The 102,329-nt window shown below is 65.1% G+C and carries 81 protein-coding genes and 1 pseudogene; 52 read left to right on the top strand and 30 right to left on the bottom strand.

From position 1 onward, the window contains the following. Positions 1-81 precede the first annotated feature (81 nt). The 3 genes from IP83_RS03870 to IP83_RS03860 all read right to left on the bottom strand — a co-directional run bounded on the left by IP83_RS03870 (position 82) and on the right by IP83_RS03860 (position 1,737). A complete protein-coding gene (locus IP83_RS03870; protein WP_054120897.1) occupies positions 82-552 on the bottom strand; it encodes a PaaI family thioesterase in 471 nt (156 codons plus the stop codon). A gap of 24 nt (positions 553-576) precedes the next feature. Beyond that, positions 577-1,359, bottom strand: coding sequence for a succinate dehydrogenase iron-sulfur subunit (locus IP83_RS03865; protein WP_054120901.1), 783 nt, complete (start codon positions 1,357-1,359; stop codon positions 577-579). A gap of 195 nt (positions 1,360-1,554) precedes the next feature. Continuing rightward, positions 1,555-1,737 (bottom strand): Flp family type IVb pilin, encoded by a 183-nt coding sequence (locus IP83_RS03860; protein ID WP_054120896.1) that lies wholly within the window; start codon positions 1,735-1,737, stop codon positions 1,555-1,557. 376 nt (positions 1,738-2,113) lie between these two features. Between IP83_RS03860 and IP83_RS03855 the strand changes: the two genes are divergently transcribed. After that, complete coding sequence (locus IP83_RS03855) at positions 2,114-2,671, top strand: class I SAM-dependent methyltransferase (RefSeq protein ID WP_369816990.1); 558 nt, start codon at positions 2,114-2,116, stop codon at positions 2,669-2,671. A gap of 86 nt (positions 2,672-2,757) precedes the next feature. Here IP83_RS03855 and IP83_RS03850 read toward each other — a convergent pair whose 3' ends face one another. Further along, positions 2,758-5,529: a ribonuclease E/G gene (locus IP83_RS03850; protein ID WP_054120894.1), complete on the bottom strand. Its 2,772-nt coding sequence runs from the start codon at positions 5,527-5,529 to the stop codon at positions 2,758-2,760. 658 nt (positions 5,530-6,187) lie between these two features. On the opposite strand from IP83_RS03850, the gene IP83_RS03840 reads away from it, so the two are divergent. The 7 genes from IP83_RS03840 (at position 6,188) to IP83_RS03810 (ending at position 14,490) form a co-directional block, all read left to right on the top strand. Continuing rightward, positions 6,188-7,060: an N-acetylmuramoyl-L-alanine amidase gene (locus tag IP83_RS03840; RefSeq protein WP_231624889.1), complete on the top strand. Its 873-nt coding sequence runs from the start codon at positions 6,188-6,190 to the stop codon at positions 7,058-7,060. A 168-nt stretch (positions 7,061-7,228) separates the two neighbouring features. Further along, positions 7,229-9,757 carry a penicillin-binding protein 1A gene (locus IP83_RS03835; protein ID WP_054120891.1) on the top strand — a complete coding sequence of 843 codons (2,529 nt, stop codon included), beginning with the start codon at positions 7,229-7,231 and terminating at the stop codon, positions 9,755-9,757. 73 nt (positions 9,758-9,830) lie between these two features. Next, positions 9,831-10,373: a peroxiredoxin gene (locus tag IP83_RS03830; RefSeq protein WP_054120890.1), complete on the top strand. Its 543-nt coding sequence runs from the start codon at positions 9,831-9,833 to the stop codon at positions 10,371-10,373. A gap of 124 nt (positions 10,374-10,497) precedes the next feature. Further along, positions 10,498-11,625 carry a peptide chain release factor 2 gene (prfB, locus tag IP83_RS03825; RefSeq protein ID WP_054120889.1) on the top strand — a complete coding sequence of 376 codons (1,128 nt, stop codon included), beginning with the start codon at positions 10,498-10,500 and terminating at the stop codon, positions 11,623-11,625. Continuing rightward, complete coding sequence (locus IP83_RS03820; protein ID WP_054120888.1) at positions 11,622-12,371, top strand: class I SAM-dependent methyltransferase; 750 nt, start codon at positions 11,622-11,624, stop codon at positions 12,369-12,371. Before prfB ends, IP83_RS03820 begins: the two co-directional genes overlap by 4 nt. 9 nt (positions 12,372-12,380) lie before the next feature. Further along, complete coding sequence (locus tag IP83_RS03815; protein ID WP_054120887.1) at positions 12,381-13,790, top strand: nitronate monooxygenase family protein; 1,410 nt, start codon at positions 12,381-12,383, stop codon at positions 13,788-13,790. Positions 13,791-13,794: 4 nt separating this feature from the next. Continuing rightward, on the top strand, positions 13,795-14,490 hold the full coding sequence (locus IP83_RS03810; protein WP_054120886.1) for a triacylglycerol lipase: 696 nt from the start codon (positions 13,795-13,797) through the stop codon (positions 14,488-14,490). A gap of 8 nt (positions 14,491-14,498) precedes the next feature. Here the strand turns inward: IP83_RS03810 and IP83_RS03805 are convergent, their stop codons facing one another. Continuing rightward, entirely contained in the window at positions 14,499-15,806 is a 1,308-nt protein-coding gene (locus IP83_RS03805) for an ammonium transporter (protein ID WP_054120900.1), read from the bottom strand. Between the two features lie 35 nt (positions 15,807-15,841). After that, positions 15,842-16,870, bottom strand: a complete 1,029-nt coding sequence (locus IP83_RS03800; protein ID WP_054120885.1) for a D-glycerate dehydrogenase — start codon at positions 16,868-16,870, stop codon at positions 15,842-15,844. Between the two features lie 105 nt (positions 16,871-16,975). Between IP83_RS03800 and IP83_RS03795 the strand changes: the two genes are divergently transcribed. Next, positions 16,976-17,446, top strand: a complete 471-nt coding sequence (locus IP83_RS03795) for an SH3 domain-containing protein (RefSeq protein ID WP_369816989.1) — start codon at positions 16,976-16,978, stop codon at positions 17,444-17,446. A gap of 88 nt (positions 17,447-17,534) precedes the next feature. Here IP83_RS03795 and IP83_RS03790 read toward each other — a convergent pair whose 3' ends face one another. Continuing rightward, a complete protein-coding gene (locus IP83_RS03790; RefSeq protein WP_054120883.1) occupies positions 17,535-18,731 on the bottom strand; it encodes an acetyl-CoA C-acyltransferase in 1,197 nt (398 codons plus the stop codon). 121 nt (positions 18,732-18,852) lie between these two features. Here IP83_RS03790 and IP83_RS19820 point away from each other — a divergent pair, with 121 nt between their 5' ends. From IP83_RS19820 to IP83_RS03680, 21 genes and pseudogenes are all read left to right on the top strand, one after another. After that, positions 18,853-19,602, top strand: coding sequence for an A24 family peptidase (locus IP83_RS19820; RefSeq protein ID WP_054120882.1), 750 nt, complete (start codon positions 18,853-18,855; stop codon positions 19,600-19,602). A gap of 198 nt (positions 19,603-19,800) precedes the next feature. Beyond that, entirely contained in the window at positions 19,801-20,175 is a 375-nt protein-coding gene (locus IP83_RS03780; RefSeq protein WP_143146657.1) for an NADH-quinone oxidoreductase subunit A, read from the top strand. Continuing rightward, positions 20,172-20,729: an NADH-quinone oxidoreductase subunit B family protein gene (locus IP83_RS03775; protein WP_054120880.1), complete on the top strand. Its 558-nt coding sequence runs from the start codon at positions 20,172-20,174 to the stop codon at positions 20,727-20,729. The genes IP83_RS03780 and IP83_RS03775 overlap by 4 nt, the downstream gene beginning before the upstream one ends. 121 nt (positions 20,730-20,850) lie before the next feature. Next, positions 20,851-21,462, top strand: a pseudogene (locus IP83_RS03770) (NADH-quinone oxidoreductase subunit C); the annotation flags it as partial. A gap of 14 nt (positions 21,463-21,476) precedes the next feature. Then, entirely contained in the window at positions 21,477-22,688 is a 1,212-nt protein-coding gene (locus IP83_RS03765) for an NADH-quinone oxidoreductase subunit D (RefSeq protein ID WP_054120878.1), read from the top strand. Continuing rightward, positions 22,685-22,954 carry a hypothetical protein gene (locus tag IP83_RS03760; RefSeq protein ID WP_143146640.1) on the top strand — a complete coding sequence of 90 codons (270 nt, stop codon included), beginning with the start codon at positions 22,685-22,687 and terminating at the stop codon, positions 22,952-22,954. The genes IP83_RS03765 and IP83_RS03760 overlap by 4 nt, the downstream gene beginning before the upstream one ends. Further along, a complete protein-coding gene (locus IP83_RS03755) occupies positions 22,947-23,300 on the top strand; it encodes a nuclear transport factor 2 family protein (RefSeq protein WP_054120899.1) in 354 nt (117 codons plus the stop codon). Before IP83_RS03760 ends, IP83_RS03755 begins: the two co-directional genes overlap by 8 nt. Then, positions 23,300-23,968, top strand: a complete 669-nt coding sequence (gene nuoE / locus IP83_RS03750) for an NADH-quinone oxidoreductase subunit NuoE (RefSeq protein WP_054120876.1) — start codon at positions 23,300-23,302, stop codon at positions 23,966-23,968. The genes IP83_RS03755 and nuoE overlap by 1 nt, the downstream gene beginning before the upstream one ends. Position 23,969: 1 nt before the next feature. After that, positions 23,970-25,256, top strand: coding sequence for an NADH-quinone oxidoreductase subunit NuoF (gene nuoF / locus IP83_RS03745; protein ID WP_054120875.1), 1,287 nt, complete (start codon positions 23,970-23,972; stop codon positions 25,254-25,256). A gap of 193 nt (positions 25,257-25,449) precedes the next feature. Further along, positions 25,450-27,459 (top strand): NADH-quinone oxidoreductase subunit NuoG, encoded by a 2,010-nt coding sequence (nuoG, locus tag IP83_RS03735; protein WP_054120873.1) that lies wholly within the window; start codon positions 25,450-25,452, stop codon positions 27,457-27,459. Next, on the top strand, positions 27,456-28,499 hold the full coding sequence (gene nuoH / locus IP83_RS03730) for an NADH-quinone oxidoreductase subunit NuoH (protein ID WP_054120872.1): 1,044 nt from the start codon (positions 27,456-27,458) through the stop codon (positions 28,497-28,499). Before nuoG ends, nuoH begins: the two co-directional genes overlap by 4 nt. After that, positions 28,496-28,981 carry an NADH-quinone oxidoreductase subunit NuoI gene (nuoI, locus tag IP83_RS03725; protein WP_054120871.1) on the top strand — a complete coding sequence of 162 codons (486 nt, stop codon included), beginning with the start codon at positions 28,496-28,498 and terminating at the stop codon, positions 28,979-28,981. Before nuoH ends, nuoI begins: the two co-directional genes overlap by 4 nt. Positions 28,982-28,993: 12 nt before the next feature. Next, a complete protein-coding gene (locus IP83_RS03720; protein ID WP_054120870.1) occupies positions 28,994-29,611 on the top strand; it encodes an NADH-quinone oxidoreductase subunit J in 618 nt (205 codons plus the stop codon). A gap of 130 nt (positions 29,612-29,741) precedes the next feature. Next, complete coding sequence (gene nuoK / locus IP83_RS03715; RefSeq protein ID WP_054120869.1) at positions 29,742-30,047, top strand: NADH-quinone oxidoreductase subunit NuoK; 306 nt, start codon at positions 29,742-29,744, stop codon at positions 30,045-30,047. Positions 30,048-30,054: 7 nt separating this feature from the next. Continuing rightward, on the top strand, positions 30,055-32,112 hold the full coding sequence (gene nuoL, locus IP83_RS03710; protein ID WP_054120868.1) for an NADH-quinone oxidoreductase subunit L: 2,058 nt from the start codon (positions 30,055-30,057) through the stop codon (positions 32,110-32,112). Then, positions 32,109-33,677: an NADH-quinone oxidoreductase subunit M gene (locus IP83_RS03705; protein ID WP_054120867.1), complete on the top strand. Its 1,569-nt coding sequence runs from the start codon at positions 32,109-32,111 to the stop codon at positions 33,675-33,677. Before nuoL ends, IP83_RS03705 begins: the two co-directional genes overlap by 4 nt. After that, positions 33,677-35,140 (top strand): NADH-quinone oxidoreductase subunit NuoN, encoded by a 1,464-nt coding sequence (gene nuoN / locus IP83_RS03700; RefSeq protein WP_054120866.1) that lies wholly within the window; start codon positions 33,677-33,679, stop codon positions 35,138-35,140. Before IP83_RS03705 ends, nuoN begins: the two co-directional genes overlap by 1 nt. 39 nt (positions 35,141-35,179) lie before the next feature. Further along, positions 35,180-35,923 (top strand): biotin--[acetyl-CoA-carboxylase] ligase, encoded by a 744-nt coding sequence (locus IP83_RS03695; protein ID WP_369816987.1) that lies wholly within the window; start codon positions 35,180-35,182, stop codon positions 35,921-35,923. Further along, entirely contained in the window at positions 35,907-36,692 is a 786-nt protein-coding gene (locus tag IP83_RS03690; RefSeq protein WP_054120864.1) for a type III pantothenate kinase, read from the top strand. Before IP83_RS03695 ends, IP83_RS03690 begins: the two co-directional genes overlap by 17 nt. A gap of 57 nt (positions 36,693-36,749) precedes the next feature. After that, complete coding sequence (locus IP83_RS03685) at positions 36,750-38,402, top strand: ribonuclease J (protein WP_054120863.1); 1,653 nt, start codon at positions 36,750-36,752, stop codon at positions 38,400-38,402. Positions 38,403-38,407: 5 nt separating this feature from the next. Then, complete coding sequence (locus tag IP83_RS03680) at positions 38,408-38,680, top strand: DUF1467 family protein (RefSeq protein WP_054120862.1); 273 nt, start codon at positions 38,408-38,410, stop codon at positions 38,678-38,680. On the opposite strand, the gene phoB is transcribed toward IP83_RS03680, so the two are convergent. From phoB to IP83_RS03640, 8 genes are all read right to left on the bottom strand, one after another. Further along, on the bottom strand, positions 38,677-39,366 hold the full coding sequence (gene phoB, locus IP83_RS03675) for a phosphate regulon transcriptional regulator PhoB (protein WP_054120861.1): 690 nt from the start codon (positions 39,364-39,366) through the stop codon (positions 38,677-38,679). The two genes, IP83_RS03680 and phoB, sit on opposite strands and share 4 nt — an antisense overlap. A 96-nt stretch (positions 39,367-39,462) precedes the next feature. Further along, on the bottom strand, positions 39,463-40,149 hold the full coding sequence (phoU, locus tag IP83_RS03670; RefSeq protein ID WP_054120860.1) for a phosphate signaling complex protein PhoU: 687 nt from the start codon (positions 40,147-40,149) through the stop codon (positions 39,463-39,465). A gap of 13 nt (positions 40,150-40,162) precedes the next feature. Then, entirely contained in the window at positions 40,163-40,990 is an 828-nt protein-coding gene (gene pstB, locus IP83_RS03665; RefSeq protein WP_054120859.1) for a phosphate ABC transporter ATP-binding protein PstB, read from the bottom strand. A 1-nt stretch (position 40,991) separates the two neighbouring features. Continuing rightward, positions 40,992-42,266 carry a phosphate ABC transporter permease PstA gene (gene pstA, locus IP83_RS03660; protein ID WP_054120858.1) on the bottom strand — a complete coding sequence of 425 codons (1,275 nt, stop codon included), beginning with the start codon at positions 42,264-42,266 and terminating at the stop codon, positions 40,992-40,994. 6 nt (positions 42,267-42,272) lie between these two features. Next, positions 42,273-43,655 carry a phosphate ABC transporter permease subunit PstC gene (pstC, locus tag IP83_RS03655; protein WP_054120857.1) on the bottom strand — a complete coding sequence of 461 codons (1,383 nt, stop codon included), beginning with the start codon at positions 43,653-43,655 and terminating at the stop codon, positions 42,273-42,275. A 17-nt stretch (positions 43,656-43,672) separates the two neighbouring features. Then, a complete protein-coding gene (locus IP83_RS03650; protein ID WP_054120856.1) occupies positions 43,673-44,719 on the bottom strand; it encodes a substrate-binding domain-containing protein in 1,047 nt (348 codons plus the stop codon). 58 nt (positions 44,720-44,777) lie between these two features. Next, entirely contained in the window at positions 44,778-45,962 is a 1,185-nt protein-coding gene (locus IP83_RS03645; RefSeq protein WP_054120855.1) for a cell wall metabolism sensor histidine kinase WalK, read from the bottom strand. Between the two features lie 329 nt (positions 45,963-46,291). After that, positions 46,292-46,516: a hypothetical protein gene (locus IP83_RS03640; RefSeq protein WP_054120854.1), complete on the bottom strand. Its 225-nt coding sequence runs from the start codon at positions 46,514-46,516 to the stop codon at positions 46,292-46,294. A 176-nt stretch (positions 46,517-46,692) separates the two neighbouring features. On the opposite strand from IP83_RS03640, the gene IP83_RS03635 reads away from it, so the two are divergent. From IP83_RS03635 to IP83_RS03590, 10 genes are all read left to right on the top strand, one after another. Next, a complete protein-coding gene (locus IP83_RS03635) occupies positions 46,693-49,947 on the top strand; it encodes a glycosyltransferase (RefSeq protein ID WP_054120853.1) in 3,255 nt (1,084 codons plus the stop codon). Next, positions 49,944-50,864, top strand: a complete 921-nt coding sequence (locus IP83_RS03630; RefSeq protein ID WP_054120852.1) for an NAD-dependent epimerase/dehydratase family protein — start codon at positions 49,944-49,946, stop codon at positions 50,862-50,864. The genes IP83_RS03635 and IP83_RS03630 overlap by 4 nt, the downstream gene beginning before the upstream one ends. Before the next feature lie 151 nt (positions 50,865-51,015). Then, positions 51,016-51,369, top strand: coding sequence for a hypothetical protein (locus IP83_RS03625; protein WP_054120851.1), 354 nt, complete (start codon positions 51,016-51,018; stop codon positions 51,367-51,369). A 72-nt stretch (positions 51,370-51,441) separates the two neighbouring features. Then, positions 51,442-52,734: an NAD-dependent epimerase/dehydratase family protein gene (locus IP83_RS03620; protein ID WP_054120850.1), complete on the top strand. Its 1,293-nt coding sequence runs from the start codon at positions 51,442-51,444 to the stop codon at positions 52,732-52,734. Positions 52,735-52,817: 83 nt separating this feature from the next. Continuing rightward, positions 52,818-54,278: a hypothetical protein gene (locus IP83_RS03615; protein ID WP_054120849.1), complete on the top strand. Its 1,461-nt coding sequence runs from the start codon at positions 52,818-52,820 to the stop codon at positions 54,276-54,278. Beyond that, positions 54,275-55,105: an ABC transporter permease gene (locus tag IP83_RS03610; RefSeq protein WP_156309566.1), complete on the top strand. Its 831-nt coding sequence runs from the start codon at positions 54,275-54,277 to the stop codon at positions 55,103-55,105. Before IP83_RS03615 ends, IP83_RS03610 begins: the two co-directional genes overlap by 4 nt. A 3-nt stretch (positions 55,106-55,108) precedes the next feature. Beyond that, positions 55,109-55,861, top strand: a complete 753-nt coding sequence (locus tag IP83_RS03605; protein ID WP_156309565.1) for an ATP-binding cassette domain-containing protein — start codon at positions 55,109-55,111, stop codon at positions 55,859-55,861. Between the two features lie 137 nt (positions 55,862-55,998). Continuing rightward, positions 55,999-57,135, top strand: coding sequence for a polysaccharide biosynthesis/export family protein (locus IP83_RS03600; RefSeq protein WP_054120846.1), 1,137 nt, complete (start codon positions 55,999-56,001; stop codon positions 57,133-57,135). A 215-nt stretch (positions 57,136-57,350) separates the two neighbouring features. After that, complete coding sequence (locus tag IP83_RS03595; protein ID WP_143146642.1) at positions 57,351-58,379, top strand: class I SAM-dependent methyltransferase; 1,029 nt, start codon at positions 57,351-57,353, stop codon at positions 58,377-58,379. A gap of 71 nt (positions 58,380-58,450) precedes the next feature. After that, positions 58,451-60,043 carry a GSCFA domain-containing protein gene (locus IP83_RS03590; protein ID WP_054120844.1) on the top strand — a complete coding sequence of 531 codons (1,593 nt, stop codon included), beginning with the start codon at positions 58,451-58,453 and terminating at the stop codon, positions 60,041-60,043. A gap of 12 nt (positions 60,044-60,055) precedes the next feature. On the opposite strand, the gene IP83_RS03585 is transcribed toward IP83_RS03590, so the two are convergent. Both IP83_RS03585 and IP83_RS03580 read right to left on the bottom strand, forming a co-directional pair. After that, positions 60,056-61,105, bottom strand: coding sequence for a hypothetical protein (locus IP83_RS03585; protein ID WP_156309564.1), 1,050 nt, complete (start codon positions 61,103-61,105; stop codon positions 60,056-60,058). 46 nt (positions 61,106-61,151) lie between these two features. Then, positions 61,152-61,751, bottom strand: coding sequence for a hypothetical protein (locus tag IP83_RS03580; protein ID WP_054120842.1), 600 nt, complete (start codon positions 61,749-61,751; stop codon positions 61,152-61,154). Between the two features lie 159 nt (positions 61,752-61,910). Between IP83_RS03580 and IP83_RS03575 the strand changes: the two genes are divergently transcribed. Next, on the top strand, positions 61,911-62,744 hold the full coding sequence (locus tag IP83_RS03575) for a cell wall hydrolase (RefSeq protein WP_054120841.1): 834 nt from the start codon (positions 61,911-61,913) through the stop codon (positions 62,742-62,744). A 35-nt stretch (positions 62,745-62,779) separates the two neighbouring features. On the opposite strand, the gene IP83_RS03570 is transcribed toward IP83_RS03575, so the two are convergent. The 11 genes from IP83_RS03570 to IP83_RS03520 are packed head-to-tail and all read right to left on the bottom strand — an operon-like array spanning position 62,780 to position 72,784. Next, entirely contained in the window at positions 62,780-63,580 is an 801-nt protein-coding gene (locus IP83_RS03570; RefSeq protein WP_231624888.1) for a general secretion pathway protein GspK, read from the bottom strand. Between the two features lie 50 nt (positions 63,581-63,630). Further along, a complete protein-coding gene (gene gspD, locus IP83_RS03565) occupies positions 63,631-65,784 on the bottom strand; it encodes a type II secretion system secretin GspD (protein ID WP_082364457.1) in 2,154 nt (717 codons plus the stop codon). Further along, positions 65,781-66,299 carry a hypothetical protein gene (locus IP83_RS03560; RefSeq protein WP_156309563.1) on the bottom strand — a complete coding sequence of 173 codons (519 nt, stop codon included), beginning with the start codon at positions 66,297-66,299 and terminating at the stop codon, positions 65,781-65,783. Before IP83_RS03560 ends, gspD begins: the two co-directional genes overlap by 4 nt. Next, a complete protein-coding gene (gspM, locus tag IP83_RS03555; protein WP_054120837.1) occupies positions 66,259-66,819 on the bottom strand; it encodes a type II secretion system protein GspM in 561 nt (186 codons plus the stop codon). The genes IP83_RS03560 and gspM overlap by 41 nt, the downstream gene beginning before the upstream one ends. After that, entirely contained in the window at positions 66,816-67,862 is a 1,047-nt protein-coding gene (locus IP83_RS03550; RefSeq protein ID WP_054120836.1) for a hypothetical protein, read from the bottom strand. Before IP83_RS03550 ends, gspM begins: the two co-directional genes overlap by 4 nt. Next, positions 67,859-68,542 carry a prepilin-type N-terminal cleavage/methylation domain-containing protein gene (locus IP83_RS03545; RefSeq protein WP_054120835.1) on the bottom strand — a complete coding sequence of 228 codons (684 nt, stop codon included), beginning with the start codon at positions 68,540-68,542 and terminating at the stop codon, positions 67,859-67,861. Before IP83_RS03545 ends, IP83_RS03550 begins: the two co-directional genes overlap by 4 nt. Further along, positions 68,539-68,925: a type II secretion system protein gene (locus IP83_RS03540; RefSeq protein ID WP_054120834.1), complete on the bottom strand. Its 387-nt coding sequence runs from the start codon at positions 68,923-68,925 to the stop codon at positions 68,539-68,541. The genes IP83_RS03545 and IP83_RS03540 overlap by 4 nt, the downstream gene beginning before the upstream one ends. Then, a complete protein-coding gene (locus IP83_RS03535; protein ID WP_197274267.1) occupies positions 68,922-69,362 on the bottom strand; it encodes a prepilin-type N-terminal cleavage/methylation domain-containing protein in 441 nt (146 codons plus the stop codon). Before IP83_RS03535 ends, IP83_RS03540 begins: the two co-directional genes overlap by 4 nt. Then, positions 69,346-69,768: a type II secretion system major pseudopilin GspG gene (gene gspG, locus IP83_RS03530; protein ID WP_054120832.1), complete on the bottom strand. Its 423-nt coding sequence runs from the start codon at positions 69,766-69,768 to the stop codon at positions 69,346-69,348. The genes IP83_RS03535 and gspG overlap by 17 nt, the downstream gene beginning before the upstream one ends. After that, positions 69,768-70,937, bottom strand: coding sequence for a type II secretion system F family protein (locus IP83_RS03525; protein ID WP_231624887.1), 1,170 nt, complete (start codon positions 70,935-70,937; stop codon positions 69,768-69,770). The genes gspG and IP83_RS03525 overlap by 1 nt, the downstream gene beginning before the upstream one ends. Positions 70,938-70,987: 50 nt before the next feature. Beyond that, positions 70,988-72,784, bottom strand: a complete 1,797-nt coding sequence (locus tag IP83_RS03520; protein WP_231624886.1) for a GspE/PulE family protein — start codon at positions 72,782-72,784, stop codon at positions 70,988-70,990. A gap of 604 nt (positions 72,785-73,388) precedes the next feature. Here IP83_RS03520 and IP83_RS03515 point away from each other — a divergent pair. The 9 genes from IP83_RS03515 to IP83_RS19480 all read left to right on the top strand — a co-directional run bounded on the left by IP83_RS03515 (position 73,389) and on the right by IP83_RS19480 (position 97,628). After that, entirely contained in the window at positions 73,389-75,515 is a 2,127-nt protein-coding gene (locus IP83_RS03515) for a substrate-binding domain-containing protein (protein WP_082364454.1), read from the top strand. A gap of 233 nt (positions 75,516-75,748) precedes the next feature. After that, positions 75,749-77,383: a ShlB/FhaC/HecB family hemolysin secretion/activation protein gene (locus IP83_RS03510; protein ID WP_197274266.1), complete on the top strand. Its 1,635-nt coding sequence runs from the start codon at positions 75,749-75,751 to the stop codon at positions 77,381-77,383. Between the two features lie 15 nt (positions 77,384-77,398). Next, positions 77,399-79,183 carry a DUF2341 domain-containing protein gene (locus IP83_RS03505; protein WP_156309562.1) on the top strand — a complete coding sequence of 595 codons (1,785 nt, stop codon included), beginning with the start codon at positions 77,399-77,401 and terminating at the stop codon, positions 79,181-79,183. 12 nt (positions 79,184-79,195) lie between these two features. Beyond that, positions 79,196-79,603, top strand: coding sequence for a biopolymer transporter ExbD (locus tag IP83_RS03500; RefSeq protein WP_054120827.1), 408 nt, complete (start codon positions 79,196-79,198; stop codon positions 79,601-79,603). A gap of 31 nt (positions 79,604-79,634) precedes the next feature. After that, positions 79,635-80,333 carry a TonB C-terminal domain-containing protein gene (locus IP83_RS19815; protein WP_054120826.1) on the top strand — a complete coding sequence of 233 codons (699 nt, stop codon included), beginning with the start codon at positions 79,635-79,637 and terminating at the stop codon, positions 80,331-80,333. Positions 80,334-80,409: 76 nt separating this feature from the next. Further along, positions 80,410-82,212 carry a putative porin gene (locus tag IP83_RS03490; RefSeq protein ID WP_054120825.1) on the top strand — a complete coding sequence of 601 codons (1,803 nt, stop codon included), beginning with the start codon at positions 80,410-80,412 and terminating at the stop codon, positions 82,210-82,212. Next, complete coding sequence (locus tag IP83_RS03485; protein ID WP_054120824.1) at positions 82,212-82,688, top strand: hypothetical protein; 477 nt, start codon at positions 82,212-82,214, stop codon at positions 82,686-82,688. The genes IP83_RS03490 and IP83_RS03485 overlap by 1 nt, the downstream gene beginning before the upstream one ends. A gap of 2 nt (positions 82,689-82,690) precedes the next feature. Continuing rightward, on the top strand, positions 82,691-95,980 hold the full coding sequence (locus IP83_RS03480; RefSeq protein ID WP_054120823.1) for a filamentous haemagglutinin family protein: 13,290 nt from the start codon (positions 82,691-82,693) through the stop codon (positions 95,978-95,980). A gap of 319 nt (positions 95,981-96,299) precedes the next feature. Then, positions 96,300-97,628, top strand: coding sequence for a tyrosine-type recombinase/integrase (locus IP83_RS19480; RefSeq protein ID WP_082364461.1), 1,329 nt, complete (start codon positions 96,300-96,302; stop codon positions 97,626-97,628). Positions 97,629-97,816: 188 nt separating this feature from the next. Here the strand turns inward: IP83_RS19480 and IP83_RS21095 are convergent, their stop codons facing one another. Together IP83_RS21095 and IP83_RS20805 are read right to left on the bottom strand one after the other, a co-directional pair. Beyond that, positions 97,817-98,074, bottom strand: a complete 258-nt coding sequence (locus IP83_RS21095) for a DUF5818 domain-containing protein (protein ID WP_369816986.1) — start codon at positions 98,072-98,074, stop codon at positions 97,817-97,819. Next, on the bottom strand, positions 98,040-98,696 hold the full coding sequence (locus IP83_RS20805) for a lytic transglycosylase domain-containing protein (protein WP_082364450.1): 657 nt from the start codon (positions 98,694-98,696) through the stop codon (positions 98,040-98,042). Before IP83_RS20805 ends, IP83_RS21095 begins: the two co-directional genes overlap by 35 nt. 324 nt (positions 98,697-99,020) lie before the next feature. Between IP83_RS20805 and IP83_RS03465 the strand changes: the two genes are divergently transcribed. Together IP83_RS03465 and IP83_RS03460 are read left to right on the top strand one after the other, a co-directional pair. Beyond that, positions 99,021-99,719, top strand: a complete 699-nt coding sequence (locus tag IP83_RS03465; RefSeq protein WP_369816985.1) for a toprim domain-containing protein — start codon at positions 99,021-99,023, stop codon at positions 99,717-99,719. 73 nt (positions 99,720-99,792) lie between these two features. Then, positions 99,793-102,258 (top strand): strawberry notch-like NTP hydrolase domain-containing protein, encoded by a 2,466-nt coding sequence (locus tag IP83_RS03460; protein WP_054120819.1) that lies wholly within the window; start codon positions 99,793-99,795, stop codon positions 102,256-102,258. The last annotated feature ends 71 nt before the right edge of the window (positions 102,259-102,329 follow it).

Raw genomic sequence — 102,329 nt, 5'->3', positions numbered from 1 at the left:
GGGCGGCGGCAGCGGCTTGTTCAGGATCAGGCTTCAGTTCGCCTGCCGTCACAAGTGCGGCGTAGCGCTGCGCGAGACCGCTCATCGCGACGAGGGCTTGCGCACGGTTCCGTTGAAAGCCGCGACGAGGTGGTCTTCCTGCACCACCGTGCCGCGCAGGAACAGCAGCCGCCGGGTTTCTCGCAAGGCTTCGACCACCGCATCAAGCGGCTGACCAACGCGGCCGGCGCCGATGAACTGGGTCGAGAGGTCAAGCGTCACCGAACCCGCCGCATCACCATCCAGCACATGGCGCATGCACGCGAACAGCGAGATATCGATCAGCGCCAGCGTGATCGCGCCATGCACCGCATCGAGCAGGTTGCTGTGGCGCCGCTCCGGAAACATGCGCAGGCGGACGGCTGGCCCTCCTCCCGGCAGTTCCTCGCGGCGCACGAGCAGGCGGCCCATCGTGACCGAGTTGAACCGCTCGGGATCGGCCATGTCCCAGGTATGCCAGCCGGGATGCTCGGCCGATGGGCCGTAGATGAAGGCGGAATTGTCGGCCGTCATGAAAAGATGTCGGGAGCGCGCGCCTTACAGCGAGCGTTCGACCTGCAGCTTCTTGATTTCCGCGATCGCACGCGCCGGCGAGAGGCCCTTGGGGCAGACGTTCGCGCAGTTCATGATCGTGTGGCAGCGATAGAGACGGAAGGGATCTTCGAGCTCGTCAAGCCGCTCGCCAGTCATCTCGTCGCGGCTGTCGGCCAGCCAACGGTAGGCCTGGAGCAGGATGGCGGGGCCGAGGAACTTGTCGGAATTCCACCAGTAGCTGGGGCACGAAGTGCTGCAGCAGGCGCACAGGATGCATTCGTAGAGGCCGTCCAGCTTTTCACGCTGTTCGGGGCTCTGCAGCCGCTCCTTGCCCGAAGGTGTGGGCGAGACAGTCTGCAGCCAGGGCCGAATCGAGGCGTACTGCGCATAGAAGTGGGTGAAGTCGGGAACGAGGTCCTTGATCACTTCCATATGCGGCAGCGGCGTGATGCGAATCTCGCCCTTGAGGTCCGCAATCGCCGTCGTGCAGGCGAGGCCATTGCGGCCGTTGAGGTTCATCGCGCAGGAACCGCAGATGCCTTCGCGGCAGGAGCGGCGGAACGTAAGGGTCGGGTCCTGCTCGCCCTTCATCTTGATCAGCGCATCAAGCACCATCGGGCCGCACTGGTCGAGATCGATCTCGAACGTGTCGTAGCGGGGATTCTCGCCGGAGTCGGGATCGTAGCGATAGACCTTGAACTTCTGAATGCGTCCCTGGGTGGCCGCCGGGAAATGCCGCGCCTTGCCGTTGACCTTGGAATTCTTCGGAAGCGTGAAGGTCGCCATCGAGCCGTCCTTGCTGATCTCGTTCAAGAAAATGGATGCACAGTCCTTAGCGAAACCGCGGCGCCTAGCAAGGGGGGAGGGCACCAAACCGGCCTACCCAAGGTGACAGGTCGTGCTCGTGTTTCGTCAGCACAAACGAAAGGGGCGGGGAACCGAAGTTCCCCGCCCCCGAACGTTGCGCCCAGCGCGAAGCTCTTAGAGCTTGCCGTCCGAAGCGTTGTTCATCTGGGTCGAAACCAGGTTGAACGTGTTCGACAGCGAGTTGCCCAGCGCGCCCATGGCGGTGATGGCGGCAACAGCGATCAGAGCGGCGATCAGACCGTATTCGATAGCGGTCGCGCCTTCTTCGTTAGCGAGCAGGTTCTTGAAAAGCGTCATGTTCGATCTCCTGAGTTGGCGCCCCACGCGCCACCCACCCCTCGTGTCTTCGTGGTGAGCAGGGACCTATCTACGCACAATTTTCTAACAATCCCCTAACGTGACAAGCGCGGCACCGCCGGAAATGGAGAAAATTCTGCTGCCTAAACAAAGGCATGTCTCTCGCAGTCCGATCTTTTTAGATGCTTGGAGAAACATTGCGGCAAAGATTCGACTCATGAAGTCGTGAACGCCGGGCGCTTGTGACGCAACGCTTGGCCATGCAACAACAGCGATGGCTGGAGAGGAGAGGGCGCAAGCGATGGGTTTGAGGGCATTCTGGGATCGGCACATGGTGCCACGGTTGATACGCACATGCTGCGGTGCGCCCGGTATCATGGACCTGCGCGCGGAAGTGGTGCCCAAGGCGCGCGGAGCAGTGTTCGAGATCGGCTGCGGCGGCGGTTACAACCAGCAGTTCTATGATACTGCTGCAGTCACCTCTTTTGCCGGGATCGATCCCTCTGAAAAGCTGCTCGATTTCGCGCGGGCAGAGGCTGCGAGGAAGGGCTGGACTGCGGACATTCGCCATGGCGTAGGCGAGGCGATTCCCTCCCCCAGCGAGAGTTTCGATACAGTGGTGTGCACCTACACCTTGTGTTCAGTCAGCGATCCGCAGCGCGTGCTTTCGGAAATGAAGCGCATCCTGAAGCCCGGCGGACAGTTCCTGTTTCTCGAGCACGGCAGCGCGCCCGATGCGGACGTGCAGCGCTGGCAGCAGCGGATCGAACCGTTCTGGAAGCCGATTGCCGGTGGTTGCCATCTGACCCGGCCGATTACCGGGGCCGTGCGCCATGCCGGGTTTGATGTCTCGCCGATCGGGCAGGGCTATCTCGATGGCACTCCGCGCTGGGCGGCGTGGATGGAGTGGGGGGCCGCGACGCGGGTGGCCTGAGCCCAATTGCCGGTTGAAGCGGAAAGGGCCTCCCCGGCTGGCGTGCCGGGGAGGCCCTTTCTTCGTGAGGCGTTCTTCGGGCCTGATCAGGCGCCGAAGGTGCGCTGCCACCAGCCGCGGCGCGGTTCGCCCGGCTTGTCGTCTGCCGGAGCCGGTGCGGCCGGAGCCTCGACCGCAGTTTCCGACGCAGCATCTTGCGCCGGAGCTTCGGCAACTGGCGCATCCGCCTGAGGCGCTTCGACTTCAGCCGATTCGCTCTTCTTGCGGCGTGTGCGCTTCGGCTTGGCCGGTGCTTCCGCTCCCGCTTCCGCTTCCGGCTCCACCGCGGGCGCTTCGACGGCGTCCTCCGCGACAGGCGCCTCGGCCTCAGCCGTGTCGGCCTTCTTGCGCCGCGTTCGCTTGGGCTTGGCGGGCGCTTCCACCTCGGTTGCCGCTGCTAAGGGCTCCGCTGCAGCATCAGGCGCTGCCGCTTCGGCCTCGACAACTTCGGCATCGGCCTTCTTGCGGCGGCTGCGGCGCGGCTTGGCAGGCGCTTCCTCGACAACAGCTTCAAGGGCAGGGGCCTCGACAGCAGCTTCCGCAGCCTCGACGGTTTCGGCCGATTCGCCAGCCTCGGCTTCCGACTCGGTAGGATCGGCGTCGCTGCTCTGCGTCTCGCCATCGCCACGACCACCGCGCCGACGACGACCACGGCGGCGGCGCTTGCGCGGTCCGCGTTCGTCGCCGCGCTCATCGCCACGTTCACCGCCTTCGCTGCGCTCGCCGTCTTCGCCTTCCTCGTCTTCGCCTTCGGATTCGCCTTCAACGGACGCGGGTTGGGTGTTCTCGCCGCCTTCACGATCGCGGCCACGGCCCCGCCGGCGCTTGCGGCGCTTGCGGCGACCATCACCATCATCGCGCTCGCCGCGTTCACGGCGCTCGCCGCGCGGCTCGTCGTCGCCCTCGGCTTCTTCCTCGTCGGCGTAATCTTCCTCTTCGATCACGTCCTCTTCGGGCTCGATGATCGGTTCGAAGCGCGGCACGAACGAGGGCTTGGGCCCGCGCGAGGCGACGCGCATCTTGGCGCCTTCGTTCTCGCCTTCGGGGATCACCTCGACCGAGACGCCATAGCGGTGTTCGATCTCTGCAAGATCGGCGCGCTTGGCGTTGAGCACGTAGATCGCTGCTTCCTGGCTGGCATAGAGCGAGATGATCGTGCCCTTGCCCTTGGCCGCTTCGTCCTCGATCATGCGCAGCGCCGAAAGACCTGCCGACGAGGCGGTCCGCACGAGGCCCGAGCCATCGCAGTGCGGGCAGGCACGTGTCGTCGCTTCGAGCACGCCGGTGCGCAGGCGCTGGCGGCTCATTTCCATGAGGCCGAAGCCCGAGATACGGCCGACCTGGATGCGCGCGCGATCATTGCGCAGCGCGTCCTTCATCGCCTTCTCGACCTTGCGGACGTTGGAGCCATATTCCATGTCGATGAAGTCGATCACGACAAGGCCGGCCATGTCGCGCAGGCGCAGCTGGCGGGCGATTTCACGCGCGGCTTCAAGGTTGGTGCTGACGGCCGTCGCCTCGATGCCATGCTCCTTGGTCGAGCGGCCCGAGTTGATGTCGATCGAGACGAGCGCCTCGGTCGGGTTGATCACGAGGTAGCCGCCGCTCTTCAGCTGAACGACCGGATCGTACATCGCGGTGAGCTGGTCCTCGGCGCCGTAGCGCTGGAACAGCGGCACCGGATCGGCGTACTGCTTCACCCGCTTGGCGTGGCTGGGCATCAGCAGCTTCATGAAGTCCTTGGCGGCGCGGTAGCCCTGCTCGCCTTCGACCACCACTTCCTCGATGTCGCGATTGTAGATGTCGCGGATCGCGCGCTTGATGAGGTCGCTGTCCGAATGGATCAGCGCGGGCGCGGAGGACTTTAGAGTGCGTTCGCGGATCTCGTCCCACAGGCGGGCGAGATAGTCGAAGTCGCGCTTGATTTCGGGCTTGGTGCGCTGGAGGCCGGCGGTGCGGACGATGCAGCTCATCGTGCGGGGCAGCTCAAGCTCCGCCATGATCGACTTGAGGCGCTTGCGGTCTGCCGCCGAGTTGATCTTGCGGCTGATGCCGCCGCCATGGCTCGAGTTCGGCATCAGCACGCAGTAGCGGCCAGCGAGGCTGAGGTAGGTGGTGAGGGCGGCGCCCTTGTTGCCGCGCTCTTCCTTGACGACCTGGACGAGGAGCACCTGGCGGCGCTGGATCACGTCCTGGATCTTGTAGCGGCGGCGCAGCGCCATGCGGCGAGCGCGCAGATCGTCGGCTTCGCGCGCCTGGGCACGCGGTGCGCGCTGGCGGCGGGGGCGGCGGGGGCGGCCTTCACCATCTTCGCCAACGTCACCCGTGTCGCCGTCGGCGTCTTCGGCTATATCATTGTCTTCAAAGTCATTTTCGACAACGCCACCCTCGATCGTGGCGACTTCGTCCTTCTCCGAGGTATCGACTTCGGTGACGCCTTCATCGCCATCGTAATCGTAGCCGCCATCCTCGTCGTCGAGGTCATCGCCCGCCGCCTCGTCGGCAGCGCGCAGCGCGGCTTCCTCTTCAGCGTGCGCGGCTTCCTCCGCCAGCAAGGCCTCGCGGTCTTCCTTGGGGATCTGGTAGTAATCGGGGTGGATCTCGCTGAACGCGAGGAACCCGTGGCGATTGCCGCCGAAATCGACGAAGGCCGCCTGCAGCGACGGTTCGACGCGGGTTACCTTGGCGAGATAGATGTTGCCCTTGATCTGCTTGTGATCGGCAGATTCGAAATCGAACTCTTCAATCCGGTTGCCATTCAGCACCGCCACCCGGGTTTCTTCCTGGTGGCGCGCATCGATCAGCATGCGCATGGTCATTATAAAGTCTCCAGCCGCGCGGCCGCGGGGGTGAACCCGGGTTCTGGGCGCGGTTCAATGTGAAAGCGCGATAGCCGTCAGCGCCGGGCCCGGTTGCGACCGGGACGGCTTGGAGGCGTTTCGCGAATGCGGATGTGCCGGTTCGGAGCGCGGGGATGGCCGCTTTTGCGTGTCCATGGCGCTCGCCGCCCGGCGGCGGTTCTTGCGTGTCTGCCCCGTGGATGGTCCGTGGCGACAGGCACGGACCGGTGCACGCCAAGCCGGTGCGGGCCCCTGAAGGGCTCCTCGGCTCGAACGTTGCACGGCTTTCCATCAAGACATCAACCTCAGGTGCGAAAGGGGCGGACACAGCCGGGTTCCCGCTTCGCAAGTACTTCAGGTTCGGGCTGAAAATCGTTCCGCAGCAGCGCCTTGTCCCGATGCTCTGCGATATGCACGAAGGCCTTGCAGCGTAAGTTCGGGGGCGGAGCCGAGGCCGATCCGGGCTCGTTCCAGATTGGCACTGCTAGCACCGGATTTCCCAACCAGCAATTAAAACCATGACAGCGAGTCACACTTGGGGAGGACGCGGCCTCGCTGCGGTCGGATTGACTCGCCATAATTCCTGCTGGACCGTTTGGCGTCAAGCAAGGCATAGCCGCGCGCCATGAGAGGGCGTGTGCTGATTGCAGTAGTGCTGGGCGTGCCGCTGGCCGTGGTGACGGCAGCCGCGATCCTGTTCGCCATGGCCTATGCGGCGCCAGCGCACGCGCCGTCCTCGGTGATCCGTGTTGCGCTGCCCTCCACGCGCGGCGAGGTCGGGCTGCCCAAGATCCAAGGGCCCGCCGATGCCAGCCGTCCGCTGGTGGTGATCGATGCCGGGCACGGCGGCCACGATCCCGGCGCCAGCGGGCAGCGCGGCGAGAAGGAAAAGGCGCTCACGCTGGCGCTCGCGCTCTCGCTGCGCGAGGCGCTGCTGGCCGACGGACGCGTGCGCGTGGCGCTGACGCGCGACGAAGACCGCTTCCTCGCGCTGGAAGAACGCTCGGGCATCGCGCGGCGGCTGAAGGCGGACCTGTTCGTCTCGATCCACGCCGACGCCTCGGAATCGCCCGACGCGACCGGGGCGACGGTCTACACCCTGTCCGACCGCGGCTCGGATGCGGTGGCCGATGCGGTGGCGAAGCGCGAGAACAAGGCCGATACGGTGAACGGCGTGGAGCTCGGCGGCAAATCCGATGCGGTGACCGCCATTCTCGTCAGCCTCTCGCAGCGCGAGATGCGCGAGCGCTCCAAGGCCTTCGGCGCGCTGGTGCTGCGCGAGGGGCAGGCCGCGGTGCGCTTCCACAAGGACCCCGAGCGCGAGGCGGCCTTCGTGGTGCTCAAGTCGCTCGACCTGCCCTCGGCGCTGATCGAGGCGGGCTATATCAGCAGCCCGGACGACGCGCGGGCGCTGAGCAGCCCCGAATGGCGGCGGGGGTTTGCCAAGGCCGTGGCATCGGCGATCGAGATTTATCTTGCGCGGACGAATTTGGTGGCGGCGGCTCCCTGATTTCGGGGAGGGGCGCGGCACTTGCTGCAAAGCGGGACCCCGGATCAAGTCCGGGGTGACGGGTAAGGGGGGAAGCTGGGCTCTGTGTCAAGTACGGGTGTCGAATGAGGGGCCAACTTTCGCAGCCACTGGCATTCCCGCAAAGGGCCATGCTAAGGCGCGCGGCAGATGGCGAATGATCCTGACCTTCCTGGTTCCGACGGTACTTCGGTGCGCTGGCGTATCCAGCGCGATGCGGCGGGGCTGCTGGGCCGGGCGCGCGAGCTGTGGCGCGGGCAGGTGTGGGTGCGGCGCGCGGGCTATGCGCTGGGCGTGCTGGCGGTGCTCTACCTGATCCTGTGGGTCACGGTGATCCGCACGCTGCCCTCGGCCGACAAGCTGCTGACCTATCAGCCGCCGCTGCCGACGATGGTGCGCGGCAATGATGGCGAGATCGTCTCCAGCTATGCGCGCGAACGGCGGGTGCAGCTGCGCTATGTCGATTTTCCCGAGCCGCTGATCCATGCGTTTCTGGCCGCCGAGGACAAGTCGTTTTTCAGCCATGGCGGGGTCGATATCACCGGCCTGATCGGCGCGATGGTCGATTACACGATGAAGTTCGGATCGGGCGAGCGTGCGCGCGGCGGTTCGACGATCACGCAGCAAGTCGCCAAGAACATCCTTATCGGCAACGAATACTCGGCCACGCGCAAGCTCAAGGAAATGATCCTCGCGCGGCGCATCGAGAGCGTGCTGACAAAGCAGCAGATCCTTGAGCTCTATCTCAACGAGATTCCGCTGGGGCGGCAGAGCTTTGGCGTGCAGGCGGCGGCGCGGGCCTATTTCGACAAGGACGTGGGCGATCTCAAGCTGCATGAGGTGGCGTTCCTCGCTATCCTGCCCAAGGCGCCGGAGACGTATGGCCGCGCCAAGTTTGCCGAGAAGGCGCTGGAGCGGCGGGCCTATGTGCTCGATCAGATGGTCAAGAACGGCTGGGCGACCGCTGCCGAAGCAGCCGAGGCCAAAGCGCAGCCGCTGGGCCTCGTACCGCGGCGGGCGGAGAACTTCACGGCGGATGCGGGCTATTTCCTCGAGGAAGTGCGCCGCCAGTTGATCGACAAGTTCGGCGAGAATGCCGAGAACGGGCCGAACAGCGTGTATGCGGGCGGGCTGTGGGTGCGCACTTCGCTCGATACCGAGCTGCAGACGGCGGCACAAAACGCGCTGCGGACGGGCCTCGTGCGCTTCAGCGGCGGACGCGCGTGGAGCGGGCCGATCGCCAGGCTGGACGTTTCCGGCAATTGGCAGTCTGAACTGATCACCAGCAATCTTTCGATCCGCTATCAGGACTGGCGCATCGGCGTGGTGCTCTCGCGGCGCGGGAATGACGGGCGCATCGGGTTTGCCGATGGCAGCACCGGGCCGCTCTGGGCGATGCCGCAGGCGATGAAGGCAGGTGACGTGATCGCGGCGGCGCCTTCGGGCGGGGGCTGGTCGGTGCGGGTGATCCCGGAAGTTTCGGGCGGCATGGTGGTCGAAGACCCGCAGAGCGGCCGCGTGCTCGCGATGCAGGGCGGGTTCGACGCGCGGCTGGGCTCGTTCAACCGGGCGACGCAGGCGGTGCGCCAGCCGGGATCGACGATCAAGCCGTTCGTCTATGCCACCGCGCTGGATAACGGGATGACCCCGGCCTCGATGGTGCTCGATGGCACGTTCTGCGTCTATCAGGGCGCGGCGCTGGGGCAGAAGTGCTTCAGGAACTTCGGCAACGAAGGCGGATCGGGCAGCCACACGATGCGCTGGGGCCTCGAGCAATCGCGCAACCTGATGACCGTGCGCATCGCCAATGATGTCGGCATGGACAAGGTGGTCCGCACGATCAAGGGGATGGGGATCGGCGATTATCAGCCCTACCTCTCGATGGCGCTGGGCGCGGGCGACACGACGGCGGCGCGGATGGCCAATGCCTATGCCGCGCTCGCCAACCATGGCCGCCAGCATGAGCAGACGCTGATCGACTACGTCCAGGACCGCAATGGCAAGGTGATCTGGAAGGCGGACAACCGCGATTGCGGCGCTTGCAACATGGCGCAATGGGACGGCAAGGCGATGCCTCGGATGAAGCCGACCGGCAAGCAGGTGCTCGATCCGCGCACCGCCTATCAGGTAGTGCATATGCTCGAAGGCGTGGTCGTGCGCGGCACCGCGCTGACGCTGGCCGACCTGCATTTGCCCCTGTTCGGCAAGACGGGCACGACATCAGGCCCGACCAACGTGTGGTTCGCCGGAGGCTCGCCCGATATCGTGAGCGCGCTGTATCTCGGCTATGATCAGCCGAGGAGCCTGGGCGGCTATGCACAGGGTGGGCGGATCGCGGCGCCGATTTTCAAGGACTTCGTGATCGCGACCCGCAAGCGCTGGAGCGATACGCCCTTCACCGTGCCCGAAGGCATCCGGATGGTGAAGATCGACCGGGTGAGCGGGCGGCAGGTGTTCGGCGGGACACCGGAGGACTACGTGCGGCAGGCCTCTGTGATCTGGGAAGCGTTCAAGCCCAACAGCGAGCCGACGCGCACGTTCCGGCCCGAGGACCAGATGCTGAAGGACGCGGTGCTCGAGGCGATCCGCAAGGCGCGCGCGGCGAAGGGTGATGCGGGCGGCGATGACGTTCCGGTCGAGGAGGGCGATTTCGTCGAGGACAAAGGCGGGATTTACTAGGGGCGGGATCTACTGAGCTCACTGCACCATTTGCCGGTTCCGGCTCGGCATTGTTGCTGATAGGCTGCGCGGCATGATCAAGCATGTTCTGGCCGCTGCTGCGGCGCTCGCCCTTCTTGTCCCCGCCGCTGCCAATGCGGAACTCGCGCAAGGCGCCGTCGCGCCGGACTTCACCACGATGGGCGCGCTGGCTGGCAAGCCGATGAAGGTGAACCTCAAAGCCATGCTCGCGAAGGGCCCGGTCGTGCTCTATTTCTATCCGAAGGCCTTTACCTCGGGCTGCACGATGGAAGCGCATGCCTTTGCCGAGGCGACGGCGGATTTCGCCAAGGCCGGGGCGACCGTGCTCGGCATGTCGAACGATGATCTGCCCACGCTGCAGAAGTTTTCAACCGCCGAATGCCGCGACAAGTTCGCTGTCGCCGCCGCGACCAAGGACGTGATCAAGGCCTATGACGTCTCGCTCAAGGTGGCGGGCATTGCGAGCGGCCTCACCAAGCGCACCAGCTATGTGATCGCCAAGAACGGCAAGATCGTGATGGTCCACTCGGACATGGACTACAAGGACCACGTGAAGCTGACGCTGGAAGCCGTGCAGAAGCTCAAGAAGGGCTAAACGCGGGAGAGGCGGAGCCCCTACGCTCTTTACAAGGCGCGCGGCTTCGCTAAGCGGCTTCGGTTCAAAAGCCGCCCCGCTGCATGCAGCGGCAAGGCTCCCGCTATCTGGAGTGAGAAGCGTCATGCGTGCCGAAGGGCAGGCCCATATCGACCGCATCGAGGCTGCGCTGCGGCTGGTGCGCAAGTTCCTTGACTGGGACCGCGCTGTCCGCCGTCTTGATGAACTGAACGCGCGGGTCGAGGATCCGAAGCTGTGGGACGATCCCAAGCAGGCCGAAGCGGTGATGCGCGAGCGGCGGCGGCTTGAGGCGTCGATCGGTGCGGTCAACGAGATCAGCGCGGAAATGGCCGATGCCATCGAATTCGTCGAACTTGGCGAGATGGAAGGCGATGACGCGACGGTAGCGGAAGGGCTCGCCACACTGGCCGCGCTGGCCGAGCGGGCGGATGCGGACAAGGTCCAGGCGCTGCTTGCGGGCGAGGCGGACGGGTACAACGCGTTCCTCGAAGTTCACGCGGGCGCCGGCGGTACCGAGAGCCAGGACTGGGCCGAAATGCTCCAGCGCATGTATACGCGCTGGGCGGAGCGGCACGGGTTCAAGGTCGACCTGCTCGATTATCACGCGGGGGAAGCGGCCGGGATCAAGTCTGCCACGCTGCTGATCAAGGGCGAGAACGCCTACGGCTATGCCAAGACCGAGAGCGGCGTGCACCGGCTGGTGCGCATCAGTCCCTATGACAGCTCGGCGCGGCGGCACACCTCGTTCAGCTCGGTCTGGGTCTATCCCGAGATCGACGACAACATCGAGATCGAGATCAATCCGGCCGACCTCAGGATCGATACCTACCGTGCCTCCGGCGCCGGCGGTCAGCACGTGAACACGACCGACTCGGCGGTGCGCATCACGCACGTGCCCTCGGGCATCATCGTCGCGAGCCAGATCGACCGCAGCCAGCACAAGAACCGCGCGACCGCGATGGGGATGCTCAAGGCGCGGCTCTATGAGGCGGAACTCGCCAAGCGCGAAGCGGCGGCGAGCGGCGAATATGCCGCCAAGACCGAGATCGGCTGGGGCCACCAGATCCGCTCCTACGTGCTGCAGCCCTATCAGCAGGTGAAGGACCTGCGGACGGGCGTGGTCAGCACCAACCCGACCGACGTGCTCGACGGCGCGCTCGATCCGTTCATGGCCGCCGCACTGGCGCAGCGGGTGACGGGCGAGAAGGTGACCGTGGAAGACGACGATTGAGCACGCGCTTCGTCGTCGTGGCGGGGCTGCTGGCATTGGCGGCCTGCCGCGCCGATGCCGTAGATACCGACCGCGCGCCGCAGAACCGCGCGTTTCCGCGCGCGGACCGGCCGGTCGCGAGGGTTGTCTCGACGCAGTGGTCGAACGAGGAACTGCGCGACCGGCAGGGCGAAGCGCAAAGCGTGATGGACGAGGCCGAGGTTGCCCCGGGCATGACGGTTGCCGATATCGGCGCGGGCGAGGGCTACTACACGGTGCGCCTTGCCGCGCGCGTCGGCGAGAAGGGCCGCGTGCTGGCCCAGGACATCGACGATGGCGCGCTTGGGCGTCTGGGCGCGCGCATCGAGCGGGAACAATTGATGTCGGTATCGATAAAGCAGGGCGCGCCGGATGATCCGCGCTTGCCTCCGCGCAGCTTCGACCGCGTGTTCATGATCCATATGTACCACGAGATCGCCGAACCTTATCCGTTCCTGTGGCGGATGTGGCCTGCCTTGAAGCCGGGCGGTTCGGTGATCGTGGTCGATGCGGACCGGCCGACTGCTGATCACGGCACGCCGCCCGCGCTCCTTTTTTGCGAATTCGAGACAGCGGGCTTTCGCTTGTCTGCGTTTCGCCGTAAGCCGAATGTATCAGGCTATATTGCTCAGTTCGTACCCGTGGGCAGCGGGCCACCTGAGCCGAGCCGGATGCGATCATGCCATGCGGGTGCCAAGGGCGCCGATGGCAAGGTTGGGGGTCTCTGAGGGAAGACGATGTCTGCGTTCAAGGGTTTGAATCCGATCCGTTATGGTGGCCGCGAGGTTTGGCCGCTGATCGAGGGCGGAAAGGGTGTTGCCGCGACCAATCACATGAGCTCCGGCGCATGGGCTGCGGCGGGCGGCATCGGCACGGTGAGTGCGGTTAACGCGGATAGTTACGATCCGACCGGCAAGATCATCCCGCAGGTCTATACCCAGCTGACGCGCCGGGAACGCCACGAGCAGCTGATCCGCTATGGCATCGACGGCGCGGTCGAGCAGGTAAAGCGCGCCTATGAGCTCGCCAGCGGCAAGGGCGCGATCAACATCAACGTCCTGTGGGAAATGGGCGGCGCGCAGCCGATCCTCGAAGGCGTGCTGGCAAAGACGCGCGGCCTCGTTGCAGGCGTGACCTGCGGCGCGGGCATGCCCTACAAGCTGGCCGAGATCGCGGCGCGCCATGCGGTGAACTACCTGCCGATCGTTTCCTCGGGCCGCGCCTTCCGCGCTCTCTGGAAGCGGGCTTATCACAAGGTTCCCGAATTGCTGGGCGCGGTGGTCTATGAAGATCCGTGGCTGGCGGGCGGGCACAATGGCCTGTCCAACGCCGAGGACCCGAAGAAGCCTGAAGATCCCTATCCGCGCGTGAAAGTGCTGCGCGATGTGATGCGCGCGGAGGGCGTGCCCGACAGCGTGCCGATCGTGATGGCAGGCGGCGTGTGGTTCCTGCGCGAGTGGGACAACTGGATCGACAATGAGGAGCTGGGCAGCATTGCCTTCCAGTTCGGCACGCGTCCGCTGCTGACGCAGGAGAGCCCGATTCCGCAGGGGTGGAAAGACCACCTGCGCACCCTCGATCAGGGCGACGTGCTGCTGCACCGGTTCTCGCCGACGGGGTTCTATTCCTCCGCCGTGATCAACCCGTTCCTCAAGGCGCTGGTTGCCCGTTCCGAGCGCCAGATTCCCTATTCCAAGGTTTCTGCTGGTGAGCACACGGTGCAGCTCGATGTCGGCGTGAAGGGCAAGAACTTCTGGGTGACGCCAGCTGACCGCGACCGTGCCCGCACATGGTTCGGCGCAGGCTTCACCCATGCGTTGCGGACGCCCGATGATACGATCGTGTTCGTGACGACGGCGGAGCGCGAGGAAATCCAGCAGGACCAGAAGGACTGCATGGGCTGCCTTTCGCACTGCGGGTTCTCCTCGTGGAAGGACCACGATGACTATACGACCGGACGGCTCGCCGATCCGCGCAGCTTTTGCATCCAGAAGACGCTGCAGGACATCGCGCATGGCGGCCCTGTCGACCAGAACCTGATGTTTGCCGGGCACTCGGCCTACCGGTTCAAGCAGGACCCGTTCTATTCCAACAACTTCACGCCCACTGTGAAGCAATTGGTGGACCGCATTCTGACGGGCGACTGAGCGCATGGCGGCGGATCCGGCAAAAGCTCCACCACGCTGGCGCTGGGCGCTCGAGTTTCTGGCGCTGCCCAAGATTCACACCGCGCCGCTGCGCCCGCCGGTGGTGGTGCCGCCGTTCGGCCGGGGGCAGCCGGTCATTGTGATCCCTGGCCTGCTGTCGTCAGACCGGGCGACAGCGCTATTGCGGCGGTCGCTGGAAAAGGCCGGGTTCGTGACCGAGGGCTGGGGGCAGGGCATGAACACCGGTGCCCGCCCGGCGCAGATCGCGCGGCTCGAGCAGCGCCTGCAGGATATGGCAGCGCGGACGGGGCAGCCGGTCGTGCTGATCGGCTGGAGCCTCGGCGGACTTTATGCGCGCGTCCTCGCCTTGCGCCATCCTGATGCGTGCCGTCTCGTGGTGACGCTCGGATCGCCGTTCTCGGGCAATCGCCGCGCGAACAATGCCTGGCGTGCCTATGAAGCGCTCAATGACCACAAGGTGGATGCGGCGCCCTTTGACGAGGACCCGTCCTTGAAGCCGCCGCTTCGCACGATCGCGGTGTGGTCGAGGCGCGACGGGATCGTGGCGCCGCGCTCGGCGGAAGGCGAGGCGTGGCAATCGGACCGGCAGGTCGAGGTGCCGTTCAAGCACTTCGAAATGGCGAGCGCGAGCGGCGCGGTGCGGATGGTACTGGGGCTCCTGAAGGAGGAGCTTGGGTAGGCTGTCGCTTACTCGAACTCCCACGCGCGTTCGCCGTGGCTGGTAAGGTCGAGGCCTTCGCGTTCCTCGTCCTCGGTCACGCGCATCGGGATGACCATGGCGACGGCGAGGGCGCAGATCACCGTGCCGAGTGCGCTCCAGGCGGCGACGGCGCCGACACCGGCGGCCTGTGCGAAGAGTTGGCGGACGAGGCCCATGCCTTCCGCGTAACCGGTGCCGCCGAGCGAGGGTTCGAGGAACACCGCGAGGAGGATTGAGCCGACAATGCCGCCGATGCCGTGAACCGCGAAGACATCAAGCGAGTCGTCGATCTCGAGGCGGCGCTTCACCAGCAGGATCATCGGGTAGCAGACAGCCGCTGCGGCAAGACCGAACAGGATGGCAGCGCCCGGAGCAATGAAGCCCGCGGCGGGCGTAACGGTGGCGAGGCCTGCGATGGCGCCGGTGGCAAAGCCCACAGAAGTCGGCTTGCCGATGCTGATCTTCTCGATGGCGAGCCATGCGAGGGCGGCGGTGCAGGCCGCGGCATGGGTGTTGATGATGGCGGAGGCCGCGTCGTCGGTGGCGGCGAGCGAGGAGCCGCCGTTGAAGCCGAACCAGCCCACCCACAACATGGCCGCGCCGATCATGGTGAGCGAGGGCGAATGCGGCAGCATCTGGGTGCGCGGGAAGCCGGTCCGCTTGCCCAGCAGCAGCGCGGCGACGAGCGCGGAGACGCCCGCCGTGGTGTGGACGACAATGCCGCCCGCAAAGTCCATCGTGCCGAGCCGGCTCGCCAGCCAGCCGCCGCCCCAGACCCAGTGCGCGGCGGGGGCGTAGACGATGAGGCTCCACAGTGCCGCGAAGGCGACAACCCAGCCGAACCGGGCGCGGTCGACCCAGGCGCCGACCATAAGCGCGGGCGTGATCGCGGCGAACATCATCTGGAACAGCGCATAGGCGCTTTCGGGCACGAGCGTGCCTTCGCGCACATTGCCGAGCTGGCCGAGCATCCATGCCGAACCGCCCCCGAGCCAGCCGCTCGAGACAGGACCGAAGGCGAGCGTGTAGCCGACAACGATCCAGAGCAGCGATGTGATCGCGGCAATCGCGCCGATCTGGATGGCAACCGCGAGGAAGCCCTTGGCGCGGACGAGGCCGCCATAGAACAGGGTGAGGCCGGGCAGCGTCATCAGCAGGACGAGTGCGGAGGAGGCGAGCAGCCATGCGGTATCGCCGCTGTCGGCCGCGTCCACGGCTTCCACGCCTTGCGCATGGCCAAGCGCGGGCAGCGCGAGCGCGGCGGCGGCAAGGGCCACCGCGAAAACCTTTTTCATCGACATATTCCCCCCGCGCGACTCGCTTGCTTGTTCTAGGCCCACCCTTCCAGAACCTGATCGGGCGGGCGATGCCCATCGGCCCAGAAACGGATATTGGCAATAACCTTGTCGCCCGATGCTGTACGCCCTTCGAACGTTGCGCTGCCCATGTGCGGCAGGAGCGAAACATTGCCGAGTGCGAGCAGGCGCGGGTCGATCTTCGGCTCGTGCGCGAAGACATCGAGCCCCGCGCCGCCGATGCGGCCTTCCTGCAGCGCCTCGATCAGCGCGTTCTCGTCGACCACGTCGCCGCGGGCGGTGTTCACCAGATAGGCCTCGGGCTTCATCAGCGCGATGCGGCGCGCGTCCATGATGAAGTGCGTTTCGGGCGTGGAGGGGCAATGCAGCGTGACGATATCGGACTCGCGCACCAGCGTGTCGATATCCGCCTCATAGCGCGCGCCGACCATGCGTTCGAACGCTTCGGGGAGGCGCTGGCGGTTGTGGTAGACGATCTCCAGCCCGAAGGCGCGGGCGCGGTGGGCAACGGCCTGGCCGATGCGGCCCATGCCGATGATGCCAAGGCGTTTGCCGCTGATGCGGTGGCCGAGCAGAGTGGAAGGCGCCCAGCCGGCCCAGTCGCCCGAACGGATCACTCGCCCGCCTTCGGCAAGGCGGCGCGAGACGGCGATGATGAGCGACATCGTCATGTCCGCCGTATCATCGGTGAACACGCCGGGCGTGTTGGTGACGAGGATTTTCCGCGCACGCGCTGCAGCGAGGTCGATGTGATCGGTGCCAGCGCCGAAGCTGGCGATCAGGCCGAGCTGCGGGCCCGCGGCGGCGATGAGTTCGGCGTCGATACGATCGGTCACCGTCGGGACGAGGACATGTGCTTCCTGCATCGCGGCGCGGATTTCGTCCTGCGACAGGGGGCGGTCGTCCGGATTGAGCGTGACGTCGAACAGCTCGGCCATGCGCGCCTCGGTCTCGGGCAGCAGGCGGCGCGTGACGAAGACGCGGGGGCGGCCTTCGATCCGGCGGGTGGTCCGGTAGTCGGTGCTGGGCGGGTTGGCAGGCATGGCCTATCGCTATGCCGCATGCGCGCGCGCGGTCAAGCACCCGGTTGCCCGGTGCGACGAATGCTGTATCGCAGATCTTGCAGCGCCAAGGGAGGAAGGTCGAGCGTGTCTCTGTCCGGAAAGCGATTTGCGATCATGATCCTGCTGTCGCTGCTGACGGCAGCGCCCGCGCGCGCGGCGGATGACGAGAATGGCCCCTACTGGGCCTCGCTTCGCAGTCAGCCTGCCAACCTGCGCGTGGGGCCGGGGCGCGAATACCGCATCAGCTGGGTCTACGTCCGTGCCGGGCTGCCGATGAAAGTGCTGCGCACCATCGGCGGCTGGCGCCTGATCGAGGATATCGACGGCGCGCGCGGGTGGATGCTCGCCCAGTTCCTGACGCGCACCCGCACCGCGACAGTGAAGGGCGGGATTGCGGAGATTCGCGAGAATTCTGATGGTTCGGGCCGTCTGCTGTGGCGTGCCGAGCCCGGAGTGACCGGCAGGCTGGGCGATTGCGGCCCGGCTTGGTGCAAGTTCGATATCGACGGACGCAAGGGCTTTGTCGCCAGGGCGTCCGTGTGGGGTGCGGACTGAGTTTTCCCTCCGACCCGCCTTGCGGCGGGCCACCTCCCCATTTGCCCCTTCGACAAGCTGAGGGGAAAATGGGGAGGACCCGAAAGACTTAGACCAGTTCGATGGCGACAGCGGTCGCTTCGCCGCCGCCGATGCAGAGGCTGGCGACGCCGCGCTTCTTGCCGTGGCGCTGGAGCGCGCCGATCAGCGTGGTGACGATGCGCGCCCCCGAAGCGCCGATGGGGTGGCCAAGCGCGGTCGCGCCGCCGTGAACATTGATCTTCTCGTGCGGGATGCCGAGATCGTGCATCGCGAACATCGCGACGCAGGCGAAGGCTTCGTTGACTTCGAACAGATCGACATCGGCAACGCTCCACCCGGCACGGTCGAGCAGCTTGGTGATGGCGCCGACCGGAGCGGTGGTGAAGTCCTTGGGCGCCTGCGCATGGGCGGCCATCGCAACGACGCGGGCGACGGGAGTCAGGCCATCGGCAGCGGCAACGCTTTCGCGCGTCAGCACCAGCGCGGCGGCACCGTCCGAGATCGAAGAGGAGGTGGCGGCGGTGATCGTGCCGTCCTTGGCGAAGGCGGGCTTGAGCGCAGGGATCTTGTCCGGCTTGCCCTTGCCGGGGGCCTCGTCGGTATCGATCACGGTCTCGCCGCTGCGGCTGACGACCTTCACCGGCGCGATTTCAGCAGTGAAGGCACCCTCGGCAATCGCGGTCTGCGCGCGGCGGAGCGATTCGATGGCGTAGGCGTCCTGCTGCTCGCGGGTCAGCTGGTATTCGTTGGCGGTGTCCTGCGCGAAGGTGCCCATGGCGCGGCCCGCTTCGTAGGCATCCTCGAGGCCATCGAGGAACATGTGGTCATAGGCCGTATCGTGGCCGATGCGCGCGCCGGAGCGGTGCTTCTTGAGGAGGTAGGGCGCGTTGGTCATGCTTTCCATGCCGCCCGCGACGACCATGTCGATCGTGCCCGAAGCGAGCGCTTCGGCGCCCATGATCATGGCCTGCATGCCCGAGCCGCAGACCTTGTTGACCGTCGTCGCCTGGACCGAAGTCGGCAGGCCCGCGTGGATCGCGGCCTGGCGCGCAGGCGCCTGGCCGAGGCCGGCGGGGAGCACGCAGCCCATGTAGACGCGGTCGACCTTCTCGCCCGCGATGCCGGCGCGCTCGACCGCGGCCTTGACGGCGGTTGCGCCGAGCTGGGTGGCGGGGACATCCGAAAGCGCGCCCTGCATGGCGCCCATCGGGGTGCGGGCGAAGGAAAGGATCACAACCGGATCGGCAGCGGAGAATTGGGCCATTGGAAACACTTCCTGTGCTATGGGACCGCGCCAGGCCCCGGTTAGTCCGGCTCATGTAGTCCCCGGGGGTGACGATTTCAATTCGCGTCGAGGAACGCAGAGCTATGCGAGAAGGGACTGCATGCTGATCGTGTTCATCCTGTTCGGGATGGTTGTGGGCGCGGTTGTCGGCAGCTTCATGGGGCTGGTGCTGATCCGCCTGCCGGACGGGCGGCCGCTGGTGATGGACCGTTCATCCTGCGACACCTGCGACAAGGAACTGCAGCCGATCGAGCTCGTCCCCGTTCTTTCATGGGTGATCCAGGGCGGCAAGTGCCGGGAATGCGGCTCTGCCATCGATCGCTGGCAACTGGCGGCGGAACTCGGCGGGGCGCTGATCGGTGCCGTATCTGTCTGGCTGAGCTGGTTTCCGGTCTGGGCGATGATGCTCGGCTGGCAACTGCTGCTGCTGGCGATGCTGGACTTGCGACACATGTGGCTGCCGCGCCAGCTCTCGGCGCTGCTGGGGGCGAGCGGCGCGCTGTTTGCGCTGGTGATGGGATACTGGGCGAACGATCCGATGGTGCTGGTCCAGTCGATGGTCGGCGGCGTGTTCGGCTTCACGGCGCTGTGGATGCTGGGGCAGGGCTATCTGATGTGGCGCGGGCAAGAAGGGCTGGGGGGCGGAGACCCCCCGCTGATGGGCGCCATCGGGCTGTGGCTGGGCCCGCTCGGGGTGATCCACACGCTGCTGCTGGCGAGCCTTGGTGGGCTGGCAGTAGCCGCATTGCTGTGGCGCGCAGGGCGGGAGGTTCGGCCCGATACGATGTTGCCCCTGGGGACCTTGCTGGCGCTGGCGGCGTGGCCGGTGTTTCTGTGGCAGGGGATTTGATACTGCAAGTCGTTATCACCTGGCATTCATTCGTATGTAGTGCCAAAGGGCGCAGAAAACCGCCAAAACAGCGGTCTTCCACAGACAAAAGCTTGGATTTTGAGCCTCATCGGGTCATGCCGCACTTGCACTGAGGGGTTACCGGGACTAGTGCGCGCTCGACATAGAAACAGGCGAGTCAATCCTTTGGCCGAGCAACTGCCCTATCTCGCGCAATATCTGCCGATCCTCATCTTCCTCGGCATCGCGCTCGCGCTTTCGTGCGTGTTCGTGTTCCTTCCGATGGGTGTTTCGCGGCTTACGGGCGCGCACAACCCCAATGCCGAGAAGCTCAGCGAGTATGAGTGCGGCTTCCCCGCGTTCGAGGACCCGCGCAGCCAGTTCGACGTGCGTTTCTATCTCGTCGCGATCCTGTTCATCATCTTCGACCTTGAAGCGGCGTTCCTGTTTCCCTGGGCCGTGAGCCTCAAGCAAAGCGGCTGGGCCGGCTGGGTAACCATGATGGTCTTCCTGTTCGAACTGGTTATCGGCTTCATCTACGCGTGGAAGAAAGGGGCGTTGGACTGGGAATGAGCACCGTGCCTACCTCCTCGATCATCCCGGCCACCGCGGCGGACATGCCGACCGCGCCTGATGCCGCCTTCTTTGACAGCCTGAACGCCGAAGTTTCGGACAAGGGCTTCCTCGTCACCTCGACCGAGGAGCTGTTCCAGTGGGCCCGTACCGGCTCGCTGTGGTGGATGACCTTCGGTCTGGCGTGCTGCGCGGTCGAGATGATCCATGTGAACATGCCGCGCTATGACATGGAGCGCTTCGGTGTCGCCCCGCGCGCTTCCCCGCGCCAGTCGGACGTGATGATCGTGGCCGGCACGCTGTGCAACAAGATGGCCCCGGCGCTGCGCAAGGTCTACGACCAGATGTCGGACCCCAAGTACGTGATCTCGATGGGCAGCTGCGCCAATGGCGGCGGCTATTATCACTACAGCTATTCGGTGGTGCGCGGCTGCGATCGCATCGTGCCGGTCGATATCTATGTGCCTGGTTGCCCGCCGACCGCCGAGGCGCTGCTCTACGGCGTGATGCAGTTGCAGCGGAAGATCCGCCGCGTCGGGACGATCGAGCGGTGAGTGCTGTGATCCTTCGACAAGCTCAGGATGAGCGGACCTTGGTTATGATCCCGACTCCAACCCCGCTCGTGCTGAGCTTGTCGAAGCACGTTCGCGCTGCGCTTTCGGAAGGAACTCGAGCATGACCGTGCTTCATTCCGCCCCCCGCTATTCGCCCTTTGACGGCGTGCTGGAAACGCTGTCCGCCGCGCTGGGCGACATGATCGTCTCCGCGCGCGAGCAGCATGGCGAGATCGTGATCCATGTGGTGCGCGAGCGTATCGTCGAAGCGCTCCAGGCGCTGCGCGATACCCACGAATACCAGCAGCTGATGGACATCGCGGGCGCGGACTACCCTTCGCGGCCCGAGCGCTTCGAGGTGGTCTATTGCCTGCTTTCGCTGACGAAGAACCACCGCCTGATCGTGAAGGTCGCGACCGACGAGGCCACTCCGGTGCCGACGGTGACCGGGCTCTGGCCGAACGCCAGCTGGTACGAGCGCGAGGTCTATGACCTTTACGGCGTGCTCTTTGCCGGGCACCCGGACCTGCGCCGGATCCTGACGGACTACGGCTTCCAGGGCCACCCGTTCCGCAAGGACTTCCCGCTTACCGGCTATGTCGAGCTGCGCTATTCGGAAGAGGACAAGCGCGTCGTCTACGAGAAGGTCGAGCTGGCGCAGGACTTGCGGCAATTCGATTTCATGAGCCCGTGGGAAGGCGCGCACTATGTGCTTCCGGGCGATGAGAAGGCTGAAGGGAACAAGGCATGAGCCTGAGCCTTGAACAGTCGCCCACCACCGGCGACGAGGTCATCACCAACTACACGATCAACTTCGGCCCCCAGCACCCGGCGGCGCACGGCGTGCTGCGCATGGTGATGGAACTGGACGGCGAGATCGTCGAGCGCGTCGATCCGCATGTCGGCCTGCTGCATCGCGGCACCGAGAAGCTGATCGAGCACAAGACCTACCTGCAGGCGCTGCCCTATTTCGACCGGCTGGACTATTGCTCGCCGCTCGCGATGGAGCACTCCTACGTGCTCGCGGTCGAGAAGCTGCTCAACCTCGAAGTGCCGCTGCGGGCGCAGTATCTGCGCGTGCTGTTTGCCGAGCTGACGCGCATCTGCAACCACATGCTGAACCTCGGTTCGCACGTCATGGACGTCGGCGCGATGACGCCGAACCTGTGGTTGTTCGAGATCCGCGAGGACTGCCTCAACTTCTTCGAACGCGCATCGGGCGCGCGCATGCATGCGGCGTGGTTCCGCCCCGGCGGCGTGCATCAGGATGTGCCGCTCAAGCTGCTGACCGACATTGCCGATTGGCTCGACACGCGCCTGCCGCAGCTGTTCGAGGATGCGATGAGCCTCGTCGTCGACAATCGCATCTTCAAGCAGCGCAATGTCGATATCGCCATTGTCAGCCGCGATGATGCGATTGCCTGGGGCTTCTCGGGCCCGATGATCCGTGGTTCGGGCATCCCGTGGGATCTGCGCAAGAGCCAGCCCTACGACGTCTATGACCGCATGGACTTCGAGGTACCGGTGGGCACGCGCGGCGATTGCTATGACCGGTTCATGGTGCGCGTCGAGGAAGTGCGCCAGTCCGCCCGGATCATGAAGCAGTGCCTGGCCGAAATGCCGGAAGGGCCGGTTGCGAGCACCGACCGCAAGGTCGTCCCGCCCAAGCGCGGCGAGATGAAGCAGTCGATGGAAGCGCTGATCCATCACTTCAAGCTCTACACCGAAGGCTTCCACGTGCCGGCGGGCGAAGTCTATGTCGCGACGGAAAGCCCCAAGGGCGAGTTCGGCGTCTATCTGGTCTCGGACGGCACCAACAAGCCCTACCGCTGCAAGATCCGCCCGACTGCATTCAGCCACCTGCAGGCGATGGACTTCATGACCAAGGGCCACATGCTGCCTGACGTCACCGCGATCATCGGCGCGATCGACGTGGTGTTCGGGGAGTGCGACCGGTGAGTTTGCTGTCGCGCTACGAGGCGTACCTTTATGAGCAGTGCCGGCGGGGCGGTACGCAGATCGGGACGCAACTGCTTCCCTGGTTTGTGCTGGCGATTGCCGTCGGCGCTCTGCTTCCGCGGGTTCCAACCTTAAAAGATAGCCTGTCGGAGTTGCTGGTCGTCGGCCTCGCAGCCTCGCCGATCCTGATCGGTGCGGTGCTGGTGACGCGGGCACGCTGGCGCGCCTATTGCGCGCGGATCGACGAGGATGGCCGAAATGGCTGACAACCTCGCCACCGCCAAGGCCATGATTGCCGCCTACAACGCGCAGGACGTGGATACCTACGTCTCGTACATGACCGACGACGCCTGCGAGGCGAACTATCGCGGCGATGTCGTGCGTGAAGGCAAGGAAGGCACGCGCTCGGGCCTTGCCGCCGCGTTCGCGCGCTGGCCGCAGAACCATGCCGAGATCACGCACGCGCAGGCCATCGGCACCTACGTGCTGATGCGCGAACATGTGACGCGCGGGCCTGCAACCGACGGGTCGGCGCTGGTCGAGCCGTTCGACGTTGTCGCGGTCTATTCTTTCGAAGGCGAGAAGTGCTCTCGCGTGGAGTTCATTCGCTGATGGCTGACCGTCATATCGAACCTGATACCCCGACCTTGCGCGCCCGCTGGGGCTCTTTCGCGTGGACGGCGGAGAATGCCGAGAAGGCGAAGACGATCATCGCGCGCTATCCGGCGGGCCGCCAGCGCTCGGCGGTGATGCCGCTGCTCGATCTGGCGCAGCGCCAGGTGGGTGCGGAAGAAAACACGCAAGGGTGGCTGCCGATTCCGGTGATGGAATATGTCGCGAAGCAGCTCGACATGCCGATCATCCGCGTGGTCGAAGTCGCGACGTTCTACACGATGTACAACATCGCCCCGATCGGCCGGTTCCACGTGCAGGTCTGCGGGACGACGCCGTGCATGCTGCGCGGCTCGGACGACATCATCGCGGCATGCAAGGCCAAGGGGCTGAAGAAGGGCCACACCACCGAGGACGGCCTGTTCAGCTTCACTGAAGTGGAATGCATGGGCAACTGCGCGTCCGCGCCGATGGTCCAGATCAACGACGACAACTACGAGGATCTGACCGCGGCGGACATGACGCGCATCCTCGATGAGCTGGCGGCGGGCAAGCAGCCCAAGACCGGCACGCAGGCGCCGGGCCGCCACACTGTCGAGCCGCTCGGCGGGCCGACAACGCTGACCGCGATGGTTTCAGCCAATCACGATTACCGGAGTGAGTGGTAACATGGCGCTCGCTGACAAGGACCGCATTTTCACCAACCTCTACGGCTACCAGCCGTGGAACCTGAAGGCCGCGCAGGCGCGCGGGGATTGGGACAACACCAAGGCCCTGATGGAGCGCGGGCAGGACGCGATCATCGAGGAAATCAAGGCGAGCGGCCTGCGCGGGCGCGGCGGTGCGGGCTTCCCGACCGGCATGAAGTGGTCGTTCATGCCCAAGGAGAGCAAGGACGGCCGTCCGAGCTTCCTTGTCATCAATGCCGACGAGAGCGAGCCGGGTTCGTGCAAGGACCGCGAGATCATCCGCCACGATCCGCACAAGCTGATCGAAGGCGCGCTGGTCGCAGGCTATGCGATGCGGGCGCGGGCGGCCTATATCTACATTCGCGGCGAATATATCCGCGAGGCCGAGACGCTGTTTGCCGCCGTGGCCGAAGCCTATGAAGCGGGGCTGCTGGGCAAGAACGCCTGCGGTTCGGGCTATGATTTCGATGTCTTCGTCCACCGCGGCGCGGGCGCCTACATCTGCGGCGAAGAGACCGCGATGATCGAGAGCCTCGAGGGCAAGAAAGGCCAGCCGCGCCTCAAGCCGCCGTTCCCGGCAGGCGCGGGGCTCTATGGCTGCCCGACGACGGTGAACAACGTCGAGAGCATCGCGGTTGCGCCGACGATCCTGCGGCGCGGGGCGGCGTGGTTTTCGAGCTTCGGGCGCGACAACAACAAGGGCACCAAGCTGTTCCAGATCAGCGGGCATGTCGAAAAGCCCTGCGTGGTCGAGGAAGCGATGAGCATTCCGTTCAGCGAGCTGATCGAGAAGCATTGCGGCGGCATTCGCGGTGGGCGCGACAACCTGCTCGCGGTGATCCCCGGCGGTTCCTCGGTGCCGCTGGTGCCGGCGGCGGAGATCTGGGACGCGCCGATGGACTTCGACGGCCTGCGCGCGGTCGGTTCGGGCCTCGGCACGGCGGCGGTGATCGTGATGGACAAGTCCACCGATATCGTCCGCGCGATCAGCCGGCTTTCCTATTTCTACAAGCACGAGAGCTGCGGCCAGTGCACCCCGTGCCGCGAAGGCACCGGCTGGATGTGGCGCGTGATGGAACGCCTGCGCACTGGCGATGCCGACGTCAGCGAGATCGATATGCTGCATCAGGTGACCAAGCAGGTTGAAGGCCACACGATCTGCGCGCTGGGTGACGCGGCGGCCTGGCCGATCCAGGGCCTGATCCGCCACTTCCGGCCCGAGATCGAGCGCCGGATTGCGGAAAATCAGCGGGAGGCGGCGGAGTGAGCATTACGCCTACTGACGCAGTGGTCGGAGTGATCTTGGGCTTCGCCGCCCTTGCGTATTGGGTCTTCCGCCCCCGCCGCGAATCCGACCAACCCGGACCCCATAACAATTGGAGGAGGCCGCAGCGCGGCGTCGAATCCGGTTTCCATGAAGGCATTTCCGACGCTAGCGGCGGCGATGGAGGTCATTTCTAATGCCCAAGCTCAAAGTCGACGGCGTAGAGCTCGAAGTTCCCGCTGGCGCGACGGTGCTGCAGGCGTGCGAGCTCGCCGGCAAGGAAATTCCCCGGTTCTGCTATCACGAGCGGCTCAGCATCGCGGGCAACTGCCGCATGTGTCTGGTCGAAGTGAAGCCCGGGCCGCCCAAGCCGCAGGCTTCGTGTGCGCTGCCGGCCAGCGAGGGCCAAGAAATCCGCACCGACAGCGAGATGGTCAAGAAGGCGCGCGAGGGGGTGATGGAGTTTCTCCTCATCAACCACCCGCTCGATTGCCCGATCTGCGATCAGGGCGGCGAATGCGATCTGCAGGACCAGTCAGTCGCCTATGGCCGCGGCGCCTCGCGCTATGACGAGAACAAGCGCGCCGTCACCGACAAGTACATGGGCCCGCTGATCAAGACGACGATGACGCGGTGCATCCACTGCACGCGCTGCGTGCGTTTCTCGGAAGAGATCGCGGGCGTGGACGAGATCGGCGCGCTTTATCGCGGCGAGGGGATGCAGATTTCGACGTACCTTGAAGGCGCGGCGAAGCATGAGCTTTCGGCCAATGTGATCGACCTCTGCCCGGTCGGCGCGCTGACTTCGAAGCCTTATGCGTTCGAGGCGCGGCCGTGGGAGCTGAAGAAGACGCTGGGCATCGACGTGTCGGACGCGGTCGGCTCCAACATCCGTATCGACAGCCGGGGCCGCGAAGTGCTGCGCATCCTGCCGCGCGTGAACGATGACGTGAACGAGGAATGGCTGTCGGACCGCGCGCGCTATGTCGTGGATGGCCTCACGCGCCGCCGTTTGGACAAGCCGTGGCTGCGCAAGGATGGCAAGCTGACGGCGGCTTCGTGGGCCGAAGCGTTTGACGCGGTCGCCAAGATCAATCCGGGCGCTTCGGTGGCCGTGATCTCGGGCGATCAGGTCGATTGCGAGACGATGTTTGCGGCGAAGGCCTTGGCGCGCGCGCTGGGCTCGAGCCTGCTTGAAGGCCGCCAGACGGGTCTGGCCTACACCGCGACCAATCTGGCGGCGGTGGCGTTCAATTCGACCTTTGCCGGGATCGAGGACGCGGACGCGATCCTGATCGTGGGCAGCCACGTGCGCGATGAAGCGCCGCTGGTGAACACGCGGCTGCGCAAGGCGGCGAAGCGGGGCGCGAAGGTTTTCGTGATCGGCGCGGCCTGGGACCCGACCTATCCGGCCACGTTCCTTGGCGAAGATTCCGCCATTCTCAACGATGTGCCAGCGGAAGTTGTGGCGGCGTTCGAGGGTGCGAAGAGGCCTGCGATCATCATCGGCGGGGCTGGCCTTGCCAAGGGTGCGCTGGAAGCGGGCCTCGCCTTTGCCGAGCGCTTCAAGCTGGTCACCAACGAGTGGAACGGCTTCAACGTGCTGCACATGGCCGCGAGCCGCATGGGCGGACTGATGCTGGGCTATGCGCAGCCGGGCGGCCTCGCGGATCTGGTGGCTGGCAAGCCCAAGATGGTGATTTCGCTCGGTGCGGACGAGGTGGACTACACCAAGTTTGCCGGTTCGATGATCGTGCATATCGGCCACCATGGTGACAAGGCGGCGCATGCGGCGGACGTGATCCTGCCCGCCGCCGCTTTCACCGAGAAGGACGGCACTTACGTCAACACCGAAGGCCGCGTGCAGTATTCCGAACGCGCGGTCTATGCGCCGGGCGATGCGCGCGAGGACTGGACAATCCTGCGCGCCATGGCCGATGCGCTGGGCGTTTCGGTGGGCTTCGACAGCTTTGAGCAGCTGCGCGCAGCGATGATCGCCGAAGTGCCCGCACTCGGCGTGGAAGGGCTGGCCGACTACGGCGCGTTGCCTGCCGCGCCTGCCGGTGCCAAGGCGGACGGCGTGATCGCGGCCTACCCGATCAAGGACCACTACCTCACCAACGCCATCGCGCGGTCGAGCCCGACGCTGCAGCGCTGCTCGGCGGAACTGCTGCACGGTGAGACATTTGCGGAGGCCGCGGAATGATCCCGTTTTTCCAGTGGACGGGCCTCTCGTTCGAGGCGGCTTGGGTGGTTTCGACCATCGCGGAGATCCTGCTGATCGCGCTGCCGGTCATGCTGGCAGTGGCACTGGTCATCTATGCCGACCGCAAGATCTGGGCGGCGATGGCGCTGCGCAAGGGGCCGAACGTGGTGGGGCCGATCGGCATCCTCCAGTCGTTTGCGGACGGCCTCAAGGTCTTCCTGCAGGAAACGATCATTCCTGCGGCGGCGAACAAGGGCCTGTTCCTGATCGCGCCGATCATCACGTTCACCGTGGCGCTGATGGCCTGGGCGGTGATCCCGTTCAATTCGGGCGCGGTGCTGGCGGATATCAATGTCGGCCTGCTTTACGTCCTGGCGATCTCGTCGCTGGGGGTTTACGGGGTGGTGATCGCGGGCTGGTCGTCGAACTCGAAATACCCGTTTTTCAGCGCGATGCGCGCTTCGGCACAGATGATTTCCTATGAAGTCTCGATCGGCTTCATCCTCATCTGCGTGGTGCTGTGGGCGGGCTCGTTCAACTTGAACGAGATCGTCAAGGCGCAGAAGGATCACGTCTGGATCATCAACGGCTTCGTGGCGAACCCGCTGCTGTTCCCGGTCTGGGTGATGTTCCTGATCTCGGGCATGGCCGAAACCGCGCGCGCGCCGTTCGACCTGACCGAGGCGGAGTCGGAGCTCGTCGCGGGGTATCAGACCGAATATTCGTCGATGGCCTTCGCGCTCTACTGGCTGGGCGAATATGCCAACGTGCTCCTGATGTGCACGCTGAACGCCACGCTGTTCTGGGGTGGCTACCTGCCGCCGCTCGACATTCCGGTGCTCTATCTGGTGCCGGGGCTGGTGTGGCTGCTGCTCAAGATCCTGTTTTTCTTCTTCATCTTCAGCTGGGTCAAGGCAACCGTGCCGCGGTACCGCTATGACCAGCTGATGCGGCTGGGCTGGAAGATCTTCCTGCCGCTCTCGCTGTTCTTCGTGTTCGCGATCAGCGGATACCTCATGGCCACCGGACATTTCGCATGACCGTCTCGCAGATCATCAAGAGCTTCACGCTGTGGGAGTTCGTGAAGGCGCACTGGCTGACCTTGAAGTACCTCTTCAAGCCCAAGGCGACGATCAACTACCCGTTCGAGAAGAACCCGCTCTCCCCGCGCTTCCGCGGTGAACATGCGCTGCGCCGTTATCCCAATGGCGAGGAGCGCTGCATCGCGTGCAAGCTGTGCGAGGCGGTGTGCCCGGCGCAGGCGATCACCATCGAGGCGGAGCCCCGTGAGGACGGCAGCCGCCGCACCACGCGCTATGACATCGACATGACCAAGTGCATCTTCTGCGGCTTCTGCCAGGAAGCCTGCCCGGTCGATGCCATCGTCGAAGGTCCGAACTTCGAATACGCGACCGAAACGCGCGAGGAGCTCTTGTACGACAAGGCCAAGCTGCTCGCCAACGGGGACAAGTGGGAGCGGGCGCTGGCCGCGAACCTTGAAGCCGACGCACCGTACCGCTAGGGGCCCCGCAACATGATCCAGGCCTTTGCCTTCTATCTTTTCACGGCGATCATGCTGTTCAGCGCGATCTCGGTGATATTCGCACGCAACCCGGTCCATTCGGTGCTCTGGCTCATCCTCGCATTCTTCAACGCGGCGGGGCTGATGGTGCTGGTCGGCGCCGAGTTCATCGCGATGCTGCTGGTCATCGTCTACGTCGGCGCGGTCGCGGTGCTGTTCCTGTTCGTCGTGATGATGCTCGACATCGACTTTTCGGAGATGCGCGCCGGCTTCATCAAGAACGCGCCACTAGGTCTGCTGATCGCGGCGGTGCTGCTCGCCGAGCTGGGGCTGGGCCTTGGCGTGTGGCACTCGGGCGCGCTGCAACTGGGTGTGGCGAGCGGGGCTGCAGCAACGCCGGAGGGCCTCTCCAACACGGCGGCCATCGGCGCGCTGCTCTACACGCGCTACCTGTTCCTGTTCGAGGCGGCGGGGATCATCCTGCTCGTCGCCATGATCGGCGCTATCGTGCTGACGCACCGCCAGCGCAGCGATACGCGCGGGCAGAATGTCGGCCGCCAGATCGCGCGCCGTCCGGAAGAGGCGACCATCAACGTCAAGCCCGCCGTGGGCCAGGGGGTGACGCTGTGATGCAGTTTAACCACCTACATCCGCTCACCCTGAGCCTGTCGAAGGGTGCTTGCGCAGCGGTTGGGTGCGGGCTTCGACAAGCTCAGCCTGAGCGGTTTTTGGGTTTGGTTCAGGATCAGGGGGCCGGGCTGTGATTGGTATCGAACATTATGTTGCCGTCAGCTCGATCCTGTTCGTGCTCGGCGTGCTGGGCATCTTCCTCAACCGCAAGAACGTGATCGTGATCCTGATGGCGATCGAGCTGATCCTGCTCGCGGTGAACCTCAATCTCGTGGCGTTCAGCGCGTTCCTGCATGACCTCACGGGTCAGATCTTCGCGATGTTCGTGCTGACCGTGGCGGCCGGCGAGGCGGCGATCGGGCTTGCCATTCTCGTCATCTACTTCCGCGGCCGCGGCACGATCGCGGTGGACGACGTCAATCGGATGAAGGGGTAAGCGGACCGTGCATCCGATCCAACTTATCGTTTTCCTGCCGCTGCTGGCAGCGCTGGTCGCAGGACTGGGCGCCCGGCTGATCGGCAAGGTGCCGGCCAAGATCGTGACGACGGGGGCGCTTTTCGTATCGTGCGCGCTGTCCTGGCCGATCTTCCTTTCGTTCCTGTCAGGCAGCGCCGAAGCCACGGTGGTACCGGTGCTGCAGTGGGTGCGCTCGGGCGATCTCGACTTCCAGTGGGCGCTCAGGGTCGACACGCTGACTGCGGTTATGCTGGTGGTTGTGACCAGCGTCTCGGCGCTCGTCCACCTGTACTCATGGGGCTACATGGACGAGGAGCCCGATCAGGCGCGGTTCTTCGCCTATCTGTCGCTGTTCACCTTCGCGATGCTGATGCTGGTGACGGCTGACAACCTCGTCCAGATGTTCTTCGGCTGGGAAGGGGTGGGCCTTGCCTCTTATCTGCTGATCGGATTCTGGTTCCGCAAGCCCTCGGCCAACGCTGCCGCGATGAAGGCATTCGTGGTCAACCGCGTCGGTGACCTCGGTTTCATGCTGGGCATTTTCGGGACGTTCCTGGTGTTCGGCACCGTCTCGATCCCGGCGATCCTGGCGGCGGCGCCGGGCATGGCGGGCTCGACCATCGGCTTCCTTGGCCACCGCTTCGATACGATGACGGTGCTGTGCATTCTCCTGTTCATCGGCGCGATGGGCAAGTCGGCGCAGCTTGGCCTTCACACCTGGCTGCCGGACGCGATGGAAGGCCCGACGCCGGTTTCGGCGCTGATCCACGCCGCGACCATGGTGACCGCAGGCGTGTTCATGGTCTGCCGCCTTTCGCCGATGTTCCAGACCAGCGAAACCGCGATGACCGTGGTGACCTACGTGGGCGCGGCAACACTGTTCTTCGCCGCGACGATCGGCACGACGCAGTGGGACATCAAGCGGGTGATCGCTTATTCGACCTGCTCGCAGCTTGGCTACATGTTCGTGGCGGCGGGCGTCGGCGCGCCGGGTGCGGCGATGTTCCACTTGTTCACCCACGCCTTCTTCAAGGCGCTGCTGTTCCTCGGCGCGGGCTCGGTCATCCATGCGATGCACCATGAGCAGGACATGCGCTATTACGGCGGCCTGAGGAAGCACATCCCGGTCACGTTCTGGGCGATGATGGCGGGCACGCTTGCGATCACCGGCGTCGGTATCGTCGACGTGTTTGGCTTCGCGGGCTTCTATTCGAAGGACTCGATCCTCGAGGCGGCTTATGCCAGCGGGACCGGCCCCGGCCACTTCGGCTTCTGGATGGGGATCACCGCCGCGCTGCTGACGAGCTTCTACTCGTGGCGCCTGATGTTCCTGACCTTCTGGGGCAAGCCGCGCTGGGAGCTCTCCGAGCATATCCTGCACGCGGTTCATGACGCACACGGCCATGGTGATCACGCACACGGCCATGGTGATCACGCACACGGGCATGATGATCACCACGCGCATGCCTCGCACGACGGCACCGCCGGCTATCATCCGCATGAAAGCCCGTGGGTCATGCTGCTGCCACTGGTGCTGCTGTCGGTCGGCGCGGTCATTGCGGGCTATGTCTTCCACCATGCCTTCATCAGCGAAGGCGAGGGCGAGTTCTGGAAGAACAGTGTCGCCTTCAGCGAACACCTCATCCATGCGATGCACGAGGTGCCGGAATGGGTGAAGTGGGCGCCGTTCGCGGTGATGGTCACCGGCCTTGCCGGTGCCTACGTCGCCTATATCGCGAGCCCAGGCCTGCCGGCGGCGTTCAGCAGCGCCATCGGGCCGCTGTACCGCTTCGTCTACAACAAGTGGTACTTCGACGAGCTCTACAACGTGCTCTTCGTGAAGCCTGCGATGGCGCTCGGCCGCCTGTTCTGGAAGCAGGGTGACATCGGGATCATCGACCGCTTCGGCCCCAACGGCGCGGCCTGGGTGGTCGCCCGTTCGAGCCGGATCGCGGTGCGGCTGCAGTCCGGATACCTCAACAGCTATGCGCTGGTCATGCTCGTCGGCCTTGTCGGCGCGGTCAGCTGGGTGATTGCACGATGATCGGGTTTCCTATTCTCAGCTTGATGCTCCTCGTGCCGCTGGTCGGCGCGGTGGCCTGCCTCATGGCGGGGCGCGAGCAGGCGCGCATGATCGCGCTGGTGGCGACGCTGGTCGATCTCGTGCTGGGCGCGGTGCTGTGGTCGCATTACCAGATCGGCGGGCCGCAGTGGCAGTTCCAGGAGCATGCCTCGATCTTCGCGGGCTTCGAATGGAAGCTCGGCATCGACGGGATCGCGCTGCTGCTGATTGCACTGACGGTGTTCCTCATGCCGATCTGCATCGGCGCGAGCTGGAACGCGATCGAGAAGCGCGCGGGCGAGTACTACGCCAACTTCCTGATCATGGAGACGCTGATGATCGGCGTCTTCACCGCGCAGGACCTATTCCTGTTCTACATCATGTTCGAGGCCGGCCTGATCCCGATGTACCTGATCATCGGCATCTGGGGCGGGGCGGACCGCATCTACGCCAGCTACAAGTTCTTCCTCTACACGCTGCTCGGATCGGTGCTGATGCTGATCGCGATGATGTGGATGGTGAACGAGGCAGGTTCCAGCGACATCCCGACGCTGATGGCCTACAGCTTCCCGGTCAAGGCGCAGACCTGGCTGTGGCTGGCCTTCTTCGCGAGCTTCGCGGTGAAGATGCCGATGTGGCCGACGCACACCTGGCTGCCCGACGCGCATGTGCAGGCGCCGACCGCGGGTTCGGTGATCCTCGCGGGCGTGCTGCTCAAGATGGGCGGCTACGGCTTCATCCGCTTCTCGCTGCCGATGTTCCCCGAGGCATCCGCGCAGTTCGCGCCGCTGATCTACGCGCTGTCGATGGCGGCGGTGGTGATCACCTCGCTGATCGCGCTGGTGCAGCACGACATGAAGAAGCTTATCGCCTATTCCTCGGTCGCGCACATGGCGATCGTGACGGTCGGGCTCTTTGCGTTCAACCGGCAGGGCCTTGAAGGCTCGATGATCGTGATGCTGAGCCACGGCATCGTCTCGGGCGCGCTGTTCCTGGCCGTCGGCGTGATCTACGACCGGCTGCACACGCGCGAGATCGACCGCTACGGCGGCCTTGCCATCAACATGCCGGCCTATGCGCTGTTCTTCATGCTGTTCACGATGGCCTCGGTCGGCCTGCCCGGCACGAGCGGCTTCGTCGGCGAGTTCCTCTCGCTCATGGGCATCTACGCGCAGTCGAGCTGGGTTGCGCTGATCTGCACCACCGGCATCATCCTCGGCGCGGCTTACATGCTCTATCTCTATCGCCGCGTGGTGTTCGGCGTCCAGAAGAACGAGGACGCGGCGGCGATGCCCGATCTCGACGCGCGCGAATGGGCGATGATGATCCCGCTCGCGGCCGCCGTCATGTGGATGGGCGTCTATCCGGAAACCTTCCTCGCGCCGATGCGCAAGGATATCGCCAGCCTCGAAGCGCGGCTCGCACAGGCGCGGCCCAAGGGCGACGCGGATGTTCAGATCGCTGCCATTCCGCCTGCCGCGACGACTCATGAACATGGGGATGCAATGGAACACGGGGCTGAGTCTGCCCACGAGGGAGCACGCTGATGGAACTGCTGCGCTCTCTGGCGATTACCGGGACCGAGGAAGTCCTCAGCGTTTCTGGCCTGATCCTGCTGCTCGCCGCCGCCTGGGGTGGTGACAAGGCCTCGCGCGTCATCTCGATTGCTGCCGTCGCTGCGCTCACGGTTTGCGCTGTCCTGACCGCACCGGCGCTCAGCCAGGCCGCGATGGGCGAGGCGGCAAGCGCGTGGAACGGCCAGTTCTCGGGCGACGCCTTTGCCGCGTTCGGCAAGCTCCTGATCTACATCGGCGCCGCCGTCACGCTGATCGTCGCCCCGGCGTTCTTCGAGCGCGAGAAGGCGATGCGCGCGGAATTTCCGCTGCTGGTGCTGCTGGCGGCGATGGGCATGGGCATGATGGTCTCGGCGACCGACATGCTGGCGCTCTACATCGGGCTCGAGCTCAACAGCCTCGCCGCCTACGTCATGGCCTCGTTCCTGCGCAGCGACGAGCGTTCGGCGGAAGCGGGACTCAAGTACTTCGTGCTGGGTTCGCTCGCTTCGGGCATTCTGCTTTATGGCATCAGCCTGACGTATGGTTTTACCGGCAGCACCAGCTTCGCCGGGATCCACGGCGCGCTGGCCGGCACGCTCTCGACGGGCGCGGTGTTCGGCGTTGTCTTCGTGCTGGCGGGCCTTGCCTTCAAGGTCAGCGCGGCGCCGTTCCACATGTGGACGCCGGACGTCTACGAAGGCGCACCGACCCCGGTGACGACTTTCTTCGCGACGGCACCCAAAGTTGCGGCGCTAGCCCTCCTGATGCGTGTTAGCCTCTTCGCGTTCGGCTCGCAGCCGGGCGTGTGGCAGCAGATCGTGATCTTCGTCGCGCTGCTGTCGATCGTGATCGGCGCGCTCGGCGCGATCGGGCAGGACAACATCAAGCGCCTGCTCGCCTATTCCTCGATCAACAACGTCGGCTTCATGCTGATCGGGCTTGCCTGCGCCAATCAGACGGGCGCTGCGGCGATGCTGGTCTACCTTGCGATCTATGTCGCGATGACCGTTGCGGGCTTTGTCGCGGTGCTGATGCTGCGCGATGCGAATGGGGCGCAGGTTGAATCGATCACCGCGATGGCGGGTCTCTCGAAGACGCGCCCTGCGCTCGCGTGGGCTATTGCCGCGGTCATGTTCAGCCTTGCCGGCATTCCGCCGCTGTTCGGCTTCTGGGGCAAGTTCGTGGTGTTCCAGGCCGCCGTGCAGGCGGGGCTACTGACGCTGGCGGCCATCGGTATCGCGGCTTCGGTGATCGGCGCGTTCTACTACCTCAAGGTCGTCAAGGTGATGTTCTTCGACGAGGCGGCCGACGTGGTGACGGGCCAGAGCGACATGGCGCAGCGCGTGCTGCTGTTCGTATCGACGGTAGTGATCTCGCCGCTGGGTTGGCTGGTGACGAAGCCGCTCGGTGTCCTCGCTGGCAACGCGGCTGCCGCGCTGTTCCACATCGCGTGATCGGCTGAGCCCCCGGTGCCGGACCCCATGATTAGGGTCGTGGCGGAGATCGCCTCGACCAATTCGGCGCTGCTGGAGCGGCTGTCGCAGGGCGAGGCGCCGGCGGAAGGGCATTGGCTGGTCGCGGACCGCCAGACCGCCGGGCGCGGGCGCGCAGGGCGGGTCTGGACCGGCGGGTTCGGCAACTTCATGGGATCGACGGCTGTCGCGCTGCGTGATCATGAGGCTTTGCCGCAAACCCTTGCGCTGGTGGCGGGGTTGAGCGTCCACCGGGCGCTGATGGCCGTGGCGCCCGAACTTGTCGGGCTTGCGCTGAAGTGGCCGAACGATCTCTTGGTGGGCGAGGCCAAGCTGGGCGGCATCCTGCTTGAGCGGCAGCGCGATGCCGTGGTTGTCGGCATTGGGGTCAATCTGGCGGAAGCGCCGGATGTGCCGGGACGCAAGACGGCATCGCTGGCGGGCCTTGGTTATAGCGTGAGCCGTGATGCCTTTGCTGCCGCATTGACGGAGACCTGGGCCGAGGACCTGACGGCATGGCATGCGGGCGGCTGGCCGATGCTGCGTGAGGCCTGGCTTGTGCGTTCGCTGCCCAAAGGCACCCTGCTGGGGGTGAACCTCAGCGAGGAAGGCCATCTGATCGGCGGATTTGCTGGGCTCGAGCCCGATGGGGCGGTCCTTCTGCGCTTGGCGGACGGCGCGGTCCGTGCCATCCACGCCGGAGACGTCGAGCTTATCGGCCCAAGCCGCTTCGACGCAGGAGGAAACGATGCTTCTGGCGGTTGACGTTGGCAACACCAACGTCGTGTTCGCGCTGTTCGACGGGCGGGAAATCCGCTCGCGCTGGCGGGTGGCGACCGATCCGCGGCGCACGGCGGACGAATATGCGGTGTGGCTGCTGCAGCTGATGAAGATCCAGGGCTTCGACCCGGAGCGCGTGCGGCAGATCCTGATTTCGACCGTGGTGCCGCGCGCGCTGCACAACCTGCAGGTGCTTGGGCAGAAGTATTTCGGGATCGATCCGCTGATCGCCGGGCAGCCGCCGGTGGAGTGGGGCTTCGTCGCCGACGTCGAGCAGCCGCGCTCGCTGGGGGCGGACCGGGCGGTGAACACCGTGGCGGCGCATGCCAAGTACGAAGGCGACCTGATCGTGGTCGACTTCGGCACGGCGACCACCTTCGACGTGGTCGACGCAAGCGGCGCCTACAAGGGCGGGATCATCGCGCCGGGTATCAACCTTTCGCTCGATGCGCTGGTGACGGCGGCGGCCAAACTGCCGCGCATCGCCATCGCGCCGCCGCAAGGCAACAATCGCAGCGTGATCGGCCGTAACACTGAAGACCAGATGCAGATCGGCGTGTTCTGGGGCTATGTGGCGATGATGGAAGGCCTGATATCGCGTCTGCGTGAAGAGATCGGAAGGCCCGCCAAGGTGGTCGCCACCGGCGGGCTGGCGGTGCTGTTTGATCAGCACACCGCGATCTTCGACCATGTCGATACCGACCTGACGCTGGATGGCATTGCCATCCTGGCGGAACGCGTGGCCGCGCGCTGACCATCGGGCGTGCTGCGAACCTTTGGCCAGATTGGCCGCTAGTGAACTGGAATTGTTGTGAAACCCGGTAAGGAATTGCTGTTTCTCGCGCTCGGCGGATCGGGCGAGATCGGCATGAACGTCAATCTCTACGGCTGCGACGGCAAATGGCTGATGGTCGACCTCGGCATGACCTTTGCCGACCCGTACTACCCGGGGGTCGATCTCGTGTTCGCCGATCTTTCGTTCATCGAGGAGCGGCTGGACGATCTCGTCGGGGTGGTGCTGACTCATGCGCACGAGGACCATATCGGCGCGGTGCCCTATTTCGCGCTCGATCTCGGCGTGCCGCTCTATGCGACGCCCTTCACCGCGCGGCTTGTCGCGGAGAAGCTGGCCGAGGCAGGAATTTCCAAGGATGTGCAGCTGAACGTCGTGCCGAACGAGGCTTCGCTGAGCCTCGGGCCGTTCGACATCCGCTATGTGCCGCTGGCGCACTCGATTGCCGAAGGCAACGCGCTGGTGATCGAGACGCCTCATGGCCGCGTGTTCCACACCGGCGACTGGAAGCTCGATGACGAGCCGCTGATCGGCGTGCCGGCGACCGAGGGCGACCTTACCGCGCTGGGCGACGAGGGTGTGCTGGCGCTGGTCTGCGATTCGACCAACGTGTTCAATCCCAAGCCCTCCGGCTCCGAAGGCGCGGTGCGCGACGGGCTGATGGAGATGGTGAAGGGTCTCAAGGGCAAGCGCGTCGTTGTCACCACGTTCGCCTCGAACGTGGCGCGGCTGCAGACGCTGGCCGAAGTGGCCGAGGCGACCGGGCGGCAGCTCTGCGTGGCGGGGCGCTCGCTCGACCGGATCATCGGAGTCTCGCAGGCGAGCGGGTACCTCAAGGCCTTTCCCGACGTGATGCGGATGGAAGACGCGATGGACTTGCCGCGCGGCGAAGTGCTCGTGCTGGCGACCGGCGGACAGGGCGAACCGCGTGCGGCGCTCGCGCGGATTGCTTCGGATACGCATCCCATCCGGCTCGAGAAGGGCGATGCGGTGATCTTCTCGAGCCGCCAGATACCGGGCAACGAACTGGCTATCGGGCGAGTGCAAAACCAGCTGGCGGCCAAGGGCGTGGAGATCCTGACCGACCGGCAGGGCATGATCCACGTCTCGGGTCATCCGGGGCGACCTGAACTGGAAGCGCTCTACAGCTGGCTGCGACCGGAAATCCTGGTGCCCGTGCACGGCGAGATGCGCCACATGGCCGAGCAGGCGCGGCTGGGGAAGGCGAGCGGGATCAAGCGCACGATCGTCCAGAAGAACGGCGATCTGGTGCGCCTCGCGCCCGATGGCCCGACCAAGCTGAGCGAAGTGCGCGCAGGGCGGCTCGTGCTCGATGGTGACATCATCGCGCCCGCAGACGGCAGCGCGATGGGCCAGCGGCGCAAGCTGGCGGAGAGTGGCGTGGTGGTGGCCGCGCTCGCGGTCTCGCCGGTCGGCAAGCTGAAGTCGGCCATCGAGATCGCGGCGGTCGGGCTGCCGCTTGAAGAGGACATGGGCGAGTTCATCGCCGAAGCGCAAGGCGATGTCGCCAAGGCGCTGGGCACGCTCAAGGGCGAGAAGGCGCGCGACAGGGCGGCGATTTCCGAAACGGTGCGGCTGACCGTGCGGCGCGCGGCGCAGCGCTGGTCGGGCAAGAAGCCGGTCGTCCAGGTCATGCTGCGGGAAGGCTGAAGCCGATGAAGTGGACATCCATCCTCGCGATCTGGACGCTGTTCTGGGTGCTTTCGGCCTTCCTCGTGATGCCGTTCGGGGTACGTACGGCGGATGAGATGGGTGTCGAGAAAGTGCCCGGTCAGGCGCCGAGTGCGCCGGCGAACTTCAACCCGCGCAAGCTCCTGCTGCGCGCCTCGGTGCTCTCGACCGTGCTGTTCTGGTTCTACTACGCGAACTACGTGAACCACTGGATCACGATCCAGGACCTCGACATCGCGCCCCTGCTGGGGATTTAGACGCCTTCGAGCGCGTAGCCCGCCGAGCGCACCGTGCGCACGGGATCGGGCGCGCCGGGGATGGCGATGGCTTGGCGCAGGCGGCGGATGTGGACGTCGACCGTGCGAAGTTCGATGTCGCTGCCGCTGCCCCAGACCGCATCGAGCAATTGCCCGCGCGAGAAGACGCGGCCCGGGTGCTCCATGAAATGGCGCAGCAGGCGGAACTCGGTCGGCCCGATCTTGATCGCCTGCCCATTACGGGTGACGCGATGCGCGGTGGGGTCGAGCGCAAGATCGCCGACGGTGATCGTCTCGCCCGCCAGCGCGGGGCGCACGCGGCGCAGCACGGCACCGACGCGGGCGATGAGCTCGCGCGGGGAGAAGGGCTTCGTTACATAGTCGTCCGCGCCGGTTTCGAGGCCGCGCACACGGTCGTCCTCGTCGCTGCGCGCGGTGAGGATGATGATGGGCACGTGGGCGGTCGACTTGTTGCGGCGCAGGCGGCGGCAGACTTCGATGCCGCTGGTGCCGCCGATCATCCAGTCGAGCAGGACGAGATCCGGAGTATCCTCGGCAGCGAGGAGCAGGGCCTCGTCGCCGTCGTCGGTGGTGCGCACGTCGTAGCCTTCGCCGCGGAACCGGTATTCGACCAGTTCGGCAAGCGCTGTGTCATCCTCAACCAGAAGCAGCTTCGGCGCGGACATCGATAACCCCCGGATGCAATCCACGAACGCCGTTCAAGGCGGTCCCCTTGCGCAAACACGCGATTTGTTACGCAGTCGTGACGTGCGTACGACCGCTCAGACCGGCGGGATGACTTCGTCCCGTTCCGGAAGGTAGGTGCCAGTGGCGGCGTAGTGTACCATCTCGGCGACATTGGTAGCGTGATCGCCGATCCGCTCGATGTTTCGGGCGACGAACATCAACTGCGCGACCGAGCTGATCGTGGCCGGATTTTCAACCATATACGAGACGAAATTGCGGAACACGCTTTCGTAGAAGGCATCGACCTTGGCATCGCGCTTGACGATCTCCGCCGCCGCGACCGGATCGCGCGCGGCATAGGCAGTGAGCACATCGTGCACCATGTCGCCGGCGAGCTCGTTCATCACCGGCAGCAAGGTGAGTGGCTCGAAGCGCTTGCGGCCCTCGATATGGCCGACGCGCTTGGCGATGTTCTTGGCATAGTCGCCGATCCGCTCGATCACGCCGGCGATCTTGAGCGCGGCGATCACTTCGCGCAGATCGTCCGCCATCGGTGCCCGCAAGGCCAGTACGCGGACGGATAGGCGGTCCACTTCGCCTTCCAGCTGATCGATCCGTTTGTCACGCGCGATCACGCCCAGGGCGAGGTCCTGGTTTCCGTTGACCAGCGCATCCATGGCCTCGGCCACGGAAAGTTCGGCCAGACCGCCCATTTCCGCGACGAGGCCGCGCAGACGGGTGATGTCCTCATCGAACGCCTTGACGGTATGCTCGGCCATCATTGCTCCTCATCCCCTAGCCGTAACGACCAGTGATGTAGTCCTTGGTCTTTTCCTCACGGGGATTCGTGAATATATCGGAAGTTGTACCGTATTCGACGATCTTGCCGAGATGGAAAAATGCGGTCCGCTGCGAGACGCGTGCGGCCTGCTGCATCGAGTGGGTAACGATCACAATGGCGTAGCGGCCGCGCAGTTCGTCGATCAGTTCCTCGATGCGCGCGGTGGCGATCGGGTCGAGCGCGGAACAGGGCTCGTCCATCAGGATCACTTCAGGATCGACCGCGATGGCGCGCGCGATGCACAGGCGCTGCTGCTGGCCGCCCGAGAGCGCTGTGCCGCTGTCGCTGAGCCGGTCCTTCACTTCATCCCATAGGCCTGCGCGCTGGAGCGATTGCTCGACGATGCCGTCCAGCTCGCTCTTGCTGCCGGTGATTCCGTGGATGCGCGGCCCGTAGGCGATGTTCTCGTAGATCGACTTGGGGAAGGGGTTCGGCTTCTGGAATACCATCCCGACCCGCGCGCGCAGCTGCACCACGTCCATGCCTGAGCGGTAGATGTCGGTGCCGTCCAGCAGGATCTCGCCTTCGACGCGGGCATTGGTGATCGTGTCGTTCATGCGGTTGAGGCTGCGCAGGAACGTCGACTTGCCGCAGCCCGAAGGGCCGATGAACGCAGTGACATAGCTCTTGGGGATCTCGATCGAGACATCGTCGATCGCGCGCTTCTGGCCATAGTAGACCGAAACGCCACGGGCGCTGATCTTCGATGGGCCGACCGGTTCCGGGAACACGGGTGCTGCGGGCTGGGTTGCCGCTTCGGAGGTTGGGACAGACGAATTCATGTTACCACCGTTTCTCGAAGCGGTTGCGCAAGTATATCGCGATGCCGTTCATCACGAGGAGGAAGATCAGGAGCACGACAATCGCCGCGCTGGTGCGTTCGATGAAGCCGCGGTCGATCTCGTCCGACCATAGGAATATCTGCACCGGCAGCACCGTTGCGGGCGAGGTGAAGTCGCTCGGCGGGCTGGCGACGAAGGCGCGCATGCCGATCATCAGCAGCGGCGCGGTCTCGCCCAGCGCGCGGGCCATGCCGATGATCGTGCCGGTAAGGATGCCTGGCAGTGCCAGCGGCAAGACGTGATGGAACACGACCTGCACCGGGCTCGCGCCCATCGCCAGCGCGGCATCGCGGATCGAGGGCGGCACGGCCTTGATCGCGTTCCGGCCCGAGATCACGATGACGGGCATCGTCATCAGCGCCAGCGTCATGCCCCCGATCAGCGGGGCCGAGCGGTAGTTGGGGAAGGCGGCGAGGAAGACCGCAAGGCCAAGCAGGCCGAAGATGATCGAGGGCACCGCCGCGAGATTGTTGATCGAGATCTCGATCAGGTCGGTCCAGCGGTTTCGCGTTGCATATTCCTCAAGATAGAGCGCGGAGAGCACGCCGACCGGAAAGGCGAGGATCAGCGTGATGAACATTGTCATCATCGAGCCCTTAAGCGCGCCCCAGATGCCGACGCTCTGCGGATTGGTCGCATCGGCGCGGACGAGGAAGCCGGTGTCGAAGGCGCGGACGAGCTTGCCCTGGCTGGCGAGATCGCGGGCGACCTTCTGCTCCGCCGCATCGCCGCCGCCGCGCTGGGCATTGGCGAGATCGTCACTGGCCGGGACCGAGACCGTGATTTCATTGCTCATCAGTTGCGAAGGATCTGCCACGAGCGTGTTGCCGACTTCGCGCCAGGCACCATCGGCAATCAGCGCATCGCCACCTGGGCCAAAGGCGGTGACAGCGGCAGTGTTGACGAGGGCAGGGAGACCGGCGACCTCGAGACCGCCGAGGGGATCGGGCTGGGCAAGGCGAGCCGGGTCGATCTGGATGTGCCCGCGCATCGGTACGGTCATGCGCAGCTCGCTGCGGTGAAAGCCGGCCCAGCCGCTCGACGCCATCGACACGAGCAGCAGAACGAGGATCAGCGCCGAGAACGTTACCGCGCTGAAGCCAGCCCAGCGAAACAGGGAGTCCGCGCGGTAGCGGCGCGCGAGGCCAGCCTGCATGCGGGCCTGGCGCGCGGCGCGCACAGCTTCGATCGCGGCGGGTTCTCTGGGCGTGTTCATGGCGCCTTACTCATACGCTTCGCGGTAACGCTTGACCACGCGCAGCGCGATGAAGTTGAGCGTCAGCGTCACAAGGAACAGCACCATGCCGAGCGCGAAGGCCGACAGCGTGGCGGGGTGATCGAAGCTGCCTTCGCCGGTCAGCATGGCGACGATCTGGAAGGTGACCGTCGTCATCGATTCGAACGGATTGGCGGTGAGATTGGCCGATGCGCCGGCTGCCATGACGACGATCATGGTCTCGCCGATGGCGCGGCTGATCGCGAGCATGATGCCCGCGACGATACCGGGGAGCGCTGCGGGGATCAGCACCTTGCGGATCGTCTCGGCGCGGGTGGCGCCCATCGCAAGGCTGCCGTCGCGCATGGCCTGGGGGACAGCGGCGATGCTGTCGTCGGCCATCGAGGAGACGAAGGGAATGATCATCACGCCCATGACGAGGCCGGCGGCCATCGCGCTTTCGGTCGAGGCGTTCGCAATGCCGATGGCCTGCGCCGCGTCACGCACGGCAGGCGCGACGGTCAGCGCCGCGAAATAGCCGTAGACCACGGTCGGCACACCGGCGAGGATCTCGAGGAGCGGCTTGACGATCTGGCGGACAGAATTGCTGGCATACTGGGTGAGGTAGACCGCGCTCATCAGCCCGAGCGGGATCGCCACGGCCATCGCGATGATCGCGCCGATGAAGATCGTGCCCCAGAACAGCGGGATCGCGCCGAACGCGCTGCCATCTGGCGCGCCGCTGCTCATCGGATCGGGCGCCCAGTGCGTACCCAGCAGGAAATCGATGGGCGAGACCATGCCAAAGAAGCGGATGGTCTCGAACACGAGGCTGGCGACGATGCCGATCGTGGTGAGGATGGCAACCAGCGAGGCAAGCAGCAGCACGCTCATCACGGCGCGCTCGACCCGGGTGCGGGCCGAGAAATCAGGGCGCAGGCGCAGGAACGAGAACGCACCGCCGGCAAAGGCGATCACCAGCGTGACGGCGAGGCCGATCATATTGTAGTGCGTGAGCGCGGCGCGGTAGGGCTCGACAAGGCCCTCTGCCTCGGGGTTGAACACGGCGCGTGCAGCACCGGTCGCAACGGCGCGGGCTTCGCCCATGATCGCCTCGCGCTCGAAGCCGAACGCGGGCAGCGCGGCGGCGGCAGGATCGGCCAGCACATGCTGGAGGACGAGGGCAGGGCTGATCGCATCCCACAGGAGACCGAACAGCGCGGCAGGTACCGCAACCCAGAGGCCGACATACCAGGCATGGAAATCGGGCAGCGAATTGATCCGGCCATCCGGCGCGGCCCGGCGGAAAACCCATGCGCGCGAGCGTCCGGCCAGCCAGCCGACGAGACCCAGCCCGAAGGCCAGCAGGAACAGGATGCCTGGCGTCATGACCGCTTGCCCGGTCCTTATTTCAGCTGCGCGCCATCGAGCACAGTCAGCTCGCTGGCGGCCTTGGCGCTGGCGGCAAGCACCGCGTCAGGCGCGACCACCATGCCGGCCTTGGCCAGCACCCCGCCCTTGCTCCACAGTTTGGCCCATTCGTTGACATAGGCCTGCAAGCCCGGGATCGCCTTGAGGTGCGCCTTCTTCACATAGATGTAGAGCGGGCGGGCGCCGGGATAGGAGAAATCGCTGATGGTCTCGTAAGTCGGCATCACGCCGGACATGGTCAGGCCCTTCAGGCGGTCGCGGTTCTCTTCGAGATAGGAAAAGCCGAACACGCCGATGGCCTTGGGGTTCGCCTCGATCTTCTGGACGATCAGGTTGTCGTTTTCGCCCGCATCGACATAGGCGCCGTCCTCGCGGACCTCGCCGCAGATGGCGTCATGCTTGGCCTTGTCGCTGTCCTTGAGCGCCTTCATCGCGGGATCGCTTTCGCAGCCGCGCGTCAGGATCAGTTCCTTGAGCGCATCACGCGTGCCCGAAGTGGAGGGCGGACCGTAGACCAGGATCGGCTCGTCGGGGAGGGCCGGGTTGACGTCCTTCCAGCTCTTGGCCGTGTTGGGTTTGCCAAACGGGGTCTTGGCGAGTGCCTTGTAGACGTCCTCGGGCGTCAGCGCGACGCCGGGACCCTGGCTGCCCTCGGCAAAGGCGACGCCGTCGAGACCGACCTGGATTTCGACAATCTCCTTTACACCGTTTTTCACGCAGTCATCGAACTCGGACTTCTTCATCCGGCGCGAGGCGTCTTCGATATCGGGGTGCTGCGGGCCGATGCCGGCGCAGAACAGCTTCATGCCCGCGCCCGTGCCGGTGGATTCGATGATCGGCGCCTTGATGGTGGCATCGGACTTGGCGAGCGATTCCGCGACTGCCTTGGCGAAAGGGTAAACGGTCGAGGACCCGACGGCGCGAACCTGATCGCGTGTAGCACTCTGCTGGCCGCCGCAGGCCGAGAGGCCGAGGGTGACGGCAAGCAGCACCGATCCGGCAACGACACGATTCGCAATCATCGTAAGCTTCCCTTCGGGTCCCAGCGCTGTGGGGTCATGCGGCCACGGAATGACAGGTCTATGACAATGCTTTCTGCGGGATCACAACCAGCGCAAGGCGGACGGTGACGGTCGTCCCTTCGCCCAGCCGGCTCGTGATATCCAGTTTGCCGCGGTGTCTTTCGACGATGTGCTTGACGATGGCAAGGCCGAGTCCGGTGCCGCCCGCCGCGCGGCTGCGGCCGGGATCGGTGCGGTAGAAACGGCGGGTGAGATAGGGGATGTGATCGGGGTGGATCCCTTCGCCGCGGTCGGTCACCGAAAACACGGCTTCGTTGCCGTCGCGCTCTACCGCAATGCTGATCGGCTCGCCGGGATCGCCGTACTTGAGCGCATTGTCGATGAGGTTGCGGATAACCTGATCGAGTTGCTGGCGGTCTCCGGTCACCACCGCATCGGTCACCTTGACGAGGATGCGGTCTTCGCCGGCAGTGCAGGCCACTTCCGACCCGATGCTGGCGGCCAGCAGGCCAAGGTCGATCTGTTCGCGCGGCAGATCGTGCTTCTCCGCCTCGATGCGCGAGAGCGACATGAGATCCTCGACCAGGCTCTGCAACCGCCGCGATTCGCGCAGCACGGTGTTGTGAAACCGCGCGGCCGTGGCGGCATCGACCTTGGCGTCGGGATCGGCGAGCGTTTCGATATAGCCGATGATCGACGCCAGCGGCGTGCGCAGTTCGTGACTGGCATTGGCGACGAAATCGGTGTGCGAGCGGCTTATATCGGCTTCGGCTGTGCGGTTGACCATCTCGATCAGCGAGTAGCGCTGGTCGATCGCGACGCGGCGGACCTGCCAGATGCTCCGCGCGCCGGTCAGTCCGCGGACCATGACAGTGCCCTGCGGCTTGTCGAGCAAGGTGATCGCCTCGGGATGGCGCAGGGCGACGCGGGCATCCTGTCCGACGATGTGCGGCCCCAGTGCTTCGCGCGCTGCGGCATTGGCGGCCGCGATGCGCTGGTTGTCGAGCATCAGAACAGGGACGCTGAACGGTTCGACCAACTCGACCATGGCCTGCCGCGAGACCGAGCCTTCATCGGGCACGCGGACTTCGATCACGGGTTCGGGGCGAGACAGCAGCAGCGTTCCCAGCCACACGATCAGCACCGAGATGGCAAGGACCGGATAGACTCCGATCACCAGCATCACGACGCAAGTACCGGCAGCAACGATGACACTTGGCCAAGGGAAGGGCGAACCCATCATGTCACTCTTGTTTCCGTTCCTGAAGACGCCGTCGGCGAGGACCTCGGTGCGTGACGTATCTCAACCGGACCGATCCGGTCTGGCGCGCGGTTGGGCCCGATATCCGATCTGGCGCATTCGGTCCGCTTTGTTCGCCGGGGTTGATCCGGTGAACGATTGGCCGAGTGCCCTGCAGCAGGAAACGCGGCTTATACTCCGATCTATGAAGCACTATGTCTTTCGCGAACAGACCCCTGCAAGCGCTGTCAGATTGTTGCCAAATTCAGCAACGTTTCTGTCACATAATCGGTTTGTGCAAGCGCAAGGTCAATGGTTCGCGGGCGCCGTGGTCAGCTGACCGGTGTGAAGTAGAACTTTGCGGCCGTTGCCAGGAGAATGACGGCCAGCATCGAAAACACCGCCGAAAGGAACTGCCAGGGGACGAGGCTGACCTGATCGAGATCGGCTCGGCGCTGGTGGCGACGTTCGCGAAAAGCGGTCAGAACTGCGGCAACCAGCGCGAGGCTGCCGGCGGCTGCAAACCCGCTGAAGGTGGTCAATGCGTCAGGATCCATCGGCCGTCCCAACCATCCTGCAGCCGGTTCGGCAAGACCGGATCGCACCGCTCTTGCCCGGATATCACCGTCACCGAGCCGCTGCGCGGGCGTGATCGCCCTGCCGCCACGTGCAGTCCAAAGTGACATCAAATTGACAAACTTGCCCGATACCGGCGGTGCGACGAGGGGTTGAGATGGCATCGCGCGGGACAGGCGAAGACAACGACGCGATTGCGCAGGGCCCTCGCGGCCAAGGTGACAGCGCCGAGGGTTTTGGCGAACACATCATTTCCGATATCGAGCGGTATCTGTGCGGACCAGCGGCGCAAGGCCGGATCGACGGTCTGCAAACGCGTCATCCCGATGCGTGGCACTTGCGCCTGCCGGGGCTCGACAGCCTGCTCGATGGTGAAACCGCACAACCCGAAGCCGCACAGTCAGAGCCCGGGCAAGCCGATGCCGGTCAACCGCTCCGTATCTGCATCGCGACCGAGCAGATCACCGGCCCGGTCCGCAATGGCGGGATCGGCAGCACTTACGCCAATCTTGCCTTGATGCTGGCCGAGCAGGGTTTCGACGTCACCGTGCTCTATCTCCGCGGCGAGCAGGTCGAAACCGAAACGATCGGGCACTGGGTGAACCATTACGCGAAGAAAGGGGTGAGGCTGGTGCCCGCGCCCGACTACGCAAGCACCGAGCGCTTCGTCTCCAATTCCGACCGCTGGCTGCGGGTGCCGTACAACATGATGCGCTGGCTGATCGACAATCCGATGGATGTCGTGCACGTTTCGGAATGGCGGGGCACCGGGTACTTGTGCCTGCTGGCCAAGCGGCAGGGCTGGGCCTTTGCACAGACGTTGTTCGTGGTGAAGACGTCGAGCCCGTGGATGTGGAACCGCCTCTACGGCGGCCACATGCTCGATCGCGCCGACGATCTCGTCAAGACGTACGCCGAGCGCCGCAGTGTCGAACTGGGCGATATCGTGGTGGGCGGCAGCCTTCACCTGCTGCGCTGGATGGCCAGCCAGGGGTACGCACTGCCCGAGGGACGCTCGTTCGTGCAGCCCAATGTCGCGACGTTCACGTCGCTCGAACCCTTGATGCGCGCGCGCACGCTGACCCCCGGCACCCGCACGCCGATCGACGAGCTGGTGTTCTTCGGGCGGCTGGAAGTGCGCAAGGGGCTGTTCATTTTCTGCCAGGCGATCCGCCGCCTGGTGCGCAAGGGCGTGCCGCTGCCGCGCCGCATCACCTTCATGGGCAAGCCGGGTGGACGCCTGCCCAGCCATCCCGAACTCGATACGCCCGACTATATCCGGGAAGTGTCGGATGGTTGGCCGTGCGAGGTGCAGATCCTGTCCGGCTTCCAGCAATACGAAGCGATCGAATATCTGCTGGGCGGCAAGCGGCTGGCGATCATGCCTTCCGTCATCGAAAACAGCTCGATGGCGGTCTACGAAGCGGCGATCTGCGCGATTCCGACGCTTGCGACCGACGTCGGTGGCAATGCCGAGCTGATCGATCCGCGTGACCATGCAGCGGTCCTGTGCCTCCCGCACCCGGTGTCGCTGGCGGACAAGCTGGAAGAGGTCCTGACGCTCGGCGGAATGGTGCCGCGCCCCAGTTTCAGCAATGATGCCAATCTGGAGATCTGGAGCACGTTCCACCGGCAGCTCAAGGGGCCGCTGCACCAACAGCTGCTGGACCGGGCGCGGGGCCAACAGGCGCCTGCTCCCGATCAACCCGCAACAGCGGTTTGCATCTACTTCCTCGGCCATGCCGCTGCGCTGGAGGCGACACTCGCCAGTCTTGCCGCGCAGACCGTGCCTCCGCGTGAAGTGCTGGTGGGCGTCGATGGCGACAGTGATGAGGATTGCGGCGTTGCTGCGGCGGCATTGGCACGCCATGGCTTTGAACCGCGCGCGGTCGAATGTTTCGATCTTGATGCCGGCGCCACGTTCAATCGCCTGGCGGAAGCCGCGACCAGCGATTTTGCCCTGTTCGTGTGGGAAGGGGCAACGCTGGTGCAAGGTGCGCTGGGCGAACTCGAACGTATCGCCCGGCGCACCGATGCCCAGGTGATGAACTTCCTTGTCGAAGTGCGCGAACTCGGCGCGGACGGCCCGCCCGATCTCAAGGCGCCGTTCATCGTCGGCGTGTCCGACGCGTTCTTCCGCGACGACGAGACCGAAAATCCGCTCTTCGTGCGCCGCGACACCTTCCTGAAACTGGACGGGTTCACCACCGACTACCGGCTGCTGGGCCATGACCACGAGTTTGTCGCGCGCGCGCAGCTGGCCGGATACGCCTGCGAGACCGTGCCCATGCGGCTCGGCAGCACTGTTGCGCAGCCGGCGGAGTGGCTGCGCGCACGCGGCTATGATCTGTCTGCCACGGGCTTTCGGGTGCTGCGTCCGATGCTGGCGGCGGCACCACTGGCGATGCGCGATACGTTGCTTCTTGCGCGCGGGATGGCGGCGCGTGGCGGCGGCAAGGGCAAGCTTGCTGCGGTTGCCAATCCCGAAGGCGTGCTGATGCGCATCATGGCCGGACTGAAGCCCGATCGCAGCCAGCCGGCGCCTGCCGCCCTGTCTGTTCCTGCGGTCGCCAGCGCCAAGCCGGCCGCCCGCACGAGGCAAGGCAAGCCTCGTGCGAACGGCGTCGGCACCGGCGGGCTCGGCAATTACATTGCGCTGCTCAATATGGTTGCTGGTGAAGATCTCGCCATGCCGGTCGCCAGGCCCCGCGCCCCTCGCGCCCGGACACTGTCACCGCTGCTCAAGACGCTGGTGGCGCGCGGCGATGTGGCCCGGGAGGGCGAAGTCGTCGGTCAGTTGCTCGGCGTGCATCACAACCGCATCCACGGCTGGGTCGGGCAGCTGCGCAAGGACGCTCCGCCGCTGGGCGTGGAGGTCGTGATCGATGGCATTGTCCTGCGGGCGGTCGCTGACAGCCCCTTAGTCCCGTTTGCGGACGTTCCGGATGAGGCACGGCGGGCCGGCTTCGTGATCGACCTGCCAGCGCAGAAAACCCGGCGCAAGGCGGGCCTCGCCTTTCGGATCGCGGTCACCGGCAGCGAGATCGTCTTGAACGACGGGTTGATCATGCCGCGCAGTGTAACATTTGGCAGCATGGGATATGACGGAATGGTGGAAGTGGACAGCTCCGGAGCCATCAGCGGGAGCGTTCGCCATCGGCACGACCGCGCCCGTCGCTGCGATGTTGCCTTGTTCGCCGACGGCACCTTCTTCGCGCGGGTCCCCATCGATGGTTCGGGCGACGGGCGCTTCACGGTGCCTGTCCCGGATATCGTCCGCAACGGGGGAGCGCATGAAATCGCGGTTGTGCTGGCCGATAGCGGAGTCATCCTGCCGGGCGGGCTGCTGACGGTGATGGAAGGGCAGATTGTCCGCCAGCGTTCCACCATCATGTCGATGTTCGGCCGATGAGGGTTCTCGTTACCGGCGGTTGCGGCTTCATCGGCGCAAATCTGGTTCCGCGGCTGGCCGCAGCGGGCTGGCAAGTGCGGGTGCTCGACAATGAAATCCTTGGGCACCGCGACCATCTCGACGGCTTTGCCGGTGAATTCGTCCACGGTGACATCCGCGATCCGGCCGCGCTCGACCTCGCGCTCGACGGGGTCGATGCGGTGGTCCACCTGGCGGCGGACACCCGCGTCATCGAATCGATTGCCGATCCGGTTTTCAATTTCGACGTCAACGTGGTTGGCAGTTTCCGCCTGATCGAGGCGATGCGGGCGCGCGGTATCCGGCGTCTGGTCAATGCGTCCACCGGCGGCGCGATCATCGGCGATGCCACGCCGCCTGTCCACGAGGGCATGGTGCCCAACCCGATCGCTCCCTATGGCGCGACCAAACTGGCCGTCGAAGGGCTGTGCTCCGCATGGTCGGGCAGCTACGGTTTTTCCGCGCTCTCGCTGCGGTTTGCCAATGTCTATGGCCCGCGTTCCTACCACAAGGGCAGCGTTGTCGCCGCGTTCTTCCGGCGCATTGCCGAGGGGCAGCCGCTGATCGTCCACGGGGACGGCGAACAGGTACGCGATTTCGTGTTCGTCGACGACTTGTGCGACGGCATCATGAGCGGCATCGCGCATGAACAATCCGGTGTGCTGCAACTGGGTTCCGGGGTGCCGGTCTCGGTCAATGCGCTGATCGACGCGATGCGGCAGGTGGTTGCGCCGGAGCGGATCGACGTCGAATATCGTCCGGCGCGGACGGGTGAGATCGAGCGTACCTGGTGCGATGTCTCGCGCGCGAGAGCCGTCTTGGGCTATGCTCCGGACACCTCGCTGGCCGATGGCCTTGCCCGGACCTGGGCGTGGTTTCGCGCGCGCCGCGACGGGTGACGGACAGGTGCGACAGCCTGCCTGAAGGGGCTTCGTGAGCCGCTGCGCGCTCGCCCCATTTTAAAACAGCCCGCGCCAAACCGTGTCGCAACCGTGTCACATTGAGCAATTAGCGGCCCGGTATAGACCTACCGCTTTTGGAGGGCAGTACATGCTTCTTTTCATCGACGAGCCGCGCAATATCAAGATCGTCCGCCAGCCTCCCGAAGGCGGGATCCGGGAACCGCTGTGCAAGGTGAAGAAGCAGCAACTTGCTATCTCGGATGACGTTGTCGCTCTGCTTAAGGAAGACGAAGTCGTTGAAATCGAAGCGGCTTTCAATCTCCTTGCCGAAGGTGAATCGGCGCGGATCAAGGCTGCTATCGCGGCTTTCCCGGCAACCATCCGCGAAGTTCTCGGCTACTACAAGGATGGCGCCACGCCGATGGAGCAGCGCTGGATTCTGGGGGCATTGCTCGAGGGCCTGCGCCTGATCAGGCGTCACGATCGCGAAACCGGGATCTGATCCGGCTGTTGCTGGGCGGGCCGATCCGTTTGGATTTGGCTCGCCGCCAGACACGATTTGGGGGGTAAGAACGTGGAAACAGTCATCGTGCTTGGCGGCGACGGATTCTGTGGCTGGCCGACGGCGTTGCACCTGTCGAAGCTCGGCTATGACGTCGTGATCGTCGACAACCTTTCGCGCCGGAAGATCGACATCGATCTCGCTGCCGATTCGCTGACCCCGATCAGCACCATCGGCGTCCGGCTTGCCGCGTGGCGCGAAGTCACCGGGCGCAGCATCCGCTTTGTCCAGCTCACCGTGGGCGAAGATTACGACCAGCTTCTTGATCTCATCCAGCGCGAGCGACCTCGCGCGATCGTCCACTTCGCCGAACAGCGCGCCGCGCCGTACTCGATGAAGGGGACCCGCGAACGGCGCTACACCGTCAACAACAACCTCAATGCGACGCATGATGTGTTGTCGGCGATCGTCGACAGCGGGCTCGACATCCATCTCGTGCATCTCGGCACGATGGGGGTCTATGGCTACGGCACGGCCGGCATGCAGATCCCCGAGGGGTACCTGCCGGTCACGGTCAACACGCCGGAAGGTGCCAAGGAAATCGAGATCCTGTATCCGGCGCACCCGGGCAGCATCTATCACATGACGAAGTCGCAGGACGCGCTGTTCTTCTGGTATTACAACCGCAACTACAAGACGCGCATCACCGATCTGCACCAGGGCATCGTGTGGGGTACGCAGACCGACGAGACCAGCCTCGACGAGCGGCTGATCAACCGGTTCGATTACGATGGCGACTACGGCACGGTGCTCAACCGGTTCCTGATGCAGGCTGCGATCGGTCATCCCATGACCGTACATGGCACTGGCGGGCAGACGCGTGCGTTCATCCACATCCGTGACACCGTGCGGTGCATCGAGCTGGCGATTGCCAATCCGCCGCAGCGCGGCGAGCGCGTCGCGATCATGAACCAGATGACCGAAACGCACCGGCTGATCGATCTGGCCCGGATGATCGAGCAGATGACCGGCGCGCCCTATCAGCTGGTGCCCAATCCGCGCGTCGAGGCTGCGGAGAACGAGCTGGCGGTTTGCAACGAGCGGTTTCTGAAGCTGGGCTTGCGGCCGACACGGCTTCATGAGGGGCTCGCGGAGGAAGTGACCGACATCGCGCGGCGCTATGCCGACCGTTGCGACCGCGAGAAGATTCCTTGCGTGTCGCAGTGGACCGGACCCCATCCCGAAAGCCCTGCCGAAGCGCGTCAGGAGAATTCGAGCCTTGTCCGCTGCGATCCGCCAGTGCCGGCAGTCGCCCTCAAGCTGGTCGGCAATGACTTGTACGAGCGGCTGCCGACGGCGATGTGACTGAGTTCGGCCATTTTGGCCGCAATTGGAATGGATGCGGGATCGGTTAGCAACCGGGTCGGGACGTGACAGGGGGTAATGACATGGTGGTTGGCGGCAAGGCAGGCGATGGGCAGAAGCCCATGGATGAGCAGGAACAGGCTGGTGACGGTGCGTCGCAGGCCGCTTCGCGCTCGCTGCGCGACCTGATGTCCCGCCTGCCCAGCTCGCGCGCGGAGGGCCGGACGGGCAGCCGCGAGGCGGAGCTGGTCGAGGCGCCGCTGCGCACCAACCGCGAGTATAAAGGGCTCGATATGGTCGAACCGGCAGCGGCGGTCACCACGGCGGCCGGGACCCAGACCGAAACGCCGACCGCGCCGCAATCCGATGGTCCCTTCATGCTGCGCTCTTCATCGGACTCGAAGGCTGAAGGTGATACCTCCGGACCGTCGCTGCCCGGTCGCACCAGGCTGATGTCGAAGGGCAGCCTGATTTGGCTGGTGCTCTCGTTCATCGCGCCGATTGTGCTGGGGGCGATGTACATCTTTTTCGTGTTGCCTGACCAATATGTCACCGAGTTCCGTTTTTCGGTCCGCGTGCCGGTTGGCAACCCTGCCGCGCTGCCGAAATCGAACGGCGGTGCGGCCCTTTCGGCGCTGTTCGGTGGCAATCCGACGCCTGGAAGTGACCTGCTCGATAACTTCACCGTGGCGGACTACGCACGCAGCCCGCAGGCCGCCAAGGATGTCCATGCCAAGGTCAACCTCAAGGCGATGTACAGCAAGCCCTCCGATCCGTTCTCGCGGCTTCCCGACACGGCAAGCCAGGAAGAGCTGGGCCGGTACTGGAAGGGCATGGTCTCGTCCGATTATGACGTCACAACCGGTCTCGCGCTCGTTCGTGTCAAGGCTTACGCGCCCCAGGACAGTCTCAACATTGCCAACGCGTTGCTTACGCAGTCCAATCAGCTCGTGAACGATATTGGCAACCAGTCGCAGACGGACACGGTGCGCTTTGCCAAGGAGCAGTTCGACCGGGCCAACCAGCAGGTTACCGATCTTCAGCGCCAGATCGCGGGTCTGGCACGGGGCGGTGCGGACAGCGCGTCGGTCGGCGTGATTCAGGCCAACACCCAGGTAGCGACCACGACGCGCGCCAACATCGCGCTGATCCAGTCGCAGATCGAAGTGCTCGAAGGACAGCTGCACAATCCCAAGGCGCCGCAGATTGTGCTTCTACGCCAGCAGCTTGCAGCTAACGAGCGCGCCTTGGCGGGTGCCGTCAGCACCGCGAACACGGTTTCGACGAACAACTTCCAGGTTCTGAGCGCGCAGCTTGCCAATGCCAACAGCGAGCTTTCGGCGGCGCAGGCTGCATTGGGCCAGGCCAAATCTGCTGCCGCGGCCCAGCGGCTTTATCTGACCACCTATGTGCGTCCGACGCTGCCGGAAAGTCCGGCTGGACCCGACCGCTGGATGGCTCTTCTGCTGCTTATAGCGGGAGCCGGCATGTTTTGGGCAGTCGGTCTGCTTGTGCGTAACTCGATCTTGGAGCACAGGCTTTGACACAAGCTTACCCGAATGGCCGGATCTACGCGGCGGGGCCGCGACGGCTGGCCCTGCGCACGCAGTTTAACGTTCTCTCTGCATTGCTCTTCCGCGAAGCCGGCATGCGCAATGGTCAGAACTTTACGCTCGGCTATCTGGCTTCGGGGTTTGAGGCGCTGGTCTTCATTGCCACGATTGGATTGGTGTTTTCCGCCCTGTCGCGGACACCGCCTTATGGCTCAAGCCTGTTGCTGTTCATCGGCACCGGTGTGTTCCCAATCTATCTGTTCATTCATACCTCGTTGCGACTGCGCCAGCCATGGAGTGCCGTGTCGCGGCGCCAGCGCTTTCCGATTGAGAGGCCGTTCGACCACATCTTGGTTCATACAGTGTTGCACCTGCTGAGTAGCGCACTGGTTGCGATTTTCTTTTTTGGCGGCTTATACATGTTTTACGGTGTCAGAGCCGCAGTCCCAAGCGACCCTGTTACCGCGGTGGTTTCGTTGCTTGTCGTGCTGATGCTTGGGGTTGCAACCGGCATTTGCAACTCGGTTATCGCGCGGATTATCCCAGTGTGGGATTTGCTTTGGCCGTCGATCGCCCGCGCAACATTGCATTTCTCCGGACCTTACTTTGTAGCTGCATATTTATCACCGAATGTTCGGTGGTACTTCGGGCTCAATCCCGTTACGCACGGGGTTAACTGGTTTCGGCACGCTTTTTATCCCTTTTATCCTAACGAACTGACCGATCATGTGTACATCATGACATTTACCGCGGTGTTGTTGTTCTTCGGTCTGTTGCTCGAAGCCGGTACGCGCCAATATCTTGAAGAAAAGGATTGAGCCATGATTAGGCTCGATAATGTCAGCCTTGCTTATCAGCGCGGCAGGAATGTGATCGATGGCTTTTCGATTGATTTGCCTTCGCATCGCCGTTTGGCAATCCTGGGCGGGCCTGAAACCGGTAAGACTACGCTGATAGGACTTCTCGCCGGGGTCGTTGACCCCACTGCGGGACGCATTGAGCGGCGTGCCCATCTTTCATTTCCGGCGGGTTACATTCGTGCGTTCCGTATGTCGAATACGGTACGACAGAACATCATCTTCGCTGCCCGCATCTACGATGCCGATCCCGGCGAGGTCGTCAGCTTTATCTGTGAGAGTATAGATATCAGTGAATTGATCAATGTTCCGATGCGGGACGTTCCTATCCGGGGCCGTCTCTTGGTTGCTTATGCGCTGACCTATGCGCTGCCGTTCGATACCTATCTCTTTGACAACATGATCGGCCCCGGTGATCCGGCAACGCGCGATCTTTGGCGTCAATTGTACGAGGCCCGTACGGCAAGCGCAGGAGCAATTGTCGCGACCCGGCAGTCCCGTGTGGCGGAAGCTTATTGTGATTGCGCACTCGTGCTGCGGCGAGATGCCTCGCCGATCTTTTTCGAGAACCTGCGCGATGGGATTGCCCTTTTCGAAGCGGATGCCGCTGCGGGGCAGCAGGCAGACGCCGCGGGCCTGCCTACCAAGACGGGCGCGCTGCAGGAGTCCGAGGTCGGCAGTCTCGGGGATCAGGCCATGGTCAAGGTCCCCGAATGATCAGATTTCGCTCTTCTTTATCTTCTTTGCTGCAATTGAACCCGAGGTTCGCCGTGACAGATCATCAACTCAAGCCGACCGTCGCTTTAATGGGCAGACTCTCGCGGGCACGTCTTGGACGGGGCGTTCTGTCCGGGATGCTGGTGCTTTCGCTGGCCGCCTGCGCCACGCAGCCGATCTCTGGTCCACTTTCGAAGCAGATCTCGACGGAGGGTGCGAGCGAGGCGCCGCCATTCCTGCTGGTTCCGGTTGACCGGATCACGCTCACGGCGCTGTCACGCGCCGCACCCGACGGGTTCAGTCCGCTTGCCACTCCGGCGCCGCCGCCAGTCGTCACGATCCATGTCGGTGATGCGGTTTCGGTCACGCTCTGGGAGTTCGGCTCGGGCCTGCTCGGCCCCGTCAATGCGGCTACCGCATCGCAGCCGGGCCTCGTCGGCGCGCAGAGCGCAACCGTGCCGGTCCAGACGGTCGATCAGTCGGGTACCATAATGGTGCCGTTCGCCGGCGAGATTCGCGCAGCCGGCCTGACCACCCGCCAGGTGCAGCAGGCGATCATCGCCGCGCTGCGCGGGAAGGCCAGCCAGACGCAGGCGCTTGTTCAGGTGGTGCAGACGACCGACAATGCGGTGACGATCAGCGGCGATGTCAACCGTCCCGGCCGCGTTGCGCTCATGGGTGCAGGTACGCGCCTGCTTGACGCGCTCTCGCAAGCGGGGGGAACGACCGGCAAGGCGCGCGACATGCTCGTGCAGCTGACGCGGGGCGGCGTTGTCCGTTCGGTGCGGCTTGTCGATCTGCAGGCAAACCCGAGCGAGAACATCTATCTGGTTCCGGGCGATCTGGTGACCTTGTCGCAGGAGCCCCAGACTCTGGTCGTGCTGGGCGCGACCAACAAGAATCAGGAAATGACGTTTGCCAAGTCGAAGGTGAATCTCGCCGAGGCGCTCGGCAATGGCGGTGGGCTCAACGACAGTCAGGCCGATCCGTTCGGCGTATATGTCCTGCGGTATGAACCGCTGGATGTTGCCAAGTCGCTGCGGACCGAACCCCTGCCGGACTATCTGGCGGCCAACGCGACGGTGCCGGTTGTCTACCAGGTCAACCTCAAGTCTGCCGATGGTCTGCTGCTTGCACAGAACTTTTCGATGCGGGACCGTGACGTTGTCTATGTCGCGACGTCGGAGTCGGTGCAGGTTGGCAAGATCGCGCGGCTCTTGAACGAGATCACCAGCATCGGCAAGAGCCGGACAACGCAGCGCTTTACTTACTGACCATTATCCCGATGGCAGCATGCCGATTGTTAAGAGCGTCGCAGGTCCAACCGGGCCGGTGTCAGGATGAATTTGACGCCTAAGGTAGAGAGAAGCACCCGGTGCAAGTGCACCGAGTGCACATTGGGCGCTTGTGGCGGTCGATTGGTCCCGTCATTCGCTGCTGGTAGGATATGGTAAGAAAAATGCATGATATCGTGAAAAGGAATTCGGTGATGGTCAAGCAAGGTCCGGCGGCGAAGGCGCTGACTGTGCCGGGGCTGGCCACGGCGGTGCCGCTGCCCGACCCGGAACCGATGCGCATGGTCCGGTTCAATCCGGCCTTCTCGCGTTTGCTCGGGACCATCGGCCAGTCGGCGGTCAAGGTTCCTTCAATGATGTCGATGCTTGAAAAGCGAGTGCTGTTCACGCTCGCGCGTGAACGCTACTCGGGGAATGGCCTGATCATCGACGCCGGTATCTTCCTGGGCGCATCCACGGTGTGCTTCGGCGAAGGCCTGCGGCAGAACAAGGTTTTCAAGAAGACCACGAAGCGCTGGGCCAAGCCGATCATCTCGTTCGAACGCGCCATCATCAACCCCGGCATGCCGGCGTTCTTCAAGCGCAACAACGTCGAAGGTATGGCCGAGCCGGGCGAGTCCTTTGCCGCCGCGGTCGAGGCCAATATCGAGCCGGTGGCCGATCTGGTCGATCTTCGGCTGGGCGATATCCTCGAGACCGGTCAAGGCATTACCAGCCCGATCGAAATCCTCTTTCTCGACGTGCTGAAGCTTCCGGAGATCAGCCGCTTTGTGATGCGGAATTTCTTTCCGAAGCTGATCCCCGGTGTCTCGATCGTCGTGCAGCAGGATTATTTCTACGAGCGGCTGCCCTTCATCAAGACCGATCAGGAATTCTTCTCCGAGTACTTCACCTTCATCGGCGAAGTGTGCTCGACGGCGCTGTTCCTGTGCACCAAGGCGATCCCGGAATCGGCAATCGATCAACTGGAGCAGGGCTTGCCCCCGCGCGAGCAGGAACGTCTGGCCAGCATCGCCATGCAGCGTTCATGCGATCCTGCACGGCGGTATATGATGGCGCTTTCCAAGGTCCGGCTCATCAAGCAGCTCTATGGAACTGAAAGCGCGCAAGACTATCTGCGCTTCGTCAAGAACGAGTTCCCCGAACAGGTGGCATCGCACTTGCCGCGCCTGAAGGATGCGCTGGTCGCGATCGAGCGCGTCTGTGCCGATGGCGATGATTGATCGGGGACGTGAGGCGCGGCGCGTGACGCGAGCCGCGTGGCCGACGCGGACCTGATTTGGGGGCGGGGCCGATGCCACTGTTTACGGTCAGCACCGAAGAGGCGCTGCTCAACATCAAGGACAACACCGTCGGTCGCTGGCCTCGGCGGGGGGAACCGGGGCGCCTGTCGCCGATTGCCAAACCGCAGTTCAAACCGACCTTTCACTTCGCGCCCGGCGAAACCATCTTCACGATCGGTTCGTGTTTTGCCCGCCACGTCGAGCGTGAGCTGGCGTTTCGCGGGTTTGCCTTGCCGACCAGACATCTGTTTGAAAGCGATGAAGACTTCGGCGCGGTCGGTCTGGATGTGCTGAACAATTACGGCACACCCTCGATCTGGAATGAATTGTCGTGGGCGTTCGACGACAGTTTCGACCCCATGAAGTGCTTCGAGCCGGTGCGGGACAACTGGGTCGACATGCATCTCCATGCCAGCATCCGCCCCACTTCGCTTGACGTGCTGCGCACACGTCGGCGCGCGATTGCGGCTGCATACCGTTCGATCAGCCACTGCCGTGCCGTGATCATCACGCTCGGTCTGGCCGAGGTCTGGTTCGACAACCAGCATGGCCACTACCTCAATGTGGCCCCGCGCCGTTCCATCTTGCGCGACAACCCTGACCGGTTCGATCTGCACGTGCTCTCGCCGGACGAGTCCTACGACTATCTGCGCCGGGCGTTGCTCCTGATCCGGGAACGCGGAACGCCGGGGATCAAGGTCGTGCTGACGGTATCACCCGTGCCGCTGTCGGCGACCTACCGTCCGGTCGATGTGATGGTTGCCAACTGCTATTCGAAGTCGGTGCTGCGCGTCGCTGCCGAGCAGGCCGCAGCCGAGTTCGATTTTGTCGACTACTTCCCGAGCTACGAGAGCATAACGCTGTCCGAGCGCGAACACGCCTGGACCGAAGACAACGTCCATGTGACGCCGCGCGCGGTCGAGACCAACGTCGGCCGGATGGTTGCTGCCTATACCGGGGCCGCGACCGCAGGCCTCGATCGGGACAGCATACGCGACGCCTTGCGCGAACTGCGCGGCAACCGCACCGGGATCCTGTCGCTGCTCGAAGGCCGGCAGGATCTGCTGGACGATCCTGAAATCGCCAATGCCTATGCCGATGCGGCGCTGCTGGTCGGGCGGCTGGATGATGCCGAGCAGGCGATGGAGGGCGGGTTGCTCGAGCCGGTGTTGGCGGCGCGCATCTGCCTCGCGCGCGGCGATGCCGCAGCGGCGCTGGCTTTGCTGGGCGACGTCCCGCCGCGTGCGACCGCACGGTCGCATTTTTACGGGACTAAGCTCCGCGCGTTTCTGGCGCTTTCCCAGATGGACGCGGCGATGGCGGCTGCCAACGACTGGATCGCCGCCGATCGCAGTACGCCGCAGCCTTACCTGCTGCTCGCGCGGGCGCTGGCCGATAGCGATCCTGCCGCGGCCGAAGGCTATTACGAGCAGGCCTTGCTGCGCGGCGACGATCAGGCGCCGGTGGTTATCGAATGTGCCGATCATCTTGCCCGCACCGGCCGCGTGGCGGCGGCGCAGGATCTGGTGCGGGGCATCGAGCCGACCCAGCCCTATTTCCGGCGGCGGCGCGACCATATCCTGTCGCTGATCGCGACGACCTGACGCTGCAGCCGCTCAGCGCTGCTCGTCGGCTGCCTCGCCAAACGCGATGGCCGCGATCCGCTGGTTGACCGGCGCTGCGCATGCGCCGCCCTGGCTGGCATAGTTGCGCCAGAACAAGACACCGGCCAGTCCGTCGCGGATGATCGCCTGACGCACGAAGCGTGCGTCGTCGAGCGTTGTGCCGGCCAGTTCGAAATCGATCAGCAGGCGCTTCGGGTCCACCGGCCCGCCGGCTTTGACGATCGCCATCTGGGCGGCGTAGCTTGCGGGAAGCGACTTTTGCACATTGCCGCTCCAAAGCACCAGCGTCGTCCGGTCGAACCGCGCCACGATCCGGTGGGCATTCTCGGCAGTGACGCCGGTAAAGCGTTGCTGGCCCGGAGAATCGAGCGGATTGACCAGCAAGATCACCCGTTTGCCCGCAGCATGAACCAGCTTTGCATAGGCCGTGAGGAACGTTTCAGTCGTCTGCGGGTCGCGGCCGTCCTGCACTTCATAATCGAGCATGATCCCGCTCGCACGCGGGGGCAGCTTGCCCGATGCCAGCACACAGGTATCGGCGGGCGAGGGCGGGGCCGCATCGGGCAGCGCGCGTTCGTTGATGAGCGTGACCCCCGCGTCCCGGGCATAGCGTCTTGCCCGTGCATCCTGTCCCAGCAGGCTGGCGGCCTGCGCCATTGTGCAGGCGTTGGCCCGGTCGATCGAGCTGAAGGCCGAGCGGTGCCGCCGGTTGCCCGTCCACGACGGTTCGAGGTTCAGCTTGCGGACGATCTGTCGCCCGCCGGCGCCGACGAGCGGTGTCGCAGCGCGGTTGGCCCAGTGGTAGTACCACGTCTGAATGCCTTTGGGCGCGGAGGCAAGGCGGCCCAGTTGCCCGGAGACCGCGGCAGAGAGGGGGTAATGGGGATACCGCGCGCCGTCACGCGGGGGCGGTGCCTGCTGAAAGGCTTCGAACCGCAACCGGGCATTGTCGGCGGCCGAGAAGCAATCGGCGCCGGGTGCAGTGGCAGCGGCTAGCGGCACCATCGCGCAGACCAGCCCGGCACCGGCAAGCGCGGCCAAGCCGATCGTGCGGGGCCCTCGCAGGCGAGAGCCGGCGGTGCGGCGGTTACGCAATCGGCTTTCCGCTGGTCGATGCCTTGAGCCGGACCTGACATTCGCCCTGGTAGACATGATTCTGCTGATAGCGGGAAAGTTCGGTCGCACGGGTCATGAAGAAGTTGGCGGTCTGCTTCACCGGATCATACTGGTTGATCACGATGACGTTTAGCAGATCGCCGGAAATCACCGCCGAGAGCTCGGTCCGCTCGGGCCAGTAATCGATCACCCGGTCGAAGGTCCCGTTCTTCGTGGGAGCAATGTTGCCGGGGTCTGCGATGATCCGGGTGCGCGGATCGACGGGTTCTGGATCGTCCTGCGGCTCGGGCGGCGGACTCGTCCGAACCGGGATGCCGGGGAGCACCAGCGTCAGCGGGTGGACGGCATCGTACTTGAGTTCGGCCGCGGTCTGCAGCTTTTCCGGATCGAAGTTGGTGATGTGGCGGATCGAACAGGTGAGCTGCCGCTCGGGCAGGCGCGCTGCCGCCGCGGGCTGGTTCGCGCTAGCGCGCTTCGCCTTTGCGGCTTGCACCGGCGAAAGCCCCGTGGCGCAGCCGAGTATGGCCGCGAGGATCACTGTCTTGATCAGCGGTGATGGTGCGTGCGTCATGATGGAGCTGCAACGATTCCTGCCAGAAACGGGACGGCCTCTCCTTCGATGGAAATTGTGTCAATCAAATGAAACAAAACCCGTTCAGGGCAGTTAATAATGGCTTGTTTGAACCCCTCGGTTATCCCCGGGTCCGCCGCGCTACGCGGATCGGCGGCAATGGCGCTGCTCGTGGCGGTTGCGGTACCGCAAGCAGCTTTTGCCGAAGACGCGACGGGGCAGGCCGGGCTGATGGTGCTCGGCGCTGCTGCTCCGGCACGGATCGGACCGGCGAGCACGCCGCTCTTCGTGCGCAGCGCTCCCGTTCCGGAGAGCGCGCCCACCTACAATCCGCTCACGGCTTATGCGCCCGCAGTCTCACCTGATGTTGACAGTCTTTCCGCTGCGGCAACGTCGCATGACCGCGCGCTCGATTGCCTGACCATGGCCATCGCCTACGAAGCCGGCCAGGAACCGATTGCCGGCCAGCAGGCCGTGGCGCAAGTGATCCTCAACCGCACCCGAGTCGCCCGGTTTCCGAGCTCTGTCTGCGGAGTTGTGTTCGAAGGATCCCAGCGTTCCACCGGCTGCCAGTTCACGTTCACGTGCGACGGCTCGATCCGTCGCCGCTTGCGTGATACCACGCTGGCGACCGCCCGGATGGCAGCTTTGTCTGTGCTCACTGGCCAGGCGCCAGACCGCGTGAGCGGGGCGACGCACTATCACGCCAACTACGTGAACCCTTATTGGGCCTACACCGGCACCCGCGTGGCGCAGATCGGTGCGCATATCTTCTACCGCATGCCGGGCGATGCGAACGGGTCTGCGGCCGCCACACCGACCAGCGAGGAGCCGGGGCTTGCCGCGCTCGCAGCGTCGCGTGTGCAGGCGCGTACCATGCCGCGCGCGCGCCAGCGGGTGGCACCGGGGGCGACGCGGCAACTGTTTGCACCGTGGGGTGTGCCGATGGCAGCCGCAAGTGATGCCACCGCGATGTTGCTCGGACAAAACTAGGCCGCTGCCAGATCCGGGTGCGGCCCGGTCTGCCGCTAGACGATCCGCCGCATGACGTAGGGATGGTCCGGCTTTCCGGTCAGTTCGACAATTGCCTGCAGGCGGTATCGCCCCCGACCGGGCGCGGTCGCTTGAACGGAAATGGTGATCGGCCGACCGGTCCATGACACCGTATCGGAAAAGGCGATCGCCGTGCGCTGGCCGTTCAGTTCGCGCTGGCGTTCGATACCGGCAATGGCGCCGCGGCTGTCGCCAACCGCGGCAAGCGCCTCAGGGCCGGCGTAGCGCGGATTGAACGGCACGGCGTTGCGCTCGACGGTGATGTACGGGCGGAGGCGGTCGACGAGCGCGGGCGTGAAGCCCCGGATCAGGCCAAGTTCGTCGATGCTCTGCACACCGCCATTGCGCGGCGTGATCCTGCGGCTTTCGTAATAGGGCGCTTCGGCACCGTCGGTGCGGGCCTCGTCATCATCGTCCTGCCAATCCAGCAGCGAATCGCGCGCGACCATCATCGCATGGCCTTCGAGACCGGCCTGGCTCAGCAGACGCTCGATCACTGGTTCTTCGAAAGCGTTGATGTTCACCTTGCCGCGCTCGTCGATCAAGGCGATGGAGAGGTGCGTCCCGGCGAAGTCGAGTTCCTGCGTGCGCCCATCGAGCAACGCGATTGTGGCGGCGTCGCGCTCGATCAGCCCGTGCAGGGCGATCGCCAGCCCGGCCTCTGCCGCCAGCCGCGTCTGCGCGCTCGTCAGTTCGCCTTGCCCCTTGGCGAGATCGATGCGGGTCGCGGTGATCACGACAAGCGCGATTGCGGCGAACACGGCCAGACTGGCCACAGCGGCGACGAGGGCAAAACCGCGTTCCCGCGGGTTTTGCGGCATGACGGTCATGGCTGCCTGGCGGAGCCCTGGAAGGGTTCGAGCTGGCGAATCTTCTGCTTCAGGGACTCGGTTGCAGCCCGCGCATCGTCGGCGTTGGCGATGATCTTGAGCTTGAGCAGCACGATCAGTTCGGTGCGCCGTTCGGTGTTGCGCTGGGTGCCGAACAGGCCGCCCACAATCGGGATCTGCGAGACCAGCGGGATGCCGTTCTTGCCGAAGCTTCTGGTGTCGCTGAACAGGCCGCCGAGCGCGATAACTTCGCCGTCGCGCACGGATACGGTCGAAGCGATGCGGCGGGTCGAGATTGTCGGGGATTGGCGCTGCGTCGCAGAGGTGCCGGACGCGGACGTGCTGATCTGGCTGACTTCCTGCGAAACATCGAGCTGGACCAGCCCGCTGGCATTGATGCGCGGGGTGATCTTCAGGATAACGCCGGTATCCTTGTACTCGATCGTGTTGATCACCGCATTGGTATTGCCGACCAGATTGGTGGCCGAACCGGTCGAGATCGGCACCTGATCGCCCACCTGCAGCGCCGCGCTCTGGTTGTTGAGCACGAGCAGCTTGGGTGCGGAGACGACCTTGACGTTGGTGCGTTCCTGCAGTGCGTTCAGCGTGGCGGTGATGCTGTTGCCGCCATAGAAGTAGGAGAAGCCGGGATAGATTTGTGTCGGCACAGATGTCGTGCCTTCGGAATAGCCGACCTGGTTCGAGCCGCTGAGGTAGTTCCACTGCACGCCGTAGCGCAGATCGTCGTTGAGGCTGACTTCGGTGATCGCCGCTTCGATCAGCACCTGGCGCGGAGCGACATCGATCTTGCGCAAGGCGGCCTCGATCGAGGCATATTCGCGCTGGGTGCCGAACACGATGATCGCGCTGTTGGTCTCGTCGGCGGTGATCCGGATTGTCGTTGCGGCGCCGCCGTTGCCGTTGCCGTTGCCCTGTGCCGTGCCGTCAGCAGCCGGCGCTTGCCCGAAGGCGGGGCGGGGGAGGTTCGCGCCCACTGTCGTCCCGTTCTGGACTGCGCCGAGCCCGTTGCCGCGCGCGCCGCCGGTCTGGTTCGGATCGCCTTGATCGGCGAAGGCATTGTTGCCGGAGTTGCCTTGCCCGCCGCTATCGTTGTTGGCCGTCCCGAAGGCCAGGTTGAGCGTACGCACCAGATCGCGGGTGCGCCCGTTCTGGACCTGATAGACGAACAGCCGGCGCTCGTTGCTGTCGCCCTCGCGATCGAGAATCTCGATCCAGCGCTTCACGTCAGCGAGATATTGCGGCTGCATGCTGATCGCGAGGATGCCGTTGAGCTCCTCCATGCTGATCAGGCGTACCAGCCCCCGGGTGGGCGAATCCGGCGCATTGATGAGCTTGTCGATCGACGGGACGATCAGCCGCGCATCGGTGCGATCGGGCACGAACAGCGCGAAGCTGGTGTTGCGCAGCCAATCGACATCGAACTGCTTGAGCAGATCGCGCGCGCTGGCGCGCTGGCCGGTGGTGCCGGCAATCGTGATGGCGCCCGTCTGCGGGTCGGTCGCGGTCACCACGCCGGGCAGGACGGAGTCGAGCACCTTGCGCACCTCATCGGCATTGATGAAGCGCAGCGTGTAGATCTCGCTGCCGAAGCCGGTCGCGTTCGCGGCAATGACGGCGCGTGCGGCGGCGGAGTTCTGGATTTCGAAGCCGCCGGCCACCGGCACCATCGCAAGATTGCTCTGGCGCAGGGCCTTCTCGAACAGATCGAGCAGCGACGACTTGGAAACCGGACCCGGCGTGACGAGGTTGACCCGGCCGGTCACGCCGCGCGCGATCGTGTAGTTCTTGCCGAGGATGTCGCGCAGCACGGCCTGTGCCACCACGGCGATATCGGCATCCGGGAAATTGACCGCAATGTCGCCCGGTTTCGTCTTCACATCGGCCGTCTTCGGAATGACCGGCTGCGGCTCGGTGCCCGGAACGACGGTCGTGCGGACCTTGTAATCGGTGTTGGCAGGCGGGGCCGACTGCGCCGGGGCGGGGCCGCTCTGGACGGCACCCGGATCGTCGATCTGCGCCAGTTCCGGGGTTGCCGGGATCGGCAGCTGCGGCGGCGCCGCGGCAAAGGCCGTGGTGCTGGTCAGGGCGATGACAAGGCTGGGCTTGAGGCGCATGGGGCGAGAGGTCATTGGCCGTCTTCCGAATCTTCAGGGGCGGGTGCGGCGGGCCCCGTGGGGATGGCGCCATAGGCTACGTTGAACTGTTCCGAGCCGCGCGACAGGCGGACGCCGGTGGGGGTCAGCGCGGAGATGCGCCATCCGGCCACAGTGCCGCCGGGCGCGACCTGGCGGATCCGGCCGCCGCGCTCCTGCACCACGGCGTAGAGCTGGCGTCCGTGCTTGATCGTCCCGGCAATCACCGCGCCGCCAAGGACATCGGTGGGTGCGGGGGCACCGCCAGCCGCCGCGGCGACGGGTGAGAATACGCTCCGGTCGGCAAGCGCGGCCGGAACCAGCACGCGCGGCACTGCGGGCGGCGGTGCGACCTGCTTGCCGCGCGCAGGCACGCCGGCAGTCGGCAGCTCCTCGCCATAAGGCAGCAGCAGCTGCAGCAGCGCGGCAGCCGCCAGCACCGGCAGGAGCAGCGCGGGCAGGCGCGCGCTGCTACCGCTTGGCGGCAGGGCGATAGGGGATCGAAGCTTCAATCTGAACATCCAATGCGGAAGCCTGTCCGGTCACCAGTGCTTCATCGGCGCCGATGACCAGGGTCGTCAGGGTGAGGTAGGGTTTGGCATTCTGCGCGTTTGCGAGAAGCTGCTTGAGCTGGCCCTCCGAGAGCCGCGCGGTGACGCGTACTGCGGCCTTGGCACCGTCTGCCGAGGCGATGTCCTCGCCGCCGCGAAACTCGCCGCCAAGCGCGATGATGGCGGTTTGCAACCGCTGGCGCAGCGCTTCGCCGGCCGTGGCGGCATCGGGCGCATCGGGCAGGAAATCGCCGAGCAGCTGCTCATGGGCTTCTGCCATCCGGCGCAGCCGCGGGATGGCGGCAATGTTGCGCGCGTTGGCGCTGTACTGGAGGGCATATTGCTCGCGCTGGGCTGCGCGTTCCTGGAATCCCGCGATCAGCGGCGCGATGATCACGAAGACCAGAAACGCCAGCACCGCTAGCAGGATGAGCAGCGCGACCGCTTGCGCTTGCCGGGGGGAGAGGCTGCGCGTGCTCATGGCTTTGTCATCCGCAAGGTGACTTCGAAGGGTTGGCCCAGCGGGTTTTGCGCGGCGGTCGACGCATCGCTGTAGCGCTGCACGCTGAGCCCGGCACGGCGCAGTCCGCCAGCCACGTCGGCCTGCTGCGGTCGGTAGCCGGTGATGCGCAGGTCATTCGCCTGCCCGTCGGCCTGCCCATTGGCGACCCACGTGTAGCGCTGCACCCAGGCGCCCGGCGGCAAGGCTGCGGCGACGCGCGAAAGCATTGCCAGTGGCTCGCCTTCGCTACGCGCCTTCACAGTGGCGGCGGCAAACTGATCCGCCTTCGCGATCCGCGCATTGATCCGGCGCACCGCGTTCACCGCCGGCTGCTGCTCGGCGATGCGCGCTTCGAACATGGCGGTGGCGGCCGTGTCACGCCAGACGAGCAAGCCGAGGTTGAGCGCAAACAGTACGCCGACCGCAATCCACAGCGGCAGGGCGCCACGATCGGCGTCGCGCACCAGCCCGGCCTTGCGGAATGCGGGGAGAAAGTCGATTGCATGGCCGGACTGCGGCTCCGGCGCTGCGGTCAGGATGGCGTGGCAGGGCTGTTCGAGCCGCGCTATCGCCACGCCGAGCGCCTCGGCCGAAGCACGCGGCATCGCGGCAACTTCGATCTGCATCCGGGCGTGGCCTTCGGCGCGCGCCGCGATCCGGGCGGCAAGGATCATGCCTTCGGTGCCCAGCGGCATGATCCTCGCCGCATCGAGCTGGATCATGCTTTCCATGTCGCGCGAGCTCATGGTCGGCCGCTCGATCGTGCGGCTCAGGCAGTACGCGGGGGGCAGGATAATCGTGACCGGGCCGGAGCGGCGGGGAGCAGCACCGGAGGGATCGGGCCGGGCGAGCAAGGCACCGGTGTCCGGCTCATAGTCCGCGAAGATCCTGCGGGACTCCTGCCATTCACGCAGACGCCCGGGTACCATGGCGGCGAGCTGGTCCAGCCACCAGCGCATGCCGTCTGCAATCCATTGCCCGACGGTGTGCATGTCTGCCTGGAGGATGCTGCGTCCGCTCATTCGGTGCCCCCGCACGTGCCTGTGCGCAGATCGCGTGCGCAAGTGTCGCCATTGGCGGCGCGCAGCCGCACTACCAGATCGGGCCAGGACCGCCTGTCGCCCGCAGGGAACTCGATCCGCACGCCGACGAGCGAAGGGAGCGTGGCCCGGTTCGACCACTGCAGCTGCCATGCCGGCAGCGTACCCGTGCCGGCGAGGGGACCGGTTCCGGGACCTAGATAGCGGACGGACATGCTGGACACGCCCGTCAGCAGGCGCTGCGCGGTCCACCCGGTCACTTCGCGCTGACGGCGGTCGACCGTCTCGTCGAGCGTGCTGATGCGGTAGAGCATCAGATCCCCGTTGCGTTCGAGCCGGACCCGGTAGCGCTGAAAGGCGTCGGGCGCGGCATTGTCCGGCGGCTGGCCATCGAACTCGAGGCCGAACTGGTTGCCGAAGAAATCCACGGCGCTGTTGTTCTGCGGGTTTACCGAGGGGTGAATGTCGCCCAGAAGATGGCGCAAGGTGAACTGCGCCTGCGCGATCTCGTCGATCTGCGCATCCTTCTGGCCGATAAACCGCTGGCGCAGGTCCATCCGGCCGATCCCGGTGACGAGCACGACCGACACCGAAGCGAGGATCGCGAGGCAGACGAGCATTTCCACGAGGGTAAAGCCGGCGGCGGCATGTGGGCGCGTCATGGCTTGATCCGCACCGTGGTGAGCCGCACGATCTCGCCGCGCCTCGCTCCGGCTACGCCGACCGCGACCGAGATCTGTTCAAGCGGATGGCGATCAAGCGGATCGGCCAGCTGCTGGTAGGGTTGACGCACGACACGCCAGCCGTAGGCGCCCCACTGGCCCTGAAGCGGCGCAGTAGGGTCCGCCGTCTGATCGAGCACCGATTGCGCGATCATCAGGCCTTCGCGGCGCTGCTGCACGGCGAGGCGCGTGCGGGCATCCTGACCCACGGTGCCCACCAAAGCGGCAGTCATCGCGGCCACGATGGCGAGCGCGATCAGCAGTTCGATCAGTGTGAAACCCAGTTCCCGGGCCTCTCGCGGGGTGGAAGCGGCGGAACTCACGGCAGGAACACGAGGCGCGAGGTGGCGGGGTCGACGCGGAAACGGCTGCCGCGGCCTGCAGCAGCAATGGCACCATCGCCGCCATTTGCGGTGCCATCGGGAAAGAAAGCAAATCCCTGCGTGGGCCATTCGAGCTGGACGGACTCCGGCAGGCTGCGGGCGGGGCGACCTGAGGATGACAGCAGCATCCGGCGCGGCGCCGACCATGACACGCGCACCGGCGCTGCGCCGGCAATGGCATCGGCGCGCGCCTGCGTGAGCACGAGCGCCGTCGTCATCCGCGCCTCGGCTGCGGCACTTTGCCCGAGGCGGTGCTGCAAGGCCGGAAACGCGATCCCGGCCAGCAAGGCCGCGACGGCCAGCGCCACCAGCAGTTCGATCAAGGTAAATCCGTCGTCGCGGGGGCAGCCGCGCCGACGCTCACCAGTTGCCGACATCTTTCGCCTCACCGCTGCCGCCGGCGGCACCATCCGAGCCGTAGCTGTAGACATCGACTTCGCCGTGATCGCCCGGCGACTTGAACAGGTAGGGCTTGCCCCAGGGATCGTTGAGCGCGGCCGCATCGGCGATATAGGGCCCGTTCCAGTTCGTATCGCTGGGCGGCGCCTTCACCAGCGCGCCGAGGCCTTCCGCGCTGGTGGGGTAGCGTCCGGCGTCGAGCTTGTAGAGTTCAAGCGCGGCGGCGATGTTCTTGGTCTGGATCTGGGCGGTCTGCGTGCGCGAGCTGCCAAGATACTTGATCACTTGCGGCCCGACGATCGCCGCAAGCAGGCCGAGGATGGCGAGCACCACCAGCAGTTCGATCAGCGTGAAGCCCCGCTCGTTCCGGTTGTTCTTGTTCATCAGGATACTGCCAGTTCATTGAAGCCGAGAATTGCGGACATGACCGCAGCGATGATCGCCGCCACGGCCGTGCCCAGCACGATGGTGATGGCCGGCGTCAGAATGGCGACAAGCCGCTCCAGCCGGGTGCGCACATCGCGGTCGAGCACCACTGCCAGCCGCGAGAGCATGAGGGCCAGCTGCGATGTTTCCTCGCCGGTGCGGATGAAGCCGATGGCAAGGTGCGGCAACATGCCGGTCGCGGCAAGCGGCGCCGAAAGACCGCCGCCTTCGCGCACCCCCTCGGCAATCGTGGCGATCGCGGTGGAAATCGCGGTGTTGCCGATAGTGCGCTGCGACAGCGCCAGCGCATTGGGCAGTGGAACTCCGCCCTCGAGCAAGGCGCCGAGCGTGTGCGAGAACCGCGCGATCTCGATGCGCTTCACCAGGTCTCCGACCAGCGGGAGGCCCAGCATGAGCTGGTCGAAGCGGATGCGGCTGGCGGGCCGGGCCAGCAGGTTGCGCAGCGCGAGGCCCAGCGCGACCAGTCCCGCGAGGAGCCAGAGCCCGTAGGCGCGCAGGAACTGGCTGGCCGCGATGACCGCCATCGAAGCGAACGGCAGCTCGACCTTGTTGGTATCAAGCAGCCGTTCGAACTGCGGCACGACGAACAGCAACATCATCAGGATCACCCCGACCGCGATCACCGACAGCGCGATGGGATAGATCATCGAGGTAATCACCAGCCGCCGCAGTTCGGCAGCCTGTTCCAGCATCTGCGAAAGGCGCTCCATCGCCTCGCCCAGCTTGCCGTTGGCCTCGCCCGCTTCCGCCATCGCGGCCTCGCCGGGGCTGAACAGCGCCGGATTGTCGAGCATGGCGCGCGAGATCGGCGCGCCTTCGCGCACCGCGCTGAGCAGCATGCCCATAGCTTCGGCCGCTGCGGGATCGTCGATATTGCCGACCGCCAGCGCGAGCGCCCGGTCCAGCGGCAGGCCCGCCTTGAGCAGCACGGCCAGTTCGGCGATCACGGCGCGGCTGATCGCGCTGTTGCGCCGGGATATCGGCTCGCCGGACGGGGTTGCTGCCGAACCTGCCGGGATCAGGCGCAGCTCGACCGGCGTGTTGCCGCTGCGCCGGATCTGGGCCAGCGCCTCGCTTTCATTGGCCGCATCAACCTGCCCGGCCACAATCCGGCCGTCTGCGCGCATAGCTCGGTAGCGAAAGGCGGGCGCCGCGTTCATTCGCCGCTCGCGACCCGCAGCACTTCCTCGATCGTCGTCAGCCCTTGCGCGGCCTTGGCGAAGCCTTCCTGCAGCAGCGAGCGATGTCCCGCCGCACTGGCGCATTCCTCGATCTGGCGCGCATCGGCGCGTTTCAGGATCAGGCGCGCGATCGCATCGTCGACCGGCAGGAAATCGAACACCGCGATCCGTCCGCTGTAGCCGGTGCCGTGGCAGGCGGTGCAGCCGGCCGCGCGGTGGAAGTGGCCGGCCAGCGCGGCCGCAGTGTCGAGGCCTAGCGTGGCCAGCAGTGCCTCGTCCGGCACGAACGGAACGCGGCACTGGAGGCACAGGCGGCGGACCAGTCGCTGCGCCAGCACGCCCGCCAGCACCGAGCTCAGGAGGAACGGCTCCACGTCCATATCGATCAGGCGCGTGATCGCGCCCGCCGCCGTATTGGTGTGGAGCGTCGAGAGGATCATATGGCCGGTGAGCGCGGCCTGCACGGCGATCTGCGCCGTCTCGGTATCGCGGATTTCGCCGACCATGATCGCATCGGGATCCTGCCGCAGGAACGAGCGGAGCGCCGTGGCGAACGAGAAGCCGATGCCCGGCTGCACCTGGGTCTGGACAATGCCCGGCAGGCGGTACTCGATGGGATCTTCCACCGTCAGCAGCTTGCGCTCGACCTGGTTGAGTTCGGCCAGCGCGGCATAGAGCGTGGTGGTCTTGCCGCTGCCGGTCGGCCCGGTCACCAGCACGATCCCGTAAGGCCGGTGGATCGCCTCGCGGAACTGCTCGACCAGCCGGTTGTCGAGGCCGAGTGCGGCGAACTCGAGCTTCAGATTGGACCTGTCGAGAATGCGCAGGACCGCGCTTTCGCCGTGGATCGAGGGCGCGGTGGCGACGCGCAGATCGATCTCGTGCCCGCGCACCGCCAGCCGGAGACGGCCATCCTGCGGAATGCGGCGCTCGGCGATATCGAGCCCGGCCATGACCTTGATGCGCGCCACCACCGATGCGCGCATCGCCTGCGGCAGCCGGGTGACAAGCCGCAGCATGCCGTCGATGCGGAAGCGCACGACCAGGCTGTCATCGGTCGGCTCAAGGTGAATGTCCGAGGCGTTTGCATCGACCGCTTCGGCAATCAGGCGGTTGACCGCGCGGATGGCCGGGGCGTCGCTGGTGAGGTCGCGCATCCGGTCGATGTCGCCGGTTTCGACCGTATCCTCGATCGCTGCCCTATCCGTGCCGTCCTGGCACAGACGTTCGATCGCCGCTTCGATATCGCTGGCGCGCGCAATCATGCGATCGACACGGCGCTTGAACAGGAAGTGGAACGCGCTCTCGACAAACGGGTCGTAGGGATCGACCACTGCGACGCAGACCCGCGCATCGTCGATCGCAATCGGAACAGCGCGGATATCGCGCAGAAATTCGGCTTCGATCGGCTGCTCCAGTGCGACCTGACCACGCAGCCGGTCGGCCGGTGCCATCGGCATCCCGCTGGCGTCGGAGAGCTGCTCGCACAGCGACTGCTCCGACATCAGGCCAAGGCGCGTGACCACCGAGTCGATGCGCTCGCCGCTTTCCTGCTGCACCAATCGCGCACGGGAGAGCGCCTCGCGCGAAAGGAGCGCGCGCGCTTCCAAAACGGCGGCAATCGAGTTTTCGCTGTGCTGCGTGGTCCCGGCGTCGGACGTGGCCGACAGGGCATGGGCTTGATCTTGTTCGGAATCGGTTCCGGCGCCGGGCCGGAGCGATTGTCCGGGCGAAGCGCCAGCGACTGCCAGGATCTTTGCTTTACCGAGCACATTAACCCTCGCGGTCAGACCGGAAGCGGCATGGCTTTCGCTCGTGATGGCCCAAACCAATTGCCATTGCCGGATCAACCACTCCCCGTCGCGCCGCCTTATGGGGCCAATGCGTCATTTGTGTTACGAACGCCGACCCACGCCTGGGCAGCGCCAAAGCGGTCCGGAATGCGCGCGCCGGGTTGGCGACAGTGCCGCGAAATGGCGATTTTTCGCCTTTTTTCAAGGATCGACAGGGTCAAGCCTGGGCTGTGCGTCCGGACGCCGGCGGGCGCGGCTGATATTCAGAGACTGCAACAAAAGAATCACGTTGCTGTCATTTGCCGAGTCTAATGACCGCTTCGCCAACCGCAGATTGGGTTGGGACTCGGGGGCGCTAAGAACAAATTCCGGGAAGCTGCAGAGCGTATCGATCAAGAACTTGATCGGGCTTGCTCGTGACGAGCCCAGTTTGGACCAGTTCCATATCGCGAATCGGAGAGTTAATTCGAAGTATTGAACTGGATTCAGTATATATTCTGCACATCTTTCGGATTTTGAACGGCCAACTCATTCTGATTCAACGTCAGTATTGGTTACGATATCCTTCAGGAGGAATTATCAAATGGTTAATGTGAAGTCTCTGCTTCTGGCCGCGACTGCTGTCGCCGGTACGGTTGCATCGCCCGCCTTCGCGCAGCAGATCCCGCTGCCTGCCCCGGCAACCGCTGATGGCGCGCTGCACGGCGCCGGTGCTTCGTCGGTCCAGAACATTGTGGCCCGCAGCTTCAACTGCCTCAGCGCTGTCGACAACCAGCGCGGTACGTCGACGAGCGCAACCTCGCTGACCACCCTGACGCAGGGTCAGTTCAACGGCACCATCCCCATCAACTGCGCGCTCCCGGCGGACGCGGTGCAGACCAACGTCCAGGGCAAGTACATCGCGACCGGTTCGGGCTTCGGCCGCACCGTCTGGGCTGATTTCGCCAACGACTTCCGCGGTGGTACTGGTCCGACCGTGTCGAGCAGCGTGTACAACCCGTTCGTGACCGCGCCCGACGTGTGGAGCAACGTACAGTTCGGCTTCTCTGACGCCGGCGTTTCGCCTGCGGACATCACCACCTACAACACGCGCGCGGCGCCGAGCGCCGGTGCGGCGATCTCGTTCCCGCTCTACCTGCTCCCCGTCGCGATCGCCTACAGCTCGACCTACGGCATCAACGGCTCGAATCAGCCGATGGTGTTCAACGCCAAGGGCCGTGGCATCGCGCCTGCCGGTGGCACCGCCGTTGCGGCGATCAAGCTTTCGAAGGCTGCCTACTGCGGCATCTTCAACGGCACGTTGACCAACTGGAACGATTCGACGTTCACCGTGCTCAACGGCAACACCCCGCTGTTCGACACGGTCAACGACACCGCTTCGCGCTGGGCTGCCGATGGTGCGCCGATCCGTCTCGTCGGCCGTATGGACCGTTCGGGCACGACCGATATCTTCACGCGCCACCTCGCGCAGGTCTGCAACCCCACCAGCGCGCCCGGGATCCCCGAGCGTCGTTCGGCGCCCACGGCGACCCTGCCGACCGGCCGTCTGCTCTCCCCTGCGGTTCCGGCTTTCACCGGCACGAACCGCTTTACGCAGGCTGCCGAATCGCTGCCTTACAACACGGCAACCGGGATCGACTTCCGCAGCGTGCGGTCGGACACCGGCTACCGTGTGAACAACAGCAGCTCGACGGCCTTCGCCGGCACCATCAACTCGATCTCGGGTGACTACTTCAACGGCACCGCGATCGTGAATGTTGCCAATACGGGCACGAACCCCAGCGTTGCCGGCCCGACCTCGATGCCGACCGGCAGCGTGGGCAGCGGCTACTTCCTGCTGGCAGATGGCAGCTCGCGCGTTGCCGCGGCGATCACGTTCGCTCCGGACTACGTGCTGAACGGCGTGCGCCTCAACGGCAAGGTCGGTTACATCTCGGCCGACTTCGTCACTCCTTCGGTTGACGCGATTGCCGGTCTCTCGGCCGCCACGCTGCAGGTTGGCGTGTCGACGACGCTCTATGCCAACCCGACCGCTGCAGCCGCCCGTACCGCGCTCGGCACGATCCTGCCGCCGCAGTCGGATACCGCTGGCCTGTTCGTTTCGGCCACGCCTGACAGCCGTAATGTCCGCGCGCTGACCGGCACCGACCCGGTGCCCGCGACGCGTGCGAACCCGGTTGCCTGGGCTGACGTCCTCTATGCGGACACCAACCAGTCGCTGGCACGGCCGGCGCTGGGTTACCCCATCACGGGTACCACCCAGGTCCTGCTGTACACCTGCTACAACGGTGCGAACCGCGAAGCCATGGTCTCCTACCTCGGTTGGACCCTTGGTCAGTACGGTACCAAGGGTGATGGTACCCCGGCGCCCACGGGTCTGCTGAACGGCGTGGTTGCCGCCACTCCGGGTGTGCTCTTCCAGAACAACATCGCCGTTGTTCCGGCGAACTGGACGAAGGCGATCGTGAACACGTTCCTTTCGAACCCGACGGCCGAGACGGCTCTGGGTGCGCAGAACCTGTGGATCCAGAACCGCACGATCCCGGCCTACCAGACGGCAACGCAGGACATCTACTACGGCGATACGGCCAATGGTGCGCCGGCTGCGACCGCGACCAACCCGGTCACCAAGATCTGGCGGGCTGCCAAGCCGAACATCCGCATCCCGACCGCTGCAAACCCGACCTGCGCGGGCCGCACGGGCGCCTGATCTTCCGATCACGGCACAGGCTGAACGAGGAGGGCTCCGGAGCAATCCGGGGCCCTCTTTGTTTACCTTTTTCCAGCCCGGGAAAGGGCCTGCCAACGCATCACCAGACTGTCACACAGATTAAACACTGCCCCTCCACAGACCCCTTACACAGGGGTTCGGGGAATCAGATTGCGATGGGCGGGCTTAGTGCACATGTTTTACGTGCGAGCTTGCCACTGGCATCGCTGCTGGTGCCCGCATCGTCAGCCTGGGCTGCGCAAGCGGCCGAGCCAGCGGCGCCCGCGGGGCAGGCGGCACCAACGGGTGCGGCGACGCCAGCCGGCGCGGAGCGTGCGCCCGACAAGTTCTTTATCCAGGCCTACGACATTTCCGGCGCGACCGTGCTGCCGGCGAGCGAAATCGAGCGTCTGGTCTATGCCCATTCCGGTCCCGATCGGACCGATGCCGATGTCGAGGCTGCGCGCAAGGCCTTGCAGGACGCCTATGCCGCACGCGGCTATGGCGCGGCGGTGGTGGAAGTGCCCGTGCAGGAGCGCGAGACGTTTGCCCAAGGCGTGATCCGGATCGCGGTCAACGAAGTACCGGTCGGGCAAGTGCGGGTCACCGACAGCCGCTATCATTCCTTGTGGGTGGCGCGCCGTCAGGTGCCGTCGCTGGTCGAGGGCAAGCCGCTCAACATTCCCGCCTTGCAGGCGGACATGACCATGGCCAACCGGTTTCCCGACCGCACGCTCAATCCGATCTTCAAGCCGGGCAGGGCTCCCGGCACGATCGACGTCGATCTCAATGTCGACGACCAGCGGCCGCTGCATGCCAGCGTCAATATCAACAACGACGCCAGCCCGGCAACGACGCAGCTGCGCCTCATCAGCACGGTCCGCTATACCAATCTGTTCCAGACCGGGCAGGCCGCGACGTTCACGTACATCGTCTCGCCGCTCAAGCGCGAAGAGACGGAAGTCTTTTCCGGCTCCTACTCGTTTCCGCTGCTGCGCACGCCGTGGAGCATCGCGATTTCCGGGTACTACTCCAACAGCAACATCTCGGCATTGGGCGGCACCAACGTGCTGGGCAACGGTTATCAGGTCGGCGCGCGTGCGATCTATCACCTTGCCACGTCCCGCACCCAGCAGCAGTTCAGCTTCGGGTTCGATTACAAGAACTTCAAGCAGAATATCCAGGTCGCTGGCGTTCAAACCAGCACCGCGCCGATCCGCTATCTGCCGATTGAACTGGAATACATGCTTTCCGGTGGCAGTGAACGGGTCAACTACTCGGTCTCGCTGGCGACAACAATCGGCCTCCGGGCGATCAGGCCGAAGGTCTGCGCGAGCCTGACCGGGCCTTGCGTGCTGGTCGATGCGTTCCGCAACCGCGAGCAGTTCAGCAACGAGAACTTCGTTCGCGGCGATCTTTCGGTCGATCTGTCCTACGCCTTCAAGAACGATATCGTCGCCGCGTTCCGGTTGAACGCGCAGCTGGCGGATTCGCATCTCATCACCAACGAGCAGTTTTCCGCCGGCGGCCTGCGCAGCGTGCGCGGATACTACTCGTCCGAAGCGGTGGGCGACAACGGGATCGGGCCGAGCCTTGAGGTGCGCTCGCCATCGCTGGCTGGCAGCTTCGGCAAGTGGCTGACCGAAGCGCGGTTCTTCGCGTTTGGCGATGCTTCTTTCCTGCGCGTGCTGAACCCCTTGCCCGAACAGACTTCGAGCTTCGCGCTCGTCGGCATCGGCGGCGGTCTGAGGGTCCGAATTTTTGACCGGATTTCCGGTGAAGTCCTGGGGGCGGTCGCGATGACCGGCGGCCCGGTGACCAAGCGGGGTGCGCCCCGCGTGAGCTTCGATGTGAAGGGGGAATTCTGAGTGTTTCAGGCAACCGTGAAAACAGCGATCCTGCGCCTGTTGCTGGCGCTCGTCCTGTCGCTGGGGCTGGCCTCTCCGGCCGCCGCAGAGGGTGAGTCTGCCGGCTGGTGGAACAAGGAGTGGAGCTATCGCAAGGCGGTGACGGTCGATACTTCGCCGACCGGCGTCAACGTCAGTGGTGCGATCGGCCGTACGGTGGTGCTGGTGCGCCTGCACAGCGGCAATTTCACTTTCACCGATGCGATGGACAACGGTGCGGATGTCCGCTTCGTCGATTCCGACGACAAGACGCCGCTGCCTTACCATATCGAGCAGTACGATGCGGCCACGGGCATCGCCACGGTGTGGGTTTCGGTGCCGAACCTGACCGGCGGAGAAAAGAAGAAGATCTGGCTCTATTTCGGCAACAAGTCGGCGCCGGTCGGCGCGGACGTGCCGGGGACCTTCGATCCCGACTACACCGCCGTCTACCACTTCAGCGAGAAGCCTGGCCAGCCGGCCACTGATTCCACCGCCAATGCGAACTCGTCCAAAGTGGCGCCCCCGGGGGTCGACGAGAGCGGGATTGTCGGCCGCGCAGCCCAGTTCCCCGGGCAGGGCGCGCTGGCGATCGATGGCAGCGGCTCGCTCGCGATGACCGCCGGTGCTCCCTTCACCTTCACGGCCTGGGTCAAGCCGCAGCAGCTGAACGGTCAGCAGGCCATCTTCGCGCGCGGCGGGCTGGTGATCGGGCTGAACGCGGGCGTCCCCTTCGCCTCGGGTCCCGGTGTCTCGGTTTCCGGCAAGACCGCTGTGAAGCAGGGCGAATGGAGCCACATCGCTTTCGTTTCCGACGGCAAGGCCTTCTTCATCTACATCAACGGCACCGAGCAGGGCACGGCGGCAGGCGCGATGCCGGCTCTGGATGGCCCGATCAGCATCGGCGGCGAGACCAGCCAGCCCTACACCGGCGCGCTCGACGAAGTGCGCCTTTCCAAGACCGCACGGCCTGCGGCGATGCTGCTGGCAATGGCGCAGGCCGAAGGACCGGGCGGCAAGCTCGTCTCGGTTTCGGAGACCGCCGAGAAGCAGAGCTCGGGCAGCGGCGTGCTCGGGTTCATCATCAGCAAGCTGGAGCCGATCGACACAGTCATCATCGGGCTGTGCATGCTGCTGCTGGCGGCGGCGATCGCGCTGATGACCGTCAAGGTCCGCTACCTCAACGCGGCGGACAAGGCGAACAAGCGTTTCCTGCGCTATTTCGAGGCCATGCGCGACGATTTCCGTCCGCTGGATCAGGCCGAAGGCGTGACCCCGCAGGAAGCGGCCATGATGAACCGCGCTTCGCCGCTGGCGCGGCTCTATGAAGTGGGCTTCGAGGAGCTCTATGAGCGCGTGGTCGCAGCCGGCAACCGGCCGCTCTCGAGCCAGGCCGTCAACTCGATGCGCGCCGCGGTGGACTCGCAGTTCGTCAAGGAAAACCAGAAGCTCGACCACCTGGTCGTGATTCTCACCATCGCGATCTCGGGTGGTCCGTTCATCGGCCTGCTCGGTACCGTGGTGGGCGTCATGACCGTGTTCGGCGGCGTGGCGATGGCGGGCGACGTCAACGTGAACGCGATCGCGCCGGGTATCGCGGCGGCGCTGCTGGCGACGATCGCGGGCCTTGCCTGCGCCATCCCGTCGCTGTTCGGATACAACTATCTTAACGGCCGCATCAGCGGGCTGGCGGATCAGATGCGCGTGTTCATCGAGCAGCTCATCACCCGCATGGCCGAAGTGCAGGCCAATGCCGCGCAAGCCTTCAACGATCAGCAGTAAGGAAACCGACCGATGCAGGTAGGTGGCGGCCGCAAGGCCTATGACGATATCAACATCACCCCGATGCTGGACCTGGCCTACGTGCTGCTGGTCATCTTCATCCTGATGGCGACGGCTTCGGTGCAGGGGATCAAAGTCGATCTGCCCAAGGCGAGCTCGGCCAAGAGTCTCGTCCAGCCCAAGACCATCGCGATAACGGTGAACAACCAGGGCCAGATCTTCATGGACGCGTTCCCGGTCACGCTGGCCGACCTTGAGACGCGCCTGCGCAATGCCAAGGCCTCGAACCCCGACGTGCCGATCGTGCTGAAGGGCGACCAGACCGCGCAATACGGCAAGATCACCGAAGTGCTCGACTTGTGCCGCCAGCTCGACCTGAACAAGGTCGGTCTCGTCACCGGCAAGCCGACCGCCGCCTGATAGCCGGACCGGACCCAGAGCAGACCGCGCCGTGGCCAGACAACCATCCCTTCCGGATCCCGAAGAGCAGGGATCACGCCGCGGGCTGCTGATCGCAGTCGGCGCGGTGGTGGTGATTGCCGTGCTGTGGCTTGCCTATTCGGCGCTGACCGCGACCAAGGGCGTGAAGGTCGAAGCGCCGCCGCCCGCGGTGGTTTCGATGCTGCCCCCGCCGCCACCGCCACCGCCTCCTCCGCCGCCGCAGCCCAAGCCGCCCGAGCCGCAGGAAAAGGCCGCGCCCGTGCCCAGCGTCGAGCCGCCCAAGGCCGCGCCTGCACCGGCAGCGGTTTCGATCAATGGCCCCGCGCAGGCGGGCAGCGACGCTTTCGGTCTGCAATCGGGCAATGGCGGCGGCCTCGGCGGCGGCGGCTCCACCGGCGCCTGCACCGGCCCCGCTTGCGGCGGCACGGGCATGAGCGAGGTGTTCTATCGCCGCTATCTGAGCGCGGTCCTGCAGGAAAAGGTGCAGCGCGACGACCGCGTCAACCGGCTCGTGTTCAGCGCCGACTTTGCGATCACCATTTCGCCTTCGGGCCGCATCACTTCGGCCAGTCTGCTCAAGACGAGCGGGCGTGACGACCGCGATGCTGCGCTCAAGGCCATTCTGCTTGCCATTTCCAATCTCGATCCGCCGCCCAGCGGGGTCCGGTTTCCGCAGCGGATCACGGTTCGAGGCAGGCGTTCGCTTTGAGCACGCCTGAACGCATTCCAGGGGAAGTTTGATGAGACGGTTGAGGTCTTCTTTAGCATCGGCGCCGCTGCTGGCAGTGTCGCTCTGCGCGGCTCTTGCGGCGACGCCCGCCTATGCCGACGAGCAGGCCGGATCGCCGCCTGCTGCAAAACCCGCCCCGTCGAGCAATGCGATGGTCAACCTCGTCCGGCTGCTGGTCGCGCAGGGTACGATCACGCGCGAGAACGGCGAGAAGCTGATCCAGGAAGCCGAGCGCGAGGCGGCCGAGGCGCGTCTGGCAGCAGCGCCTGCAGCAGCACCGGCTGCGGCGGGGAACCCGGCTGCGGTGGCCGGCGGGCAGTATGCGGTCGGCAATCTTCCCCCGCCGCCGCAGGGCACCATCCGCGTTCCCTATATTCCGCAGGTTGTGCGCGATCAGATCCGCGACGAGCTGCGCGACGAGGTGCTCAAGCAGGCCAAGGCGCAGGGCTGGTCCTCGCCGGGCAAGGCTGCGCCGGACTGGGTGCACAATCTCAACATCTACGGCGACATGCGCATCCGCTCGCAGTCGCACTTCTACAGCAAGGACAATTCGGACTTCATACCGAACTTCCAGCAGATCGTGTCGGGCGTAAACGGGCAGGATCCGGTCCCGCTCGATCTGATCAACGATCCGATCCCGCTGCTCAACACGCGGCAGAACCAGTACAACCTGCTGCGCTATCGCCTGCGCGTCGGCGTCGATTTCAACATCGGTGACAGGGTCAAGGTCGGCTTCATGCTGGGCGGCGGCAACGATGTCTCGCCGGTCAGCTCGAACGTGAACCTCGCGGGCAATTTCACCGACCGCAATTTCATGATCCACAAGGCCTTCATCCAGGCCCGGCCGACCGACTGGGCGACGATCACGGCCGGGCGTATCGGCAACCCGTTCTGGTCGAGCGAGGCGCTGTTCGACAACGACCTGAGCTTTGACGGATTTGCGGGTGACTTCCGCTGGTCGAGCCCGAATGGTCTGCTTGACGGCAAGCTTGTGCTGGGTGCGTTCCCGCTGAACTTCGGCGCGCTGAACTTCCCCAACACGTCGAACGTCAAGACCGGTGTGCCGCAGCGCTGGCTGTTCTCCGCCCAGGCCGAGACCGACTTCCATCTCGGTGGGGATGTCTTCGTCCGCTCCGCCGTCAGCTACCATCACTATATCAACATGCAGGGTCGGCCTTCGGCGCCTTGCGCGCTCTACCTCGGCGTCACCGAATGCTCGACCGACGGCACGGCGGCGGGCTTCGTGCAGAAGGGCAACACGCTCTCGTTCATCCGGCGCATCGTGTTCGATCCGACCTTGCCGGCAACCGCGGTGCAGCCGCAGCCGCAGCTGCTCGGTCTCGTCCAGCCCTACCACATCCTCGATGGGATGATCTCGGTGAAGGTGCCGATGGGCGAGAACACCGACGTCACCTTTAGCGGCGAATACATGCGCAACCTCGGCTTCAGCCGCAGCAATGCGTGCCGCTACGGGCTGGCCGGTCAGCCGGTCAACAACGGCGGATCGGGCGGCAACGGCAATATCTGCGATCCGGTCGAGGCCAACCGCACGCCTTATGTGGGCGGCAACCAGGGTTTCGACCTGCAGATCGGCGCAGGCTGGGCGCATCCCAACCGTCCGGGCCAGTGGCGGGCCTACGTGGGCTATCGCTATCTTGAAACCGACGCCGTGGTCGATGCCTTCACCAACGACTACTGGCGCCTCGGCGGGACCAACATGAAGGGTTACGTCATCGGTGGCACGGTCGGCCTCTACAAGAATGTCACCATCGGCGGGCGCTGGCTGAGCGCCAACGAGATCAGCGGCGAGCCGCTTGCCATCGATGTCCTGCAAATCGATCTGAACGTGGAGTTCTGATGCGCGCCCTGCCTGTCCTGCTCGCGGCATTTCTGGCGGCTCCGGTGGCTATGGCGCAGCCGGCGGTGCCGCCGCCACCGCCCCCTCCGCCGACTGCGCAAGCCGCGCCAGCCGGGCAGGCCGCGCCGACTGCGGCCGATATCGATTCGCTGCAGCAGCGGCTGCTCGCCTCGCAGCAGGTCATCGCGACCTTGCAGCGCGAATTGGCGGAAGCGCAAGCCAAGAGCGGCGCGCTGGAGCAGGCCCGTCTGCGCAACGGCCGGCTTGTTTCGATCACGCGGCAGCTCATCGACGCCTATGCGCGCCGCTATGGCCAGATCAAGCGCCGCGATCCGTTCCAGTTCAGTCGGCGCAAGTTCGAATTCGAGCTGCAGGCGCTGTCCGACGCCGTCTACGACAACAAGGTCGATGTTCCGCTGCGCACTCTGCCGGGCGGCACGGCGATTACCGGCGAACCCGCGGAAAAGGCTAACTGACCATGGCGTTTCGGCGATCAGGTGCGCGCGGACTGCTGGGCGGGACCAGCCTTGCCGCGATCATGCTGGGGCTTTCGGCGAGTCCGGCGCAGGCGCAGCTTGCCGCGATGCGTGCGGCGGCCGGGACGGTGGTTCCGCCGGTCGCGGTGCCGGCCGGGCAGGGTACGCCGCAGCGATCGCAGACGATGCAGGATGCGCTGGCGCGGCAGGTGCGGCTGCAATCGCGCGCGCAGGCGCTCGCGACCTATGTCACTTCGGCCAAGTCTGCCGCGCTCGCCGCGATCAGGGCCAAGCCGGTCGACGGTATTGCCGATGCCGGGCTCAATCCGATCCAGGCGGTGCGCAATGCGACGATCTATGTCGCCGCTGGCGTCGATGCCTCCACCGTCAAGGGCAACAGCGCGCCGCTGTCGGTTGCGGCGGTGAACGATCTGACCGGCCAGAATACGTGGGAAGGCGCGCTGGCGCCGGTTCAAAGCACGGGTAGCAATGGCAAGCTGACTGTCCGGATCGACCAGACGCAGCAGCGCGCGCTGCTGACCTGGCAGAACTTCGATGTCGGCGCGAACACCGAACTGGTGTTCAACCAGAAGCAGGGCGGGGTTGCCCAGAAGAGCTGGACCGTTGTCAACCGGGTCGCCAATCCGGTTGCGCCGAGCACGATCCTCGGGGCGATCAAGGCCGATGGCACGGTGCTGGTGCTCAACCGTTCGGGCGTGCTGTTCGGCCCGACGGCGCAGGTCAATCTGCATTCGCTGGTGGCCAGCAGCCTCGAGCTCGGCAATTTCGCCTCGTCCGTCACGACGGTCGGCGCGACGTCCTTCTTCAATGCGTCGACGGTCAAGGACCGCGTCACCGCCTATCTCCAGAACGGCCTGCTGGTCCAGGGTGCGCCGGGCCTCAAGGGGCAGCTGCTCTCCGCGCTGCTACCCGCGGGCAGCCGCTACGACGTCAACCAGCCGCTGCCCGTGGACGGTGGTCTCGAAGGCGATGTCCTTGTCTATCAGGGCGCCTCGATCACGTCCGACAGCGGCGGCTTCATCATTCTGGCCGCGCCGACGGTGCAGAATGCCGGTACACTTACGGCCAGCGAAGGCCAGGTCAGCCTGCAGGGCGGGCGCTTCATCGGCGCGACCACGTCCACCGGCGCCAGCGGCAGTGCCGACGAGAACGTGCGCGGCCTGATCCTGTCGAGCCAGATCCCCAACACGCCGGTGCTGCCGCAGACGCCGACGCCGGATCAGGGCGTGGTGACCAATTCCGGCCTGATCGTGTCCCGCCGCGGCTATATCTCGCTGGGCACATCGATCTATGGCCAGGTCACCAACGACGGTTTGCTGAGCGCCACGACCAGCGTCTCGCGCAATGGCAAGATCGCGCTGACCGGCGGTTCCGTCGTGCTGACGGGCAATGCCGATGCGGCCAAGGCCAGCGGCATTTCGATTCTGCCCGACGACAACGGCGAAACCATTCCGCAGGGCAGCCCGAACAGTCCGCCCGCGTTCAAGAGCTCGCAGCTCGTCATCGGCAACACGATCAATTCCTATCTCAGTGCAGACGGCAGCGGCGATACCGCGCTGCTCCCGACGCTGTTCGAGATGCAGCAGAACGCGTTCGTTCTCGCGCCCAACGCGAAAGTCGTGATCGGTCACGACCTGTCGCAAGGCGTGTTCCAGCCGAACCCGGGCATCGCCGCATCGGTGACGATCGCCGATGGCGCGATCATCGACGTCAGCGGCATGAAGGGCGTGGCGCGCAAGGTTTCGGACAATACCGTCAAGATCAGCCCCGCCAAGCAGAACGAACTGCGCGACACGCCGACGTATCGTTCGGTGCGGACCGATGGCGGCTTCACGCTGAATGGCGCGACGCTCTATGTCGATGCGCGCGCATCCGGGGTGCGATCGGACGGAGTGGCCTGGATCGGCTCGCCGCTGCTCGAAGCGGGCAGCGCCGTCAGCCAGATTGCCGTCACCGCCGCCGAACTGATGACCAAGGGCGGCAGCATCAGCATCGATGTCGGCACGGCCATCAGCGCGACTAATCTGACGGCCGCGCAGATCGACGCCTTGGCGAAGGTCAAGATCGCCAAGGGAGCGCTGTTCGATGTTTCGGGCGGCTGGACCACTTATTCTGCCGGCTATGTGCAGACCACCCAGCTGCTGACCAACGATGGCCGGGTCGTCAGCATCGATCAGGCCGATCCCAACGACGTGTTTGTCGACTTCGTCGACGGGTTCACCGCGAGCCAGACCAGGCTGGGCATTTCGGAAACCTTCCGGACCGGCGCGGTGCGGGCACAGCGCTACGAGGATGCCTACGACGAAGGGCGCGATGCCGGCGCCTTGCAGATCGGCGGGAGCCTGATCTCGTTCGATGGCACGGTGCATGGCGATGCTTTCGCCGGATCACGGCAGCTGGCCGGGGCGATCGAGCCGACCGCCAAGTCCTCGATCGCGGGTGATCCGCGCAAGCTGCAGTATTCCAAGAACCAGCTGCCTTCGGGCGGTCTGCTGCGGATCGGCTCGTTCAGCGGTTCGTCGGGGACCGGGTTCGGTCAGGATATCGTCGTCTTCCGCGGCACGAAGACGGGGCCGGCAAACCAGGCGGAGTTGCTGCTCGACGACCGCATGCTCTCGCAGGCGGGCCTTTCGGGCCTGATGCTGCAGACCAGCGGTGCGGTGACGTTCGCTTCGGCTTCGGACCAGCTGCTGACGGACAGCTCGGCGCTGACGCTCACGGGCAATTCGGCGCTCACTCTGGCCGATGGCGGCGTGCTCGAAGTCGACGCCGGGCGGGCAATCCGGTTTGGCGGCAATGTCCGCATTGCCGGCGGGACCATTGCGGCGCGGACGTACCAGCTCACCGACATCAATGCGCCCGGTCTTTCGACGGTCGGCAATCCGTTCCGCGAGGATGATGATATCGCGCTGAGCTATGCCAGCGGCGATGCCCTGCCGCTTGGCCGGTTCGACGTGACGGTGAACGGCACGCTTTCGGTCGCGGGCAAGTGGGTGAACGATTACCGCGGCGTCGCCAATCAGCAGGGCGCGGGCTGGATCAACGGCGGCTCGATCAGTCTGACGGTCGCGCCCAAGGTGTTCGTGCCGGTGGGCGGGGACATCTTCACCGCATCGGTGGCGGCCGATCTCAGTGGCAGCGTGCGGATCAAGTCCGGCGCGCTGCTCGATGTTTCTGCTGGTGCCTTCGTGTCGAGCGCGCGCGCGTTCAATCTTTCGGCGCGCGGCGGCAATGTCAGCCTGATCAACGAGACGACCTACGCCGCGGTCGCAGCCGTTCAGGACAACGCCGATCTGATCGGCAACCTGGTGCGCGGCCAGACCGTTGCATTCACGCCCAAGCCCCCGCTGCCCACGACGATCGGGGTGCTCCCTTCGCTTGTGCCGACGCAGCAGAATGCCGAAGTGAGCTTTGCGGCGGAGAACATCCGGGGCTTCGGTTTCTCCGGCGGCGGCACTTTCAAGCTGGTCTCGCCCAACATAGCCTTTGCCGGGGCGAGCGCCACTGCGGGCGAGAGCCCGGCCACCGTCGTGCCGCTCGATTTCCTGCGGCGGACCGGCTTCGGCACGCTGGACATGACGAGCTACCGCGCCCGCACGGTACGCGATCTGTTCGACAACGGCAGCAACCGGCTGTCGAGCTTCTTCGAAACCACGCGGTTTACCATCGGCGCGGGCCAGACGCTCGACCTTACGCAGGTCACATTGCCTGCCATCATCGATGCGGCCACGCAGTCGCGCCTGCTCGGCCTTGCCAGCGGCGGCGATATCGGCACCGTGCTGACGCCGACGGTGCCCGGCGACGTGTGGTATCGCAAGCCGGCCAGCCTGGTGCTGCGCGGTCTGGCCGAGCTCGATATCGAGGCGGGCGGCCGGATCATCGGCACGCCCCAGGCGTCCATCGTTGCGCCCAAGCTCTACAATGCGGGGGTGATCGATCTGCCGGGCGGCAGCATCCGTCAGATCGCGACCTTGCCGCAGGCGCTTGATCAGTTCGGTACGGGCCTGTTCGACATCACCGGCGATGCCCGCGACTTCGCGGTCGTGTTTGGTACGCCGGACGCTTCGGGCCGCTATGCCGAAAACGGCCTCAACTCCGGCGGGTTCACCAACGCCGATGGCTCGGTCAAGACCAACAACCAGCTGTTCACCCAGCCGGGGAGCGAGCGGTTCTTCTATTTCCTCGGCCGGGTGGCTGCCGATGACGGAATCGTGCTGGCGGAAGGCAGCACCACCAATCTTGCCGGCACCGCGCTGTTCGATCCGGCAGCGCCGCTGCGCGCCGATGGCACGCGCTATCGCTTCGGGCGGATGATCGGCGGCGGGAGCATCACCACCGCAGCTGCCTATCGGCCGCAGAGCGATGCATCCCAGGCGCTGTTTCCCAATCCGTCCTACGGCTTCGTCAGCTATCCCGATCCGACCAGCATCTCGCCGACACCGCCGCCGCTGCTGGCCCAGACCGCGGGGCGGCGGTTCGTGGCGAAGGCCGGTTCGCTGCTCGACATCAGCGGGGCCAGCGCGACGTTCGATATCCCGGTGCAGGACGGTGTCTACGCGCCAAGCCTGCAGTGGAGCGATGCCGGAACCGTGGCGCTGCGCGCAGGCGGCACGCTGTCCGGCGCGACGATCAAGGCAAGCGGCGGTGCCCCGTCGGCGACCGGTGGCACGCTCGAATGGCTGCTCCCCACGCTGCGCGCGGCGGACGACGGATCCGGCGCGGACAACGTGGCCTTCGCGGATGGCATCACCAAGGCCGGCTTCGACAGCCTGATCGCCTATGGTGGGCTGACGCTCGACGGGGTGTTCAACCTGACGCTGGACAAGGGCCTGCTGGTCCGTTCCGCCGCTTCGCTGGACGGGACGCCGGTCGGTCCCAATGCAGACGTCACGATTTCCGCGACGCAAGGGACGAACGCGACGATTTCCGCGCCGTACATCGCCTTTGCCAGCCGTTCCGGCGCCTTGCGCAATTCTGCCGCTGCGACCGGTAACGCCACAGTCACCTTCTCGGCCGGCGCGCTGGGGATGGACTTCTTCGGTACCACCCTGTTCGACCGCTCGATCGGCCAGACCAACCTGTTCAGCCGCGCGGATGTGCGGCTCATCGGGGTGGACGACCGGACAGACCTGACCGCTGCGCCCGCGCTGAACGGAAGCCTGACCGCCGCCGGCAACCTGACGTTCGACGCGGCGCGGGTCTATGCGACGACCGGCACCGGCAACCTGCAGCGCATCCTCGAGATTGCCGCAGGTGCATCGAACACGCGGACGCCATTGCCGTTCCAGATCTCCGCGCTCGGCAATTCGACGATCACGTTCCTCGGCAGCCATATCGACACCCGCACACCGTTGTCGGCGGGCTCTTTCCTGCAGATCAACGCCAGGAAGGTGGTGCAGAACGGTTATCTCGCCGCGCCGCTCGGCCGCATCGCGTTCGGCACGGCCGACAATCCGGTCGAAGCGATCAGCTTTGGCGCGGGCAGCGTTACGCAGGTCTCGGGCGCCGGCCTCAATGTGCCCTATGGCACGACCACGGACCTCTCGCAGTACTTCTTCACGCCGGGCTCGGCTTCGCCGCTGACGCAGCTGCCCAGCGGGAACCTGCGGGTGAATGCCGACGAGATCGATTTCACGGAAGGCGCCAAAGTCCTTGGCAGCGGCGGCGGCGACGTGTTCGCCTACGAATTCGTGTCAGGCACGGGCGGCTCGCGCGATGTGCTGAGCCGGTTCAACACCGATGTCTTCAGCAGCAACGGGTACGATCCCGCTACCGGACAGGGCTACCAGTACGCCGACCGGCGGCAGGTCTATGCGCTGGTGCCGAGTGAAGTCGCGGCCAAGATAGCATTGTACGATCCGGTCTATGCGGCGGACTACGGCATCGGCAGCCCGAGCGAACTCTACGGCACCAGCGCCGGCCTTGCGGTGACGCTGGATGGCGGCGGCGGCATTGCGGCGGGCCAGTATGTGCTGATGCCGGCGCACTACGCGCTGCTTCCGGGCGCATACCGGATTGTCGAGAATGTCGGCGCGGTCGCGCCGGCCAGCGGCAGCGCGCAGACCCTGCTTGACGGCAGCATCGTGCTCGGCGGTGTCTATTCGACGGCGGGTACGGGCTTCGTCTCCTCGCAGCGGCGTTCGTTCACGGTGCAATCGCAGGCGAGCTTCCTGCGCTATTCGTCGATCCGGACGACGGGCGGCACCACCACCATCCGCGATGCCGCGGTCAGCAGCGGCCGCATTGTTCCGCGTCTGCCGCTCGATGCGGCGCGGGTCGTGCTGGATCCGCTCAAGGCGCTGAATGTGGCGGGTACGTTCGACCTCGCACCGGCCAAGGGCGGCCGGGGGTCGACAGTCGATATTCTCGGCAGTTCGATCGTTATCGGCAGCCCGGAGGGAGCGCCTTCGGACCGGCTGTTCCTGACCAACAGCACGATCGCCAATCTCAACGCCAACAGCCTGATGATCGGCGGCGAGCGGATCGAGAACACCGATGGCACGACCCGGCTCGGCATCACCGCCAGCCGCATTCTCGTGACATCCGGGGCCGAGATCAAGGTGCCGGAACTGATCCTCGCGGTCGCCGGTGCGGGCTCGGCCCTCAACATCAGGGACGGTGCGTCGATCACGGCAACCGGAACCCTCGCGGACGACCGCACGGGCAATTACCAGATCACCTCGAGTTCGGCCGCCGTGCCGGGCGAGCCGTTCGATCAGTCCGGAATCGGTTCCGTGCTGCGCGTTTCCAATGGAGCGCAGCGCACGGTTGCGCGGCTGGGGGCGGTCGCGGCGGGCAATGCCGGACGCAGTTCGCAGCTGAACGTGGGCAAGGCCGCGCTTGTCGGCAACAGCCTGCTGCTCGACACCAATTTCCGCTTCACGGTCGACGATGCGGCGCAGCTGACGGCGCCGCTGATCGGAATCAGTGCGTCCAACATCGCATTCGGCCCCGGCGGGACCATCAGCGCCGCGCTCGAAAGCCAGCTGGCGCAGGCTTCCGAACTGATCCTGAGCTCGAGCGGGGCGATCGTCTTCGGTGCCAACACCGCCCACACCTTCAAGGGCCTGACGATCGATGCGGCCGGGATCGCGCTCTCCAACCGGACAGCTGGAACCGACACGCTGACGATCAATGCCGCCGATACGCGGATCTCCAACAGCCGGCTCGGCCTCGCCAGCAACAGCTGCGCGCTGACCGGGCTGCTGGCCTGCGGGACGACCGGCAATGTGCTCAACCTCAACGCGGCATCGCTGACGCTGGGCTCCGGAAACTTCAACACGTTCAGCTTCGACGGCGGGGTCAATCTTGCCGCCAGCAAGGGCACTTACATCACCGGCAGCGGCGGCCTCAGGGCCAATGGCGCGGCGCTCACGCTGCAGACGCCGTTCGTGATCGACCGTGCATCCGTGATCGATCTCAACAGCAATACCGGCGCGGCCAGCGACCAGATCACGCCGAAGGGCAACTACACCATCCCGGTCACGCCCGATTACCGGTTCGTGACCACCGGAACGGTGACCGTGACCGCAGCGGGAACGGTGAGCAGCACGCCGACCGGGCTGCGGGCGCCCGGCGCACGGATCAGCTTCGGATCGAGTGCCGCACCTGTCGCCGCAGTGACCATCGACGGAACCGCGCTGACCGCCACCGCCGGGGTGATCGATATCCAGTCCACCGGGTCGGTGACGCTGGCCGGCGCTGCCTCGCTGGCGACGCCCGGCTTCTCGCGCAGCTTCGGAGATACGCAGAGCACGACGACGATCTCGGCCGGGGCCGGGACGATCAACGTGGTCTCGCTCGCCGGCAATATCGTCCTGCCGTCGACGAGCACGCTCTCTGTCGACAACGGCATCGGCAATGCCGGGCGGCTCAACCTGCTGGCAGGGCGCGGATCGATTGTCTTCGACGCCGTGCTGAATCCGCTGGCGAGCGGCGCGCGGACAGCATCGCTGGCGCTTGATGCGGGAACGTCGGCCTTCGATCTTGACCGCTTTGTCAGCGTCTATGGCCAGAAGTTCCAGGGCGATCTTGCGGTCCGTTCGGGCGCGGGCAATCTGGTGCTCGGCTCTGGCCGGACGCTCCGCGCGGCCAGCGCCAGCCTTACGGCCGATGGCGGCTCGATCATCATCGGCGGCAAGATCGATACTTCGGGCGTTTCGGCAACGGGCCTGACGCCCAGCCAGCTTGCGGCGGCGCGGATCAGTGGCGGCGACGTATCGCTATGGGGCCGCGACGGCGTCACCTTGCAGACCGGCTCGCTGATCGACACGCATACCACCGGCTATGCCGATACCGATCTGCGTCAGGCCAGCGCCGGGGATGTCCGCATCGGCATCGGCAATACCGGCGGGGCGATTGCCATCGAAGCCGGCGCGACCATCGATCTCGGCGCGCGCCGCACTCAGGCCGCGCTGGCGGCGAACACGACCGCCAACCGGCTGGTGAGGACGACCGTCAAGGACCCGCTCACGCTGGTCAACAAGGACGTGTTCGAGTTCGTGGCCGCCGACAAGGGCGGCACGCTCTCGCTGCGCGCGCCGATCATCGGCAGCGGCATGGACGAGATCGACGTGCGGCTGAAGGGAACGGTCGTCGGTGCAGGCGCGCAGCAGATCGAAGCCTACCGCCGCTACGATCTCGACCAGCTGGCCGGCCTCTACGACGGGGTTTCGCTGTCGGGCAACGGCGCGATCCATTTCCTCGATTTCACCCCGACCGGATCGAACATTTTCAGCGACGTGTTTGTCGATGACCTGACCGGCGTCCAATCGGTCCCCTACTTCGTTCAGAACTTTGCCGTCCGCGCCGCCGATGGCAGCAATCTGGCCGGGATGCGGCTGCGTCCGGGAGTCGATCTGGTCTCGAGCCGTTCGATCACCACGCTTTCGGCATGGAACCTTGCGGCTGGAACGCTGGACGAAGCGGGCGCCCGCGCGGCCGGGCTGATCGTCGATCTGCCCGAACTGGGTCGGCGCGTGACCGATGCGCAGCCCTACTTTGCGCTGAAGCCGGGATCGGAAAGCCGCATTCTGTCGGACTATGTCTCGTTCCTCTACCGCGTCGGCGCAAAGGCCAGCGGCGAGGCGGCCGTGGTCAATTTCAATGCCGCCGGCAATCTTACCATCACCCGCTCGATCAGCGACGGCTTCTTCAATTTCGGCGACAAGTCCGACAGCAACTATGTCAGCTATCAGCTCGGCGGCGGCGACCGGACGTTCAATCTCGGGCTGTTCACCAGCTGCGGCACCGCGTTCGATTGCCGCGATGTGGCAAGCTACTCGGCGGTCGACAGCGGCACGGTGACGGCGAGCGCGGCCAACACGCTGACGATCAATATCTCGCGTTTCCTGACCGGCAACCAGGTCGGCGCGAAGAACGTTCTGGCACCGTACAATCCGGACGCGAATTCGGCGATTGCGCTGGGCAACAACACCGATGCGGTGACCGGCGACATCGGCGGGGATACGCTGGGCTTTGCCCAGCTCTTCCCAAGACTGACCGACGGCAACGTCATCCGTTCGAGCGACTTGCGGCTCGTCGCCGGTGCTGCCCCCTCGGTCAATCCGCTGCAGGTCGATCGCGCGAATGTCCGAAACCTGACGGTCGAGGGCGAGACCAGCTATCTGCTGACGGCGACGCAAGGGTTCGCCTTCCTCGGCGATTCGATCGACCTCAAGCTGTCGGTGGCCGGGGTCACCAGTGCAGCGCTGCCGGCCTACTCGTTCGCCGATCTGTTGCGGACCACCGATACCAGCGCCAATGTCAATGCGCTCGACGAGGATTCCTACACCTCGATCACCTGGGGTACGCTGGAGATCGGTCAGGCGCAGGACTTCCGCGTGGCGTCGCAGGCGTTCTTCCAGCCCGGCCGGGTCCGGTTCCAGACCAACGCGCGGGGCCTCGTCACAGGGGTTTCAGCACCGCTTCGCGACATGCTGGCGTTCCTCGATTCGATCACGCCGGACTTCCTTGCCAAGCAGCGCAGCGGCACGGCGATCGGATATCCGGTCGGCCGGCCGACCGCGCCGAGGCCGATCAACTTCGGCGACCGCGGGGCCTATGCGCGCACGGTCGTCCGCACGGGCGACGGTGCCATCGCGGTGGCGGCATCGGGCAACATCGATCTGCGCAACGGCGAGACCGCGACCTATCGCAACGAGAACGGCAGGACGGTTTCGTCCGGCGTGGGCGCGCAGGTGGGCGGCACGGCCATCTACACCGCCGGTGTGCGGGTTGCTCCCACCGCAGTTTCGGCAAGAGTGGTCGATACGGGGGCGATCGCGTCGATCACCCCGGACAGCATCTACATCAAGACGCCCGATCAGGATGTCACGTTCCTGCCTTCGCCCAAGGGCCTCGACGATCAGGCAGCCGTGCTGGCCGATCAGGGCGGATCGCTCTCGGTGTTTGCGGGCGGTTCGGTGCTCGGCCGGCGGGATGAATGGTCGGAGCAGTTCCTGGGCACCGGAGCGAATGCACCGGGCAACATCGTCACCAGCTTCAGCAGGACGGCTATCGGTGATGCGGCGCAGCGCTGGCGCCCGGGCCAGGTCGGGCAGGACACCGAGATCGCGATTGCGCCCAAATACTTCACCACCGGCCTCGGCGCGCTCGCGGGCGGTGACGTGAACCTTGCCGTCGGCGGATCGGTCAACGACCTCACCATCGCGCTCGACGCTGCGGTGACGACGACCAAGAATACCGGCGGGATCGGCGATGTCATGCTGACGCTTGGCCATGGCGACCTCAACGCGACGATTGGCGGCAACATCGGCGGCGGGCAGATCGATATTGCCGCAGGCCAGGGCCGGATCAATGTGGCCGGGAGCGTGGTGGGCTTCGGCCGCGAACCCCGCTCGTCGACCGGGGATACCACGCAATACCTGCGCGTGCGGCTCGCCGCCGCCAATGTGGCGCTCTCCGCGCAAGGCTCGATCGCCATGGCGGGCGTTTCCGCATTGGGCGCGGCACGCAGCGGCGAGAGCCTGGATCGCTACAACGAGGCCGGCTTCTTCGCGCCTTCCGCCTCGTTCAGCGCGATCGCGACGGGCTCGCTGCGCTATGTCAACAACCGCTTCGAACAGACGGTTCCGTTCCAGGTCGGTGCCGGCGGCGCCGGCATCTTCGGCGGGTCGGTGCTGCCCCCCTCGCTGACACTCGGTGCGCTGACCAACACACTGGTGGCGCCGAGCGTGCCCTTGCTGCTCTATCCTTCGAAGACCGGGAACCTGCAGCTGTTCAGCGCGGGCGACATTTCCTCGCTCGTCATCGGGATGAGCGACAGCGACCGGTCGCTTCTGCCCGGCGCGTTCTCTGCCGCGAGAATCAGCCTGAACTCGATCAACGCCACCGGCGGCGGTATCGTCGCGGCGCCTGTCGGGCTCGGCTTCGGCATCCCCGGTATCCAGCAAACCACCAGCGAATACCTGCTGCGGCTCTATCACAACGAGAATCTGACCCACGCCGGCGATACCGATCCGGTGCGGATCTTTGCCGGCCGGGATATCAGCCGGTCGCTGATCAACCTGCCGAAGGCGGCGCAGATCACCGCCGGCCGGGATATCGTCAATCTCATCTTCACCGGCCAGAATGCCAATGTGCAGGATACCACGCTGATCAGCGCCGGCCGCGATATCACCTCCACCACCGGCACTTCGTCGATCGACAACCTGCCCTACATCGAAGGCAACAACTTCGTGCTGGGCGGGAGGGGCAATCTGGTTGTCCAGGCCGGGCGTGACATCGGTCCGTTCATCAACTCGGCGGTCGTCAACAACGTGAGCTATGCAGGCGGCATCCAGACCGTCGGCAATTTCTTCAATCCCTGGCTCACGGATGGCGGCGCCAATCTGGCCGTGCTGTTCGGCGTGGCCGGCGGCATCGACTATACCGGGCTGCGCGAGACCTATCTCAATCCGGCAAACGCCGCCAATCTCGACCGGGCACTCTTCGTGCTGAATACGGACAATCTGGGCATCCGCCGCCCGGACCGGACGAAGCCGATCTATGCGCCGATCCTCGCGCAGTGGCTCCGGACCAACGACCCGGCCAGCTTCACGGCCATCTTCGGGACGACCGAGTTTCCGGATACGACGGCGGGCCGCCAAGCCCTGGCCAACGCGGCCTATCCGCAGGCAGCCAAGCTCTACGATGCGTTCACGCAGCTCGATCCGCTGCTGCAGAACCAGTTCCTGCGCTCGGAAGTCCTGTTCAACGAGCTGCAGCAACCGGCCATTCCGGACAGTCCTTCCTATCTGCAGTATTACCGCGGTTACCGCGCGATCCAGACGCTGTTCCCGGTCAGCAAGGGCTACACCGACAACCTTGCCATCTATACGACCGATCCGGCGACGGTCTCGGCCGACAGTCCGCAGGGGGTTCCGACACGCAACCTGGTGGACGGCCAGCCCCAGAAGGCCGACCAGAAGTTCACCGGCAATGCCGACTTGCGCCTTGCCACGCTGCAGACGCTGAACGGCGGCGATCTGGCGATCCTTGGTCCGGGCGGCAATTTCATCGCCGGCTCGGTCGTGCGAACCTCGGAGCAAGCGGCCTCGCGCGTCACGCGGTTCGGCGTCGATGACGGTGCCAGCCTAGCCTATGGGCAGCTGAGCAGCCAGAACGCGAACCGGATCAGCGCGATCCCGATCGGCTTCGAAGGCGTGCTCACGCTGAACGGCGGTTCGATCAGTTCGTTCACCGACGGCAACTTCCTCGTCAACCAGAGCCGCGTGTTCTCGCAGGCCGGCGGCGACATCACGATGTGGTCATCGAACGGAGACCTCAACGCGGGCCAGGGTCCGCGCAGCGCTTCGAACTTCCCGCCGGTGACCGTGCGCTTCAATCTCGACGGCTACAGCCAGGTCGACAGCGCGGGGAGCGTCTCGGGCGCGGGTATCGGTGCGTTCCAGCGCCGTCCGACCGATCCGGCCTCGTCGATCATCCTGCTCGCCCCGGTGGGCGAGGTGGACGCGGGCGATGCCGGCGTGCGGGCAACCGGCAACGTGCTGGTGGCGGCAGCGCGCGTCGCCAACTCCGAAGGCTTCAGCGCCGGCGGGTCGATCTCGGGTGTTCCCAGCCTGGCGGCGACGCCGGCAGCGGTGGTTCCCACTTCGGCGGCTTCGGCGGTGACATCGCAAAGCAACAGCTCGAGCAGCGGCCCCGACACGTCGAATCGCCGCTCGATCATCACGGTCGACGTGATCGGCTTTGCCGGCAACGCCGCACCGTGCGAGCCCGGCTCGACCGATCCCAATTGCAAGCCCTGAAGCTTCTTCCGGCCGGTTCGGGCACCAAGCCGCCCCGAACCGGTCGGAGCACGCACCGGCTACCCGAACAGGGGGTGGGAGAGAGCGCGAGAAAAGCGGGAATGGCCCGTGCCGGCTGGTGACCCCTACGGGAATCGAACCCGTGTTTCAGCCGTGAGAGTGTGACAAAAACGGACATTTTGGGGCTATGACAGCATCCGCAATCGTCCAGATAAATCCATATTTATCATTATGTTGCATTCGGCATGGTCCACATTTATCCTCTAGCTCACGCACATGCTTATTTGACGTATATTTGATGACTTTTAGGGAGCCGACCATGTCGCGAACGATCAACGATGCTCCTTTGACAACTCGCGAAGCACGCCGCCGGCTTGAAATAGGAGTCCACTGGCGGAGCGTCGATGCGGACATTCACGTTGGCTACCGCAAAAGCAAGAGGGGGGGCGTCTGGCTCGTTCGCTGGAGGAATGGTCAGGGATATCGACAGGCAACAATCGGAACTGCTGACGATGCGATCACTACCGGTACCCTCGATTATCGCTCGGCAGTCAAGGCAGCTCTCTTTCACGTCATGGCAGCCCGGACTGAGGCGAAGGCAGCTGCCGATGGCCCACCTCTTACAGTTCGTTCCGCAATCGAATCCTACATTGAAACGCGAGATGCACGCGAAAGGCGTCGCACTGGCCGCAACATTCGATCAGATGCATCGCGCCGACTAGAGAAGTTTGTTCTCGGTCGCCCAGCCCGTGGCAAGCGTGCGGCAGCAGACGCGTCCGCCCTTGCCGAAATTCCGCTCCATAAGGTGACTGAAGACGATCTTCGTTCGTGGAGATCTAGCTTGCCATCCCATTTCAAGCCTGCGGGAATCCAGCGACTCGTGAGCGATCTCAAGGCCGCTCTGAATAGCTGCGCGGAACGACATTTTTCGCGCCTCCCAGGAGGGTTGCTTAGCACGATCAAGCGTGGATTGCGTATGGCTGGACATGAACACGACGACGATGATGAAGTGGCTGTGGCGCGCGAGAATCAGATACTGTCAGACGAACAGGTAACGAGCTTGATAGCCGCGGCGCTCGAGATCGACCAGGAACAAGGCTGGGATGGTGACTTGTACCGCCTTCTTCTGGTCATGGCTGCGACGGGCGCTCGTTTTTCACAGGTTGCACGCCTCAGAGTCATGGATGTGCAGACGGGTGCCCGCCGCATAATGATGCCGCCTAGCAGGAAAGGCCGTGGAGGTAAGGCAAGCCTCATATCCGTTCCAGTTGGGCGCGATGTTCTCGATGCTTTAGCACCGGTCCTTCTCGGTAGGGAGAAGAGTGCGCATCTGTTCGAGCGCTGGCGATACAAGCAACAGCCCGGCACAATTCGGTGGGAAAAATCGTCTCGCGGTCCGTGGCAGACCCCGAGTGAAATCGTTCGGCCATGGGGTGAAATTCGGGTGAAGGCAGGACTTCCCGATGTTATTCCCTATGCGCTCCGCCATTCGTCCATCGTCAGGGGCATACGTGCCAACCTTCCGACACGGTTGGTCGCCGCAATACATGATACAAGTATCGCGATGATCGAGCGTCACTATGCAAGATATATCGCCGACGGTTTGGATACACTTGCTGCTCGAGCAGTCATTCCATTGGCGGCCTGAAACGGAATTTCGCTACCCGAGGCCAATGATGCGGCGAAGGCTGTGGATCGCTAGAGGTCATTCTCAATCGGCTGGAAGCGATTTCATGCTTCGCCATTCCTCGTGATGGCAGAGTAATTGGCACTGTAACAAGATTCCATGGCAAGCATGCAGCATCATCGCTTCCTTTCGCCGCAGGAGCCTCTGGGTCATACTCTCCGCTGAGCTGGGCCAATCCAATCGGCATGGAGGCGCTCGTCTGCCGTCATCGTCCCGTCAATGATCACTTGCTGATCGATCAATGCCACGACCTCGTCTTCCGTCTCGATGGCGAAGATCTCGCCATTTGAGGTGGTAAGGAGAAGGCCTCGCGCAGTCCTCGCAAGCAATCCGGACAAGCGCACTCTCTTGCCACTCAATGCGATATTCTCCTCATGGATGCCAACTGCGCATGACGTCGCGCACATAGCCGGGCGTTTCGCCGTTGATTGGTATTCCGCCAGCCCGTTCGACGGCGCCAGGGCCGGCGTTGTAGGCAGCGACGGCAAGGTGGACCAAGCCGAACCGATCAAGCATCTGGCGCAGATAGCGTGCTGCGCCAAGGATGTTCGTGCCGGGATCGTAGCGATTTGTGATGCCGAGTGCTCTTGCGGTACCGGGCATCAGTTGCCCCAATCCGGCAGCACCCGCTGTGCTGACCGCAAGGGGGTTGTATCGCGATTCAGTCCACACCAGCGCATCGAGTAGCCCGGTTGGCAAGGAATAGCGGGCTTCAGCGGCTAAAACCTGAGGCAGGTAGATCGTCCTGCGCCAACTCCTTTGGCCCCTGGCATCCATTCCCATAGTCTGTTTTGGCGATTTCTCGCTCCGCTGATCGAAGGCCGCAATCCGATGTGTTTTTTCGCTGACAGACCGTGGCCAGATGCCATGTTCGTAGAGCACAAAGCCATCCTGACGCAGAAAAGTCCCAGTTCCTTGCACCTGCGGGCCGTCAGGGCGAGCATTCGCCTGCATTGTCTGCGCCTCTGCAAAACCGCTGCTCAGCGCGAACAGCGAAAGGGCTGCGGACAGATACCAGCATTTTGCCATGACAAATTCTCGTTTTGCCGAATCAGAAAACAGAACATATAAAGAACATGTCGCGCTTCAAAGCGCTTCGTAAAGGGCGCAGAGTGGAGGCTGCGCGGGCGGTGGCATCCATGATGGAGATGCCCGATGTCGAATGCCCTTGTTGAAGATCGCCTCGAAACCCGTGCCCGCCAGATCGTTGCCGATCTTGAGGGTTCCTGGTCACGTTCGCGCGGCATGTGCCGCTGTCCAGCGCATGAAGATCGCACACCCTCGCTCAGCGTAACGCTCGGTTCACGGGCGATCCTGTTCCATTGCTTTGCCGGCTGTACCAACGCCGCAGTCATGGCGGCGCTCGCCCAGCGAGGGGTGAGGTCCTCGACCTTGTTCGATGGACGGACCGAGCCGGTCAGGACCGCTATCCCGGAAGCGATGCCGAGCGAACATATCCAGCGGCTTTGGCGGGAAGCGACGTGCCTCGTTGACAGCCCGGCTGAGCGCTATCTCGCGGGCCGCGCCATCCATGCGGGCTCACCGGATCTGCGGTATCACCCGCGCACGCCGTTAGGGCCGAAGGGCTCGGTGAGGTTCCACCCGTCGCTCCTCGGCGCGGTGCGCACCGATCTCGGCGTCATTGCGCTTCATCGCACGTTTCTTGAGTTTGAGACTTTCCGCGTTGCCCGCTTTGATGGGCCTAAGCGCGCGCTTGGTGCTCTTGGCCGCGGCGCGGTGCGACTTCACGGACCGCGCGGTGGCAAGCTCGGGCTCGCCGAGGGGATCGAGACAGCCCTTTCTGCAAAGGAGCTGTTTGGCATTCCCTGCTGGGCGACGCTCGGAACCGAGCGCTTCGGGCTGGTTGCGATCCCGGAGAGCGTGAGTGAACTGCACCTGTTCATCGATCACGATGCGGCTGGCGATCTGGCTGAACGCAGAGCGCGCGCGGCTTATGAGCGGGAAGGGCGCGTGATCGTGACGCATCGTCCCGAACAACCGGGAGCCGACTTCAACGACGTCCTCAGCGCCCGGCAGCAGATCGAGGCCTGATCCGAATAAGAGAGGGGAGGGGGCTTTGAGCTTCTTGAGACCCGCATGGCGCGGGTGTCGTCAGGAGGTTTCGATGTCCACTCTCCCTGTTCTTGCCTTGCCCCTTTCAGGCCAGCCTGCCGTCCTTCTGGCAGCACAGGCGCTCGCCGACCGACTCGATCGCGGCGACGCGATTTCGCGATCCGTCCTCAATGCCGAACTGGCCGCACATTTCGGCGGCAGCGACGCGGCGGGCCGCTGGTCGGTGCGCGACGCCCACGCAGCTCTCGAACTTGCGCAGGTCCTTTGGCTTCGGTCGAGGTCCGATCTCGATATCCGATCAACGCCGGGCAAGGCCGCTCGGCACTTCGATCAACTGGAAGTTCTGGTTCCCCGCCAGACCGTCCGCAGCGAAGAGCAGGTCGAACTCCAGCAATTCGCAACACCGCCGCGCCTTGCCTGGCTGGCGGCGAGGGCTTGTGTACCTGCAAGCGGCGAACTCCTTCTCGAACCGTCCGCCGGAACTGGCATGCTTGCCGTCTGGGCGGACAAGGCTGGCGCGCGGCTCGCGCTCAACGAGATCTCCGGGCTGCGCTGCGACTGCCTTACTCGTCTGTTCCCCGCAGCCAGCGTTTCCAGCCACGATGGTGAGCTCATCGACGAGCTTCTTGCAGGGGCAATCCGTCTGCAGGCCGTCCTGATGAACCCACCCTACTCCTGGAGCGCGGAACGTGGCCGCGATGGCCGGACCGCGGCGCGGCATCTGCGCTCGGCCTGGAACCGGCTTGCCCCTGGCGGACGGCTTGCCGCCATCCTTCCCGAGTGGTTCGATCTGCCAGGCTTCCTGGCCCGGTCGGCCAAGCCTGCAGCCATCCGCCTTGATCTCATCATCGAGCGCGGGTTCGTTACGCATGGTACCTCCATCACGACCAGGCTGCTGGTGATCGACAAGCTCGATGTGACGAGCGAGCCAGTCACCGGCCGTGCGTCGGATTTCCATGAGCTCTGTGCGCTCGTCGATGCAGTAGCCGCTCGCTCCTCGCCGCCAAGCCTCACAGCGACGCTGCCCCGGCCGCTCAAGGTTATCCCGCTCCTTCGGCCCTCGGCACGGCCGATGCCACTCGCGGCAAATCCAGGATCGCGCTCTGCGGCAACTGCGCCGGTTGCGTTCTCCGCGCTCGAAGTCCCGGCGGTGACGCCAGAGCAGGTCGGCCACTATCTGCCCTACCGCCCGAGCCGGATCGCGATTCCGGGTGCAGCTAATCATCCGACACCGCTTGTGGAATCGGTCGCTATGGGATCGATCAGCGCGCCGGTTCCCGCCGCCGTCCCAAAGCTGCCCGGGCACCTGATCGCCGAGGGTCTCCTGTCGGCTGCACAGATCGAGACCCTCATCTACGCAGTCAGTGCCCATGCGCGCGACCTGCAAGGGCACTTCATGCCCGAGGACAAGGGCTGCATTCTGGTGCCGAGCGCCGAGGGCAAGGCCTATCGCATGGGTTACTTCCTCGGTGACGGCACCGGTGCCGGCAAAGGCCGCCAGGTTGCGAGCGTCATTCTCGACCGCTGGGTGCAAGGCGAGCGCCGGCATATCTGGTTCTCCAAGAACGAGGCTCTGCTTGAGGACGCGCGCCGCGATTGGGCCGCGCTCGGTGGTCTCCCTATCGACATCCAGCCCCTGGCGACCTGGAAGCTGGGCTCCCCGGTCACGATGCAGGAAGGTATCCTTTTCGTGACCTATCCGACGCTCCGTTCGGGCCGCGCTGATGCGAGCCGGCTCGATCAGATCCTCGCCTGGGCAAGAGAGGATTTCGACGGCGTCATCGTCTTCGATGAAGCGCATGCCATGGCCAATGCCGCCGGCGGCGAAGGCTCGCGCGGCAAGGTGAAAGGGTCGGAGCAGGGCGTGGCCGGCGTGCGGCTCCAGAACCTGCTGCCGCGCGCCAGGGTACTCTATGCTTCCGCAACCGGAGCGTCAGACGTCAACAATCTCGCCTATGCCACCCGCCTCGGTCTCTGGGGTCCTGAGACGGCCTTTGCGACCCGCGAGGAGTTCGTCACCGACATTCGCGCTGGCGGTATCGCGGCGACGGAACTTGTCGCCCGTGACCTGAAGGCGCTGGGGCTCTACACCGCGCGAGCGTTGTCGTTCGCTGGCGTCGAGTACGAGATCCTCGAACACGCTCTCAGCGCCGACCAGATCGCGGTCTACGACGCCTATGCCGATGCCTGGGCGATCATCCACGCCAATCTGCGCGATGCCCTTGAGGCAACGCGGATTGTCGATGCCGATACCGGCGGCACGCTCAACAGCGGCGCCAAGTCTGCCGCGCTCTCGGTCTTCGAAGGCACCAAGCAGCGCTTCTTCGCGCAGCTGCTCCTCTCGATGAAGCTGCCAAGCCTGTTGCCTGCCATCGATACCGCGGTCGCCGTGGGCAATGCCGTGGTGGTCCAGCTCGTCTCGACGGCGGAAGCCATGCTCGACCGCCGGCTTGCCGACTTGTCTGACGAGGAACGCGAAGCCCTCGAGATCGATCTCAGCCCGCGTGAGTATGTCTAATGTTGAGCTCAACATTAGGGTCAGGACTCATTGATCAGAGCCAGAAGCAGAACGTTGCGGCGATGGTGATG

It is taken from the genome of Novosphingobium sp. AAP93 (assembly GCF_001296055.1).
Lineage (GTDB): Bacteria > Pseudomonadota > Alphaproteobacteria > Sphingomonadales > Sphingomonadaceae > Novosphingobium.
The sequence above is the reverse complement of the archived record's forward strand: the minus strand, read 5'-3'. Positions and strand labels throughout refer to the sequence as shown.

What these genes read in the sequence shown, in the direction of transcription:
- gspD (WP_082364457.1), bottom strand. Translation starts at nt 65,784, where the DNA reads ATGACCTCTCGCCCCATGCGCCTCAAGCCCAGCCTTGTCATCGCCCTG.
- IP83_RS03645 (WP_054120855.1), bottom strand. Translation starts at nt 45,962, where the DNA reads ATGATGGGTTCGCCCTTCCCTTGGCCAAGTGTCATCGTTGCTGCCGGT.
- prfB (WP_054120889.1), top strand. Translation starts at nt 10,498, where the DNA reads ATGCGTGCCGAAGGGCAGGCCCATATCGACCGCATCGAGGCTGCGCTG.
- IP83_RS03860 (WP_054120896.1), bottom strand. Translation starts at nt 1,737, where the DNA reads ATGACGCTTTTCAAGAACCTGCTCGCTAACGAAGAAGGCGCGACCGCT.
- IP83_RS03855 (WP_369816990.1), top strand. Translation starts at nt 2,114, where the DNA reads ATGGACCTGCGCGCGGAAGTGGTGCCCAAGGCGCGCGGAGCAGTGTTC.
- IP83_RS03515 (WP_082364454.1), top strand. Translation starts at nt 73,389, where the DNA reads ATGGTTAATGTGAAGTCTCTGCTTCTGGCCGCGACTGCTGTCGCCGGT.
- IP83_RS03545 (WP_054120835.1), bottom strand. Translation starts at nt 68,542, where the DNA reads ATGACGCGCCCACATGCCGCCGCCGGCTTTACCCTCGTGGAAATGCTC.
- nuoH (WP_054120872.1), top strand. Translation starts at nt 27,456, where the DNA reads ATGATCCCGTTTTTCCAGTGGACGGGCCTCTCGTTCGAGGCGGCTTGG.
- IP83_RS03690 (WP_054120864.1), top strand. Translation starts at nt 35,907, where the DNA reads ATGCTTCTGGCGGTTGACGTTGGCAACACCAACGTCGTGTTCGCGCTG.
- IP83_RS03535 (WP_197274267.1), bottom strand. Translation starts at nt 69,362, where the DNA reads ATGTCGGCAACTGGTGAGCGTCGGCGCGGCTGCCCCCGCGACGACGGA.
- IP83_RS03835 (WP_054120891.1), top strand. Translation starts at nt 7,229, where the DNA reads ATGGCGAATGATCCTGACCTTCCTGGTTCCGACGGTACTTCGGTGCGC.
- phoB (WP_054120861.1), bottom strand. Translation starts at nt 39,366, where the DNA reads ATGTCCGCGCCGAAGCTGCTTCTGGTTGAGGATGACACAGCGCTTGCC.
- IP83_RS03485 (WP_054120824.1), top strand. Translation starts at nt 82,212, where the DNA reads ATGCGCGCCCTGCCTGTCCTGCTCGCGGCATTTCTGGCGGCTCCGGTG.
- IP83_RS03870 (WP_054120897.1), bottom strand. Translation starts at nt 552, where the DNA reads ATGACGGCCGACAATTCCGCCTTCATCTACGGCCCATCGGCCGAGCAT.
- pstB (WP_054120859.1), bottom strand. Translation starts at nt 40,990, where the DNA reads ATGAATTCGTCTGTCCCAACCTCCGAAGCGGCAACCCAGCCCGCAGCA.
- IP83_RS03575 (WP_054120841.1), top strand. Translation starts at nt 61,911, where the DNA reads ATGGCGCTGCTCGTGGCGGTTGCGGTACCGCAAGCAGCTTTTGCCGAA.
- nuoF (WP_054120875.1), top strand. Translation starts at nt 23,970, where the DNA reads ATGGCGCTCGCTGACAAGGACCGCATTTTCACCAACCTCTACGGCTAC.
- IP83_RS03600 (WP_054120846.1), top strand. Translation starts at nt 55,999, where the DNA reads ATGCTGGTGCTTTCGCTGGCCGCCTGCGCCACGCAGCCGATCTCTGGT.
- IP83_RS03830 (WP_054120890.1), top strand. Translation starts at nt 9,831, where the DNA reads ATGATCAAGCATGTTCTGGCCGCTGCTGCGGCGCTCGCCCTTCTTGTC.
- IP83_RS03580 (WP_054120842.1), bottom strand. Translation starts at nt 61,751, where the DNA reads ATGACGCACGCACCATCACCGCTGATCAAGACAGTGATCCTCGCGGCC.
- gspG (WP_054120832.1), bottom strand. Translation starts at nt 69,768, where the DNA reads ATGAACAAGAACAACCGGAACGAGCGGGGCTTCACGCTGATCGAACTG.
- IP83_RS19820 (WP_054120882.1), top strand. Translation starts at nt 18,853, where the DNA reads ATGCTGATCGTGTTCATCCTGTTCGGGATGGTTGTGGGCGCGGTTGTC.
- IP83_RS03550 (WP_054120836.1), bottom strand. Translation starts at nt 67,862, where the DNA reads ATGAGCGGACGCAGCATCCTCCAGGCAGACATGCACACCGTCGGGCAA.
- IP83_RS03615 (WP_054120849.1), top strand. Translation starts at nt 52,818, where the DNA reads ATGGTGGTTGGCGGCAAGGCAGGCGATGGGCAGAAGCCCATGGATGAG.
- IP83_RS03775 (WP_054120880.1), top strand. Translation starts at nt 20,172, where the DNA reads ATGAGCACCGTGCCTACCTCCTCGATCATCCCGGCCACCGCGGCGGAC.
- IP83_RS03810 (WP_054120886.1), top strand. Translation starts at nt 13,795, where the DNA reads ATGGCGGCGGATCCGGCAAAAGCTCCACCACGCTGGCGCTGGGCGCTC.
- IP83_RS03755 (WP_054120899.1), top strand. Translation starts at nt 22,947, where the DNA reads ATGGCTGACAACCTCGCCACCGCCAAGGCCATGATTGCCGCCTACAAC.
- IP83_RS03850 (WP_054120894.1), bottom strand. Translation starts at nt 5,529, where the DNA reads ATGACCATGCGCATGCTGATCGATGCGCGCCACCAGGAAGAAACCCGG.
- phoU (WP_054120860.1), bottom strand. Translation starts at nt 40,149, where the DNA reads ATGATGGCCGAGCATACCGTCAAGGCGTTCGATGAGGACATCACCCGT.
- gspM (WP_054120837.1), bottom strand. Translation starts at nt 66,819, where the DNA reads ATGAGCACGCGCAGCCTCTCCCCCCGGCAAGCGCAAGCGGTCGCGCTG.
- IP83_RS03720 (WP_054120870.1), top strand. Translation starts at nt 28,994, where the DNA reads ATGATCCAGGCCTTTGCCTTCTATCTTTTCACGGCGATCATGCTGTTC.
- IP83_RS03680 (WP_054120862.1), top strand. Translation starts at nt 38,408, where the DNA reads ATGAAGTGGACATCCATCCTCGCGATCTGGACGCTGTTCTGGGTGCTT.
- IP83_RS03500 (WP_054120827.1), top strand. Translation starts at nt 79,196, where the DNA reads ATGCAGGTAGGTGGCGGCCGCAAGGCCTATGACGATATCAACATCACC.
- IP83_RS03815 (WP_054120887.1), top strand. Translation starts at nt 12,381, where the DNA reads ATGTCTGCGTTCAAGGGTTTGAATCCGATCCGTTATGGTGGCCGCGAG.
- IP83_RS03630 (WP_054120852.1), top strand. Translation starts at nt 49,944, where the DNA reads ATGAGGGTTCTCGTTACCGGCGGTTGCGGCTTCATCGGCGCAAATCTG.
- nuoN (WP_054120866.1), top strand. Translation starts at nt 33,677, where the DNA reads ATGGAACTGCTGCGCTCTCTGGCGATTACCGGGACCGAGGAAGTCCTC.
- pstC (WP_054120857.1), bottom strand. Translation starts at nt 43,655, where the DNA reads ATGACGCCAGGCATCCTGTTCCTGCTGGCCTTCGGGCTGGGTCTCGTC.
- IP83_RS03625 (WP_054120851.1), top strand. Translation starts at nt 51,016, where the DNA reads ATGCTTCTTTTCATCGACGAGCCGCGCAATATCAAGATCGTCCGCCAG.
- IP83_RS03650 (WP_054120856.1), bottom strand. Translation starts at nt 44,719, where the DNA reads ATGATTGCGAATCGTGTCGTTGCCGGATCGGTGCTGCTTGCCGTCACC.
- IP83_RS03465 (WP_369816985.1), top strand. Translation starts at nt 99,021, where the DNA reads ATGGCGGCGCTCGCCCAGCGAGGGGTGAGGTCCTCGACCTTGTTCGAT.
- nuoE (WP_054120876.1), top strand. Translation starts at nt 23,300, where the DNA reads ATGGCTGACCGTCATATCGAACCTGATACCCCGACCTTGCGCGCCCGC.
- IP83_RS03790 (WP_054120883.1), bottom strand. Translation starts at nt 18,731, where the DNA reads ATGGCCCAATTCTCCGCTGCCGATCCGGTTGTGATCCTTTCCTTCGCC.
- IP83_RS20805 (WP_082364450.1), bottom strand. Translation starts at nt 98,696, where the DNA reads ATGGCAAAATGCTGGTATCTGTCCGCAGCCCTTTCGCTGTTCGCGCTG.
- IP83_RS03635 (WP_054120853.1), top strand. Translation starts at nt 46,693, where the DNA reads ATGGCATCGCGCGGGACAGGCGAAGACAACGACGCGATTGCGCAGGGC.
- nuoI (WP_054120871.1), top strand. Translation starts at nt 28,496, where the DNA reads ATGACCGTCTCGCAGATCATCAAGAGCTTCACGCTGTGGGAGTTCGTG.
- nuoG (WP_054120873.1), top strand. Translation starts at nt 25,450, where the DNA reads ATGCCCAAGCTCAAAGTCGACGGCGTAGAGCTCGAAGTTCCCGCTGGC.
- IP83_RS21095 (WP_369816986.1), bottom strand. Translation starts at nt 98,074, where the DNA reads ATGTGCGCGACGTCATGCGCAGTTGGCATCCATGAGGAGAATATCGCA.
- IP83_RS03705 (WP_054120867.1), top strand. Translation starts at nt 32,109, where the DNA reads ATGATCGGGTTTCCTATTCTCAGCTTGATGCTCCTCGTGCCGCTGGTC.
- IP83_RS03460 (WP_054120819.1), top strand. Translation starts at nt 99,793, where the DNA reads ATGTCCACTCTCCCTGTTCTTGCCTTGCCCCTTTCAGGCCAGCCTGCC.
- pstA (WP_054120858.1), bottom strand. Translation starts at nt 42,266, where the DNA reads ATGAACACGCCCAGAGAACCCGCCGCGATCGAAGCTGTGCGCGCCGCG.
- IP83_RS03765 (WP_054120878.1), top strand. Translation starts at nt 21,477, where the DNA reads ATGAGCCTGAGCCTTGAACAGTCGCCCACCACCGGCGACGAGGTCATC.
- IP83_RS03640 (WP_054120854.1), bottom strand. Translation starts at nt 46,516, where the DNA reads ATGGATCCTGACGCATTGACCACCTTCAGCGGGTTTGCAGCCGCCGGC.
- IP83_RS03590 (WP_054120844.1), top strand. Translation starts at nt 58,451, where the DNA reads ATGCCACTGTTTACGGTCAGCACCGAAGAGGCGCTGCTCAACATCAAG.
- IP83_RS03865 (WP_054120901.1), bottom strand. Translation starts at nt 1,359, where the DNA reads ATGGCGACCTTCACGCTTCCGAAGAATTCCAAGGTCAACGGCAAGGCG.
- IP83_RS03480 (WP_054120823.1), top strand. Translation starts at nt 82,691, where the DNA reads ATGGCGTTTCGGCGATCAGGTGCGCGCGGACTGCTGGGCGGGACCAGC.
- IP83_RS03595 (WP_143146642.1), top strand. Translation starts at nt 57,351, where the DNA reads ATGGTCAAGCAAGGTCCGGCGGCGAAGGCGCTGACTGTGCCGGGGCTG.
- IP83_RS03605 (WP_156309565.1), top strand. Translation starts at nt 55,109, where the DNA reads ATGATTAGGCTCGATAATGTCAGCCTTGCTTATCAGCGCGGCAGGAAT.
- IP83_RS03800 (WP_054120885.1), bottom strand. Translation starts at nt 16,870, where the DNA reads ATGCCTGCCAACCCGCCCAGCACCGACTACCGGACCACCCGCCGGATC.
- IP83_RS19480 (WP_082364461.1), top strand. Translation starts at nt 96,300, where the DNA reads ATGTCGCGAACGATCAACGATGCTCCTTTGACAACTCGCGAAGCACGC.
- IP83_RS03805 (WP_054120900.1), bottom strand. Translation starts at nt 15,806, where the DNA reads ATGAAAAAGGTTTTCGCGGTGGCCCTTGCCGCCGCCGCGCTCGCGCTG.